The organism is Devosia sp., from assembly GCF_036563435.1.
In the GTDB taxonomy this organism is placed as follows: Bacteria; Pseudomonadota; Alphaproteobacteria; order Rhizobiales; family Devosiaceae; genus Devosia.
The window spans coordinates 115,344-229,306 of sequence record NZ_DATCMJ010000018.1 but is presented as its reverse complement, the minus strand read 5'-3'; the positions used below and the strand labels follow the sequence as shown (position 1 = coordinate 229,306).

Here is a 113,963-nt window from a genome sequence, read left to right as displayed (position 1 = left end):
TGTGCATTGCCTATAGGGTCGTACGGCGTATGCCACAACTATGCGCTTGCATTTACGACATCAAAAAGCAGCCGGCGTACCGCTGCCTCGTCGTTGGCTTCGATGGCCTGGCTGATCTCGCCGAGAGCGGACGCGATGTCCACGCGCTGCGCCCGCGTTGCGGCGCGCATGATCTTGGCGTGGGCGGTCATCTGCGCGGAAGCAGCGTCATAGAAGAGCTCTTCGTAGAGCTTCTCGCCAGGACGCTTGCCGGTCATGACGATTTCGATGTCGCCGTGCGGGTTGTGCTCGCTGCGAATGGTCAGGCCGGCCAGGCGAACCATGTTTTCCGCCAGTTCGGAGATCAGCATGGGCTCTCCCATGTCGAGCAGGAATACGTCCCCACCCTCGGAAAGGGCGCCGGCCTGCACGATCAGTTCTGCAGCTTCTTGAATGGACATGAAATAGCGGGTCATGGCGGCATCGGTGAGCGTCACGGGTCCGCCCTTAGCGATTTGTTTTTTGAAAAGCGGTACCACTGATCCATTGGAGCCTAGCACATTGCCGAAACGAACCGCGCTGAAGCGTTGGCCGGTACCAGCCACTTCAGCACGGGCAGCGACTTCCGCCACGATCAGTTCTGCCCAGCGCTTAGTGGCACCCATCACGTTTGTTGGACGGACAGCTTTATCGGTGGATATCAGGACGAAATGTTCAACGCCGTTGTTGAACGCTGCTGTCGCGACAGTTCTGGTGCCGAACACATTATTCTTCGTGCCTTCCAGCACGTTGGCTTCAACTAACGGAACATGCTTGTGCGCAGCTGCATGGAATACGACCTGGATGTGATGCTGCGACATCGTTCGCTCGACTAGAGGAGCATCAACGACTGAGCCGAGCACAGGCACGATTACCACACCCGAGATCTCAGCGAGTTCGCGCTCGATCTGGTAGAGCGCAAATTCATTGGCTTCGAAAAGCACAAGTTTCTGCGGTCGCCAAAGCGCGATCTTGCGGCACAGTTCGGATCCTATTGAACCGCCGGCGCCTGTCACCATAATCGTCCTGTCGACGATCATTCCGCGGATTAGCTCTGGATCGGGGGGGACGGAGGAGCGCCCCAGTAGCTCGCCGACTTCGATTTCCTTCACTTGGCTGACTAGGTATTTTCCCGTCATCAAGTCTGCAATAGAAGGCAGAGACAGGATCTTGAGGCCGTGGAGACTGACTGACGCAACGATCTCCTTTCGCCTTTGTGGGGTGAGCGACGGGATGGAAAGTATGACGTCGCTGACCTCATATTCATTGATGAGCTCTTCAAGCTTCTCAGGACCATAAACGCGGATGCCGCCCACCTCTCTGCGATGCAGCAGAGGATTGTCATCGATGAAGGCAGCAACCTTATGTGTCTCGCGCAGAGACTGCGCCAGCTGAATGCCAACGCTGCCGGCGCCATAAATTACTATCGCCTCACGGCTGGCGCTCTCGCGGTCACCCTGACTGAGGAATATCCACTTGGCAACGAAGCGACTGCCGGCGACGATGAAGGTACCGATGCCGAAATAGATGATGGGGATGGACCTCGGGACTACACCCCGTCCAGCCATTTCCGAAAGAAAGATCAGCACGACCCATGCCGTCGTGGCCGCCAACATGGCCTGCAGCATGGTCCACATGGCACGTTCGGGCAGGTATCTCACAATTGCCCGGTAAAGGCCGAGCCGGATGAATATCGGGACCGCCACGACAGAAGCTGACAGAATAATAGCCCACTCATCAAGAGTCGCTGGCGCATACCACCTGTCATAGCGCAGGCAGAAGCTAGCCCACAATGCGAACGACAGTGCAATGAAATCAAACGTAACAAGAACGGCCTGCTTTCCACGGCGTGGAAGGGCCAATACACGAGCACGAATGCGTTCGATCATATCTAGATGTCCAAAACTACACACGAGTCGGGAAATTCTTTGGCAAAGAAGCGTGTTGCTCGCCGCTTGGTCCGAGTGCCGTCTATCACGCAGACTTGGGAGATGCCACGGGAAAGTGAGTTAACTGTTCCCTACCATAGCCGTTGTCTGACGAGGCACATCTCTGCCTAATCTATCTGTTCGAATAAGCGCGCTGGCTCTTCGTCCATGAAGGAGTTCGCTTAGTTGTAAAGCCTCGTTCCTAGCGGGGAATTGATAGCAATGACTGTGGCGCCGCTCAACTCCTCAACCCTCCACGACCGCTGCTTCGCGCGCAGCAGGAATGACGGCAGCTGGTTCAGTCTCGATGGGTTGACAGGTTCCGCAGCTAGGATGGAACCGCCCAACACATGAGCTGACCTCAGGAAGCAGACTAAGCCGGGGCGTGGTTAACTAAAACTGGAATGCTGCGGCTGGCGAGGAATTTTGCCTACCGCCCGGAGGAGTCTTCGTGATGTACGCTGAACTTCAGTCTACTCGGGTGCATCCTCAAGATCGCTGCTAACCGGGGAGTGGGAAGGCGCATATCAGACAGAAAATAAATTAAATAGGTAAAGGGACAAGCCTTGGCTTACGCCAGCCATACGTCAGCGCCGGAATATCCCGGAACGTAACGAAAGATATCGTCCGTTCCACTTCCGTCAAAATCGCCAACGCTCCACGTTGTGGAGCCACTATGACTGTGAAAACCCCCAGCCCAAAAACGGTTGCCGTCAGAAAACAGAATATCAGATCCACTCCCATCTTCCCGTCCTTGCAAAAGGTCGACTCTTCCGTCGCCATTGAAATCCCCAAGAGATCTATTGCTGAGGGTGGAGATACCGTCTGACCAACTCCCGTCAAACACAAAGGCATTACCCATAGACAGAAAGACCTCAGCGTTCGAACGCCCCTCGATGGAGCGCATGATGTCGTCTCGTCCATCACCGTTGAAGTCTCCGATCTCCCATCCCAGCGATCCAGTGCCTGCTCCGGTCCAAGATCCTGAATGATAGAAGGAGCTTCCGTTGGATAGGAACACGTCGGCGCCTGATGATCCTGGAAGATATCGGAAGATGTCATCTTGTCCATTTCCGTCGAAGTCTCCCACGCTCCAACCGAATAGCCCGTGACCTGCTCCCGTCCAAGAGCCGGAATGGTAAAAAGAGCTTCCGTCCGACAGGAACACGTCTGCTCCTGATGTGCCTTCCACATAACGGAAGATGTCGTCTCTACCGTCACCGTTGAAATCACCAATTTCCCAACCCATGTCCCCCCATTCTGCCCCTGTCCAAGAGCCTGCGTGGTTGAACTTACCACCGTCCGACTGGAACATGTCGGCGCCAGATCTTCCTGGAGCATATCTGAAGATGTCGGTTGCGCCGTCTCCGTTGAAATCGCCAATGTGCCATCCGCCCGGCCCATATCCTGCTCCTGTCCAAGACCCCGCTCCGGAGAAAGGGGTCAGTGAGACAGTAGAGTCGGAAAATGACAGATACTCTATGTTGCGCAGCGTGTCTTTGCCGTCGGGCGCGCCGGGCCGGGTGTCCCATAACGTGACACTGCCGTCGGCATGGAACGCCTGCTGATACTGTGCGAACAAACCAATAAAGACGGCTGTGTCTTTGCCATCGCCTCCGTCAAGAACGTCATCGCCACCTCCGCCGCGTAATCTATTATCCGCCGCATTGCCGATAATTGTGTCATTCCCGCCGCCACCAACAGCATTCTCAATTAACGACCTCACATCCCCACTATACTGCAACGCGTTAGCAATGTTACCTTCGGCAATTTGGCTGCCATGGTAATGAAGGCGTGCAAGCTGAGCGCTAGAGGTGGTAATCCACTGTCCTGGACGGAGATCGACGTCGAGGTTCGTAGCGTAGTTTGAAAAATCGTAAGTGTCATTGCCGCCGCCGTCCCAAACCGTCTGCAATACGCGGTTGGCGCCCGGTGCAGACTGAGCTACGCCGTTGATAAATGCCTGGCCTGTTGTCGGGCTCCAGGAATACGTGGTGTTGCCGCTGTTCGTTGTAAAATTCGCCCCGTATAGGTGCTGCATTGCGGCTATGTCGTACATCATGAGCGACTGGGCAAAGCCCCAGCTCTCGTTGGTGTAACCGGTGAGCGGTGCGCCTTCATAGGCGCGGTAGCTCATAACCGTGAATTCCATACCGTCGCCCGATGTGGGCATAGCGTTCTCGTGCGGGTGCTCTAGGCCGAGCGCGTGACCAATTTCGTGAAGGAAGGTGGCGTAGGCGTAGTTTCCCTTCTTTGGGTTGTCATAGACGCCGCTGGCGTTGTTGTACCAGCTGTCACCCCCCGCGGCCCCAGTGCTGGGCATATATGCCCAGGCAGTGCTGGGCGCATCAGACATGGCCAGTCGAAGGGTGGCGTTGGCGGCGCTTGCGCCGGTAAGCTCGCTAAAGGTTACATTGGCGACAGCGGCAAAATTAGCAAAGGCGGCTCGAACAACACCCTGCTGCGTAGTGTTCAGCGCTTCGAAGTTGCGCGACGGCTCGTTCGAACCATAGCTGCTTTCGTAATAGCTGTACGAGGCAGGAAAGCTGTAGGTCAGGCTTCCCGACGCCCACTTGTACCCGCCGAGCAAAGCGTTGACGTAAACGTTCGACGATGGGGTTACAGAGGCGACAGCAGCCACGAGACTCTCCTTTGGATAGGCTATTCCTGCGCCCGATCTCTAAACAAGAAGTCACTTCAGGCGCTGGCATTTCGCCATTGCGGCTCGAATAGTGCGAATTTAGGTTGGAGGCGGATCAATTAACCGTCAGCAGTACGGAAGTGGCTGCTGACGGGAACGCAACCCTCCTCAGTCGATCTAGCAAAGGTTTCTGGCGCAGGCGGGAACAGCCCGCTGAAGTTCGTGAGCCAAGTGAGCGTTCTCGGCATTGTGTAGCAAGTGCAGCGAACCCTGCGGCCCGCATTGATGTAATACGGCGTGCGAGAGCACGTGGCGCGGTTGATTGACGAAGATTCCGCGGGTGCAAAAGGAGCGAAATGCGTCGAATTGGCGAGGGAGCGACCGCCGGGCTAATCGGTCGGACAGTGAGAGACTCTCGAGGGGCGCTAATTGGCGTGGCGCTGGTCTCTGCGCTCATCAACGTGCTCTATCTTACCGGCTCCTTTTTCATGCTGGAAATTTATGACCGGGTGATACCCAGTCAAAGTGTGCCAACGCTCATCGGGCTCGCGATATTGGTGGCGATGCTCTACGCGTTTCTCGGCCTGTTTGACTTCATCCGTAGCCGAGTGCTGGTGCGCATTGGCGCTGCCTTGGATGCGCAGCTGGCGGGTAGCGCGTTTGAGGTGTTGGTGCGGTTGCCGCTGGTGGACGGTCCGCGTGCGGAAGCGGTGCAGCCATTGCGAAGCGTGGACCAGATCCGCGGCTTTCTCTCCGGCATGGGGCCAGCCGCGTTCTTTGATCTGCCCTGGATGCCGTTTTTCCTTTTAATCTGCTTCTTCATCCACCCGTGGATTGGCTGGACAGCTACTGTGGGCGCTGCGCTGCTGATCGGCATTGCTATTCTTACCGAAGTGTTGGCGCGCCGTTCGAGCCGGAGGGCACAGCAGGTCGCTGGAAAACGGCAGCTTGTTTCGGACTCTGCGAGGCGTAACGCCGACGTGTTGGCGTCGATGGGGCTCTCGAGCCACATGCAGAAGGCCTGGGGCAGCACCAATGAGGACTTTGTGACTCAAATGCAGCACGTTGCAGATGTCACGGGAGGCCTCGGCGCCTTATCCAAAGTACTGCGCATGCTCATCCAGTCTGCGGTTCTGGGAGTGGGTGCTTTCCTAGTGATCAGCCAGGAGGCAACTGGAGGACTGATAATAGCTGCCTCCATCCTCGCAGCTCGCGCGCTAGCGCCAGTCGAATTAGTCGTTGGCAATTGGCAGGGCTTCCTTGCCGCACGGCAGGCGTGGCGACGACTAAAGGAAGGCTTCGCGCTCCTGCCAACCCACCCGGAGCGACTTGAACTGCCTGCGCCACGAGAGAGCCTCAGGGTCGAAAACGTGAGTGTGTTCCCTCCCGGCGGAGGGCGAGTGTTGGTGCGTGATTTGAGCTTTGCGCTCACTGCAGGCGACGGGCTGGGGGTCATCGGTGCAAGCGCCTCAGGAAAATCGTCCTTTGCTCGGGCATTGGTTGGCGCCTGGCAGACGGCACGCGGGACGGTGCGGCTCGATGGTGCAACCTTGGAGCAATGGGGGCAGGACGAACTGGGGAAGCATATCGGTTATCTTCCACAGACCATCGAATTGTTTAGCGGGACGGTCGCGCAGAACATCGCCCGCTTCGCGCCGCATGTGGACGATGCGGCAGTGATCGCAGCGGCCAAGGCAGCTGGCGTGCATGAGATGATCCTTGGTCTGCCCAATGGTTATGAGACCGATATCGGCGAGGACGGCAGCGCGCTGTCCGCCGGGCAGAGGCAGCGGGTGGCCCTGGCACGCGCTCTCTTCGGCGACCCTTTCGTTGTTGTCCTGGATGAGCCGAATTCCAACCTTGACCAAGAGGGAGAAAACGCGTTGGCCAAGGCCCTAACCGGGGTTCGGCAGCGGGGTGGTATTGTTGTGGTGGCGGCACACCGGCCAAGCGCATTGGCAGCGGTCAACCTCGTGCTGCTGATGCATGAGGGAGCTGCGCGGGCCTTTGGCCCCCGGGACGCTATCCTCAATAAGCTTTCCGGAAACGCGCCTGCAAACAGCATTGGTGTTCAGGCCGGCACATTGTGGCGGGTTGATAATGCCGGCAATGCGTAACACCGCCTCCCGCTCCATCCGCAGGCACCTGCTCGTCGGGGGTGCTGCTGGCTTGCTCCTTGTCGTCGGGATGGGCGGCTGGGCTGCGACTACAGAGCTTGCTGGAGCAGTCATCGCCCCGGGTCAACTGGTTGCTGAGAGCAGCGTCAAGCTAGTGCAGCACCCTACGGGTGGTGTGGTCGTTGAGCTCTCGGTTGAAGACGGCGACATGGTTGCGGCAGGCGATGTGCTTGCGCGTCTCGATGACACAGCCATTCGGGCGAGCCTTGAAATTGTGGTTCAAAGCCTCGAGCAGCTCGAGGCGCGAGGAGCTCGGCTCGAAGCCGAACTCACCGGTCGCGAGGAGGTGGAGTTTCCTTCCGACCTTGCCGCACGCAAAGGGGAACCGGATATAGCGGACCTGCTCGCCGCCGAGGCTCGCCTCTTCGAGATACGCAGGAGCGCGCTCTCGAGCCAGCAGGGGCAGCTGCGGGAGCGCATTCAGCAACTGCGGGAGGAAATTGCCGGCATCGAAACGCAGATAGAGGCCAAGGAGCGCGAACAGGCGCTTCTTGTTGCAGATCTGGGCAATACACGGTCTTTGCTGGAGCAAAAATTAGTGTCCGCGGAGCGGGTAGGCAGCATCGACCGAGAGCTGGCGCGTACCGAGGGGCAACTCGGGCAGTTGATGGCCGCAGCGGCGCAGGCGCGGGGGCGCGTTGCAGAAATCGAGCTGCAGATTACCCAGCTAGAACAAACCTTCCTTGGGGAGGCGGCGCAGGAATTGAGCAGCGTCGAGGCGAGCATGGCGGAACTGCGGGAACGCCGGGTGGCAGGCGAGAACGAGCTGACAAAGTCCACCATCCGTGCGCCGCAAGGCGGGCAGGTGCATGAAGTCGCCATCCACACGGTTGGTGGAGTGCTCGGCGCCGGCGAGACGCTGATGCGGATCGTTCCCGTCACTGACGCCTTAACTGTTGAGGTTCGCATTGTCCCGCAGGACATCGACCAGGTGTATATCGGCCAGGAAGTTCTGCTTCGCTTCTCCGCCTTCAATCTTCGGACCACGCCGGAGCTGCAAGGCAGCGTTACACGACTATCCCCAGACCTCACGCGGGATCAGCAGATGGGCGTCAGTTACTACACAGCGCGCATCGCAGTGGATGAAGAAGAACTCAGTCGGCTACCTCATTTAGGGCTTACGTCAGGCATGCCAGTGGAAGCGTTCATCCGGACAGGCGAGCGCACGGCTCTGAGCTATCTGATCAAGCCCATTGCAGACCAAGTCATGCGGTCGTTCCGCAGCGAGTAGGAGAAAGAGAGCATGATTGAGTGGATCGACTTCACCCACTGGCAAGACTGCAAGGCGCTCGAGAGGCCCGGCTATGTCTTCGAAGTGGTCAATGCAGACGAGCAGCGCATGCTGACTCCATGCATTGTTCCGTTGGAGGTGCCGTTCGATTGGTCAACACTGCCGATCAAGTTCCGCATGGTGCCGGAGCAACAGCCGCGTCACTCCGCACCCCTGCCGCCATCTGTGTCGGGCGGTTGAGGTCTGGACCATTCGCGCGATGGAAGCTGCGCGTCATTCAACCAAGCCTCGCCTCCATGAACGGGCGACGCCGCTCATTTGTGGAAGCCAGGATGCTGCAGTTGGTTGCTTCACCGTGCCCGTAACAAGCAAAGCTCAAGTACCGCTCGGTCTTCCTCCAGGCGACCAGTGGCGCCCAAAGCGAATCTAGTTCCCAGGTTCATCAGGACACCTGTCGGCGTTGATTGAACTTCGCCCAACAGCACACTCGTCACTGCCTATTGAGCGTGAGTATCGGTGTAGCGTCACTCAGTCTGTATACCGCCGCTTTCCCGAGCGATGATCGAAAGTAGATCAATCTGGGACCGAAAAGATCCAGTCAAATGTGCGATAACAGTACGGGTCGTTCGCCGTGTTTGGCGGCGGCTAAAACCAACTCATCGCCGTTGCGACGCGCCCATGACTTCGGTCGGTTGTAGCCCAATCCGAGGTCGGGAGTTGAGTCGAGCACAGAAAAGGGTCCGTCTCTGAGAGCGCAGTGCTCTGCGATGAGGATCCAGCTTCTTCGTTCCGTCACAATGAATCTACCCTGGCTATAAGGTTAACAAAGCAACAACGGATCAACTAAGAAGTTCTTATTCCCGCGTGGGGCCACGAGGGAATTGAAAATGCGAACTTTGATGCTCCTGGGAGCTTTGAGCTCCTTCATGGCCGCGCCGTCTGTCAGCTTCGGCCAATCTTCCACGTCTGTCTCTAAGGGCTCGGTAGCCTTAACCTGTCGGTCGGCGCTCCGTGGCGACTCTATAACCGAAGTCACCGGCACAGCTCCGCCATGCTGCTATGTTACCGAAGAAGAGCCATGGTATGCCGAAGTCGGCATTGTGCTCTCTGCCACATATCAGCGATCCAAAGGCGACGCCTACTTCACTCAGCGCTGTGAGCTTATCTCCGACAACGGCAACGGCGTTGATGTGACAACGACGGGCTCCATCGGTGGCGGCACTGGCGCGGCGGCTGCCGGATCAGCAGCCGGGGCGACACCTGTGCTGAACAGCGCCGGCGCGCCTACACCTGGCAACGTTGGTGCGGGGGCTCAAGCCGGTGGCCAGGTCAACAACGGCAGCACTGTAGGTGGTGGTGCCGGCAGTGGCGGTAATAATGCTGGGATTACCAACGGCAATGGAAACGCTGGTGTTGTGGTGCGGCCTGGCCAAGGTAATGGATCGAATGCAGGTGGGCAGGGCAAAAGCCGCTCGGGTCACAGTGATGGCACCAATCCAGGCAATGGCTCGGGAAACAATAACTCACAGGGCGCCGGCGCCACAGGAACGAACAATCCAGGCCAGAGTAGCGGTAGCACTCAGAGTGGCGGCTCCGCCTCAGCCTCCGGCCACAGTCACTCGGGGCTGGGCGATGGCACCAATCCTGGGAATGGGTCGCAGAATAACCAGTCGCATGGGGCCGGGGGCCAGGGCACCAACAACCACAATAAAGCTAACAAGTAGCTCGGTTCGGGGGCCACTCTGTGGCCCTTCTACTGAGGCAGGTGTCTTGGTAGACACCTGCCGCCCCGTGCGGCTTAGTTGTTTGGTCTTTGCGCACTGAGATAAGGCCAGAAGCTAGGCTAACCGTGAGGCGATAGCGCTTCTTGGAAGCCGTCGCTGATCACCTGACGCTCCTTGCGCCTGGAAGCTGGCCCGTGGCTGATCGGCTTTTCGCCACCGGGCATCGGGACCTGTCGACGGGCCGGGTCCCGGGCGCGCCCCGCCTCGGTGAATCGAAAGCGGAAGGGCGGAACTCCCTAGGCTGCTGTTAGAGCCGCGGCTTGCACTTCCACCTTTACCACACTCGCTCAATTTCTCCGGTATCGGTGGTTCTGTCACCTCGCACAAACCGGCCGGCACCGGCTGTCACCTTCAGCGGGGCAAGGGCAGGGCAGTGGGGTATACATCGAAAAAATACACCGGTGACGTGCCGGTAACTTTTTCTCCAGATCTGACGACAATGGGCATGAAGCACGCTTCCTCAACAAGGTGCCCACTGCCGATGGCCGGTATCCCTCCAAATGATCGGTAACGGCTGGTATCGGATGTCGAGTGACACCACCTCTACCGCCAGGGGCTAATTCAACAGGCGTGTGGCACCTCGTTCAGGACGTTCCTTACCGGCCCGGGCTCAGATTTCAGTTTTGTCCACATCCAGTGCAAATAGAGGGTTGCGCGAAAACCCCTGCTTCTCTATGTCTCCGCGCAGTCGGGGCGTAGCGCAGCCTGGTAGCGCATTTGTCTGGGGGACAAAGGGTCGTCGGTTCAAATCCGGCCGCTCCGACCATTCGCCCTTTTTGGCTTCGGGTCACGCGTTGCGGCATATTGTTGCCGGTACAGAGCTTTTCCATGCCGATTACTGCCGCGGAACTGGTGCCAGCCATTGCGCTCTGGGACGACCTTGCCGGGGCGTCGGCCCGGCTCATCAACCATTCCGAAAACCAGACTTTTCTTCTCGAAGCGTCGAGCGGCGAGTTCGTGCTGCGGGTCCATCGCAGCGGCTACCAGTCGCGGCCCTCGATCGAGAGCGAACTGGCGTGGCTCACCGCATTGCGCCGCGACACCGCGCTGCCGGTTCCCGAGCCCGTTGCAGGACGCGACGGGCGCCTGTTGCAGGGCTTTGCAAGCGGCAAGGGCGAGCGGCTGGCTGTTTTGTTCCGCCGCTTACCGGGCGTCGAGCCAACGCTCGAAGATGACCTCAGTTCGCTGTTTCAGACGCTCGGTGCCTATGCAGCGACAATGCATGAACATGTGGCCGGGTGGAAGCGGCCAGTTGGTTTCAAACGCCAGGTTTGGGAGGCCTCGACCATCCTGGACCCGGATGGGCTTTGGGGCGACTGGCGCCGGGCGCCGAACGTAGACGAAGAAAGACGCCTCGTGCTCGATCGGCTGGACCAGACCCTGCGGACGCGGTTGGCGGACTATGGAACGGCGCCGGGGCGCTTCGGGCTCATCCATGCCGACATGCGGCTGGGCAATGTGCTGCTGGACGGGGAGCGCAGCTATCTCCTGGATTTCGACGACTGCGGCTTTTGCTGGTTTTCCTATGACTTCGCCGCGGCGATCTCCTTCCATGAAACTCATGCGGCGATTCCCCAGCTTCGGGACGCATGGTTCGGCGGATACCAAACCATGCGGAGCCTCAGCCAAGAGGATATCTATATCACCGACACCATGGTCATGCTCCGGCGCATGGCGCTGTTGGCCTGGATCGGCTCGCATGGCGAAACCAGGTTGGCGCAGCACCACGCGCCGGGCTTTGCCGAGGGCACGGCGGCACTGGCGGAGCGTTACCTAGCCGGGCCGCTCTGGCCGTAACGGACTGAAGGTTTCGCCGCTATTTGCGTATGGAGCGCAATTTTGCAGACTTGGGCGTGGCCCTATTGGACGTAACCATCAGGGACGCGTTCAGTCCCCATACTAGGCCGTAGAACAGCCAGGAATGGCGCCAGTGTTCGCCCTCATGCAGGGTCGAGCAGAAGATGATGCCCACCAGCGAGATCAGTAGGGCAATGGCGATCTCATTGCCGGTCTGCCGGTAGTTGCGCAGCGACACGACCACGCTGCCCACTGCCAGCGTCACATAGCTGATGCCCCCGACCCAGCCATAATTGACGAAGGAGCTGAGCCAGATGTTGTGAATGGGTTCGGGGAAGATCTTCTCCAATTGCAGCACGCCAAGCCCGATCGGGTTCTGCAGGATCATCGGTAGTACAAGTAGGTAGCGCCGATAGCGACCCTCTTCGCCGAGATCATAGGATTTGGCGAAGGTCAGGCGGTCCATGAGCTTGGCGGTGAACTCAGCCGAAGTCACGCTGGCGAAGATGAAAAGGAGAATAGCGGTGACGACAAGCCCTGCGATGATCAGCACCAGCCGCTGCGGGCGCCCGCGATTATGGAAGAAGATATAGGCGAAAAAGCAGAACAACGAAGCGACGACGGCGATGCGGGAGAAGGATAGGAGAATCCCCAAAAGCACAATGGCCAGCGCGCCACTGAGCAGGACCTTGCTGCCCTGGCCGCGGGACAGGAAATAGGCGCAAAAAACTGCAGCCGGGATCAGGAACGAGCCATACATGTTGGGGTCGTCGATCAGTCCCTTGGCACGGCCATCCCAGGTTAGCAGCTCCATCTGCGTCAGAAAGCCGATTGTGCCGAGCAGGGAAGCGGTGACGCAGGAGAAGATATAGACGCGCATGAAGCGCTCGAAATTGCGCCGGTTCCAGCTCATCGAGACGAAGGCGCCAAACAGGCCGATCGAGATGGCAAAGGTCTTCGCGATCAGCTCGAAGCCGACGAGGCCTTCACCAAGATGGGGCATGGAGGCGAGGAAATAGGCGATGGCCCAGCAAAAGAGCAGCAAGGAGAAGTAGAGGACGCGCCGCGTCACCTCGAAACGGGGGAAGAGCGTCAGATAGCCAAGGGTGATGAGGAAGGCGGCGATATAGAGCATGTCGACCGGGGACGGCCGCATGAGCGTGAAGTTCATCGCGAGGACGGCGATCCAGAACACCATGTTGCGGGTCGAGAACACGGCGAAGCGGAGACCGTCGAGGCTGACCCCCGGGGTGCGTGAGGGCACGTGGGTATTGGCAGGCATCGTCATGGCTCCAGCCCGTAGCCCAGCACGAATTCCATGCGTCCAAGTCCCTCGCAATCAGGTGCGGCAGAAGCGAAATGGCTCCGGGTGGCATCATCCATGCAGCGATAGACGGGAAAGGTGCCGGGTTGCCCGGTGGCGTAGAGCCAGCCAGCGGTGCGTTCACGCTCGAAGCCTTCGCTTTCACAGGTGCCGTCTTCGGCCAGCAGGTGATCGAGGTGCCCGGGCCGGTCGCTGCCGCATTCGGCCAGCTTGACGCTTTCGATGCCGACAGGAGCCCGCGTCAGCACATGGGCGACGACGGCGTCTTCTTGGTAGAGGCGGCGGTCGCCGGTCAGGGCAGAAGTGGAGGTGATGAAGCGGCCGCTCTCTGGGTCTTGCCAGCGCGTCAGGGCAAGGCCGACCTGTTCCGGCTGGGACTCGTCGCCCAGAGTTAGCGAGACCTCCCGCAAAACAAGGTGGCGGCTTTCGAAACCCTCGCCGGCTGGCACCAGGATATAAGCGAGGAGGAAACGCTGGCCGACGGTGTTGCTGCCGTACTCGGGGTTGAGGATGGTGGCGTAGGCCAGGAGATCCGTGTCGGCGGGGCGTTCCCACTCGGCGCCGTCTATGAGGATGAGGGGCGAGACGAGGTCCTGGAACGTGACCTTGTCAGCCGACAGCGACAGCCTGATGCCGCCAAACCACTGGTCGGTGGTGACGGTGGCGACCTGGGCAAAGTCGCGGATGTAGCCGGCACCGGTACCGAGAAAGCCGATCGCGGTTGCTTCACCGCCGAGGCCATGCTCGCTCCAGCTGTCGTTGAAGAACTTGCGCCACTCGGTCGGATCATCGACAGGCGCACGGGCGACAATGGTCTGCCAGTCCGAGTTGCGCAGGCAATAGGCGTAGAAGTAGCCGTCTATCGGGTTGACCAAGGAGCAGTCGCCTTCGCCAGTGAAGCCTGTGGGTCGGGCGAGATCGCGGCCGCTGATCACGGTGCCGAGGTCCGTCCAGGTGATGCCGTCGTCAGCGGAGGTGGCGATGGCCATGGATTTTTCGGTGCGATCCTGCTCGTAGTCGCAGGCGCGCTCCTGATGGACGAAGCCGAGCAGGGTATCGCCGGTGCGGGCAACGGAAGTGAGCCAGCGCCCGCAATCGTTGACGCTGCCCGGTGGGCCGGCCTGCAGCACTTCTTGGCGAGATCCCGCCATGTCCAGAAGATTGGCGCCGTCCACGGCATAGGTGGAGCCGTTGGCAGTGAAGCCCCGCATGCGGCCATCGGGAAGTCGCAGGGCGGTGAAGGCGGAATCAAGCTCGTCGGGGAAGGGGCCGCGCACCACATGAGGCGTGCCGACCCGGATCTGAAGACACTCGATGCAGAACTTTTCCGCTTGCTGCGCGGCAGCCGGCGCAGCGCAAACCAGCGCCATGAAGGCCAAGGCAGCATAGGGAGCAGCCTTGCCCATGCTCAATACGCGTTCTCGGAGTCGAGCAGGCGAATGGGGGTCATGAAGAGGATGTAGACGTCGAACCAGATCGACCAGTGCTCGATATAGTAGAGATCGTGATTCACGCGGTTCATGATCTTGTCTATCGTGTCGGTCTCGCCGCGCCAGCCGTTGATCTGGGCCCAGCCGGTCATGCCGGGCTTGACGCGGTGGCGGGCAAAATAGCCTTCCACGGCCTCGTAGTAGAGCTTGTTGTCGGCCTTGGCCTGCATGGCGTGGGGACGGGGGCCGACGATGGAGAGTTCGCCCTTGAGAACATTGAAGAGCTGCGGCAACTCGTCGATCGACGTCTTGCGGATGAAGCGCCCAACCTTGGTCACGCGCGGATCGTCCTTGGTCACGAGCTTGGCTGCGCTCTGGTCGAGCATGTCTGTCCGCATGGAGCGAAACTTGTAGATCTTGATCAGCTCGTTGTTGAAGCCGTGCCGGTTCTGCATGAAGAACACCGGGCCGCGGCTCTCGAGCTTGATGGCGATCGCGGTGGCGATCATGATCGGCGACAGGAGGATCAGCGCCACAAGGGCGACGACCTTGTCGAACACCCACTTGAAAACCAGGTTCCAGTCCGAGATCGGGCGGTCCGCCATGTCGAAGACGGCGATGTCACCGACATAGGAATAGGCCCGGTCGGTGAATTTGAGTTTGCTCATATGAGCCGAGAGCCGGATGTCGACCGGCAGCACCCAGAGCTGGGTCAGCATGTCGAGCACCCGGCGCTCGGCTGAGAGCGGCATGGAGACGATCACCAAATCGACCGCGGTGCGGCGGGCGAACTTGATCAGGTCCGCCACCTTGCCCAGTTTCGGATAACCGCCCACGAGCTCGGGGGAGCGGTCGTCGAACCGATCATCGAAGAGGCCGAGCAGCAGGATGTCATTGCTGGCGCTGCCGCGAATCTTGTCGATCAGGTCTTCGGCATCCTTGCCGCCGCCCACGATAACGGTCCGGCGCCGGAGGCGACCTTGAGTAGTCCAGCGCATGACGAGGGCACGAAGACCGATGCGGTAGGCGACAAGCAAGGCGGCGCCGCCCAGGAACCAGCTGACCAGCCAAACCCGCGAGAAATAGTCGCCAGCCTTGAACAGGAAGATGCCCACGGCCAGCAGTGTCACGACTACGGACCAGCCGAGCAGCACGCGGCTGAGCTGGGAGAAGGTGGTGCGATAGGCGGCAATGCGATGCGCCCGTGCGGCGTTGAACAGCACGTTAGCCAAAAAGCACGCGCCCAGGATGACCGGCACATAGAAGGCGGGCTGGTCGACCGTGACATACATCTCGTAGATGCCATAGCCTAGCACGGCCAGCAGCGCTGCCTCGACCAATTGCGTAACGCCTGAGACGACGGCACCCGACATGCTGCGCTCGAGCGGAGCGGCGATGATCGCCTCGGCGGCGGGGGAGAGCGGCTGCTCGGTTTCGCCAATGGCGGTCTGCTTGGACACGTGGTCCAGCACCGCCTGCTTGGGGTCAACTCGATACATGGGACTTACCGCAAAGGAACTCAGTGCCTTATTGTTGCGGCCAAGGGGTTTATGTTCAGTGAAGTTGCAGCGTTAAGCTCTAGCCAATAACGCGTGGTAGAGCGCCTCGATCCGGTTGGCCATGGCGGTGACCGAGAACTGATCCGCTATCCGCGCGAGGCGGCGCTGCATTTCATGCTGCATGGGTTTGGGATCGGTCAACGCTTTTTGCATGGCGTTCTGCAGGGCTGGAACATCGTCGGGCGGGACAAGGCTGTCTTGCGTGTCGGCGAAGATTTCAGGGATTCCGCCAACATTTGTCGCAATGACGGGAAGCTGCGCGGCGGCGGCTTCCATCACGACATAGGGCAGGGACTCTGCCAGCGATGGCACGACCGCGATGCGGCCGGTGGCGAAGGCCGTGCGTGCGGGAAGGCTGCCGAGCAGCGTGATCCGATCGGCCAGGCCCAGCCGCGTGATCTGTGCTTCGAGTTCGGTTCGGCTTGGACCATCACCGGCCATGGCCAGTGTCGCTGGCGCCCCATCGGGGCGCCTGACATCCTTGAGCGCGTCGACCAGAACGTGGATGCCCTTGAGCGCGCGCAACTCGCCGACAAAGGCGAAATCGGCGGCGTCGGGGTGTTGCTGTACGGGATCGAATTCTTCGGGCGCCAAGCCGTTGTAGATGACTTCGGTGGGGCAGTCTGGGCGGGTGATCAGCGTCGAATAGGTCACCTGGGCATAGGCGCTTTCGAAGATGATAGCGCCGGTTTGCCGGACAAGCGTTCGCTCCAGTCGGTGGAAAATGCGGCCAGATGGCGAGGTTTTGGAAAAGTGCAGCACGCCGCCATGGGGCGTATAGACCGCAACGGCCTTGCCGCCACCGAACCGTGCCAGGCGGGCATAGAAGCCTCCCTTGGCGCCGTGTCCGTGCATGACGTCGACGCTGAGCTTGCGCCCGAGGCTTGCGATGGCAAAGGGCGTCGCAAGGTCGCCGCTGCCCAGCAGGCGGGGCATGGGCATCCGGTGAATGCCAAGGGTGGCATGGGACTCCAGCTCTGCCAGCCGCACTTGGGTCTGTGCGTCTCCCGCGAGACTATCCACCACGAGACCGACGCAGTGCCCGCGCTTGCTGAGTTCGCGCGTCAGGTCCGCAACGTGACGGAAGAGGCCGCCAACAGGCGCCCGCATGACCTGCAAAATGCGCAAGCGGCGCGTGGAGTCCACCTTAGAACCAGCGTTCGAGGATCACCACCGTGTCGCCAGGATAAAGTGGGAAGTCGAGATCGACGGTACCCTTGACCATTTCGTTGCCCTGGCGGCGATAGACGATGGCGCGATCACGATCTGCGGTTTCGGTGAAGCCGCCGGAGGTGCTGATGGCAGAGCGCACGGTCATGCCATAGACATACTGAAACTGTCCAGCATTCTCGACTTCCCCCTGGATAAAGAAGGGACGGTATTCGGCCACTTCAACCGCAACGTCGGGGTTACGCATATAGCCATTGGCAAGGGCTGCGGCCAGCCGGCTCGCAGCAGTGTTGGTCGTCGTTCCGCGCACCTGAACCGGGCCGACCAAGGGAAAGGCGATCGCGCCGCTGTCGTCGATCTTATAGGTCTTGCTGAGTTCGGCGTCCCCATAGACGCTGACGCGGACCGTATCTCCGGTATCAAGCTGGTAGGGCCCCTTGGTCTCGACCAGGTAGGTCGCTGGACGTGTCGAGGCACAGGCTGTCAGAAGTGGTAGCAGCGATACGGCAAGAATTGGCAACCAGCGCATGATGATCCCGGCGGTGAGTTCGCCCCAATCTCGCGCCTCATGGTTAAGATTTTGCTTAGTCCGGCACAGGCTTGCTGCGATCTGCAAAGCCCTTAACCGATTGATTACTACGATTGGGCGATAAATTCCTCATACTGCGAGGAATGATCATGACCTATGAGTCCCAGGCCGTACGTGATGCACGGATCGACGTGGCTGCGCTGTTTGGTGCAGTGCTGCGGCGGCTGCCGCGCATCCTGCTGGTGACCCTGGCGCTGCTGGCGTTGGCCTTTATCTTCCTCCTGTTCCAGCCGCGGCTTTATGAGTCCTCGTCCTCGATCCTGGTGGAGCCACGCAGCAATATCTATACCCGCGCGGCCAACGAGCAGGCGCCGACAATCAGCGGCAATGATGCGGGCGTGGTGTCGAGCCAGATTGAGCTGATCAAGTCTCGCGACACGCTGCTCAAAGTCATCGACCAACTCGATCTTCGTTCGGTGCCTGAGTTCAACCGTGGCGATGGCGGCGGCTTCGCGCCCATGTCCATCGTCACGCGCCTCCTGGGCCGGGCGGCAACACCAGTCAGCGTCGACGAGAATGTGCTCGATAGCCTCTATGATCGGCTAAACGTGGTGCAGGAGCGCGATTCGCGCATCATCTCCATCCGCGTGCGTTCCACCGATCCTGAATTGGCGGCCAGGATTGCCAATGCCATTGCCAATGCCCATGTGAACCGACGCACCGAGCTGTCGCTCTCCGACACCGCCGAAGCCTCGGGCTGGCTGCGCGACGAGATCGCCAAGCTGCGTGTGTCGGTGACGGAGGCGGAAACCGCTGTCGCCAACTTCAAGGTCGAAAACGACCTCTTTATCGGCAGCAACAATACCAGCCTTGCCGACCAGCAGGTTTCGACCATCGCGTCGCAGATAACTGCTGCACAGGAACGCAAGAACTCGGCCGAGTCGCGTGCTGCGCTTATCCGCAGCATGATCGACAAGGGGCAGGCCATCGACGGCATGGCTGGCGTGACCAATTCCACGGTGATCCAGCAGCTGAGCCAGGAAAAGGGACGCCTGCAGGGTGAAAAGGCGCAGCGTTCCGCTACCTTGCTGAGCAATCACCCGACGATCCAGGCGCTGAATGCCCAGATCGCGGAACTGGATAACCAGATCAACATCGAAGGCCGGCGCGTTGCTGCGGCGCTGGATGCCGAGGCTCAGGTCGAGGCCAATCTTGAAGAATCGCTGCGGGCTGATCTCACCCGCGCCAAGTCGTCTTCGTCGACGGTCACGCAGGATACCGTGACGCTCGATGCGCTGGAGCGCGAGGCCAAGGCGCAGCGCGACCTCCTGGAAAGCTATCTCCTGCGCTACAGCGAGGCCGCTTCGCGTACCGACTCCAATTCCGCGCTGCCCGATGTTCGCGTGGTCACCGTGGCAGCGCCCTCGGTCACCCCGGCCTCTCCCCAGGTGCAACTGGTGCTGATTGCCGTCGGTGTGGTGGCGCTGGCGACCCAGATCGGGCTTGTTGTGTTCGGCGAACTGATGTCGGGCCGCGCGCTGCTGCCGGCTCGGGACGAGGAACGTCCTCAGGATGAACTCGAGCAGGTACCCTTTGTGGCTGAAGAAGCCGCCGAGGAGGCCATGTGGGCTTATGAGGCGCGCCAGGAGGCGGACGTCGCCGTAGTGCAGCCGGAACAGCCGGTCGTCGTCAACGTCGCGGCAGGAGATGCGGTCGAGGACGAGACTGTGGCCGAGGGGCTGGATCCCGAAGATGCGGCCTGGCTTGCGAGGCCGGCGACCATTGGAGCTGCTGCGCCAGTTGTTGCCGCTCGTCCTGTGGCCGGTCTCCTCAAGTTCTCCGACCTCGCCTCGGACCTGGTGCTGGGCCGCACGCATCTGGTGATGCTGGCGGCGCATGGCTCCAACGATGCCGCGGCGGCGCTGGCCGAAGAGCTGGTGGCGGACGCGATCTCGCGTGGCCTGAGCGTTGCGCTTGTGGATGCTGGCAGCGGCCGCCCGAGCACCGATGCAGGCCTGACCGACCTCAGCGCCGGCAGCGCCAGCTTCGGCGACGTGGTCAACAAGTCGGCCGACAACAGCTTTGCCGAAGTGTATTGGGGCACGGGCCGCGCCATTGCGCGCAGCTCCAGCAAGCCCATGACGCTGGTTGAAGCCCTGGGCGACATCTACGAAGTGGTCGTGCTCATGACCGGCCCAGTCGGTATATCGTCGAGCCTGCCGTTCTTTGAGGGCCTTGAGGGCCGGCTGGTGCTGGTGGCCGGTCCCGAGGATGACCTCGATGCCGTTGCCGGCACACGGCAGCTGCTCGCCTCCGCCGGGTTCGAACGCTGTGACGTTATGGCACTGCCTACCCGGGCTGCCGCTTGATGGCTCTCAAATACACAGCCATCAGGGCCATGTTTGAGGCCCTGTGGTTGTCGCGCCTGCCGCATCTGGTGCGCACCCTGTCACACTCACGTGGCGTGATCTTCACGCTGCATCGGATCCTGCCGGAGCCGCCCGCGGCGTTCTCGCCCAACGCCATTCTGCAGGTGCGGCCCGATTTCCTCGAATATGTAATCGAGCGGGTGCGGGATCTAGGGCTCGATATCGTTTCCCTCGACGAGGCGCTGGAGCGTCTCGCTGCGCCGGTGCCGCGGCGGAAGTTCATCGTCCTGACCTTTGACGATGGCTACAAGGATAATCTCACCTATGCCCTGCCGATCCTGCAGCGGCAGGAGGCACCGTTTGTCCTCTATGTGCCGACGGCGCTGGTGGATGGGGTGGGGGAGCTCTGGTGGCAGGCGATTGAGGACATCCTAGCGCGTCAGGAGGCGATCGCGGTGACCGTGGATGGGGAGATCGACTATGTCGACACCATCACCACCGCGCAGAAGCGTGAGGCGTTCAACGCCCTCTACTGGCAGATGCGCAAGATGCCCGAGACGGAGCGGGTGCAGTTGATGCGCAGCTTTGCTGCATCCTATGGCTATGATCTCGAGCGGCAGTGTCGCGAACTGATCATGGATTGGCAGCAGTTGCGCCTGTTTGCGGGTGAGCCTTTGTGCACAATCGGTGCACATACGGTGCACCACTACGAGCTGGCGAAACTGCCGCTGGAACAGGCGCGCAACGAGATGGCGCAGTCAGCCGACATCTTGATGGCGCAGTTCGGCACGAGGCCGGCACACTTCTCCTACCCCCTGGGTGGGCCGCTTTCGGCAGGGCAACGGGAATTCGGCCTGGCGCGGGAATTGGGGTTCCGCAGCGCGGTGACCACGCGGCCCGGTGGGCTCTATGCGCGCCATGCGCAAACGCCTCATGCGCTGCCGCGTGTGTCGCTCAACGGCTACTTTCAGTCGCCCCGCTATGTCGATGTTTTTGCGACGGGCGCAATCTTTTCGGCCATGGGCCGGCTGACCGGCTGATCAGCGGTCCGGCCGGGCCATCCAGCGAATGATCCACATGGCGGGGAATAGCCAGCCCATGCCCGCGACGATGAAATAGGGCATCAGGATCCAGATCGGCAGGTTGGGCGGAAAAGCCAGGTAGATCGAGGTGGCGATGCTGAGCCAAGCCACGATGGAGCCCAGGATCAGGAACACGCCATAGGCTTTGCGAGTACGCTGTTTCATCTGCGGCAACGCGGCTATTGCGGGGACGGAACATGGGGAATACCACTCCCGCCCGATGACCGACACCGGGAAACTGCCGTGACCACCGCCCATAATGCCGCACTGAGTGAAACGCGCTATGCCGCCGACCGGCTGCGTCCGGTGCGCATCTGGCTCTATGGGCTTGCGGCGTTCGTGCTGCTGATGGTGGTGGTCGGCGGCATCACCCGGCTGACTGAATCCGGGCTGTCGATCACCAGCTGGAAGCCGATCACGGGCACGATCCCTCCGTTGACGGATGCCGATTGGCAAGCCGAGTTCGAGGCCTACAAGCAGATCCCGCAATACACGGTCAACAATAGCTGGATGTCGCTTGAGGATTTCAAGTACATCTTCTTCTGGGAATACCTGCATCGGCTGCTGGGGCGGGTGCTCGGCCTCCTGTTTGCTGTGCCGTTCGTGGTCTTCCTTGTGCAGCGGCGGTTCAGCGCCCAACTTGCATGGCCGCTGTTCGGCCTTTTCCTGCTTGGCGGCTTCCAGGGGCTCTTGGGCTGGTGGATGGTGTCCTCGGGTCTGACTGAACTGACCTCGGTCTCGCAGTATAGGCTGGCGGCGCACCTGACCGCCGCCTCGCTGCTGTTTATTGCGCTGATCTATGTTCCGCGTTCGCTGGAGCCGGGCAGGGTGGCCGGGCTCGTCACCACCGGTAACATTGCCGCCGCAACGGGGCTGCTGTTGCTGGTCATCCTGCAGATCGGCGCGGGGGGCTTTGTCGCCGGGCTCGATGCGGGGATGGGCTACAACACCTGGCCACTGATGGATGGGGCGCTGATCCCCAATGGCATGGGTATCATGGAGCCTTTCTGGCGAAACCTGTTCGAGAATAACCTGACGGTGCAGTTCGTCCATCGCAGCATCGCCTATTTGATCGTGATCTATATCGGGGTGCTGATCTGGCGGCAAAGCCGGCGAGGCGGCTTCTCCGGCGTGCACAAGTGGCTGCCGCGACTGGGGCTCCTGGTGCTGGCGCAGGTGGTGCTGGGCATCACCACGTTGCTGATGTCGGTGCCAATTGACCTGGCGGTAGCGCATCAGGCCACGGCCTTCATCCTTGCGGGGACGGCCATGGCTTACATCGCGGACCTGCGGCGTGCCAGTTGCGGTAATATAATACCGTAATTGTAAGACATTGATTTTATTGGGTAAAATCAATCCTCTTGACGGCGGTTGTAATCCCACTTACAGGACGCACCGAACAAGCCGCTTTCTTCCCCGGACGAAGGCTGCAAGCCCCATTTTTCTAGGGAATTCAAGCATGAGCACTTACTCGGCAAAACCGAGCGAGATCGAAAAGAAGTGGATCCTGATCGACGCCGATGGCCTCGTCGTGGGTCGCGTCGCTTCGATCATCGCCTCGCGCCTGCGCGGCAAGCACAAGCCAACCTTCACCCCCCACATGGACATGGGCGACAACATCGTTGTCATCAATGCCGACAAGGTGAAGCTCACCGGCCGCAAGCTGGACCAGCACAAGTTCTACTGGCACACCGGCTATCCCGGCGGCATCAAGGATCGCACTGCCCGTCAGCTGCTGGAAGGCCGTTTCCCCGAGCGCGTGCTCGAGAACGCCGTCCGCCGCATGATGCCTGGCGGCCCGCTGACCCGTGCCCAGCTCAAGAACCTCCGCGTCTATGCCGGCGCTGAGCATCCCCACGAAGCGCAGAACCCGGCCAAGCTGGACGTTGCTGCGATGAACTCCAAGAATGCGCGGGTGAAGTAATATGGCCGAAACCATCAACTCCCTCGAAGACCTCGGCACCTCGGCTGTTGCTCCGGCAGTCAACACCGCTCCGGTTCACGTCCAGAAGCTCGACGCCCAGGGCCGCGCCTATGCCACCGGCAAGCGCAAGAACGCCGTCGCACGCGTCTGGATCAAGCCGGGCAAGGGCACGCTGACCATCAATGGTCGCGAATTCGCCACCTACTTCGCCCGTCCGGTGCTGCAGCTGATCGTCAAGCAGCCGATCGTCGCGACCGACCGCAACGACCAGTATGATGTTGTTGTGACCGTTGCTGGCGGCGGTCTCTCCGGCCAGGCTGGTGCTGTTCGTCATGGCATCTCGAAGGCACTCAACTACTTCGAGCCGGCGCTCCGCCCCGTGCTCAAGAAGGGTGGCTTCCTGACCCGCGACGCCCGCGTCGTTGAACGCAAGAAGTACGGCAAGGCCAAGGCCCGTCGTTCGTTCCAGTTCTCCAAGCGCTAAGCTTCGGATCGATCAGTTGCGAGGGGCCGGGAAACCGGCCCCTTTGCTTTTGCAGGCTACCTGCTGACCAGCCGCCCGACATACTGCTCCAGCGTCACCGTTCCGCGACGCGGATTGTCCGGCAGCTCCGGTCCGTCGAGCACTGTTTCAGTCATACGGGCGAATGACGCCGCGGACTCGGGAGAAAAGCCGAGCGCCCGGTAGCTCGGCGCAAGATCTTCCCGCAGCGTGGTCTCGACCTCGACTGCATGGCCCAATGCGGAAGCGAACGCTTCAGCGACGTCACCAAAGGTGTAGCGCTTTGGTCCTTCCACATAGAGTATCCCCACATCATCAACGCCGCTCTGGAGCCGATCCGCTGCCGCCTGTGCAAGATCCTCGGGCGCAACCATCGGCAGAAATAGACCCCGGGGGAAACCGACCGGCAGGCTGCCTGCGCGGGCCGCATCAATCAGCATGTCGAAATTGGTGAAGTAATAGGCGCCACGGTTAATGGCTGTTGGTATGCCGCTCGCCAGCGCCATCTGCTCGAATGCATGAAGCGTCGTCAGGTCGCCGACACCCTGGCCGGGCCGTGCGCCATAGGTCGATGCCACCACGATCTTTTCGGGTTGGCTCTCCGCCAGCGCCGCAGTGATGCTCCGCGCCGTGGCAAGCTCGCTGGCTTGGCTGTCGCCGGTGGGATCGCCAGGCGGATTGAGCAGGAAAGCACGCGAGCTTCTGCGAAAGACCGCGCGTAGTACATCGCTGTCCCGCACGTCCACCACCACCGGTTCGACATGTGCTGCCCTTACTATGTCCATCTTCTCTGCAGAGTGAACAACGGCAAGGACCTGCTCGCCACGCCGTCCAAGTTCGGCAACCAGTGCAGAGCCGATATTGCCGGCTGCGCCCAATATGGTGAACATGCGATCAACCTCCGTTTGCTTGGTGGGAAAGTGTTGAAGGCTGGCAGGATTCCAGGAGGCGGCGACATTTCTTGTCAGCAGAGCTTTCCCTGCACGCGCTGGCGCCTATATCTGCCGCACCGCCGGATGAGCCTGCATGCAAAACCTCGTCACACGATTCCACCTTCTGCTTCTTTTCGTCACGCTGGCACTGACCGCCGTTGGCTTTCTGCGCATTCCGCATGACTTCGTTTTCCCGGCGCATTGGTCCGGCAGCTTGTTAGACTGGGTGTGGCCGCGTGAGGTGTTGTTGGTCGCCCCGCTCGTGCAGGCGGGTCTAATCGGTTGTTTCTTCGCCCTCGGCCGGGCGCTCAGCAAGAACCAGTATGCCAAGTCGCAACACATCCTCGATCCGGCGCTGACGCTGTTGATGACGGTGGTCGCGGCAACCCAGCTGGGGTTTCTCCTCACCGGGATCGGCTCGGATCTCGATTTCATCCGCTTCACAGCCTTTGGCTTGGGCGCGGCGCTGATCCTGCTCGGCGTGGTCCTGTTCGAGGCCGAGCGCCACACCTATGCTGGCTTGCGCATGCCCTGGCCCGTGCCCACCGACCAAGCCTGGCGCGTCGTGCACCGGAGTGCTGGCACCGCCTTTTGCTTTGCAGGTGTGAGCCTCCTCGCCCTGGCCTGGTTCGACGTGGGGATGGGGCTGTTGATTCTGGGTTTTGCGACCGCCCTGTTTGCGCCCGCGCTGCTGGCCTCGGCCACGACGCTGTTGATGCGGGGCAGGGCACATTAGTCAGCTGTTGCCGCAAGCTTTGCTCCCGCGGGAGGAAATTCCGCGGACGGGGCCTCAAAGGCAATGCTGTTTGCAGCAGCAGGCGCGGCCGAGGCGTAGATTGTGACCAATTGCGAGGCTGGATGCTCAATCGGTGAGCAGGTCTCGGCTTGAAACAGGTTACACATGTCTCCCACCACGCTCACTGCGGCCCGGACGCCTCGCGCGCCGAAGCCGCTTTATCGTCAGTTCGGCTTTCAGGTGCTTGTCGCCATGGTCATCGGACTGGTCCTTGGTTACATCGCGCGCCAGATGGGGCCGGACGCCGCCGGCAATGCCAATTGGCTGCTGCAGACGCTGTCCACCATCGGCTCGACCTTTGTGTCGCTGCTGCGTGCTCTCGTGCCAGTTCTGGTTTTCACGGCTATCGTAGCCTCGATCGCCAACCTGCGCGAACTCAACAACGCGGCCAAGCTGGTCTGGCAGACGCTACTCTGGTTCGCGATCACCGCGCTGATCGCTGTGGCTATTGGCATTGCGCTCGGCCTCATCATTCAGCCCGGCCTCAACACCGCCGTTGCCGCCGAGGCGGCCAAGGCGCCGTCATCATCTGGTTCCTGGCTCGATTTCCTGAAGGGGCTGATCCCGTCCAACATCCTGGGCCTGCAGGCGTCGACGCGAGTCACCGATGCGGGCGCCACTACGAGCCTCAACTTCAACGTGCTGCAGATCCTGGTGGTCTCTATCGCCGTTGGCGTTGCCGCGCTCAAGGTCGGCGCGGCTGCCGATACGTTCCTTGCCTTTAACCGCTCCTTCCTCAAGATCGTGCACAAGATCCTGTGGTGGGTGATCCGCCTGACCCCAATCGGCACCATCGGCCTGCTCGGCAATGCCGTGGCCGTCTACGGCTGGGACGCCCTGGCCCAACTGGGCTGGTACTCGGCGGCCATCTATATCGGCCTCGCCCTCGTCCTGTTCGTGGTCTATCCGGTGCTGCTGCAGGCGCATGGCCTCAACCCCATCCGCTACTTCCAGAGCGCCTGGCCGGCCATCCAGCTCGCCTTCGTGTCGCGTTCATCGATCGGTACCCTGCCGGTCACCGAACGCATCACGGAAGAGAACCTGGGCGTGCCGCGTGAGTATGCAGCCTTCGCCGTGCCGCTTGGCGCCACCACCAAGATGGACGGCTGCGCCGCCATCTATCCGGCAATTTCGGCGATCTTCGTCGCCCAGTTCTTCGGCATCCAGCTCGGTATCCAGGAATACCTGCTGATCATCTTCGTCTCGGTGATCGGCTCGGCGGCCACGGCCGGGCTTACCGGCGCGACCGTCATGCTGACCCTGACCCTCTCGACGCTCGGCCTGCCGCTCGAAGGCGTCGGCCTCCTGCTGGCAGTCGACCCGATCCTCGATATGGGCCGGACGGCCGTCAATGTTGCAGGGCAGGCGCTGGTGCCAACAATCGTGTCCAAGCGCCAGGGCATCCTCGACCAAGCCACGTATGACCGCGGCGAAAGCATTGAAGCTCTCGACGCCCATCCGGAGGCCCAGCCCGCCTGATTGGCAGGCAGAGGTCCGAGAGCAGCAAGGCGGCGAGCTTCGGTTCGCCGCCGTTCTTTTCATTGTCCAAACCACTTGCAATTTGCAAGTCATCTACCGTACCTTCTCCCGACATCGGAGGAGGAAGGTTCATGCCCCAAGACGTCGTTTATCGGACACTGCTGTTCGAGCGCCGCCTGGCCGCGCCACTAGCGCGTGTCCTCGAGGCACTTGCTGATCCGGTGCAGCGTGCCCGCTGGAGCGCTCCCTCCGAGACAGCAGCCTTCGTCTATGACGAGGCCGACTTCCGCGAGGGCGGCAAGGATGTGTTCCGCTGCGGCAGCAAGGACGATCCGCAGTTTACCGGCGTCACCAGCTACCTCTCCATCGATCCTGGGCGGCGCATCACCAGCAGCGAGATTGTTTCCTCTGGTGGGCAGGCACTGACGGCGAGCCTTATCACCACGGTGCTCGCAACAGAGGGTGCGGCAACCAGGCTTCACATGGTGGTGCAGGTGACCTCGTTCTGCGGCAAGGACATGCTGAAGAACACCCAGACGGGCAACAACGCGGCTCTCGACAACCTCGTGCGCCACTTGGGAGGCTAGTTGCTGACATGGCCTGTCAGCACAATTCGCCAGAATGAGGGTCATTAGGGGAGAATAAAATGCTCGACCATATCGGCCTGCGTACCAAGCAATTCGACGCGCTGCTTGCCTTCTACACGGCGGCGCTAGAGCCGCTCGGCTATAAGATCATGATTCAATATCCCGGCGCGGCCGGGCTGGGGCGGGACTATCCCTATTCTGGATCGGTTCCGACGAGAAGGGCGGATCCAACATCCACTTGGCTTTCAGGACGGACGACCATGCTGTGGTCAAGGCCTTCTATGATGCCGCTTTAGCCAATGGGGGCAAAGACAATGGTGCACCCGGCAAGCGCGACTATTCGCCAAACTACTACGCCGCCTTTGTTATCGATCCTGACGGCAACAACCTCGAGGTCGTGTGCGGGGCTGAATAGGCACCAGCGGCGGGGCTCACATTTACCGCGCAGCATCTCCGACAGCTGTTTCGGCAGCTGGTTCGCTAGCAGCGGCAAAAATTTCCGCGCGCAGCGAGTAGCCGACCTGCGGTGGTAGATCGTCAAGGGTCTGTCCGGAAGCCAGCGCCTCGAGCAAACCCTGTAGTTCAGCCTCGCTGCGATGCTCGCTTAGTGAGCGCTCTAGGATGGCCCTGACTTCGGCGCGCTTGTCCAGCAAGAAGCGCCGAACGTCCGTCTGGAGCTTGCTGACATTCTTTGCCGTGACGTCGGGGCTGCCGATCTGGCCTGCACTGGTCATCCCCGTGATCACCTCCTCGACATAGGTGGGGTATTCGCGGTCGAAGCCCAGGACATCGAGGACGGCGGAAGCGGTGGTCGTTGGCTGAGCCGATCCGGGTGAGGCAGTGAGAAATAGGCCAAGAAGGCATACGATTCTGAACATGCGCTCAAACATCAGCTCACTTCTCTGCATGTCTGGACCTGTCCGGCAAGGCGGCTGACCCGACGCAGATCAGCCGACGAGCTTGAGGGCTGGCAGCTTCTTGGACTTCTTTTCCTTGGGCAGCCGAGGGACGTAGTTGTCCATCACGCGCTCGAGCACCTTGATAGCCTTTTCGATGCCGTCCTCGCCGTGGAGCTGCTCGGCAATATCGGCGGCGTTGCGGCGGTAGCCCTCGTTGGTGGAAAGGTCCTCCAGGGCACCGGCGAGGATTTCGGAGGTCAGCTTGCGCAGGCGTACCGGCTTGGGGCCGCAACCCAGTTCATAGACACGGCGGCCCCAATAGGGTTGGTCGACCGCCTGCGGCACCACAAAGGTGGGGCGGCCGAGATGCAGGCCCGCCGAGGTGGTGCCGGCGCCGCCATGGTGCACGACGGCCGAGACATATTTGAACAGCTTGTCGTGCGGCGCCTTCTCGATGGCAAAGATCGTGTCGGGCAGGTCCTGCGGATTGATGCCGCCCCAGCCGCGCGCCACCACGGCCCGGCCGCCCCACATGGAGACGGCTTCCTTGAGGATCTTGGTGTTGCGCTCGGCGCCAAAGGGCATGGAGCCAAAGCCGATATAAACCGGCGCTTCGCCCTCTGACAGGAACTTCTGGAATTCCGGCGAGGGCTGCCAGTCGGTGCGGTCCCTGAGCTGCCAATATCCCGTGACGATGGCGCTCTTGGGCCAGTCACGCGGCCGCGGCGAAATGACGGGCGAATAGGGATAGAGCGTCGTCATTGCCGTCCCGTCGGTGTTGCGGAAGAAGCCGCCCTTCTTGCGGGCGTCGAGGCCCATCAGCTCGCGGCGCAGCTTGTTGCGCGGCAGGTTGTAGTAGATTTGCTGCACGGTCATGGCCGTGTAGGTCAGCTTGTTGAAGGCGGGGCCGAGGTCTGCACCGTAATACATGCAGAGCGGGAACTCGCTGGTGGAGTTCAGCGGCTGCAGTGCGACCATCACCGCCGGAATATGGAGGGCCTCGGCAATGTCGATGCCAAAGCTCGTATTCATGTTGAGGATCAGCATGTCGGCGCCCTGGCACATGCGCCAGGCATGTCGCGCCGCGGTGTCCACGATCTGCTGACCCTGGCGCAGGAGGGAAGGGCCGTTGATGAGCATGGACTGGCTCATCGCGTTTTCGAATCGCTGCTGGGTCAGGAAAGACTGGATCGAGGGACCAAGCGTATGGAACTCGATACCATAGCCTTCCACCATGTCCTGGAATTCTTCGGAGGCGCCCAGCACCACCGAATAGCCGCGCTCCTTGAGCGCAATAGCCAGGGCCAGATAGGGTTGAACGTCGCCTTGCGTGCCGATCGTCACAAGGGCAATGCGCTTCAAGATCTTACCTCACCGTCTGCCATTGGAGCCGAAGGTTGGCACCCTGCGGACCATTTACAATACCCGTGCAAGGAATTATCAACGGTCTTAGCTTAGCTGATTTCCTTACAAAAATCGCATCTGAAGGGCAAGGGACATGCCGTCTCTATACACTGTCGCAACGGTTGGAGCCTCGCTCGCCCTTGGTGCAGTGGCCGCGGCTGCCTTTCTAGCGGCGGCAAACGCCCGCTAGCTCTTCCCGCGTGGCCCCCGACCGGGCCGGGAAGAGCCGAACATGATGAGCCGGCCCGCTGAAGGGCCGTTTAACCCGTCTAAACCATAATTCCGCGATAATCGGAGCCTCAAACAAAGGCACAGCGCCAAAGCGCGTCGCGGCAAGTTCAGGTCCGAAAAGGCCGACGAGGAAATCATGAGCACCGACTTCCACAAGATTCGCCGTCTTCCCCCTTATGTCTTTGCCCATATCGACCCGCTAAAGGCGAAAGCGCGCGCCGAAGGCGTAGACGTAATTGACCTGGGCATGGGCAATCCCGACATGCCGACGCCGCAGCATATCGTGGAAAAGCTGCAGGAAACGGTCAAGGATGGCCGCACCCACCGCTACTCCACCTCGCGCGGTATTCCCGGGCTCCGCAAGGCGCAGGCAAGCTATTACGGCCGCCGCTTCGGCGTGAAGCTCAACCCTGACACACAAGTCGTGGCGACGCTGGGCTCCAAGGAAGGCTTTGCCAATATGGCCTCGGCCATCACGGCCCCAGGCGACGTGGTGCTGGTGCCCAACCCGACCTATCCAATTCACTCCTTCGGCTTCATCATGAGCGGAGGTGTCGTCCGCTCGATGCCCGCCGATCCCAATGAAGACTTCATGCGCTCGCTGGACCGGGCCGTGCGGCACTCGATCCCCAAGCCCATCGCGCTAGTGCTGAACTACCCGGCCAACCCGACCGCCTATACGGCCGATCTCGATTTCTACACCGAGGTGGTCAAGTACTGTAAGCAGCACGACATCTTCATCCTCTCGGACCTCGCCTATTCCGAGATCTATTTCGACGAGGATGCGCCGCCGCCATCCGTGCTGCAGGTGCCCGGCGCAATCGACATCACGGTCGAGTTCACCTCCATGAGCAAGACCTACTCGATGCCCGGCTGGCGCGTGGGTTTCGCCGTGGGCAACGAGCGCCTGATCGCCGCGCTGGCGCGGGTGAAGTCCTATCTGGACTATGGCGCCTTCACCCCGATCCAGGTGGCCGCCACTGCGGCGCTCAATGGCTCTGACGACGTGATCGAGGAGGTGCGCAAGATCTACAAGCATCGTCGCGACGTCATGGTCGAGAGCTTTGCCCGCTCCGGCTGGGAAATCCCGGTCCCTGAAGCGACAATGTTTGCCTGGGCGCCCATTCCGGCCCAGTTCGCCCATATGGGTTCGCTGGAATTTGCCAAGCTGCTGATCAAGGAAACCGGCGTGGGCGTGGCCCCCGGCGTCGGTTTCGGCGAATATGGCGACCAGTATATCCGCCTTGCCTTTGTCGAGAACGAGCAGCGCATTCGCCAAGCGGCGCGCAACATCAAGAAGCTGCTTGGGTCGAAGAGCGGGCAGGGCAACGTCGTGCCGCTGGTTGGATGACCTGATTGACGTCGCCCTCGAGCCTGCCTCGGGAGTGTTTTAGCGGCTAAAGGCGGTAAACGCCCTCGGGCCAAGCCCGAGGGTGACCATCGTGCGGGCGCCATACACGTCAAAAATTACATGACAGCATAGATCACCTTTTGTATGGAGAGCCATCTCCATGCAAAAGGATGTGTCATGCTGATCCGGCTGCTTGCTCTGCTTTTCGCTCTTGCTGCTCTGGGGTCTGCTGCGGCGCAGGACTTTCCGGTCACCATCGAGCACGCCTATGGCGAGACCACAATTCCAGCCAAGCCGGAGCGCATCGTGACCTGGGGCTGGAGCAACGAGGACGTGGTGATTGCCCTCGGCCAGGTGCCAGTCGGCATGCCGTTCCAGAGCTACGGCGGCGGCGACAATGGCGTACACGTGTGGGTGGAGGAGGCATTGATTGCGGCAGGAGCCGAGATGCCGACAATCCTGCCCGCTTCCAGTGAACCGCCCATCGAGCAGATCGCGGCCCTGCAGCCCAACATCATCATCGCGGCTTATTCCGGCATCACCCAAGATCAATATGACATTCTCTCGGGTGTTGCGCCCACAGTTGCCTATCTTGGGGCACCCTGGTCAACGCCGTGGCAGGACCTGACGCTGGTGATCGGTAAGGCCCTGGGCAAGGAAACGGAGGCGAAGGCGCTGCTCGAGGAGACGAGTGCCTGGGTCAAAGCGGAGTTCGCCCGCTATCCGGAACTATCAGAAGTAACCTTTGCCAGCGCAAACGACTATGACGGTGCCATTGCGGTCTATGCGCCGCTCGACGCGCGCATGAAGTTCCTGACCGACTTCGGCATGAAGATGAACCCCAGCGTTGCAGCCAATGCACCCGGCGACGACACTTTCTTCTATCCGCTGAGCTACGAGCTCTTCGACAAGCTCGAAGCCGACATCTTCATCACCTATTACGAGGAACAGGCAGCGCTCGACACCTGGTTGCAGACGCCGCAGGCCAAGAGCTATCCGCCGATCGCCAATGGCGGCCTTGCCGCCCTGGTTGGCACCGAGAATGTCGCGGCGGTGTCCCCGCCCAGCATCCTTTCCTTGCGCTGGGGTCTGCCGCGCTACCTTGAAGTGCTTTCCGCCGCCGCCCGCGCCGTCCACAAGCAATAGACCCGGACCGTCCAATGCGTCACTCGATCTCCTACGCCGTTTTGTTCGCCCTTGTTCTGCCAGGCGTGAGCTTTGCACAGGAGGGATTTCCTCGCACCATCGAGCATGCCCTGGGCGTGACCACGATCGAGAGCAAGCCGGAACGGGTGGTAACCTGGGGCTGGTCAGTGCAGGACGTGGTCCTCGACCTGGATGTCGTGCCGGTTGGCATGCCTTCCTTTGCTTATGGCGGCGGTGACGATGGCGTCCTGCCCTGGACGCAGGCAGCCATTGCCGAGCGCGAGGTCCCGATACCGGTGGTGTTCGCCAACACGCCGGAGGCGCCGCTGGAAGCCATCGCGGCGCTCGATCCCGATGTGATCATCGCGCCTTACTCAGGCATCACTGCGGAAGAATACGAGGTGCTCAGCGCGATTGCTCCGGTGGTCGCTTATCCGGACAAGCCATGGCTGATTAGGTGGCAGGACGTGGTGACGCTGACCGGAAACGCCCTGGGTGAAGATGAAAAGGCCCAAGCGCTGATCAGCGAGACCGAAGCCTTCCTGCGCGAACAGGTCGCCGCCTATCCCGATATCGAAGGCACGGTGTTCGCCAATATCGTCAACCGCAATGACGGTCAGGTTTCGGTGCGCATTGCGGGCGATCCGCGGGTGCAACTGTTTGCCGATGTCGGCATGGTGCCGGCGCCCTAAGCATCGAGCGGCGCGCTGGTCCCCAGCGGCATCGCCTATACGCTGAGCTACGAGAACTTCGATCGCATTCCGGCCGACATGCTGCTCAGCTTCTTCGACAACCAGAGCTCGGCGGATTCTCTTACCGGCATGGACCTGATCAAGCTTTCGCCGCTGATGGCCAAGGGCGCTTTTACAACGCTGGTTGGCGAGGACCTGACCATGGCTGTGTCGGGTGCTATTACTCCAATGTCGCTGCGCTGGGGTTTCCCCAAAGTGGTCGGGGAGATCGGCCGTGCCGCGGGTGCCGCCAAGGCAGACTAGCCTTCGAGAAGTCCACTACTCCTATTGACGGCTAGGCGAAATCCTATGCAGATGGCGCCACCATGAGTGACATTGCCTCTTTTCGCCACGCCGTCGAAACCTTTATCTCCGCGCGAGGATGGACGCCCACCCGCTTCGGCCGAACCGTCGCGGGCGATCCGCTGTTCGTTTTCGACCTGCGCGAAGGGCGGGAACCGCGTTCGGATACCCGCACACGTATCCTTAAGGCGATGCAGGATTTCGGCGATGGCGAGCGGCAGGCGCCGCTGCGTGTAGGTGTTGCCGGCCTCGGCAATGTTGGCGCCACCCTCGTACGTATCCTGCAAAAAGACGGGGCCGAGCTCACCAAGAAGCTTGGCCGCCAGCTGGTGGTCACCGCGGTGGCGGCACGTTCCCGCTCGCGTGACCGCGGCATTGATATTTCGGGCCTAGAATGGTTCGACGACCCCGTGGCGCTGGCCAAATCCGATGGTATCGACCTCTTTGTCGAGCTGATCGGCGGCGAGGACGGTCCGGCTTTCGCTGCGGTAAAGGGGGCGCTGGAGATCGGCCGGCCCGTGGTTACTGCGAACAAGGCCCTGCTGGCCAAGCACGGCGTCGCCTTGGCCCGTATGGCTGAGGAGTCGGGCGCTCAACTGGGCTTTGAAGCGGCGGTGGCCGGTGGTATTCCGGTGATCAAGACGCTGCGCGAGGGGCTGGGCTCTGCCCAGATCGCCAAGGTCTTCGGCATCATGAACGGCACCTGCAACTACATCCTGACCCGCATGGGGAACGAGGACATCAGTTTCGCCGACTGCCTCAAGGACGCGCAGGCACTGGGCTATGCGGAAGCCGACCCCACTTTCGACGTCGAGGGCTTCGACACCGCGCATAAGCTTTCGATCCTCGCCACGCTCTGCTTCGGCTATGAAATTGCGCCTGACCAGATCCGCGTCGAGGGCATCTCGCGCATCACCCAGCACGACATCAAGGTGGCGGCCGAGCTCGGCTACAAGATCAAGCTCCTGGGCATCGCGCAGCGCACCGAAGAAGGCATCGAGCAGCGCGTGCATCCCACCTTTGTGCCAAAGGGCTCGGCCATTGCTGGCGTCGATGGCGTGATGAATGCAGTCGCGCTTGAGACCGACCACGTGCACGAACTGCTGCTGGCGGGGCCCGGCGCGGGTGGTCCGCCCACTGCGTCCTCCGTACTATCCGACATCCTCGATATTGCCCGCGGCACCCGCGTTCCGCCGCTTGGCGTACCGAGCGAGGAACTTCTGCCCTATAAGCAGGCGCCAATGCGGGCCCACGACGGCGGCTACTATATCCGGCTCAATGCCAAGGACGTGCCTGGTGCGCTGGCTGCGATCACCACGCGCATGGGTGAACGGGGGATATCGATCGACTCTGTCATCCAGCGGTCGGATTTGAACGCTAAGGCCGTTTCGCCGGATGGTTCGCCGACGCGCACCGTGGTGATGATTACCCAGCAGACTTTGGAATCGGGTGTGCGTGAATCGCTTGCGCAGATCGCCGAGGACGGGTTTATCGTGGGTGAGCCGCAGCTGATCCGGATCGAAACGCTCTGACACCCTGCCGGGCAAGTCAGGCCCGGGAGGAAACATGAAATTAAGCAAGGTCGAGGGCGACAAGAGCCCCGCCCACCTTCATCGCAGCCTGACCCTTGAACTGGTGCGCGTGACCGAACGGGCCGGCATTGCCGCCGCCGAATGGCGTGGCAAGGGCAACGAGCAAGCTGCCGACATGGCAGCCGTTGCGGCTATGAAGGACGAACTCGACCGCATTGCCATTGCCGGACGCATTGTCATCGGCGAGGGCGAAGAGCACGAATGCGATAGCCTCTATATCGGCCAGTCCGTGGGGGCAGGGGCTGGTCCGGAAGTCGACATCGCCGTGGACCCGCTGGAGGGCGTCACGCTTTGCGCTAAGAACCAGCCAGATTCCATTGTCGTCTTGGCCATGGCGGAGCGGGGCGGGCTGCTCAACGTTGCGCGCAATGTCTATATGCACAAGATCGCCATCGGCGCTGAATACGCCCCGGGCACGGTCCACATCGACTGGACGGCGGCCGAGAATGTGCGGGCGCTGGCCAAGGCCAAGGGCGTGCCTTTGAGCGAGATCACGGCGATCGTGCTCGACCGGCCGCGGCATGCGGGACTGATTGAGGAACTGCGCACCACTGGCGTCGCAGTCAAGCTCATCAGCGACGGCGACATCGCCGGCGTCATCCATGCCGTCACCACCGAGGACACGGGCATCGACATCTATCTCGGCTCCGGCGGTGCGCCCGAAGGCGTTCTGGCCGCTGCCGCCCTGCGCTGCATCGGCGGCCACATGCAGGGCAAGCTTATCCTCGATACGCCAGCGAAGCGCGACCGCGCCAGGGGCATGGGGATCGTCGATCCAAACCGCGTTTACGATGTGTCGGACTTGGCCTCAGGCGACGTTCTAGTGGCGGCGACGGGTGTGACCGATGGTACGCTGCTTGAGGGCGTACGCCTGCGCCGTCGGTCGATCGAGACCAGTACGCTGGTGATGCGCAGCTGGAGCCAGACGGTGCGCTGGATCAAGGCGCAGCACGCGCGCTGAGCTCTTGCTAAGTTTGGGCGGTCCGCACTCGACCATGGAGCGCAAATCGCCTACCTGTGCCTCATGCTCGATGCTCCGCGCCCTTTTCTTGATGTCACCCGGTCCGTGACCGGACGTGCCTGGACGGACCGGCTGGACATGGCTAGCACAAGGCTGGCGACTGCCATCTCGCAGCGCAGCGGCATTTCCGAGATCCTAGCCCGCATCGTGGCGGCTCGCGGCGTGGCACTGGACGACGCCGAGCGCTACCTCGAGCCCACCATTCGCGGGCTGATGCCGGACCCCTCGACGCTGACTGCCATGGATGAACTGGCCGAGCGCATGGCGCAGGCGATCACCGACAACGAGGCCGTGGCGCTGTTTGGCGACTATGACGTGGACGGCGCCTGTTCTTGCGCACTGATGGCGCGATATCTGCGCCATTTTGGCCTGGAGCCGCAGGTCCATATCCCTGACCGCATTTTCGAGGGTTATGGCCCCAATGTCGCGGCCATGGACAAGCTGATCGACAGTGGTGCGACGCTGATCATTACGCTCGACTGCGGCACGACCAGCGATGGACCCATTGCGCATGCGCGTGGCCGTGGCGTCGATGTTCTGGTGATCGACCATCACCTGAGCGACCACGAGCTTCCCAAGGCCTCTGCGCTGGTCAATCCCAACCGGCCGGATGACATTTCCGGGCTCGGCTATCTCTGCGCTGCGGGCGTCACCTTCATGGTGCTGGTGGCCGTTAACCGCGCACTACGGCAAAGGGGCGATACCGGCCTACCGGACCTGCTGAGGCTGCTCGACCTCGTGGCGCTCGCTACCATCTGCGATGTGGTGCCGCTGACTGGGTTGAACCGTGCCTTCGTGGTGCGCGGGCTCGACGTTGCCCGCCGCGGCGACAACAAGGGCATCGCGGCGCTTGCCCTCGCGGCGCGGCTCAATGGACCGATCAACCCCTACCACCTCGGCTTCCTGCTGGGGCCGCGCATCAATGCCGGTGGCCGCATCGGCAATGCGGCGCTGGGAACCGAACTGCTGACGGTGGACGACGAGCACCACGCACTCGCAATCGCGGCGCGGCTGGACGAGCTCAATGCGGAGCGGCAGCGCATCGAGGTCGAGGCGGTCGAGGAAGCAGCGGCCGTGGCGCAGCTGGAAATCGGCAGCGGGGAGGGGCCGCCCGTCCTGGTGCTGGCGTCGGCCAACTGGCATCCGGGCGTGGCCGGGCTGATTGCGGCGCGGCTGCGCGAGCGCTTCGAACGCCCCGCCTTTGCCATCGCGCTCGGGCCTGACGGGGCCGGGACGGGTTCGGGACGGTCTATGCCGGGCGTCGACCTGGGACGGGCGGTGATCGAGGCGGTGGAACTCGGGCTCATTCCCAAGGGGGGCGGGCACGCCATGGCGGCAGGTGTCTCCATCCGGTCAGGGGAGCTCGGAGCTTTCCGCGCCTTCATGATCGAAAAGCTGGCAGCGGATGTCGCGCAGGCCCGGGCGGCAACTGCCCTTCCCATAGATGCGGCGCTTACGGCGCGCGGGGCGACGCTCGATCTGGTGCATGACCTCGAAAAGGCCGGCCCCTACGGTTCGGGCAATCCTGGGCCGCTCTTTGCCTTTCCTGCGCACCGCGCCCGCTTTGCGCAGATTGTCGGCAAGGGCGGGCATGTCAGCTTCACCCTGACCTCCGAAGATGGTGCGCGACTCAAGGCCATTGCCTTCCGTGCTGCCGAGACGGCAATCGGAGATGCGCTGTTGCGCAACGGCGACAGCGCCTTCCACTTCGCCGGCTCCCTGGCCATCGATCACTACCAGGGCCGCGAACAGGTGCAGTTCCGGCTAGTGGACCTTGCCAAGCCTAAAGGCTGACTGCCGCAGGATTCTGTCACCAAGTTGCTGTTGATGGACAGGCGCAGTGGCGGCTACGGGAAGCCACTAATGCCTTGAAACTGCAGCTTGCATATCCGCTTTCGGGCGATACAGTGCGGGGAGGCAGCCAGCGCGGTCCGCTCGACTTGGTGCACTGCCTAACTTGGATAGTATGTGGATTAAGCGGTTCGATGACCAAGACCGTTGTGGGAACGAGCAATACCGGCGTTACGCCCTGGACGCGCTTAGCCTCCTGGGCGGTGGACTGGATCGGCTCCAAGATGCTCGGCACGATCAACCATGGTGCCGTGACCGTCATTCTTCCAAATGGCCGCACCCGCACGGTAGGCGACCCGGCCACGGGCCTTCACGCAGTGCTGCGCCTCAACAATTTCAAGGTCATCACCGAAGCCATGCAGCGTGGCACCGTTGGCTTTGCTGCGGCCTATATGAATGGCGATGTCGAGGTCGACGACTTGACGGCATTGTTTCGGGTGTTCCTGCAGAACCGGGACATGTTCGAACAGGCCAACCCCGGCTTCTTCCGCAAGGCGGCCAGTGACCTCCACTATCATCTGTCCCGCCGCAACACGCTGGAAGGGTCCAAGAAGAACATTGCCGAGCATTATGACCTCGGCAACGACTTCTACGGCCAATGGCTCGACCCTTCCATGACCTATTCATCGGCGGTGTTCACCTCCGGTGATCAGACGCTGGAAGAGGCCCAGCGCGCCAAATACCGGCGCGTGGCCGACATGGCGGGCGTGACGCCGGGCTCCACCGTCCTCGAGATAGGATGCGGCTGGGGCGGCTTTGCCGAGACCATTGCGCGCGACTACCAAGCCAAGCTGCGCGGCATCACGCTCTCGGCCGAACAACTCAAATATGGCCATGAGCGCCTGGCGCGGCAGGGTCTCGATCAGTTCGCCACGCTGGTCTTTGAGGACTACCGGCACACCCAAGGGCAGTTCGACCATATCGGCTCGATCGAGATGATCGAGGCCGTGGGTGAAGACAACTGGCCGAGTTACTTCCAGACCATCCATGACCGGCTGAAGCCCGGCGGCACCGCCGCGATTCAGGCGATCACCATCATTGAATCGGATTTCGACGGCTACCGCAGCGGGCCCGACTTCATCCAGCGCTATATCTTCCCGGGCGGCATGCTGCTGACCAAGACGGTGATGAAGGAGTATGGCGAACGCCACGGCCTTGTGCTGGAGCAGGTGGAGAATTTCGGCCTGAGCTATGCCAAGACCCTACGGCTGTGGCGCGAACGCTTCCTTGAGCGCTGGGCGATGATCGCGCCGCTTGGCTATGACGAATTGTTCAAGCGCAAGTGGGTCTACTACCTCAGCTATTGCGAGGCAGGCTTCGCTGAAGGTTCGATCGATGTCGGCATCTACCAGTACCGGCGGCCGGCTGAATAGCGGCTCGCCGGGCTACAATCAGGATGCTCTCCTGCGGCCCACCACAAACATGACTTGACCGTTCATGTTAGCCTCCCTTAGGTAGCAGCGACGCGGCTGGGGAGACTGGGATGTTTTGGAAGACCGCAATTGTCGCAGCGCTCACCCTTTTGCCTGCTGCGGCACAGGCTGAGCACTGGACCTTTACGGATCCCACTGGGCAGACGGTGACGCTTGACGCCGCGCCTACGCGCATCATCGCCAGCCAGGACGCCGCAGCCGGCTTGATCCCGCTTGGCATAAGGCCAGTCGGCATCTATGCCGATAGCCCGGTCGCCGAGGCCAAGGCGCTTGAGGGGCTCGATCTGTCCGGTATCGAAATCATCGGCCAGACTTGGTCCGAAGTTGATATCGAGAAAGCCGCTGCGCTCGAACCCGAACTTATCATCGCCGAGTGGTGGGACCGCAACGCCGCATGGTCCGGCGGGCAGGACCTCACGGCGATCCTCTCCCAATTGGCGCCTGTCACCGGCATAGCGGCCAGCGAGTCAATCGTCGGCATGATCGGGGACTATGAGGCGCTGGCGGCAAGTTTGGGTGCCGATCTCGGCGAAAGCAAGATCTCGGCGGACAAGGCAGCTTTCGAGGCAGCGCGCGCTGCTTTCGAAGCTGCCGTCCGCGCGAAGCCAGGTCTTTCGGCTCTTGCTGTCTATGCAGGGGAAGACGCGCTCTATGTTGCTGATCCTGCCGGGGCCGCCGAACTTCTTGACCTGCGCTCGTGGGGGCTTGAACTCGTGTCACCCGAAGGAGTGGATGCGACCGGCAACAACTACTTTGAGACGCTCTCCTGGGAGAATGCCGACAAATATCCTGTGGACCTGATCCTTGTCGATAACCGGTCCGCTACCACGATGCAGACCGCCCTCGCGCAGCCTACCTGGACGCTGAACCCGGCAGCCGCAGCCGGGCAGGTGACGGATTGGCCGGCCTTCTGGATCCGCAACAGTGCAGCTTTCGCCCGAGCGCTCGAAACACTAACGGTGGCGGTCGAGGCTGCCGACCCCGACGTGGCGCCCTGAGCGGCCCAATGCATTTGGTGGTACCTTCGCGCGGCAACCGGGCGGCCAGGCTTTTCGCCGGGCTGCTCCTGCTGAGTGTTAGCGTAGTGGCCGTGGCCGTTCTCTCTCTAGCGGTGGGTGCACGCCCGATTCCGATCGAGGTCGTGTGGCAGGCGCTTACGCAATTCGATACGGCAAATGCCGAGCACCACATCGTCTGGGACCTTCGCATGCCGCGGACGCTGGTGGGTGTCCTAGTCGGTGTGGCATTGGGATTGGCCGGCGCGGTGCTCCAAGGGGCAACGCGCAATCCACTGGCTGATCCATCCATCCTCGGCATCCATGCCGGCGCTGCACTGGCGGTGGTTCTGGGCATCGCGTTTTTCGGTTTCACGCAGCTATCCGGTTACGTGTGGCTCGCCTTTGGCGGGGCCGGAGCGGCGATGTTCGTTGTCTATTCCGTCGCGTCCCTGGGGCGGGAAGGGGCAACACCGGTCAAGCTTGCGCTGGCCGGGGCTGCGGTGACGGCGGTGCTCTATTCGATCATCAACGCCATTCTGCTGACCAGCACCAGAACGCTGGACGAAATCCGTTTCTGGCAGGTCGGCTCGCTGGCCGGCCGGAGCATCGACATCGTTTTGCAGGTTGCACCTTTCCTTGTGGTCGGAGCCCTCCTTGCATTTGCGTGTGCGCGGTTGCTGGATGGTCTTGCCATGGGAGACGAGGTGGCGCGGGCCCTGGGCCAACGTATTGCCATGACACGCGCGCTCTCGGGGCTGGCCGCAGTTGTTCTTGCCGGGGGCAGCACTGCGGCGGCCGGGCCAATTGCCTTTGTTGGATTGACCGTTCCCCACATGGCGCGGGCGATCACAGGACCCAGCTACCGCTGGATCCTTCCTTACGCGATGCTGATGGCACCTATTCTGCTGTTGGGGGCAGATGTCGTGGGCCGGGTGGTGTCGCCGCCAGGAGGGGTACAGGTGGGCATCGTCACAGCCTTAATCGGGGCACCATTCTTTATCGCTCTGGTGCGCCGGCGAAAGCTTGCATCGCTATGACTGTTCTGGTCGATAGCGCGCCTGTTCAGGCAAGTCGCCGCCGCTCGGCTCGCCACCGCCGGTGGCTGGCTGCCGTGCTGATGGGGGCACTGGCGGCGGCGTTCGCTGCCGCCATGTCGCTGGGCGATTTTCCGGTGCCCCTTAGCGGCATTGTCAGATCGCTACTATCGCCCCTGACAGGGCTCACCGATCGCGGCGTGGACTTCATCGTTCTGCAGGTGCGCCTGCCTCGGGCGATCCTTGCCATACTGTCCGGCGCAGCCTTCGGCCTTGCTGGAATCACTTTCCAAACTCTTCTGCGTAATCCTTTGGCCAGTCCGGACATTATCGGAATTTCGCGCGGCGCCAGCGCGGCTGCAGTGTTCTGCATCATCATCCTCGGCTGGTCCGGACTGGCAGTGTCGATCGGGGCCTTTGCCGGCGCAATCCTGACCGCGAGCGCGATCTATCTGCTGGCCTGGCGCCAGGGTGCGACGCCTTACCGGGTGGTGCTGATCGGCATCGGCATGGATGCCGTTCTCATTGCGATCATCTCCTATATCTTCACCCGCGCGCGCATCAATGAAGTGCAGCAAGCAATGGCCTGGCTGGTGGGCAGCCTCAACGCCGCACGTTTTAACGACATAGCGGTCCTGGCACTTGCGATGCTCGTGCTGCTGCTGGCCTTGGCGCCACTCCTGCGCAACCTCGATCCGCTGGAATTGGGCGACGACACCGCCAGGTCCCTTGGGGCGCCGGTTGAGCCTACGCGGCTGGGGCTCATGCTGGTTGCAGTGGGATTTGCCGCCTTCGCCACCGCGGCCGTGGGGCCGGTCGGCTTTGTTGCCTTCGTCGCGGGACCTCTTGCGCGCAATCTGCTCAAGGGGGCAGGGCGGGGCTTCCTCCATGCCGCCCTCGTGGGGGCCCTGGTAATGCTGGTTTCGGACCTTGTGGCGCAGCACCTCCTGCCCATGACGCAATTGCCCGTGGGGGTCGTCACCGGCGCCTGCGGTGCGCTGTTCCTCCTCTGGCTGCTGATGGCCTCGGGCCGTTCGGGGCGCGTGAATTGATTGGGAGATGCCATGACCGTTAGCCACCAACTGCTCGCTGCGGGTCTCGATCTCGGCTATGGCGACCGCCAGATCGTCTCCGCGCTGGACCTTGCCATTCCGCCGGGGAAGCTCACCGTGATTGTCGGCGCCAATGCCTGCGGCAAGTCGACGGTGCTGCGGGGCCTGGCGCGCCTCCTGTCGCCAACGCGCGGGGCCGTTTATCTCGATGGCAAGCCCATCCACCAGATGCCGACGCGCGAGGTCGCGACCGTCCTCGGCGTCCTGCCTCAGTCGCCGATCGCCCCGGATGCCATCACCGTGTCTGACCTTGTGGGCCGTGGACGCTATCCGCATCAGGGCTGGTTCCGCCGCTGGACTCCGGAAGACGATGCCGCTGTTGCCCAGGCGCTGCGCGCCACCGACACGCTGGAACTGGCGGATCGGCCGGTGGATGAACTTTCAGGAGGGCAGCGCCAGCGGGTTTGGATCGCCATGGCGCTAGCGCAGGAGACGGACCTGCTTCTGCTGGATGAGCCAACCACGTTCCTCGACATCAATCACCAGGTAGAAGTGCTCGATCTGCTGACCGACCTTGTGCGCAACAATGGCCGCACCATCGTGGTCGTGCTGCACGACCTCAACCTGGCCTGCCGCTATGCCGACCACATCGTAGCCATGAAGGCCGGCAAGCTTGTGGCGGAAGGGCGGCCGAGCGCCGTGATTACGGAGGAGGTGGTTGCCGACGTCTTTGGCATGACGTCGCGTATCGTTGTCGACCCCGTGTCCGAAACGCCAATGATCGTACCAATTGGCCGTCACCATGTGGAGAGGGCGCCGGCCTGAGACATGCGGTTAGCCTGGTGGCGAAGTCTCGTCGGTGCGTCTGCTGGAGGGTAGTAAGGACTCCAACTCGCGCCTTAGCCGGGCAATCTCCTGCCGCGCTTGCTCCAGTTCAGTCTCCAGATCGCGAATCCGCATATCTGCCAACTGAAGTTCGCTTTTCTCAGGGCGTAACTCACCATTCGGCACGTCTTTCAAGCTAGTCATCATGCTTCCTTTCGGAACGGGCCTTGTTGCTTAGTCACTGTCGCCAAGGTCATCGACACGATCGTTCTCGTTTTCGGTGCCATTCGTGCGTGGCTTGCTCTGGCTCTTCTCAGCGCCGTAGCCGGGCGCGCTGCTGTCGTTGGCGACGCTCTGACCTTGCTGGGCTACCTGGCTTTGGTCTGGCCTGTTTCGGTCCTGGTTCTCCTGCGTCACCTGATGGATGTCTTCCGGGGCCTGCGCGTCCGGCGACGGATTGGATGGATTATCTTTGTTCGGCTGGGTCATGGCGACCTCCTCTGTCTACCGTACTAATGGCTTGTTCACGTCCTCGTTCCGCAAACCTCCGGTTCACGGCCTATGGGGACGTCGGGTGACTAGATCGAATTTGTCGCCGGTGCTGAGCACGTGAAGCGTGAGGTCGTGGATGGAGAGGGTCGTGCGGCTGTCGGCTTCGGCGACGTCGGAATGGGTAGCGCCATAGGCGTCGACCAGGTAGACGGCACCACTGCCGATCACGCGGAACTGCTCGCCTTCCACCACAATGGCCGTGTCCTCATCGATGCCGATACCGAGCTCACGCGGGTTCTGCGAGACGGCGCCGATGAGCCGTCCGATGCGCCCCCGTTCCGCGAAATGCTGATCGATGATTACATTGGAAAGCAGGCCGAGGCCCGGCGCCATGCGCACATCGCCGATGCGAAAGGATGCGCCGCTCGTACCCTTGACCAGCATTGTATCGCTCATCATCGATGCTCCGGCCGAGGTGCCGGCAATCGTCCCACCGGCTTCATAGATCGCCTTCACGCGGTCAAAGATCGGGGTGCCGCCGATCTGGCTAGTGATGCGGAGCTGGTCGCCGCCCGAAAAGAACACAGCCTCCACCTCGTCCAGCGCCTGGAGCTTTCCGGCATCGCTCGCCTCGACACGATCTTCGACGTAAAGCTCGGTGACTTCGCCAATGCCAAGCTCCGCAAAAGAGGCCTGGTACTTTTCGAGGTACCCCTCCGGCTCATGTGAGGCGACCGTCGCCAGGACCAGCTTTCCGTTGCGGATGCGGCTGGCCACCTCCTTGAGGATGATCTTGTCGCCGTCATGGTCTTCATGGCCGCCGATGATGATGAGCGTGCCCTGCTTGCCGCTTGCTTGCTTGGCCCGCGTCATGAGGCATCGCCCTTGCGGGTGAAAGCCTCGGGACTGTCACGGTCGCTGTTCTGGAACGCCACGGCGAAGTCGCGGCTGTTGTGGCGCCAGCCAAACTCTCCGGCAGGGGTGAGGACGATACCACCGGCTTCGCCACCGATCGCGGCGACATGATCGAGAGCGTCTTGGAGCGCGCCCTCCGGTTCGTCCGCGGAAAGACGGTGCATGACACGCGCTGCGAGCATCTTACGCGCGATGTGCTCGCCATCGCCAGAGAAGGCTACGGCACCGACCTTGTCGTCGACATAGTAGCCGCAGCCAGGCTGGGGCGAGTCGCCGACGCGCCCCACGGGTGAACCGTCGAGGCCTCCAGTCGAGGTGCCAACGGCGAGGCGTTTGCTCATATCGAGGGCGATGCAACCAACTGTGTCGTGCGTCCCCGTTTGCTTGGCTTTCTGTTCTTTGGGTGGGATCAGATCCGCTGGATCGCAGAGTTCGAGCCCGCGTTCAGCCGCAAAGCGGCGCGCGCCGGGGCCGGACAGAAGAATTTCCGTCTCATGCAGCATGGCCCGGGCGACGCTGATCGGGTGGCGAACGCCCTGGATAATGGAGACGCCACCCACATTGAGTTCGCCACCTTCCATCAGCGCCGAGCACATCTCCACCTCGCCATCGGCGTTGAGGGCGCTGCCATAGCCGGCATTGAAGGTGGGATCGCTTTCCAGTTCGCGAATGGCCGCCTCTACGGCGTCGGCAGCCGAGCCATTGGACTGGAGAACGGAGCGGCCCGCCGCTAATGCCTTAAGGCAACCGTGGCGGTGGGCCTCGGCCTCTTCAGGTTCGATTTCCTTGGCGCCGCCGTGAAGAATGATCGCCCACATCATGAAGCACTCCGCAGTTGCACTGCATCGACTGAGCCGAGCGGCGCGTGCACAGGATCGAAGGCGAGGATCTGGTCCCAAACCTCCTCTATGTGGTCGGCCATCAGCACCACGAGGTCACCAGGCCGTGCCAGCCTGAGGCTGAGATCGGTCGCGCCGTCTTCGGGCAGGACGGTGTAGATGCGGTCGGCTGAACAGCCCGCGGCTGTGGCACCCTCCTGCATCAATGCTGCGATCGTCCCGGACTCGCGCCCGCGCAGCATGTCGTCTTCCTTAAGCACGAGGACGTCGAACAGGCGGGCTGCCAGCGACCCCATTTCGCGAATGTCGCTGTCGCGCCGGTCACCCGCAGTGCCGACCATGCCGATCACCCGCCGATGGCGACTGCGCATCTTGGTGACCAGGTGGCCAAGCGCCCGCAGGCCATCCGGGTTGTGGGCATAGTCGAGGATGGTGCGGAAACCATGCCCGTCATGGATGTTGAGCCGCCCAGGCGAATCCTCGAAGGATGTGGTGAAGTCCCGCATCGCAGCGCGGATCGTGTTGAGCGGTACGCGGTGGCAGTGCGCCATGGCGACGGCGGCCAAGGCATTGGCGACGTTGAACTCAGCCCAGCCTTCGAAGGTTGCGGGAATATCCTGCACCTTCATGAAGTAGATCGCCTCATTGTCTTCGTGGATGACGATGTCCCAGCCTTCGCCCATCCCTTGGCGGTTGATGGCGCGGCCGCCTTTTTCGACATGCTCCACCAACCATTGCGGCCATTCAGCCTGATCCTTGAGCGTGAAGTAGCAGATCTGCCCGCCCGCTTGCTGCGCCATGGCCGCAGTATGCTCGTTGTCGGCATTGAGGATGCTCCAGCCGCCGCGGCGGACAGATTCCACGACCACCGATTTGACGGCGGCCAGATCCTCGATCGTGTCGACGCCCTTGAGCCCCAAATGATCCTCGGTGACATTGAGGGCAGCGGCGACGTCGCACTCGTCGAAGGCTAGGCCCTCGCGCAGGATGCCGCCGCGGGCGCATTCAAGCACAGCCGCATCAACGCCGGGCTCGCGCAGCACGACGCGGGCGCTTCGTGGGCCGGAACAGTCGCCCGTCATCACCCGCTGCCCGTCCAGGTAGACGCCTGTGGTTGAGGTGAGGCCTACATTGTAGTGCGCGTGCCTGAGGATATGATTGAGCATGCGCGCCGTCGTGGACTTACCGTTGGTGCCGGTAATGGCGAAGATCGGAATGCGTCCGGTCGAGCCATCGGGGAACAGCATGTCGAGCACGGGTCGGGCCACATTCCGCGGGCGCCCCTGGAAGGGCTCGAGATGCATCCGGAAGCCCGGACCGGCATTGACCTCGATGATGCCGCCGCCGGTCTTGCTGACCGGCTGGGCGATGTCAGGGCAGACAAAGTCGATGCCGGCGATGTCGAGGCCCACGATCTGTGCGGCGCGGCGGGCGATAAGGGCATTTTCGGGATGGATTTCGTCAGTGCGGTCAATGGCCGTACCGCCGGTCGAAAGGTTCGCGGTGGGGCGTAGGTATACTTCCTGCCCCACTTGGGGCACGGATTCGATGGTGAGGCCGCTGACGCCAAGAAAGCGTTCGACGCAATCGTCAACTTCAACCCGGGTCAGGACGGAGGAATGTCCCACCCCACGCCGCGGATCCTGGTTCACTTCGTCGATCAGCCCGCGAATGGTGCGGACCCCGTCGCCCACTACATGAGCAGGAATGCGCTTGGCGACGGCGACGACCTGGCCGCCGATCACGAGTATGCGGTGATCAGCGCCCTTGAAATAGCGTTCGACAATGACGGTGCGGCCATGCTCGCGCGCCTGTTCGAAGCCCCAGCGCACGTCGGCCTCCGTCTGGAGATCGATGTTGACACCGCGGCCGTGATTGCCGTCGAGCGGCTTGGTGACAACGGGATAGCCGAGGTCCCGAGCCGCGCTCACGGCATCATCCGCCGAGCGGACCAGTTCGCCTCTAGGAACAGGCAGACCCGCTTGATCGAGCAGCAGCTTGGTCAGGTCCTTGTCGGCGGCAATCTCGGTCGCCACTTCCGACGTCATGTCGGAACAGGAGGCGCGAATGCGTTTTTGGTGCTTGCCGTGGCCAAACAGAATCAAGCTCGAGTCGTCCATGCGCTGCCATGGGATGTGGCGGCGCTCGGCCTCGTGAATTAGCGATGCTGTAGTGGGGCCAAAGGCGCGGTATGCGGCAAGGTCGGTGAGCCGTTCCAAGCCGGCAGCTAAATCAGTGAAGACCTCACCTTCGCAGATCTCGTCGAGCCCGCTGATGCCCCGGAGATGATCAGGAAGGAGGCTGTTGACCAACTCGACCGCGAGTCGGCCAGCGGCCAAGCCCACCCTTTCGTCGGCGAAGCAGAAGAGGATGTTGTAGACGCCGGGGCGCCCCTTGACGCTGCGGGTCTTGCCGCGAGTCACGCGCATACCGACCCGGGACTGCAGCTCGATAGCGACATGCTCAATGACATGGCCCAGCCACGTTCCCTCGTTCATTCGGCGTACGAAGCCACCCGGCTCACCATAGGAGCATCCGTGCTCCCACAGACCGGGCAGCAACGCGACCAGGCGGTCTGCGAACCCTTCGATAGTATTAGTGGGCCATTCTTCGAGCGAGCCCAGATCGAGCTGGATCTGGATCATGGGCAGCTGGCTGTAAAGGTGCGGGCCACGATAAACCTTTGCGGAAACTACCTCCATAGCCTTAAGCTGCAAGTCGCCCGACACAGGCTTCACATCGGTTATCATGGTCAGCACTCCTCCGGCCTTGCGCGGCCATACTGTAGTGCCTCAATGGAAGCCTCATACCGAGGTTGCCGAGACTAACCCCCGTTGCTTCAACAACTTAACATTTGTTAGATGGCGTCTGATCGTTGTGCTGACTTTCTTGCACAATCCGGGCAGGAGCACTTTCCCTCCTGGTTCTACAGCCTAGGAGGAAAGGCAGGGAGGTGAGCGCTGCATCACCAGGACGCGCGAAAAAGCAGCTATCCCGCAAGATGCTGCGGACAACGGGTAAACAATACAGGTGAGTGAACATTCAAGCCTGGCGCTTGATGCCGCTGGTACGCCCAAGGGGAATCGAACCCCTGTTCCCGCCGTGAGAGGGCGGTGTCCTGACCGCTAGACGATGGGCGCGGAGCGAGGAACTCGATGCTAGCTCTCAGCAGCCCCGCCAGCAAGGGGGGTGGTACGCCCTAGGGGAGTCGAACCCCTCTCTGCACCGTGAAAGGGTGCCGTCCTAACCGATAGACGAAGGGCGCCTAAGCGCTGGTGACGGTCGTATAGTGGGATGATTTGATCCGCGCAACCCATTTGCGTGCAATAGCTCAACTTTTTCAACAGCCCGAAAAAGTCACCGGCCGCTTGTAGCCGCGCGGGCGGTCGCGCACGTCCACATGGATGAATTGACGGCCGGGATAGCAGCCAACGCCGCCGGCGCTGCTGCGGTTGATTGCGTAGGCGATCAGCTGCTGCTTATCGACGCCCGGAATGTAGAAATCGGCCGCCATGCACTTGGTATGGTAAGAATTATCGGCGCCGCCAGCAGCCGCATTGTGCTGACTGTCGCGGTAGCCCGAATTCATGATGACCTTGCGGCCGAACTGGCCCTCGAATTCCCAGATCAGGAAACGCAGCTTGGGGGACAGGCAGAAGGCGTTCACCTCGCGGCTGGACACATAGGTGCCCCAGTCACTCCTCTTTCCCGCATAGGCGGAGCCGCTGCCGCTGGCAAAAAGCGCCATCGGCACACAGGCCGCCAGGGACAGCGTGCAAACAAGGAGGGCGGCAAGGGAGCGGAGGGGAGCGGGCATCGCGACATCCAGTGGCCGGTGTTGCGCTTGAGCAACAAACAAGCTTGGTTCTGAGTAGTCGCTAAAATACGATCGGTTTCGCTAACCGGGCGCTAAGCGCCACGGTTAGCAAGACGTTAAGTGAGCGGTCGGCTTACCAGGTGCCGGTATTCGGCATGGAAAGCCAGGGCTCCTGCGGGGGCAGGGTGCCTTCCTGGATCAGCTCGATGGAGATGCCGTCAGGAGAGCGCACGAAGGCCATATGGCCATCGCGCGGCGGGCGGTTGATGGTGACGCCCATGTCGCTCAGATGCTGGCAGAGCTTGTAGATATCGGCCACACGGTAGGCGAGATGGCCGAAATTGCGGCCTCCGGTGTACTCTTGCGGATCCCAGTTGTAGGTCAGCTCGACCTCGCCACCGGCGTCGCTGGGCGCGCGCAGGAATATCAGCGTGAAGCGGCCCTTTTCGTTCTCGGTGCGGCGCACTTCCTCGAGGCCGAGGCCTTCGCAGTAAAAGCGCAGGCTTTCCTCGACATTGGTGACACGCACCATCGTGTGCAGGTATTTCACGTCTCTTCTCCTGGTGGATTGACTGCGCCGAGGCCTAACAAGCCAAAATGGCAGCGGCAACCCGCACCAATCCCAAACAAAGCCTTAACAATCGCCGCTGAATCGGCCAGAGTGAGTCGATATTGTTTAGTACCTTGCGGCGGCGAGGCGAGTACGAAGGGCTTGGATAGCATGGGCGCCAAGACAACAGGCGAGCACGAGAACCGCACGGAGGTGCTGGCGCGCTCCAATGCGGCACCGGCGGGTGACGCAAGCCTCGACACGATCGAGGTTTCGGGCGCCATCAAGTGGTTCGATGCCGGCAAGGGCTTCGGCTTCATCGTGCCCGACAACGGCATGGCCGACGTGCTGCTCCATGTGACCTGCCTGCGCCGCGACGGCTATCAGACGGCCTATGAGGGCGCGCGCATCGTCGTGGAGGCCCTCAACCGCCCCGGTGGTCTGCAGGCCTTTCGGGTCATTTCCATGGATGAATCCACCGCCCGCCATCCGGCGCAGATGCCGGCGCCGCGCACCCATGTCGTGGTGGAGCCGACATCGGGCATGGTGCGGCTGGAAGTGAAATGGTTCAACCGCATCCGTGGCTTCGGCTTCCTGTCGGAAGGCGAGGGTGCTCCGGACATCTTCGTCCATATGGAAACGCTGCGCCGCTTCGGCATTACCGAGTTGCGTCCGGGACAGCATGTGCTGGTGCGCTACGGTCACGGGCCCAAGGGCCTTATGGTCGCCGAAATTCGGCCCGATGGCTGGGGCGACGCGCCGTCTTCCCACTAGGAATCATCACATGAACATGATTGTTCAAGGCCTTGCTCCTGCTGCCATATGCGGGGCCGTCGCGCTCGCCCTGAGCCTGCTGGTGCCCCCCTTGGCTGTGCTGGCTGACGAGAGCCAGCTAACCCTTCATACCCAATCCGGCGACTACGAGTTCAACGTATCGGTGGTAGACACACCGGAGTCCCGGGCCAAGGGGCTGATGTATGTCACCGAACTGGCCGATGATGCCGGGATGCTGTTCGACTTCAAGGAAGAGCGCCCCGTCGCCTTCTGGATGCGCAATACCTTCATTCCGCTCGACATGATCTTTGTCGGTGCGGACGGTGTGGTCAGGAATGTCCATGCCAATGCCCGCCCGCATGATCCGACCAGCATTCCGTCCGACGGTCCGGTTCAGTTCGTGCTCGAGATACCGGGCGGCCGCGCAGCCGAGATCGGTCTCGAAGCCGGTGACACCATGGAGCACGACCGCATCAAGGCTGAATAAGCTAGAGCCTGTGGATTACCATGCAGTCGATCACTGCCCAAAGGTGCAGGCTAGCGCCGGTGACCACGAAGGCGTGCCAGAGGGCGTTCTGGAAATAGAGCCGTTCCCAAAGGTGGAAGATGATGCCCAAGGAGTAGGTAATGCCGCCCGCCAGCAGCAGCCAGAGCGTGCTTGCCGGAAGGCTCTGCGCCAAGGCCTGGAACATCAGAAGTCCGCTCCAGCCAATGGCGAGATAGAGGACGATGGCAAGCCGGCCAAAGCGCTCAGGGACGATCAGCTTGAGGGCAACGCCAACCAGGGACGCGCCCCAGACGAAGCTGGTCATCAGCGTGCCGGTCGTCGTGCCGCCCAGCACGGCGAGAAAGGGCGTGTAGGTACCCGCGATAAACAGGAATATTGCGGCTTGGTCGAAGCGGGCCAGCCACATCTTGACCGGTGAAACGGGCCAAAGATTGTAGGCAAGCGAGACGCCAAGGACGGCCAGCAGCGAAGCGAGGTAGATAGCAAGGGCAGGGACAGCGTCGGGCGCCGTTTCCACAAGCGCTATCGATAGAAGGGCGCTGCCCAGGATCAGCGCGCCAACCAGGCCGAGCACATGGACGGCGCCATCGACGATCTTCTCGGCCAAGGTGAAGGGGCGCTGCTCGCGGCTCCACCATGAATAGCTGGTCGGCGGTTCAAACACGGTTTCTAGTCTCGATTCAGCGGGTTGGCCGCACCTCTTGCCGAAGCAGATTGCGCAGCAGGTTCGGCGGCTTAACGCTTGTGGTGCATAACCCGTTGCAACCACGGCCCTGCGCTTGACGGGTAACTCTGCCGTTACTACTGCGAGGTGAAATCCGTGAGACACGCATGCCCCCCATCGCCGTTCTTGTAGCCCTTGCCGATCCCACCCGCTGCCGGATCATCGAAATTCTGCAGGAGGGCCCCAAGCCCGTGCATGTTGTGGCCGGTGCCTTCAAGATCAGCCGCCCAGCCATTTCGCGCCATCTGCGGGTTCTCAAGCAAGCCAAGCTGATCAGCGAGAAAAAAAGTGGGCGTGAAAACCTATATGCGCTGCATGCCGGCAAGTTGAAGCCCGTCGTGGAATGGCTCGCTGCGATGCAGCGGAAGCAAGGCGCAGCGCTGGCGGTGGAAACGGTGCAGGCTCCGCCGCCGGGAGTCATATTGGCGAAGCCAAAGCCAGCAAAAACAGCGAAGGTCAGCCAGATTGAACCAACTTTCTCGCCATCTGCTGCACCAGTCTCACAGATGGGCTTCGACTTTTAGCTGGCGGAAGAGCTGAGTGTTGAATTGCCATTTAGTTTACACTTCGCCGTGCGGAAGGCCAAGATCACTGGTTTTATCTGATGAAGCCTCGCCGTTAGTGTGATCCAGATCGTGCCTTGGCAAGATGATGCACCCTGCAAGTTGCCACCGACACTGATGGTCTGACCTAGATCATCTCCAGTAGACAGGCGTCAAAATACGCAGAGATCTATTCAGCTCGCAGAATCGATTCAGCCAAAGCCTGGCATTGGAGGCGAATGTCGGGGACGGCTTCGATCTCGAAAAAGCGCCCGCGCGTCAGGGGGCCGACCACGCGCACCCGCTGCGATACGTTGCCGTCGGCGCCCACGAGGGCACAATGGTCGTCGATGTCGAGCCCGATATGCATGCTGTCCGCCTGGGCTGCCCCGGTCCGGACCAGATGCTGGACAAGGGGATTGTTGCTGGCCCTGACATCCACACTGACGCCGCCGCAATCGTAGACGCGCGCCACGTCCATGATCTGCCGCTCGTCGGTTCCGCGTGGTCTCAGCGTTGCCCGAACACCGGTTTCTGAGCGTTCGATGCCGACAAATTCCGCGGCGACCAGAGTGACCTGGCCCCTGGCGACCGCTTGCACCAGGCGGGCGTGCAGATCCGGGGGCAGGCGATGGCGATGGACATTCCACCAGGGCCGTACGTGGCGCAGGAACTGCCGCCTCTCGCGCTGCGGCCAGCTCTGCCACAGGCGCTGGTTATAGGGCCGCAGCCCATCGACCACACTGCGCCAGTCGCCCCCCTGGCTTTCGGTCTCGCGAACAAGGTCGCGGAACCAGCGGGCAAGGTAGGTGAGGCTGGTGCCAAAGGGCACATCCGCCGCGTCGATGCTGAGGGGAGCCACATCGCGATGGCCGGTGGGTAGGAGGCCATTGCGGGACACCACTGTGATGGGGCCGCGATGCTGCGCCTCGGCCAGGGAGATCCAGGCGTCGACCATGCTCAGCCCCGAACCGAGGATCATCACGCTGGCGTCCGGGTCGAGCGGCGTATCGCTTTCCGAGCCGGAGCGCACGGCGATGCCCCGTCCGCGAGCGGCCTGGGTTTCATGCCCGACCGCCAGCGCTGCCCAGTGGCTGGCAATGCTTGTTCCGTTGCCAAGGAGCGTCTCGACGCCGACGCGTGTCTCGTTGAGGGCAAGAACCTCTTCGCTCAGCACACGCAACCGTCCGGGGATGCGGTCGCCTGCTTCACGCAGCACATCCTCGAGATAGGCCCCATATTGCCGGCGCGGCACGAAGACGAAGCTGCTCGCATGCCTGCCCGGTTCGCGCCGCTGCAGCCAGCGCCAGAAATGGTCCGGAGAGTCGGCGAATGCGCTCATGCCACGGGCGGGGACATTAACACGGTGGTGGCGCATGCGCGCAGAATAGGCGAGGCCCTGGCCCAACTGGCCCTGCCGCTCGATCAATGTGACGCGCAGGTCCGGGTCGTCGCTGCGCAGCAGGTGTGCGGCGAGCAGGACGCCACTGGCGCCGCCGCCAATGATGGTGATGGTTTTTCCCACGGGGCTCACGAGGCGATCCTCATGCCGTCATGATGTTGGGGAGGGCATCGGCGCCGCCCAGTGCGGTGAGCTGGGTAAGACTGGTCTTGTCCAGGACCTCGGCAATGGCATTGCGCACTTCCAGCATCAGGTGGCGCACCTGGCAGGTCTCGACGTCGCAGTCATCGCAGGGTTGATAGCGCGTGCGGCTGGCACAGGGAATGGGCGCCAGCGGCCCGTCGAGAACCCGTATGACATGGCCGATCATGATCTCGTCAGCGGCACGGGCGAGGCCATAGCCGCCCAGCTTCCCCTTGCGGCTGCGCACAAAGCCCGCATTGCGCAATTCGGCAAGAATGGCATCGAGAAACTTCTTGGGAATGGCATTGGCGCGCGCCACCTCCGCCACGCCCAGCAGTTGGCCCTCTCCTGCTTGCGCAAGAGCGGCCAGGGCCTTGAGGCCATATTTGCCTTTTCGAGTGAGCATTGGCGTGCGTCCGGCACAAACCGGACCATCCGGCAGAGGTGTCCGGGTTATACGGTCCGGCATGATGGGAGACAAGCGGGGCGCCTGTGGCGGGAACACCACCAGCGCTTCCGCTGCGCTGCGCCGCCACGGATCGCCGTTATATGGGGCTCCAAATGATTGTTGCATTTCCTGCTCCATTGCCGAGGACAACGCCAGCCGGTGGTCTCGTCAGTGCAGGCCGAATTCGGCCATGAGGCGCCGCCGCATTTCGACAAAGCTCGGTTCATTGCGATCACGCGGGCGTGGCAGGTCGACCTCGATCAGGCGCGGTGCGGCGCCGCGCTGCCTGGGCAGGACCAGCACGCGGTCGGCGAGGAATATGGCTTCCTCGAGGTCGTGGGTGACAAGGATCATGGTCACCCTTTCCTCGTGCCAGATGCGGGCCAGCTCTTCCTGCATGGTGATCTTGGTCATGGCGTCGAGCGCCCCCAGCGGCTCGTCGAGCAGCAGGATTTCCGGCTGCACCGTCAGGGCCCGGGCAATGCCGACGCGCTGCGCCATGCCGCCGGATAGCTGGCGCGGAAATGCCGTTTCGAATTCCTGCAGGCCAACAAGGCGAATGTAGTGACGCGCGCGCGTCTTGGCCTGCTCCTTGTCGACACCCCTGGTTTCGAGGCCGAAGGCGACATTGTCCAACACGGTCAGCCAGGGCAGAAGCCGGGGCTCCTGGAAGATCACGGCCCGTTCGGTGCCGACGCCGCTTATCGGTTCGCCATCGATCAGCACCTGCCCGCCATCGGCGGTTTCGAGCCCGGCGAGAACGCGGAGCAGGGTGGTCTTGCCCGATCCGCTGGCGCCAACAATGGCCAGGCTCTCCCCCGGCTCGATGTTGAGGTTGAGGTCTTTGAGGACCTGGAGGCGCTGGCCGTTGAGCGCGAAGGATTTGGCAAGGTCACGAATGGTGACCTCGCCGCGGCTGGTGGTTGCTTCCAAGCTCATCACGGCCTCACTTGGACGCCACGGCGTCATTGGCCACAAAGAGGATCTCGCTCGGCGACAGCACACCGGCCGCTACCTTGCCTTCGCGTTCGAGAACATCGATCCAGAACTGGACGTCACGCTCGACGGCAAGGCCGCCTTCGCGCACGCCATAGCCCTGGAAGTACTGGGCGAGATCGCCGTTCTCTCCACGCTCATTGAGGGCGTCCCTCAGCACCACCTTGGTTTCTTCGGGGAATTCACGTGCATAGTCGAGCGCACGGGCCGATTGCTCAACGAAGATCCGGGCGGCCTCAGGATGCGCCTCGACCCAGTCACGCCGCAGGGTCACGAAGCCGCCAGCGATTTCGCCCAGCACTTCGGTATCGCCAAAGACCTTCCTCAGCCCGCCATTCTGCCGAGCGGCACCTTCAAACGTGGTCTGCCAGTAGCCGAAGGCGGCGATGTCGACCTGCCCGGAGCGCAGGACCTGCTCCAGCTGTGGTCCCGGAACGACGATCAGATTGGCCGCGTCGGGCGGCAGGCCATTCTGGTGCAGAGCCTCGCGCACGGCATATTCGAGATGCGCGCCCAGCGTATTGACGGCAATGGTCTTGCCGACGATGTCCTTGATCTCTTTGATCGGACTGTCTTCGAGCACGTAGAAGATCGACTGGGCCTCTTCGGTGATGCCGTTGGAGGGGTAGGCGGCCACGAAGTCGTTGCCGGCGGCGATGGAATTGAGCACGGCAGCGGTGGCTGCGCTGCCAAGATCGACGCTGCCCCCGGCAAGGGCGATCAGGGATTCGGGGCCGCCGGCGGCATTGCCGACATTTTCCAGCGTTATGCCGGTGCCTTCGAAATAGCCAAGCTCGGCGGCGAGTTCATGGGCGGAGAGGCCGCCGCTGCCCCCCAGATAGCGGATGGTGACGTCTTCGGCGACAGCGGCGCCGGTCAGGGCTGCAAACACCGTGGTGGCGAAGGCAAAGCTACGGAAGGAGAAGGTCATTTTGTTTCCTTGAGGAGAGGGTGCAAAGGCGTGGCCGTTCAGCGAGCAATCTCGGCCCAGCGGCAGAGTCGGCTTTGCAGCAGGATGAGGATGGCGTTGGCAGCTAGCCCCAGCAGGGCCAGGAGTACGATCGCCGCAAACATCAGGGGGATCTGGAAGTTGTATTGGGCATTCATCACCTGGAAGCCGATGCCCTTGTTGGCGCCGATCATTTCGGCAGCGATCAGCAGCAGCAGGGCCGTGGTCGCCGAAAGGCGCAGGCCGACAAAGATGGCCGGGGCCGAGGCGGGCAGTACGACGCGGCGGAAAACCGTGAGCCGCGAGGCCCCGTAGGTGCGGGCCATCTCGATCAGCTTTTTATCCACTTCCTTCACGCCGCCGATGGTCGACAGGAGGATCGGAAACAGCGTCGCCCAGAAGATCACGAAGACTTTGGAGGTTTCGCCGAGGCCGAGCAGCAGGATGAAGACCGGATAGAGCGCCAGGGCCGAGGTCTGGCGGAACAGCTGCAGGATCGGATCGAGGGCGCGCTCGACCGCCCGGATCTGCCCCATGAAGAGGCCCAGCGGAATGCCCAGGGCAACCGCTGCCGCAAAGGCCAGGCCCGAGCGTTGCAGGCTGATGGCAATGTCATCGACGAGCGCGCCCGAGGCGATGCCGTTGAATAGGGCGCCACCGATCACGTGGAGCGGCGGGAAGATGGAGGGGTTGATCCAGCCCTCCGTGGCCGATACCTGCCACAGCGCCAGAAAGGCGAGCAACAGGCCATAGCGCGACCAGATGGAATGCAATGGGCGAACGAGGCGCCCGGACAGCGCGAGGGAGGGCGCCTGACGCAGCGGCAGGTCGACGGAATGATCGATGTTCTGGATGGTCATGGCATCTACTCCGCGGCCTGTGCCGGTTGTCGCGAGACGGTCCAGCTATTGGTGGGATAGGGCAGCCCCAGATTGCCGCGCAGGGTGCTGGCTTCGTATTCCGTGCGGTAGAGGCCCCGGCGTTGCAGTTCCGGGACGATCAGTTCGACAAAGTCGTCGAGCCCGGTCGGTAGCCAGGGCGGCAGGATGTTGAAACCGTCGGCGGCCTCGTTCTCGAACCAGTCCTGGAGCGTGTCGACGATGGTTTCAGGCGTGCCCACGATGGTGAAATGGCCGCGGGCCGTGGCGATCCACTGATAAAGCTGGCGAATGGTGAAGTTGTTTTCGTCCGCGATCTGCCGGATCAGCGCCTGGCGCGATTTCATGCCCTCGGTGGGCGGCGCCGGCGGCAGCGGACCATCGAGGTCGTAGCCGGAAAGATCGAGCGTGCCACCGGTGAGGCCGTTGAGGAGCGCGATGCCATCTTCCTCGATGATGAGGCTCGTCAGGCGATCGTACTTGGCCTGGGCTTCCTCGAGCGTCCGCCCGATAAAGGGCGCCACACCCGGCATGACGAGAATGTGGGCGGGGTCGCGACCCGCGGCACGGGCCCGGGACTTGATGTCGCGGTAGAATTCCTGCGCCGTCGCCAGATGCTGGTGGGCGGTGAAGATCACTTCCGCCGTCGTGGCGGCGAGGCCGCGGCCGTCTTCCGATTGTCCAGCCTGAACGATTACCGGATGACCCTGGGGCGAGCGCGAAACGTTGAGGGGGCCGCGCACCTTGAAGTGCTCGCCCTTGTGGTCGGTGTAGTGGACCTTTTCCGGGTCGAAGAAGCGTCCGCTTTCCTTGTCGCGCAGGAAGGCGTCGTCCTCAAAGCTCTCCCAGAGCTTCTTGACTACCTCCACGTGCTCGGCGGCCCGGCGATAGCGGAAGGCGTGGGGATGCTGGGCATCGAGGTTGAAGTTGTGCGCCGCCGATTCCGTCGCTGTCGTCACCACGTTCCAGCCGGCGCGGCCGTTCGAGATGAGGTCGAGCGAGGCGAACTTGCGGGCGAGATTGTAGGGCTCTTCGTAGGTGGTGGAGGCGGTGGCGATGAAGCCCAGGTTCTCGGTCAGCGGTGCGAGCGCCGAAAACAGCGTGACCGGTTCGAAGCCGGCGACCTTGGCATTGCCGCCCTCGATGCCACCACCAAAGGCGATAGCAAGGCCATCGGCCAGGAAATAGGCGTCGAACAGGCCGCGCTCGGCGGTCTGGGCCAGCTCCTTGTGGAACTCGAAGCTTGTGGCGCCATCGGCGGGCTGGTCGGGATGACGCCAGGCAGCGATATGCTGGCCGCCACCGGGAAGAAAGGCACCAAGGCGAATCTTGCGGGTCATTGTGTACTCCTGGAAATGGGGATGAACAGGTGCGCCGGAACGCGGCCTGCTGCGCTATTCAGCTGCGATGGTGACGGGGTCGGCGTTGGACCAGCCGAGCCATGGGGCGAACTGGTCGACGGCGCGATCGAGCCGGGACAGCAGGGCGGGCGAAGCGGGCTTGCCATCGGCGAAGTCGGCGGCGCCCGCATAGATACCGGTGGCAAGCGTCACCGCTTCAAAGAAGCCGAACAGCGGCCGCAGGTGATGTTCAATCACAAGAGCATGTTTTTCGCCGCCGCCCGTGGCGGTCAGCAATACCGGTTTACCCGCCAGGTCCTTGGGATCGATGAGGTCGAAGACGTGCTTGAAGAGCCCGGTGTAACTGCCCTTGTAGACCGGACTGCCCACGACCAGCGCGTCAGCCGAGACGATCTTTTGGAGAACCGCCTGCCCGGTGCTGTCGAGCGCCCCTTGTCCTCCGGCGGCCGTAACCAGCGACGGCAAGATCTCGGCCATATCGTAGCTTTCGACCGTGACGCCGAAGCGCTCCGAAGCTTGCGCCAGCGCCAGTTCGACCAGCGCCTTGGTCTTTGAGGGCGCCCCGAGGCTGCCAGAAAATCCTACGATGCGGTATGTCATGCTTAACCTCCATTAGTCTACAAAGCTTATAGACAAAATGGTCGCGGGCTAGGCTCCGCAGTTTTGAAAATCACCGGCAGAGGAGCAAAATAGGCTAAAGGTCGAGCCGATAAGCAGCCATACATTCCAGCACAGGTCGATCAGAACGGGGATGGCGCCAAATTTTGCCCGTCAGCAGTTTCGATGAGAACGGTTGCCGCTCGAAGCCGTCAGGTGAAACAGCAGCTTTGCGCTAAGCTGCGAGGCCCATGCGGTAGGCTGAACGCATCAGTGCGGGTTGCCGGAGGAGCACTCGGCGGATGCCAGAACATGTCAGGTAGTGATACGTGCCAATTTTGCATCAGCATCAGAGATTACAAGGGAAGCCTCTACTGAGTATCAGCTTGACCTACTCAGCTGCGTCAGCGTCAACGCCCGGCTTGATCGCATACCACCGACACTTCTGTGGCGAACCTTTTGGGATGTGCGCCTGCTTAGGTCACAAGGAAGCGGCTAACTTACACTTGCGCGTTGACCTCCACGCGCCCCGGCAGTGCCAGAGACAGATCGAACAGGAGCTTCCATTGAGCCTGTAAAGGGCATCCTATGGTGCGCCAACCCGAGCGTTGGCGATCCCGACAGGATTCGAACCTGTGACCAACAGCTTAGAAGGCTGCTGCTCTATCCAGCTGAGCTACGGGACCGATGGGTTTCGTTTAGCGCATTTTGAGCCAAAGGGAATGGCTTTTCGGGTATCGGCAGGCTCGTATCGGTAGTTCGGAGCGTCCTGTTTCTGTGCCGCCTTGACCCACATCCGGCACCGCTTATTCCAATGGAGTGCGCGAGGATCTCGCGGCAGCGCTGTAACTTACAGTGCTCTCCCGTCTTCAGGGCAGGGGGGGGCTCCACCGCTCCCTCCACGTGTTGAATGTCGTGGAGCTAAACAGTTGGCTGTGTGCAAACTTCTGCACTCATCCCCCCGCAGTGGGATGCGCACTTTTCACTCAGCTATGCATTGCGTGTAAATCTGTGTTGACAGCGGCGCAACACGTGTAGGAAGGTAATGCAATCGATTGCGGAACTTTAGGATTATCCTATGCAATCGATACATGCGGCCAGCTCGGGATGCCTCACAAGAAGGCAGCCTTGCGGCTGGTGGCGTCGGGGAGCGCTGGGCGTTCCAGGTGTTCGTTGGGAGGACAATCTATGAAGAAGTTTACCGTGGTTGCTGCTTTGGCAACCGCATTGATGGGTTCGAGCTCGGCCATGGCTGTTGATCTCGAAGTGACGCACTGGTGGACGTCTGCCGGTGAAGCTGCCGCTATCGCCGAATTCGCCAAGGTCTTTGAAGAACAGACCGGCAATAACTGGGTCGACTCGGCTCTAGCCGGCTCGGGCACCGGCGCCAATCCGGTCATCATCAGCCGCATCATCGGCGGCGACCCGATGGGCGCTACCCAGATGAACACCGGCCGCGACGCTGAAGAGCTCATTCAGGCCGGCCTGATGCGCGACCTCACCGACGTCGTTGCCGACATGGATATCGAAAGCTTCTACGTCGATCCGAAGTTGCTCGATGCCTGCCGTTATGAAGGCGGTCTCTATTGCCTGCCGATCAACATCCACTCGTGGGATTGGCTGTGGCTGTCCACCGCTGCATACGAAAAGATCGGCCAGCCCGTTCCCAAGGACTGGAACGAGTATGTTGCGTCCTGGCCGGCTCTGCAGGAAGCCGGCATTCAGCCCTTTGGTCTCGCCACCGGCTGGCCTTTCTCGGGCATCCCTGGCGTGCTGATGTCTGCTCTGGGCGGTCCGGAACTGATCAACCGCGTCTATGTCGACAAGGACCCGGAAGCTGTTCGCAGCCCCGAATTCCGCAAGGTGGTCGAGGCTCTCGATTCGCTGCGCAAGGTTGTTTCGCCTGAGACCATGGTCCCCTCCTTCGGCGATGTTGGCACGCAGCTGCTTGAAGGCACTGCGGCCGGCAACATCCATGGCGACTGGCTCGCCGGCGATTTGCAGGTTGCAGGAGGCGTTCCCGGCGAAGACTACGAATGTCTCCCCGCTCTTGGCCTCGGCACCCAGCTCGGCGGTGGCGGTGACTCGTTCTACTTCCCGGTCCTGCCGGAAGGTACCGACCCGGCCGTGATCCAGGCGCAGGCAGACCTTGCTCGCATCCTGATCTCGCCAGAAGCCCAGCTCAAGTTCAACATGGTCAAGGGCTCCATGCCCATCCGGACCGACATCGATTTGAGCCAAGCAAATCCCTGCATGCAGAAGGCTCTGGAACTGCTTCCGAACGGCCTCCTGGCAACCGGCGACGCCAACCTCTCCAGCGATGCCCAGCAGCAGACCCAGGACCTCAACACCGAGTTCCTCGACGACGACAGCATTACGGTTGATGACTACATCGAGCGCTATGCCTCGATCATCGAGTCGGCCGACTAAGTCTCTGCCTGGCTAAGTGGGAGTTCGCTCCCGGCAATGAAAACGTGGCCGGCCTTGAACGCCAAGGTCGGCCACTTCTCCAGGAGATATTAATGGCGGACACTGCCCTTCCTTTGGAGGCGGGCGTCACGGTCAACCGACCGAGCCTGCTGAAAAGAATTTTTCTTCACAACTTGCCCGCCAAGTTCGCTGCGCTGCCCATGATGGCCGCCGTGCTGGTCGTCTTCGTTGGCTGTACCCTGTGGACGATCTACTACTCGTTCACCAACTCGAAGCTTCTGCCCACCGGCAAGTTCATCGGCATCGAGCAATATGAGCGGCTGTTTGCAACCTCGCGCTGGAATGTCTCGATCTACAATCTTCTCGCCTATGGCGTGATGTCGCTGATCTTCACGCTGGTGATCGGTTTCATCCTAGCGGTGCTGATCGATCAGAAAATCCGCTTCGAGAGCGCCTTCCGTACCATCATGCTCTATCCCTTCGCCCTGTCCTTCATCGTGACGGGTCTGGTGTGGCAGTGGATCATGAATCCGACCCTCGGGCTGCAGGGGACCCTGCGCAACTTAGGTTTCGAGAATTTCACCTTCGACTGGATTGCCAATCCACGTATGGTGCTCTTCGCCCTGCTGATCGCCGGCCTTTGGCATGGCACCGGCTTTTGCATGGTGCTGATGCTTGCCGGCTTGCGCAGCGTGGACGAAGAAATCTGGAAGGCTGCCCGCATCGACGGCATTCCGACATGGCGCACTTACGTGTCGATCGTGCTGCCGATGATGCGTGGCGTGCTCGTCACCGCGGTAGTAATCATTGGCTCGGGCATTGTGCGTCTCTACGACCTGGTTGTGGCGCTCACCAATGGCGGGCCAGGCATCTCGTCGGAAGTGCCGGCCAAGTATGTCTACAACTACATGTTCTCGGGCGGAAACATCGGGCAGGGCCTCGCGGCGGCTACCATGATGCTGCTGACTGTCCTGATCATCATGATCCCATGGGCCTATCTTGAATTCGGCGGAAAGGGACGTCGCGCATGAGCCAGACCGCAACCATAACCGGTTCGGCGCCCGCCGTAGCCGGTTCCGTCGAGGCCAGTGGCCCGCGCCCGAAGCCGTTCTTCACACCGCGCAAGATCATCATCTATTCGGTTCTGGTGATGTTCTCGCTTTACTACCTGTTCCCGCTCTATGTGATGTTTTCGACATCGCTCAAGGGAATGCCCGAGATCCGCTTTGGCAATATCTTCGCCTTGCCGACGGCACCCAATTTCGATGCCTGGGTGAAGGCTTGGACCAGTGCCTGCACGGGCCTGACCTGCCAGGGTCTGGCACCTGGCTTCTGGAACTCGGTCAAGATCACCATCCCGAGCACGATCGTCTCGATCTTCATTGCGGCGGTGAATGGCTATGCGCTGGTAAACTGGCGCTTCAAAGGCTCCGAGATCTTCTTTGCCATCCTGATCTTTGGCTCCTTCATTCCCTACCAGGTGTTTCTGTACCCCATGGTGATGATCACCCGTGAGTTGGGTATTTTCGGAACGCTGCAGGCGGTTATCATCGTGCACACCATCTTCGGCATGCCGATCCTGACCCTGTTGTTCCGCAACTACTTCGCCTCGCTGCCGCAGGAACTATTCAAGGCGGCACGTGTCGACGGAGCTGGATTCTGGCGCATCTTCTTCGAGATCATGCTGCCCATGTCGCTGCCGATCTTTGTCGTGGCGCTGATCCTGCAGGTCACGGGTATCTGGAACGACTTCCTGTTCGGCGTGGTCTTTGCCGGCACGCAGAACTACCCGATGACCGTTCAGCTCAACAACATCGTCAACTCGGCCCAGGGCACGCCCGAATACAACGTGAACATGGCCGCTACCGTTCTGACCGGTCTTGTGCCGCTGGCGGTTTATTTCGTGTCCGGCAAGTGGTTCGTCCGCGGTGTCGCTGCTGGCGCGGTGAAGGGATAATCGAATGCAAAACAGCGTTTCCATCCGCGACCTGTCGCTGAACTTCGGCAGCGTGAAGGTTCTCGAACATCTGAACCTCGAGATTGCCCGCGGTGAGTTCATCGTCCTGCTTGGCCCATCCGGTTGCGGCAAGTCGACCCTGCTCAACTGCATCGCCGGCCTCCTCGATATCTCGGAGGGCCAGATTTTTATCGGCGGCAAGAACGTCACCTGGCTCGAGCCAAAGGACCGCGGCATCGGCATGGTGTTCCAGTCCTACGCGCTCTATCCGCAGATGTCGGTCGAAAAGAACCTGTCCTTCGGCCTTCGCGTCTCCGGCATGAAGAAGGACGAGATCGACCGGCGTGTTGCCCGTGCCGCCGAAATCCTGCAGATCGAGCCGCTGCTCAATCGCAAGCCGGCCAACCTGTCGGGTGGTCAGCGCCAGCGTGTGGCCATCGGCCGCGCCCTGGTGCGTGACGTGGACGTGTTCCTGTTCGACGAGCCTCTGTCAAACCTTGATGCCAAGCTCCGCTCGGACCTGCGCGTCGAGATCAAGCGGTTGCATCAGCGTCTCAAGAACACCATGATCTACGTGACGCACGATCAGATCGAAGCGCTGACGCTTGCCGACCGCATTGCTGTCATGAAGAACGGCGTCATTCAGCAACTGGCGGACCCGCATACCATCTACAACAAGCCCACCAACCTCTATGTGGCAGGCTTCATCGGTTCGCCGCAAATGAATATGTTCCAGGGCACGCTGTCGGGCACGACCTTTACCACCGAAGATGGTGTGGTGATCCCGGTGGGCAGCTATGCCTTCGAGACACCCGCCAGCGGATCGACAAAGGCTGTGCTCGGCGTGCGTCCGGAGCATATCGCCCTGGGTGAAGAGGCCGCGGGCATGCCGTTTGTTACCGATGCCGAAATCGAGATTGTCGAGCCGATGGGCTCCGACACGCTCGCCTGGACGCGCATCGGCAACCAGGCGATTACCTTCCGTTGCGACAGCGATGTGGTCATCCAAACGGGGCAGAAGGTGCGGATCGGCTTCGATCCAGGCCGCGGCTCGATCTTCAACGCTGAAACGACCAATCGTCTCTAGAGGCATAGATGCGGCGCCTTCGGGCGCCGCGCGCCGCTCTTGATGGCGGCACTCTTACTTTCATGCTGGTCGGCCTGTCTTTGCGGCGCGACAGCTTCCCGAAACATCCTTAGTCATTGCAGCGCTCAAGCGGTGCAACTGTCCATTCCAACGTTACAACGAGGCCAAAATGACGGTTCTGTCATTCCAGCTCTACAGCGCCCGCAACTATCCTAACCAGGAAGAATTCCTCGCTAAACTGGGTGCGCTTGGCTACACCCAGGTCGAGGGCTACGGCGGGCTCTATGGCGATCCGGCCGCTCTTGCCGCGACGCTGAAGAAAAACGGTCTCTCCATGCCGACCGGCCATTTTGGGCCAGCGCAGGTGGCTGACGTTTCCACCACGCTCAAGACCGCCGAGGCGCTCGGTATGAAGAAGATATACTGCCCCCATATCGGCCCCGAAGGGCGCAGCGAAGACGAGTCCAAGTGGCTTGAACTGGCTGAAATGCTGGCCAAGGCTGGCGAGACCTATACCAAGGAAGGCTACGGCTTCGGCTGGCACAATCACGACTTCGAATTTGTGCCCACCACCTCGGGCCGTACGCCTATGGAAATCATTCTTGAGACTGCGCCAAGCATCGAATGGGAATGCGACGTCGCCTGGGTCGTTCGCGGCAAGGCTGATCCCATTGCCTGGTTCGACCGCTATGGCAGCCGCATCACGGCAGTGCACGTCAAGGATATCGCGCCCAGCGGCCAGAACGCCGACGAAGACGGTTGGGCCGATGTCGGCCATGGCGTGCTCGACTGGGACAACCTTATCGGCAAGGTGACCAGCAAGACCAAGGCTGAGTATTTCGTCGCCGAGCATGACAAGCCTTCCGACGAGCTGCGCTTCGCCACACGCTCGATCGCAACCGCCAGCAAGTGGAAGTAAGCGCCATGACCAAGACTTTCGGCGTCGGCATCATGGGTGCCGGCAACATTTCGAGCGCTTACCTGCGCCTCGCGCCGCTGTTCAAGGGGCTCGAAGTACGTGCCGTCGCCGACATCCTTCCGGCGGCCGCGCAGAAGCGGGCGGAGGAGTTCGGCGTGCGGGCCCAGACGCCTGACGAACTGCTCAAGAACAGCGAAATTGACGTCATCGTGAACCTCACGATCCCTGCGACCCACTACTCGGTCTCGATGGACATCGTCTCGGCCGGCAAGCACGCTTATTCCGAGAAGCCCTTCGTCCTGTCCCTGGAAGAGGGCATGGCGCTCAAGAAGGCCGCGGATGATCGTGGCTTGCAAGTGGGTTCGGCGCCCGACACCTTCCTCGGTGGCGCACACCAGCAGGCGCGCGAGATCATCGATAGCGGCCAGCTCGGCAAGATCATGAGCGGCACCATGCATGTCATGAGCCGCGGCATGGAGCACTGGCACCCCAATCCGGAGTTCTTCTTTCAGCCTGGCGCCGGTCCGATCCTGGACCTCGGACCCTACTACATCACCGACCTGATCCACCTGCTGGGGCCGATCAAGCGCCTGTCGGCCTTCACCAACATGGCTCGGACGGAACGCGAGGTCACCGCTGAAGGGCCGTACAAGGGTACCTTCGTCAAGGTGAATACCCCCACGACGATCCACGGCGTCCTCGAGTTCCACTCCGGGGCCATCGTGACCATCGGGGCGAGCTGGGACGTGGCGGCCCATGGTCACCACAATATCGAGCTCTACGGCACCGACGGCTCCATCTTCGTGCCCGATCCGAACTTCTTCGGCGGCGACCTCGTGACGGCCAACATTGCCGGCGAACGCAGCAAGGTAACGCCGTGGGATCATCCCTTCGGCAAGGCCAATCAGGATCTCGACAAGGAAAACCCGCGGGCTAACTATCGTGCCGCAGGCCTCGCTGACATGATGGCGTCCATCGAAGGCGGTTACCGCGCCCGATGCGGTCTGGATGTCGCGCTCCATGCCGTGGACGTCATGACAAGCCTGCTCAAGGCCGGCGAGTCGGGTCAGGTTCTAACGCTCTCAACTACCTGCGAGCGTCCCTTGGCTCTGAGCCCGTCCAACGCCGCGGCCTTGCTGAAGTAGTGAGGTGCGTACCTCGTTGACAGGGACCCCAGCCCGGTCAACATTGAGCACCAGATAGATCAGTCAGGCGGCGGCTATCCGCCGCCTGTTTCTATGTTACGGCAAAGAACAAGGCGCCAAGCGCCAGCAGAGGAGCAACGACATGCGCACAATCAAAGGCCCGGCTATCTTCCTGGCCCAGTTCGCGGGCGACCAGGCGCCGTTCAACTCGCTCGACGGCATTTGCAAATGGGCTGCGGATCTAGGCTACAAGGGCGTTCAGATCCCGACCTGGGTGTCCAGCTTTCTCGATCTGGAAAAGGCCGCATCTTCCAAAGCTTACGCCGACGAGATCAAGGGAATCGTGAATAGCCATGGGCTTGAGATCACCGAACTCTCGACTCATCTTCAGGGGCAGCTTGTCGCCGTTCACCCAGCCTACGACACCGCCTTCGATGGTTTCGCTCCATCCTCCGTCCACGGCAATCCCAAGGCGCGGCAGGAATGGGCCGTCCAGACCATGCTGAACGCCGCCAAGGCGTCGCAGAACCTCGGTCTCAAGGCGCATGCGACCTTCTCCGGCGCGCTGGCCTGGCCCTATCTCTACCCCTGGCCGCAGCGGCCTGCCGGCCTTGTCGAGGAGGCCTTCGATGAGCTTGCCCGCCGCTGGACGCCGATACTAAACGCCTTCGATGAAGCCGGCGTCGATGTCTGCTACGAAATCCATCCTGGCGAGGACCTCCATGACGGCGTGTCCTACGAGATGTTCCTCGAGCGCGTGAACAACCATCCGCGCGCCAACATCCTGTACGATCCGAGCCATTTAGTGCTGCAGCAGCTCGACTATCTCGACTACATCGACATCTACAAGGACCGCATCAAGGCCTTCCACGTGAAGGATGCCGAGTTCAACCCGACCGGCCGGCAGGGCGTCTATGGCGGCTTCCAGTCCTGGGTGAACCGGGCAGGGCGCTTCCGCTCGATCGGCGATGGCCAGGTGGATTTCCCGTCGATCTTTGCCAAAATGGCCGCCAACGACTTTGACGGCTGGGCGGTGCTGGAATGGGAATGCGCGCTCAAGCATCCGGAAGACGGTGCGCGCGAGGGTGCGGAGCTGATCAAGAGCTACATCATCCGCGTGACCGAGAAGGCTTTCGACGACTTTGCCGGTGCCGGTACGGATCAGGCCGCCAATCGCAAGATGCTCGGCCTAAGCTGAGACATGTGACCAGGCCGCGGCAGCGCTGCGGCCTGCCTTGACCCATGGTCAGGCACTAGACAGAAAATCCAGGAGGCAGGAATGGCTGAAAACGGCGCAAGACGGATACGTCTCGGCATGGTCGGTGGCGGCACCGGCGCATTCATTGGCTACGTGCACCGCGTGGCGTCCCGTATCGATGGCGACTACGATCTGGTGGCGGGCGCGCTGTCGTCGCGCCCGGAAGTTGCCCAGGAGTCGGGACGAAATCTCGGTTTGGCCGAGGACCGCATCTACACCTCCTATGAGGAGATGGCGCGCGCCGAGGCGGCACGTCCGAACGGCATCGAAGCGGTGTCGATCGTCACGCCCAACCATATGCACTACGGTCCGGCCAAGGCCTTTCTCGAGGCTGGCATTCACGTCATTTGTGACAAGCCAATCACCTCGACGCTCGAAGACGCCCGCAAGCTGCGCGAAATCAAGCCCAAGAACGGCGCCCGCTTCCTTCTCACCCACAACTATACCGGCTATCCGCTGGTCCGGCAGGCGCGAGAACTCGTCGCGTCGGGTGCTCTGGGCAAGATCCGGGTCATTCAGGCGGAATACCCGCAGGACTGGCTGACCGAACCGACCGGCGACGACAACAAGCAGGCCTCGTGGCGCACCGATCCGGCACGGTCTGGCGCTGGCGGCGCCATCGGCGATATCGGCACCCACGCCTATAACCTGTTGCGTTTCGTGACCGGCTTGCAGACTGAAGCCGTGTCAGCTGACTTGACGAGCTTTGTCGAAGGGCGCCAGCTCGATGACAACGTGCACATCATGCTGCGGTTCGCGGGTGGCGCCAAGGGTATGCTCTGGGCCAGCCAGGTCGCCGTGGGTTGCGAAAACGGGCTGCAGTTGCGCGTTTATGGCGACAAGGGCGGGCTTGAGTGGCGCCAGGACAACCCCAACTACATGTGGTTCACCGAGTTCGGTAAGCCCAAGCAGTTGCTGACTCGTGGTGGTGCAATCTCTGGCAATGCCGCCTCCACCATGAATGTTCGAATCCCCTCCGGTCATCCGGAAGGCTACCTCGAAGCCTTCGCTACGCTTTACAGCCAGTTCGCTGCTGTCATTCGCGGCGAAGGCGGGGCCTATGAGGGGCTGCTTCCCACGCTGGAAGATGGCGTCGAAGGCATGCAGTTCATCGTGGCCTCGGTCGAGTCGAGCAAGAACGACGGCAAGTGGACGAAGCTTAGCGACGTCTGACCCCTGTCATGCCGGGCGCCTGTGGCGCCCGGTCTACTGGATGCGTTCGACCTCGTAGCCGGCCTGTTCCAGCAGGTCGAGGACGCTGTCCTGTCCGATCAGATGCGCCGCACCGACCACGACCATGTTTTCCTCGTTGCGCTCCAGCATGCCTTGCAGCGGCGAGATCCAGTTGCGGTTGCGCGCATAGAGCAGCCGGTCGAGAAAAGCCTCCTCGAAGCCGCCCATCTCCATCAGGAACATCTGCGCCAAGCGCTCCGGCGTGCCGCCGGACCAATTGCGGATCATCTTGCTCATCATCTTGGGCAGGATATCGAGTTGGTCGAGAGTGGAAACGAGGAGCGCCACTTGCTCGTCCTCGGGCGCGCCAGCGAGAACCTCGATCTGCTCTGCGCCGGTCTCGAGGAAAACCAGCTTTTCGATTGCAAGCTCGGGCTGTAGCTGAAACTCCACACCCTGCTCGGTGTAGCCGCTGGTAGCCATGGCCGCAACGCTTATGGCATTGGCCGCCATCCATGGCCGCATCGCCAGTAGAGGACCGACCTGAAGCCCGTATGTGCTTGTTTCCTCGCGCAGCCTTGCCTCTGCCTCGGCGGTGATGACGTCAGTCAGCAGGGTGCCGTCCACATAGATGCCGCGCGTGAAGGCTTCTGCTCCAACGGCGGCCATCGCAGCGGGGCTAACATCGGTCTCAAAGACTACCTTGTCGGCGGCAGCAAGCAAGCGGTCGAAAAGCTCGGTTCGCCATTCCGTGTTTTCGGGCAGAACGTGGAAGGAGCCAAACAGCCAGATGGCGCTGTCGTCATCACGCACTTCCCATAGACCGGGAGCCGCAACGGCAGGGCAGGCGATCACGGCAGAGGCAATGAGAGGCAGCAGGCAGCGCTTAGCAAAAATCATTGAGGTCTCCACCTTCGCCATGAGCCTGTCAGATAGTGCCTGCCGAGGCAAATGCCAGATAGGCCCGCTTCCCTCCGCCATGAAATACAAAATGCGCCGCAAAGGTTTGCAGCGCATTAGACTTCTCCAAACTGGCTCACTGGCTCACTGGTTCACTGGCTCAGTGAGTCCAGGGTGTCTTGCGGTCGGCCCGGAAGTTGTCGGTATAGCTCTGCCGCTTTGGCGTCGCTTCGTGCGCCGGCTGCACCGTATAGGCGATGCCATTGCGCTGTGCGTAGGCTTCGGCCTCTTCCTGGGTCTCGAAGCTCAGCTTGATCTGCTGGCGGGTGTCGCCGGAAGTGGTGTAACCCATAAGCGGGTCGATGCTCTTGGACTCGGCAGGCTCGTGTACCAGCATCCAGCTCTTGGATTTCCCCTTGCCCGATTGCATGGCGTTGCGGGCAGGGCGGTAGATACGGGCGGTCATGCAAAGTCCTCAACACGATGCGCTAAACGCTTGAGTTGTGATGGTCGGAGTACAAAGATTCGAACTTTGGACCCCCGGTTCCCAAAACCGGTGCTCTACCAGGCTGAGCTACACTCCGAATTCACCGCTCTCCGTTAGCCTGTTCGAAATGAAAGGGCAAGCGTCACCACGTCATTGTACAAGCCATTGACGCAGTAGACCGCTCCGGTGAAAAAACAGCCATGACAAAACTCACGCAGCGCTGGCCGCTCGGCCTTGATCGCAAGAACTGGCCCGACTTTGCTGCTGCCATCATCGGTGTGCTGTTCATCCTCGTGTTTCTCGACGCCTACGTGTCCCAGAGCCTGATGGCGTGGCCTCCGGCGTGGCAGGCGCCTTTCGCCTTCATTACCGAGTTCGGCCTTTCGGACTGGGTGCTCATTCCCTCGCTTCTGGTGTTTGTCCTGGCAGCGCTGGCGGCGAGGCTGGTGCCGCGCGGCCTCTATCGGCGAGCAACATACGAACTGTGCCTTGTTGCCAGCTTCATCTTCGTCGGCGTGGGACTGCCTGGCCTGCTGGTCAATCTCCTCAAGCGGCTGTTCGGCAGGGCGCGGCCCGAGCTTTTCGCCGATGCTGGCACATTCCAGTTCCAGCACCTGATCAATGACTGGACCTTCCAGAGCTTCCCCTCCGGCCACGCGACTACGGCGATCGGCACGGCCTTTGTTGTGGGCTTCATGGCGCCGCGTTATTTCCGGCTGATTCTGCTGATCGCCGTCATGACTGGAATCTCACGGGTGGTGATTGGCATGCACTACCCGACTGACGTCGTGGCCGGCTTCGTTATCGGCACACTCGGCGCCTACGCCGTGCGCAACTTCTATGGCAGGCGGCGCTGGCTGTTCGCACAACTGCCAGACGGTTCGGTGCGCTTCCGCGGCACACCGAACCTGCGAACTGCCTGGCGCCGCATCTTTCACCGCCGCGCAGCGTAACGGGCAATCGCTGCCGCCAAATCGGCCTTGAGGTCATCGACGCCTTCAAGGCCGATATGGAGGCGGAAGAGATTGCCCTCGGCAGTCCATGGCTTTGCCGTGCGGTTCTTTCCCAGTTTTACCGGCAGGCAGAGGCTCTCATAACCGCCCCATGAATAGCCCATGGTGAAAAGCTCGAGATGATCGAGAAAGGCCGCAACCGAGTCCCTTGGGGCAGGGCGCAAGAGCACGCTGAACAGGCTGCCTGATCCGGTGAAGTCCCGCTTCCACAGGGCATGGTCGGGGTGGCTCGGCAGGGCCGGGTGCAGCACCTGCACGACTTCATTCTGCCCCTCCAGCCAGGAGGCGATCTCGAGCGCCCGCTGCTGGTGTTCCTTCATGCGGATGGCTAGGGTGCGCAAGCCGCGGGCGACGAGATAGGCGTCATCCCCGGAGGTGAAAAATCCCAGTTCACGCCGCACTCGCTCCACTCCGGCCCAGGCCTCTTCGGTGGCCGAGATGGTGCCCGCAAAGGCATCGGAGTGACCCACGAACATCTTGGTTCCCGCGTGAACCACGATGTCGGCGCCGAGCGCCATCGGCTTGAGGAAAAGCGGACTGGCCCAGCTGTTGTCGACGATCAGCCTGGCGCCACCGGCATGAGCAACGGCCGCCAAGGCAGGGATGTCCTGCACCTCGAAGGTCAGCGAGCCTGGGCTCTCAGCCAGCACCGCCTTGGTATTGGGCCGCATCATTTGCGCCAAATCTGCGCCGATGCGTGGATCATAGTAGCGCGCAGTGACGCCCATGCGCGTCAGGAACCCATCGCTGAACTGCCGGCCCGGCTCGTAGGCGCTGTCGCTGATGAGGATGTCGTCGCCGGCCTGGAGGCAGCCAAGGAGGGCCACCGTGATGGCGGCGAGACCCGAAGGCACAAGACGTGTGCGATAGGCTCCCTCAAGCTCCGTGATGACGGCCTCCACGCTCTCAGTGGTAGGATTGCCCGCCCGGCCATAAAGGAAGCGCTGCTGTTGCGCTTCGATGTCTGCCAGCGTTTTGAACAGTACGGTCGAGCCGCGGTAAACCGGCGTGTTGACGAATCCGAACTGATCCTCGGGCGCACGCCCGTGGTGGGTCAGGATCGTCTCGGCCGAGATGCCGCTTTTCTTCTCATTCATGATAGGCCCGCTGCTCAATAAGAGTTCAGATTCATTTTGCTGTCTAAATAAGCGACAGCCATGCTGTCCCATACGGCCAAGAGCCCTTGACGCAACGGTCAATAGACGCTTGCATGCTTATCAGCATCACGACCGTCATCAAAGACGGCGGTGCCACTGGGGACGCTGGCGCGAGCCTGATGAGCTCTGGGGACAAAGTCAGGAAACACAAGGCAATCTCAATGCAAAAAACGCTCGTAACGATCGCAGTCGCGGCCTCTCTGGGCCTCGGGGCGACCGCTGCACAAGCAGCGACTCTCGACGATGTTAAGGCCAAGGACTACGTGCAGTGCGGTGTCACCGGCGGTGTCCCCGGCTTCTCGGCGCCCGATGCCAACAACGTCTGGACAGGCCTGGAAGTCGACTTCTGCCGCGCTGTTGCGGCAGCGGTGTTCAACGACGCCGATAAGGTGCGCTTCACGCCATTGACCAGCCAGGAGCGCTTCGCTGCCCTGTCCGCTGGCGAAATCGACATCCTGTCGCGCACCACGACTTGGACCATGAGCCGCGATACCGATCTGGGCATCAGCTTCATCGGCACCATGTACTATGACGGCCAAGGCTTCATGGTCCGCAAGTCTGACGGCATCGCCTCGGCGCTGGATCTGTCGGGCGCTGCCATCTGCATCGAGTCCGGCACCACGACCGAGCTCAACGCCGCCGACTATTTCGCTGCCAATAATCTCGAGTTCAACACCGTCGTCTTCGTCGACCAGGACGAAGTGGTGAAGGCCTATGAAGACGGCCGTTGCGACGTCTATACGACCGACGGTTCAGCGCTGGCTGCCGAGCGTTCCAAGCTTGCCGTGCCGGATGATCACGTCATCCTGCCCGAGATCATCTCCAAGGAACCTCTTGGTCCTGTGGTTCGCCAGGGCGATGACCAGTGGTTCAAGATCAATCGCTGGGTTTACTTCGCGCTGCTTGAGGCCGAGGAACTGGGCGTCACCCAGGCCAATGTCGACGAGATGCTTGGCTCCGACAACCCGGCGATCAAGCGCCTGCTGGGCGTGGAAGGCGACTTCGGTACCCCGATCGGCCTGACCAAGGACTGGGCCTACCAGGTCATCAAACTGGTCGGCAACTATGGCGAATCCTTTGAGCGCAATGTCGGCGTCAACACCGATATTGGCCTGGAGCGCGGCCTTAACGCGCTGTGGACCGACGGCGGCCTGCAGTACGCCGCACCGATCCGCTAAGCCAATCGCAAGCCCGGCGCTCCTCCCAAGGGGCGCCGGATTTGGTTTGAACGAGTATGTCACGCCTCAGCAAGGGTCCGGCGCGATGGGACGCGACGGCCATAGGCATGGTTTGCCACTGAGCAGGATGTGCGCTCGTTCCACAGCAAAGGAATGCATGCCCAATGGCGGTGCACGATAATTTCAGCGGACCGGCGCCCCGGACTTCGCTGCTGAACGACCCGGTCTTCCGCGGCGTCATCTACCAACTGCTCGTCGTCTTCCTGGTGGTCGGCTTTCTCGGCTGGATCGTCCTGAACACGGCGCAGAACCTTGCGATCCAGAACAAGACGACGGGCTTTGACTTCCTGTTCCGGACGGCCGGGTTCGACATCGGCTTCTCGCTGATCCCTTGGAGCCGTGCCTCGCTCTATTGGGAAGCCTTCCTGGCCGGGCTGCTCAACACGCTGCTGGCAGCGGTCATCGGCATTTTCTTTGCCACCATCATCGGCTTTTCACTTGGTATCGCGCGGCTTTCCTCAAACTGGCTGATCGCCCGCGTCGCCACCGTCTATATTGAGACCATCCGCAATATCCCGCTGCTGCTGCAGCTGTTCTTCTGGTACTTTGCGGTGCTGAAGGCGATGCCCGCGGTTCGCGATTCCTTCCTTCTACCGCTCGGGGTCTATGTAAATCTCCGCGGCATCATGGTGCCCAAGCCACTTCCCGACCACGAGTTTACCTGGGTTGCGGTTGCATTCGTCGTCTGCCTGCTTGCTGCCATCGCCATCGGGGTCTGGGCTACGCGGCAACGCACCCGCACGGGTCGCTATCCCGCATCCATCGTGGCTTCAGCGCGCATCGCGAACGCGGTCGTCACATTTGCCCTTGGCTTCATTGCCTTCATCGCTTTGGGGCAGGTGATTCCGACCTTGGCCACGCCGATGGTCGCAGCGGCGGGTGCACTGGTTCTGGTGGGCATCTCCTTCACGCCTTACCGGCCTTTCGTCGGCGCATTCATTGCGGCCGTGCTAGCCTTCACCGTCACCGGCTTTCTCCTGCCGGGCATGTTCAGCTCTGTGCCACCGGCCATCCTGTTGCTGGTTGCCGCTGCGATCGGCCTCACTGTGGGCTGGATCATGCTGGAACGCATCGGCAGGACGCCGGTCGATGCCAGCAAGTTTCCCGTCGCACTGCCGATCCTGGTCGTCGTCGGCATCCCGTTGGCGCTCTACTATCTGATCGGCGCCGAACTGGCTTTCGAAGTGCCGGTGCTGCAGCGCTTCAACTTCCAGGGCGGGCTGCAACTACCGCCGGAATTCGTCGCCCTGGTATTTGGCCTCTCCATCTATACTGCGGCCTTTATTGCCGAAAACGTGCGCGGCGGCATCCGTGCCGTCAGCCACGGCCAGACCGAAGCTGCCCAGTCGCTGGGCCTCAAGGATGGTGATCGGCTGCGGCTGGTGATCATCCCGCAGGCCATGCGGGTCATCGTGCCACCGCTCACCAGCCAGTATCTCAACCTGACGAAGAACTCCTCGCTGGGCGCTGCGATCGGCTACGCCGAACTGGTCAACGTGTTCATGGGCACAACCCTCAACCAGACTGGCAAGGCCATCGAGGTGGTAGCGCTGACAATGGCGGTCTATCTCACCATTTCACTGCTGACCTCGGCCTTCATGAACTGGTACAACGGCCGCGTGGCCCTGGTGGAGCGCTGATCATGGCCATGGACTTCGGATACGTTCGCAAGGACTTCGTGCCCGCCAAGGCCGCTCCCGGCCGCACAGGTGGCCCGATCCTCTGGGCGCAGAAGAACCTGTTCTCGACGCCGGCCAACACGCTGATCACGGTGATCGGGCTGCTGTTTCTCGCCTGGGCCGTGCCGCCGATCTACAACTTCCTTCTTGGGCATGCTGTCATGCCGGGCGGAACGGTGGAAGAGTGCCGTTTGGAGGGCGCTGGAGCCTGCTGGGCCTATATCCACGCTCGCTTCAACTTCTTCATCTATGGCTTCTACCCTATCGAGGAATACTGGCGGCCAAACATCGTCTTCGTGCTGTTGGCCGCACTGATCATCCCGCTGCTGACGCCATCAGCGCCGTTCAAGCGCATCAATGCGCTGCTGTTTTTCATCGTCTTTCCCATTGTGAGCTTCTACTTGCTCAATGGTGGCGTGTTCGGCCTGCGTTACGTGCCCACCGAACAGTGGGGCGGGCTGATGGTGACGCTGATCATCTCGCTGGTGGGCATCATCTGCTCCTTCCCGATCGGCGTTCTTCTGGCCCTGGGGCGTCAATCGAAGCTGCCGATCATCAAAACGCTTTGCGTCATGTTCATCGAGCTCTGGCGCGCCGTGCCGTTGATCAGTGTGCTGTTTATGGCCTCGATCATGCTGCCGCTGTTCATGCCGGCCGGCACCTCCGTGGACAAGCTGCTGCGGGCTCTGGTGGGCGTGACGCTTTTCACCTCCGCCTACCTGGCGGAAGTGGTGCGCGGTGGTCTGCAGGCGCTGCCGCGGGGGCAATATGAGGCCGCTGCTTCGCTTGGCCTTGGCTACTGGAAACGGATGTACTTCGTCGTGCTACCGCAGGCGCTTAAGCACGTCATTCCCGGCATCGTCAACAGCTTCATCGCCCTCTTCAAGGACACCTCGCTTGTGTCCATCGTCGGCATCTTCGATCTCCTCAATACCGTACAGGCGGCAAGTTCCGACATCGACTGGGCGTCGCCGACGCAGGCAGTCACCGGCTACGTCTTTGCCGCCTTTGTTTTCTGGATTTTCTGTTTCGCCATGTCCCGCTATTCGCTCTGGATGGAGCGGCGGCTGGATACCGGGCACAAGAGGTAAGTCATGACCATCTCCGAAACCACTAATGATCCTCGCCTACACGCGTCGGGCATGCAGGTATCCCAAACGGACGTGGCCATCGACGTCATCGGCATGCACAAGTGGTATGCCGACTTCCACGTGTTGCGCGACATCAACCTCAAGGTTATGCGAGGAGAGCGCATCGTCATTGCGGGACCGTCAGGTTCGGGGAAGTCGACGCTGATCCGCTGCATCAACCGCCTGGAAGAGCACCAGGAAGGCCAGATCATCGTCAACGGCACCGAGCTTACTGCGGATCTCAAGCGCATCGACGAGGTGCGGCGCGACGTCGGCATGGTGTTCCAGCACTTCAACCTTTTCCCGCACCTGACCATCCTGCAGAACCTGACGCTGGCGCCGATCTGGGTGCGCGGCATTCCCAAGGCCGAGGCGGAAGCGACGGCGATGCACTATTTGGAACGGGTGAAGATCCCTGAGCAGGCCAACAAGTTCCCCGGGCAGCTTTCAGGCGGCCAGCAGCAGCGCGTAGCCATAGCCCGGTCGCTGTGCATGAAGCCCTCGATCATGCTGTTTGACGAGCCGACCTCGGCGCTCGACCCGGAAATGGTGAAGGAAGTGCTCGAGGTGATGATCAGCCTCGCCGAAGAGGGCATGACCATGATCTGCGTGACCCACGAAATGGGCTTTGCGCGCCAGGTGGCTAACCGGGTCATCTTCATGGATCAGGGGCAGGTAATCGAGCAGAACGATCCACAGAACTTCTTTTCCAATCCGCAGCACGAGCGGACCAAGCTGTTCCTCAGTCAGATCCTGCACTGATCCGAACGCTGCCAAGAGTATCGGGATGTGCAATCGCCATCCCGGTGCTTGACCCTGATGCCGCGCCTGCCAATATGCCGCGACAAGGGGAAGCGTCATCTTGAGCAGATTTTCTAAGCGACTGCTGCCGCTGCTGGCGGTCTTTGCCTGTGTCTGCGCGTTCGCCGGACCGGCAAGCGCGCAACGCATCGAGACACTGCAGACGGTTCGCGACCGGGGCTTCCTGGTATGCGGTGCGACAAACCCGCTGCCCGGCTTCGCCCAGCAGGACGCGGAGGGCCGCTGGTCGGGTTTCGACGTCGACCTCTGCCGGGCTTTGGCGGCAGCGATTTTTAACGACCCCACAAAGATTGAATTCCGCTCGCTGCGCGGTGAGTCGCGCTTTGCACCGCTGCAGACCGGCTTGGTCGACGTATTGACCCGGAACGGCCCCTGGAGCAGCCAGCGTGACACGCTCTACGGTGCCAGTTTCGTCGGCACGTCCTTTTTTGACGGACAGGCCTTTCTGGTGCCCCAGAACATGGGCCTGGTTTCCGCCTTCGAGCTTGATGACGTCAGCATTTGCGTGGTCAACTCGGGTGAGGAGCTGGAGCGCCTGCAGGAATTCTTCTTTGCCAACCAGGCGACCTACTCCGAAGTGCCGTATGAAGATGTGGCGGACCTAGCCATTGCCTACCAGTCTGGACGGTGCGAGGTCGTATCTGCGTCCGGGCGCCAGTTGCAAGCCATCCGCCGCGCGCTGCCGGATCCTACCGCGCATCGCATCCTGCCCGAGCGTTTCTCCAAGGAGGTGCTCGGACCCGTAGTGCGCGAAGGGGACCAGCGATGGTTCAACATAGTACGCTGGACGCTGTTTGCCCTGATCAACGCCGAGGAACTGGGGGTGACGGCGCTCAATGTCGATTCGCTGCAGGCCGCACGTACGCCAGCGGTGCGTCGTCTCCTGGGAGCGGACGGCGACTATGGGACGCCATTGGGGCTGCGCCCGTCCTTCATGGCCGATGCGATCCGTGCCGTAGGGAACTACGGCGAACTCTATGACCGCCACTTCGGGCCGTTGACAGGCGCTGCCTTGCTGCGCGGCCAGAACGGGCTCTGGTCCAATGGCGGTCTGCTCTATGCCGCTCCGGTCCGCTAGCGGATTCTATTCGGCAAAGAATAGGCTTATGCGCCTGTTCTGCTTACCCTTCTTCTCGATCTTGCCCAGCTTCATGGCGCCGATCTCGCTCGTATTGCGCACGTGGGTGCCGCCACAGGGCTGCAGGTCGACATCGCCAATCCGGATCAGCCGCACGCGACCTTGGCCCATGGGCGGCTTGACGTTCATCGTCTTGATCAGGTTCGGATTGGCCGCCATCTCTTCGTCGGTGATCCACTCCTGCGTGACCGGGAAGTCATGCGTGGCGAGCGCGTTGAGCGCCTCTTCCTTGGCTTCGATATCCGTGGGCGCCTCGGGCATGTCGAAATCGAGACGCCCCTTGTCCTCGCCGATCGAGCCACCCGTCACGGGATAGGCAAAAACCACCGAAAGAAGGTGCAGAGCCGTGTGCATGCGCATTAAGCGATAGCGCCGCTCCCAGTCGATCTCTGCTGTCACGGTGTCACCGACAGACAACACCGCCTGGTCTGGTGCAGGAACATGGACGATCTGGGTCTTGTCTCCATCAGGATGGATGGCCGTCTCGACAACCACAGATGTTCCATCCTCCCACAGCAGCCGCCCGCTGTCACCCGGTTGCCCGCCTGAGGCCGCATAGAAAACCGTGCGATCGAGCACCACGCCGCCCTCAGGCAACACGGCAACAACCGTAGCCGGTGTCGAGCGGAGGTAACTGTCGTCGCGGAACAGGAAGTCGGTCATCGGAACCTCACAAGACGGGAGAAAGGAGGCGCGCTGCCTGGGTCAGGAAGCGCATGGGCAAGGAGCGCTTTTTTACTTCCTCTATATCCACCTGCCGACATTGCTTGAAGTCGTCGACTAGCATGTTTTCGACCTCGGAGATCGTCTTGGGATCGGTGAACCAGAGGGTGATTTCGAAGTTGATCGCGAATGACCGGTTATCGAAATTGACGCTGCCGATTGAGGCGATCTGATCGTCCATCAGCACCACCTTCTGATGGAGGAACCCGTCAGTGAAGCGATAGATCGACACCCCATGTTCAACCATAGCGTCAGCGTGGGCGATGCTGGCCAGCCACACCATGACGTGGTCCGGCTCATTGGGCAGCATGACGCGCACGTCGACGCCACGCAGCTTCGCGGCGAAAAGCGCAGTACGAATGTCGGTGTCGGGAACGAAATAGGGGCTGACAATCCAGAGCCTTTCGCGCGCGCGGCCGATGATGTCAGTGAAGGCAATGGCGCATTCTTCAAGCTTATCGGCGGGGCCACTGCCCATGACAAGCACCGATTCTTCGCCAGGCGTGGCGACGCTCTCGGGAGGCGTAGCAGGCAGCATCTGCCCCGTCGCCCATTCCCAGTCCTCGCGGAAGAGCAGGGCACAGCCCAGTGCGGCAGGCCCCGAGACGCGCACATGGGTGTCGCGCCAGCGACCGAACTTGGGGTCAAGGCCGAGATATTCGATGCCGACATTGTGGCCGCCGACCCAGGCATGCTCGCCGTCGACCACTACGATCTTGCGGTGATTGCGATAGTTGATGCGGCTTGGGCCGTAGACACGTAGGAATTTGTGCCGCTGGTTGAAGCCCGCGACCTTGATGCCGGCCTCGCGCAACTGGGTGCGGTAGCGCTTGGGCATGCCGGTGCTGCCGATATCGTCGTAGAGGAGGAAGACCTCGACACCCGCCTTGGCGCGTTCGATGAGCCGCTTGGCGAGCTCTTCGCCCAGAGCGTCGTCGCGCACGATGTAGAATTGAACCAGAAGGTACTTTTTGGCGGTGGCAATTCCCTCGAAGATGGAATCGAAGGTGGCCTGGCCATCGACGAGAATTTCGACGGTGTTGCCGTTGAGAAACGGCACTTCCGACACTGCCGTCTGTACCGGCCAGAGGCGGCTGGTTTCTCGATCGATCAGCGCCAGGTCCTTAGCGCGCAGCGGCCGTGCGGCGCGGCCATTGCGGATCCGGTCGGTCGCATAGTCGTCGAATGCCTTCCAGCCCAGAACCAGGTAGAGCAGCGCCGTCGGGAAGGGCAGCAGGGCAAGCGCCAGGATCCAGGCGATGGAGCCTTGCGATGTGCGCGAGTTCATGACTTCGCGCACGGCGCACACAAAGGCCAGGAGATAAAAGGCAGCAGTGATTGCTGCGACCACGTGCAGGTCGGCGATAATCGCCGGCAGGATATCGTCAATGCCTATCACGGTGCCTCGCCGGATTCGTGGGGCGGCACTCTAGCAGCGTGCGGCTATTGAACAATCCCGCTGGCGATTATGCCGCGGCCGGCTCGATGATGCTCGCTATATCGATTGGTGTTCGTCCACGCAGCCAGTTCGGCACCGGCAAGCCCTTTTCTTCCAGGAAGACTGGGTTGAAGATCTTGCTGGCATAGCGATTGCCGTAGTCGCATAGGATCGTGACGATGGTCTTGCCTGGTCCGAGATCACGCGCCATGCGCTCGGCACCGGCGATGTTGATGGCGCTCGATCCGCCCAGACAGAGGCCTTCGTGCTCCAAGAGGTCGAAAATGTAGGGCAGGGCCTCGGCATCGGAAATCTGGTAAGGATTGTCGATCGTCAATCCTTCCAAGTTTGCAGTAATACGGCCTTGGCCGATGCCCTCGGTGATCGAGTTACCCGAGGATTTGAGCTCCCCATGGGCGTAGTAGTTGAAGAGTGCCGCGCCTTCGGGATCGGCCAGGCCAATCTTGACATCCGGGTTGCGGGCCCGCAGGGCCTCGGCCACGCCCGCTAGCGTACCGCCCGAGCCAACGGCGCAGATGAAGCCATCGATCCGGCCATTGGTCTGCTGCCAGATCTCCGGGCCAGTGGTTTCGATGTGGGCGCGCCTGTTGGACACGTTGTCGAACTGGTTGGCCCAGATGGCGCCTTCCGGACGCTCACGGTTGAGCTTCTCCGCCAGGCGGCCTGAAATCTTGATGTAGTTGTTGGGATCCTTATAGGGCTTGGCGGGCACTTCAATGAGTTCTGCGCCATAGAGCCGGAGAGCTTCCTTCTTCTCCTGGCTCTGCGTCTCCGGGATGACGATCACCGATTTGAAGCCAAGCGCATTGGCAACCAGGGTCAGCCCTATGCCGGTATTGCCTGCAGTGCCTTCCACGATCGTGCCGCCGGGCTTCAAGGCACCAGATCTAACGGCGTCATGAATGATGAAGAGAGCGGCGCGGTCCTTGACTGACTGGCCCGGGTTAAGGAATTCGGCCTTTCCCCAGATATCGCAGCCTGTGAGCGTCGACACGCGATTGAGCCGGATCAGGGGCGTGTTGCCGATCGCGGACAGCAGGTCTTTGTGAGTGGCCATGGCTCTATCTTCAAGATTTTTGAAGCACTTATGGTAGGAGCGGCAGGCGGGCGCCACAAGGTAGAAGCGGACAGCAAGGAAGGCTTTTGTCGCCGCTGCTCTCCCCGCGCAATATCTTGCTCGTTGCGGGCGTTACAGGGAGCGAACGGCGTCCAGCGCCCGCTGCCGGCTCTGCTTCAGATCCACAATGGGCAATGGATAGGTCGATCCCAGCTGAACACCCGCCTTCGCCAAGACATCGCCAGGCGCCGCCCAGGGCTGGTGGATCCACGGGTCAGGAAGTTCGTCGAGTTCCGGGACCCAGCGGCGCACATAGTCGCCTTCCGCGTCGAAGCGCTCACCCTGCGTCACCGGATTGAAGATGCGGAAATAGGGCGAGGCATCCATGCCGCTGCCCGCCACCCACTGCCAGTTGGCCGGATTGTTGGCGATATCCGCATCGATCAGGCAGTCCCAGAACCATTGCTCACCTTGCCGCCAATCGACGAGGAGATTCTTGGTGAGGAGGGAGGCGGTGAGCATGCGCACGCGGTTCTGCATGAAGCCGGTTTCCCACATTTCGCGCATGCCTGCGTCGACCAGGGGGATTCCGGTGCGCCCCTGCTGCCAGGCCGCAAGGTCTCTGGCAGCAACGCGCCATGGCATGGCGGCATATTTCGGCTGCATCGGCGCAGTGGCGATATCCGTGCGGTGGTAGAGTTGGTGATAGTTGAAGTCGCGCCAGGCGAGTTCCGAAAGGAACTTGTCCACCAGTTCCTGCTTTCGGTGATCGGCATGAGCCAAGGCCTGCGCGGTATGCCAGAGCTGACGGACGCTGATTTCGCCAAAGCGGAGATGCGGCGACAGCCTTGACGTCGCTTCGCGACGCGGGAAATCGCGGCCTTGCGGATAGTCGCTGAGGTTCTCGTCCAGAAACCGCGTCAGGGCCAGCGCTGCCGCTTGTTCTCCGATCGACCAATAGGGCTTGAGCTTCACGCTCCATTTCGGTGCCTGGTAGCCGGAATCCGGCTCTGCATACGCCAGCAGGCCCTGGGCAGCCGGCCTGCCGAGCGGCACCGGTATATGCATGTTCCGCAGGTTCTTCCAAAATGGTGTGTAGACCGAGTAGGGCTTGCCCTGGCCGGTGGCGATTTCCCAAGGCTCCACCAGAACGTTGCCGGGAAAGGAGTGCGCATCCACGCCCCCTTCCTTGAGTGTGGTCTTGACCGAGGCATCGATCTCCCGCTCTGCGGGAGCATAGCGTCTGTTCCAGAAGACCTGGCTTGCGCCGTGTTCCCGAGCGACCTCGCAAACAACGGAAGCGGCTTCGCCTTGGCGGATGAGCAGCTTGATGCCAATCTCGGCCAGGTCTTTGCCCAAGGCGTTCAGGCTATGGTGCAGCCACCAGCGTGCGGCGGCACCGGGGGCACGAACCGCGGATCCGGCCTCGTGCACGTAAAGGGCAAGGACCTCGCCGCCTCCTTGGTGCGCCGCGAAGAGGGCGGGGTTGTCGGCGAGGCGCAGGTCGTTGCGCAGCCAGACGAGGCTTACCTCACCCATTCCAATAACCTCGGGCGAAACGATGCCGTATCACCCTACTCGAGGACATCGGCTAAATGCTCAAGCGCTGCGCTCCAGGCCTCGATGGAGAATATTCGCGATTCTGGATCGGCATGTGCCAGGCCGCGCTCGGTAATGGTCACCCGCGTCTCGTTGTCGCCGATCGCCTGGAAGGCGATTTCCAGCACGAAGATCAGTTCCTCGGCATCTTCATCATCATCCTTGTGCACCCAGCTCATCACGAGCTTCTCGTCCTCGACAAATTGCAGGATTTCGCCGCTGACGGTGTGATCTTCGGGATCTTCGTCGTCGCCAAAGGTGGTGAACTTGTATTCGCCGCCCTCGAACGAATCGAGTTCGGCCTCGTCAGCCTGCCACTGCTCGATGAGGGCAGGGTCGGTCCAGGCGGAGAAGACGTCGCTGACATTGGCGCTGATCGTGCGGCTCAGCGTGATCTGGCTTTCGTTGTCGGTATCGAGGCCGTCGCTCATGCTGGCTCCTTGCGGTGTAGCTCTGCCGTCGTCGGCAGGAAGATGGTCAGGAAACCCAGCACGGGCAAGAACGATCCCAAGGCAAAGACCTGTGTCATGCCGATCCGGTCAGCCAATGCTCCAAGCACGGCAGCGCCGAGGGCCCCGATGCCGAAGGCAAAGCCAAAGACGAAGCCCGAGATCAAGCCGACTTTGCCCGGGATCAACTCCTGGGCATAAACGACTATGGCCGAGAAGGCGGAAGAGAGGATCAGGCCCACCACGATACTAAGAGCAACGGCAACGTGGAGATTGGCGAAAGGTATCATCACGGCAAAAGGCAGCGCACCGACGATCGAACCCCAGATGACAGCAAGCCGCCCGAACCTATCACCCAGTGGGCCGCCGAAGAACGTCCCGACCGCTATGGCGCCCAGGAAGGCGAACAAGAGGTATTGCGCCTGCTGCACCGGCAAGCCGAACCGCTCGATCAGGTAGAAGGTGTAGTAGTTCTTGAACATGTCGATATAGACATATTTGCTCAGAAGCAGGGCACCGATCACCGCGAAGGCGACCACAAGGCGCTGGCGCGAGATCGGTGGCTTGGCCAAAGCAACTTTGGGTCTGCCTGCGGCGTCGCGTTGATGCGCGGCATACCAGCGACCAACCCAGGTGAGGATCAGCACGCCTGCGACAGCCACCAAACCGAACCATACCGAACTGGCTTGTCCCAGCGGCAGGACGATCAGTGCTGCGGCCAAGGGACCGATGGCGGTGCCCGCATTGCCCCCGACCTGGAACGTCGACTGGGCAAAGCCGAGCTTGCCGCCCGACGCTAGCCGGGCCACCCGCGATGCTTCGGGGTGAAAGAGGGCCGAGCCCACCCCCATGATCGCCGAAGCAAGCAGCAACATCGGAAAGCTTGTCGCCAGTGCCAGCAGCACGACGCCAGCAGCGACAATGGTAAGCGATACTGCCAGCATATAGGGCTTGGGTCGGACGTCGCCGTAAAGGCCGAGCAGTGGCTGCAGAATGCAGGCGGTGATCTGCTGTGCCAGGGTCAGGAGGCCAATCTGCAGGTAGTCGAGCTGGTAGTTCCCCTTCAGCAGCGGATAGAGGGCCGGCAGCAAGAACTGCAGCAGGTCGTTGATCAGGTGCGAAGCACTGACCGCGAAGATAATGTTGTAGGAGGTACGCATGACCGCAGGGGTCGTGCTGGCAACAGCGTCCATTTGGGAAATCCAAGTCGGCGGAACCTGACCCCTATCGCTGTGTGGCGGCCATGGCAACGGGAACGCGACAGCTCAAACTGCGCGCTGTGAGTATTCAGGACCTGGGGAGGAAAATGGCTCCGCGAGCTGGACTCGAACCAGCGACCATTCGATTAACAGTCGAACGCTCTACCAACTGAGCTATCGCGGAACACCGACGCCTTCTGTCGAAAGCGAGGTCCGTGTAGCGGACTTGATTTGCTTTGCCAAGCCCTCAATTGCCTCGCTTGTGAATAACTGGTGACGGGGGTGCTCCTATCAGCCGTCTCGCTAGCGTAAGCAGGTCGGCGACGGTGTTGACGTTGGCAAAGGGGTCCATGTCAGCCTCGGCAGACCAGTCTACAGCGGCAGCATCCATCTGCTCCAGCAGGCGGCGCAGGCTTGGAGGGGCGGTTCCCTCGTGAACCTGGCGAGGCAGGTCGGCCACAGCCTCGATGCGCCAGATGGCGTTGGTGGGGTAGGGCTGGTCCCGCCAACTTGCGTATGCTGCGTCGGTCGCATGAAGCCCTGCCTGCAAGCGGGAAACAAAATTGTGCGGCAGGAAAGGCGTGTCCACGGCGACGGAGACAAGGAGGCCCTTTTCGATTTTCATACCCTGCAGGGCAGCAATGGCGCCCGCAAGCCCAGCCAGCGGACCAGCAAGGGAGGTATCCAGATCGCGAACGGCGAGGAAACCTGTTGGCGCGGGCGGATAGGCGAAGACTGGGCCGAGGGCGAGCATTTTCACCCCGGACGGGCCCAGGGCGTCAGCGACGCGACCGAGGAGTGTTCGTCCACCGATCCGGAGATCGGCCTTGCGGACGTGACCGAGCCGCTGCCCCTGACCTCCTGCAAGGATGACGATGTGCGGCAGGCTCAAGGTCGCGCCGGGGCTGGCTTGAGGCCCAGTCGCAAGAGCAGCAGCATGCCAATGCCGGCCACCAGGCCCCAGAAGGGCGCGCCGACGCCCGCGATGGTGATGCCGGAGGCGGTGGTCGCGAAGGTAAGTACGGCTGGCAGCCTTGTGTCCTCGGCAGCAAGCGCGCCGGACAGCGCTGCCGCAAGGCTCGATAGAAGGGCGAGCCCTGCCACGGCCTGGATCAGCAAGGGTGGCGAGGCGGCGAGGAAGGCTGCGGCAAGGCTCGCGCCCGGCGCCATCAGCAGGTAGACGACGCCCGCGGCAATCGGAGCGGGCCAGCGACGATTGCGATCGGGATGCGCCTCGGGGCCGGCGCAGATGGCGGCCGTGATGGCGGCCAAGTTGCTGGTGTGACCACCAAAAAACGCTGTGGCGGCGCTGGCAAGACCGGTCAGAACAAAGAGCGGGGCGGGGCGGGGCGTGAAGCCGTTGGCCTGCAGCACCGCCAGCCCCGGCAGGTTCTGGGAGGCCATGGTGACGATATAAAGCGGTAGGCCGATGCGGATGATCGCGTCGAGGGTAAATACCGGAAGAATCGGAACAAAAGCGGGCCAGCTGCCGTCGAGGGCGCCGGGAGGGAGGTGGGTGGTGGTGGCCAGCATGATGCCGGTGACGAGCACGGCGATGGGGACGGCGTAGCGGCGGGCGAAGCGCATGCCGAGGGCCCAGGCGAGCAAAATAGGTAACGCCAGCAATGGCATAGCGGCGACGGCATTGATCGGTGCAAGGCAGAGGCTGAGCAGCATGCCGGCCAGCATGGCATTGGCAATGGGTGCGGGAATTGCAGCGATGAGCCGCGCCAGTGGACGGATCAGGCCGGTGAGAATGATGAGCCCAGCCGCAACAATGAAGGCACCGGCGACCGCTGGAAAGCTACCAACAGGCTCCCCAACTGTTAGCAGAAAGGCAACACCAGGCGTCGACCAGGCAAAGCTGACCGGAACCTTCAAACGCCAGCTGACGGCGATGTTGAGAATGCCGATGGCGATGCACACGGTCATCAACCCGGAGCCGGCCTGTTGCGGCGAGGCGCCTGCCGCAGTCAGTGCCGCGAGCACCAGTGTAAAGGTGCTGGCATAGCCAACGACGGCCGCCAACGCGCCAGCCATGATGGGCTGGAAGTAGTCGTGCTGTCCCTGAGCGGTCGATGCTGTTGTGCTCACGCTGGTCCCCCGATCGTCGGGGCCAACCTATGCAAGCCGCTGAGTCCGGTGAAGCCCAAAAGACCAGCCTGCCCACTGGGTGGGAAGGGTGATTTCGAAGGTTGTGCCGGAACGGCTATCGGCCAGGGCGATATCGCTGCCCTGCGAGCGCAGGGCGGCACGTGCAATCGCCAGGCCCAGTCCCGTGCCGCCCGATTCGCGCCGGGTGGAGAAGAAGGGCTGAAAGATCGCCTCGCGATCGGAAGGAGGAATGCCCGAGCCGTTGTCGGCTACGGAGAGGGTGGTGTTCCCGGCGCGCGCTTCGAAGCTCAGGCGCAGGGCGGTTGCGCCGTGCTGGTTGGCATTTTCGGCGAGGTGGAGGAGGGCAACGAATGCCGCGTCTTCGCGCAAGGGCAGAACGGCGTCTTGCGGTTGCGCTGAAATCTCGAGCTGCGGGAAACGAGCAGCAAGGCTGGCCGCAAGCGTGGCGAGCGGGACCTGTCCGATGCTGGTGGGGAATTCGGCGTAGGCGAGCTGCCGCAGCCGCTGCAGCAGGTGATCGAGCCGCTCGGCATCGGCGACGATGTTGTCGAGAAAGTGCTGCCGTTCGGCAGGGGTCATCGCCAGCTGCTCGTCGCGCATCAGTTCGGCGGCGCCCCTAATGGCAGTGAGCGGTGACTTGAGCTCGTGCGACACGTGGGCTGCAAAGGAGCGGATGTATTCAGTGCGATCGATCATGGTCGTGGCCAGGTCGAGGAAGCTCTGCGACAGCAGGGCGATCTCGCGCGTGCCATAGGCGTCGAGCGGCTGGATGGCAGGCTTGCCGCTGCGGGCAATGGCTCCGGTGCGGGCGATCAGCGCGTTGATAGGGTTCGTGATCGTGCGCGCCAGCACGTAGGCGACGATCAGCGTCAGGAGAACGGCCGCAGTCAAAGCGATAAGCTCATTGGCGGAAAGGCCGCGTGCGACGTCGAGACGCCCAGCCCACAGGATGACTGCAGCGGGAAGAGCCAGGACCGAAAGCAGAACTGACACTACGACCAGTGCTAGCGGTGGCCGCCACTTGCGTGGAATGCGAACGCGCTCGGTCACGCCGCCACCTCGGCCAGCCTAAAGCCGATGCCATGGATGGTGGTGACGACACTCGAGCAGCCCGCCGAGGCGAACTTTGCCCTTATGTTGCGGATGTGGCTGTCTATGGTGCGATCGGCCACATGCATGCCCGGACCATAGGCGGCGCTTATCAGCTGATCGCGGGAGAACACCATTTCAGGGCGCGACAGGAGGGTGGTAAGGATCGCAAATTCCAGCGCGGTCAGCTCCACCGCTCTGCCGCCATAGCGAACCTGATGGGCTCCTCGGTCGAGTTGTAGCAGGCCGTGCTCCAGTTTCCCGGCGGTGGAGGCGCCGGGCGAGGGACTGACCCGCTTGAGGATCGCCTTCACCCGCGCCACCAGTTCGCGCGGGCTAAAGGGCTTGGTGACGTAGTCATCGGCGCCAAGCTCCAGCCCGACGATCCGGTCCACCTCCTCGTCCCGAGCGGAGAGAAAGAGGATCGGCACCTGCGAAGTCTCGCGCAGCCTGCGGCACACTTCGAGACCGTCCAGCTCCGGCAGGCCGACGTCCAGAACCACCAGGGCCGGCTGCTGGCGCCGGAACTCCACCAGCGCCTCTGCCCCGTTGCGTGCGATAGTCGTTGCCATGCCTGCCCGCTCCAACGCGAAGCAGACCACGTCGCGGATATGAGGCTCATCGTCGACAACAAGGATGCGTGGCGGCATGATCTGGTCTAGCTGGGCGAGAGAATCCGGTTGTCGCCGTTCCCGCTTCCGCTGTCCAGATAGTGGCTGAGGCGCTGTTCGCGCCAGCTCCAATCGCGCCAGTCTTCGCTGCGACCCGCCCAGAACTCCTCTGCCATTAGGCGGCGGAGTGCGATGGCCTCCTCGGCCTCAGGCACTGCCGAGATATAGCGGTCCAGTGCCGGAAGAGCAGTGGGGCCAAGCTCTCGCAGGTAGCCGAGATCGAGCGCAACTCCGTCGCCCTTCAACTCGCGGCTATGCTCGACGTTGAAGCCGGCGATGAGAGCCGAGAAATCAACCCAGGCGCAGGCGTATAGGACAGAAGCGAGGCTCAGGAGATTGGTGGCAATGAGCCAGTTGTTGGAACGCTGGAGCCAGATGCGCAGCACGATCAGCACGAGTCCTATTGCGACCAGGACCATCCAGATGCCCGCGGCCAGACGCAGCTCCGTCAGCGAGTAGACCTCGACATAGAGGTCGAGGCGAAGGATCGAGGAGATGCAAAGAAGGACGTTTTGCCCGACCCATATGTAGACCAGGCGGCGGATGAGCGTGTTGTTGATGCCATGTCCATGCGGGCGCATGGCGGCCAGGACGAAAACAGCTGCGAAAAGCGCAGTGGCGATCAAGGGGAATGCGCCGCGGTGGGCATAGTCGGCATAGCTCAGGCCATCGGGCAGTGAGGCGCCGCCCCACAGGTAGAACAGGTCCAGCACTGTCTGGACGGCAAAGAGAACGTTGAAGAGCACGAGCGAGCGCGTGATGGCAGCTGCACCAAACAGGGCGCTTTCGGACCGCGCCATGATAACGGCTTCCGCTTTGCTGTTGCGCACCGGCAGCAACTTGGGGCGGAGCAGGCCCCAGATGGCAGCCGCCACGGCCATCCAGAAGAAAACACGGATCGGCTGGGGCAGGGCGATCCAATCGAGGCTGAGCTGCGTGAATGCTCCATCGATCAGCGGATTGGCCGCGACGAACAAGGTCGTGAAAATGGCAAGGAACAGCAGCGGAACGAGCCAGCCCAGCGCGTGGCGCAGGATGGATGAACCCAGGCCCTGTTGCGACACGTGGCTGCTGGCGAGGAGGGCATCGCCGAAAAGGCGGAACGGTAGCAAGGTCGCGAAGCGCAGCAACACGGATGGGATGGCATCGAGCAGCTTGGGAAGCTGGTCATTTGCTGACAGCGCGGCAACACCGAGCCCAGCCAGGGCCAACAATGCTGCAAGGAGGGAGGGCGATTCCACCAGAGGCAGCGCTGCCAGCATCGCGAAAGCACCAGCAGCAGAACGTTTGCGGACCGCAGCAGAACCGAGTGCGTAGATGGCCGTAGCAGTCACGAGGATGAAGGCAAACCAGCCAAGTCCCGGCAGCGCGGAGAAGATCAAGACATCCGCCAGAATCACGAGAGCCAGCGTGGCAATGACCGACCAGCCCTGATGTCTAACTGGGAACCCGCCGCGTGCGGGAGCGATCGCTTCGCTCATGAGGAGCCTCAAGCTGTTGGAGAGGAAGAAGCGCGCCGTGCAAGCCAACGGCCTTCTGGCGCGCAGAAGCAGGATCTTCCACGAGCCACCAACCATCCTTGCGGATGCGATGGGGCATGGAAGTGTTCTGGTTGGCAGGAGGGGGAGGGGACTGGCGCATGGGTCGACAATGACCGGCGCCTTTGCAGAATTCGTGCAGAAGACGAGGATGTGGCGAGGAGTTGAGGCTTGACGAGCTAGGGGCGGGAAGCCTCCGCAAATTCGGCCATGATGCGCGGCACCTCATCGGGGATCTCCCGCGCAAGATAACCGAGGAGACCGTGCTTTTGCGCCAGGCGCGCCCCGGCTTCTGCGTGGAGATAGACTGCCCATTGCGCGGCCAGCAGTGGCTTGGTGCCGCGCGCCAGGAGCGCTCCAAGGATGCCCGCCAGCGTATCGCCCGAACCTGACGTAGCAAGGCCGACATTGCCGAGCGTGCATTCCCAGCTCTCGCCTTGCGGGCTGACGACGTGGGTGCAGCTCCCTTTCATGATCACAACCGCTCCTGTCTCGGCAGCCGCGCGGCGGGCAGCAGCAACCGGATCCGCCTGGACTGCGTCCCGATCTATATCGAGAAAGGTGGCCATCTCGCCGGCATGCGGGGTCACCACGATGCGGCCGGCATGCCTCTTGAGTCGGTGGGGCTGCTGGCGAAGTCCGGTGAGCGCTGCGGCATCGAGAACGAAAGTCGGCCCGTCCAGCGCGTCGAGCAGCTGGGCCGCCAACTCGCCAGTTGATGCGTCGTCGAGCATGCCAGGCCCAATGATCAGGGTGTCGCGTTCCTTCACAGCATCGCTGATCGCCGCGGCCGCTGCGGGCGCAATGTCGCCAGAGGCTGTCTCTTCGTGTCCGCAAACGCGTGCCTCGGGAAAAGCCACGCCCAATAGGCCGGCCCGGCTCTCCACCGTGTCGATCCGGACCTTGCCGGCGCCGGCGCGCAGGGCCGAGAGGCCCGCCAGAAGTGCCGCTCCGGCGACCTCGCGATGTCCGCCCACGACGATGACGCGACCGCGAGCATCCTTGTCGACCTCGCCCTTTGGCAGCGGCAATGGCTGGGCAAGGAGGAATTCGCGCGTGATGGACTGCTGTGTCATTGGGGCGAGCTCACCACAGGTGGTTCGACAGTGACCGTGGCCCCCTCTTCGCGCAGCGGGGCCACGAAATTGTAGCGCTCCAGCACCAGTTGGCCGCCCCGCCCGGCGTCGGGATCCAGCCGGTACTCGGTGACCGAGCAGTTGGCGACGTCGCCCTGCCGGTCGATGGCGAGGATCTCCTCTTCTGTGAGCGACTCGATGATGTAGCGGAGGCAGAGGACCACCACCTGGTGGCTGACAATCAGCACGTCTTCCCCGGCATGATGGAGGCCGACGGTGTCCAGAAGGCTGCGCAGGCGGAGGATGACGTCGCACCAGCTCTCGCCGGCCGGCGGACGGTGATAGAATTTTCCGAGCAGGCTGCGGAACCGCGCCTGCTCGGGATAGCGCTCCAGAATGCCGGCTGCCGTCAGCCTGTCGAGGACACCGAACTCCTTTTCCCGCAGCCGTTCGTCGAAACTCATTTCGGCATCGGCAAAGCCGCCATGCGCCGCGATCAGTTCCGCCGTTCGTCGCGCGCGGGCATAGGGCGATGCCACCACGACGCCGGGCACAGCGCCGGCATCGCCCGATTTGAACCAGCGTCCGAGAGCCATCGCCTGCTGTTCGCCGCGCACACTGAGCGGGACGTCGATGTCGCGATGGTCAATGTTGATTTCGCTTAGGCCCGCGTCCATCGCCGCCTGCCGGGCGACATTGCCGGTGCTTTCACCGTGACGGACGATCCACAAGCGGCGGGGCCATCTCTGCATGCTTTATCCTCGAACTCATCTCCACAACTTGCGGGAGGCTCCAAGGTTCGAAGCAATGTGCAGTTTGCAGGCACGACCAGCCGAAAGCTGCCGGCTGGTCGCATGGCGCAACTATTCGGGCTTGGTCACGCAGACGGCGAAACGGTCCTGCGTCAGCCGCTCCAGCGCGCGCCAGAACGGCATCTTGCGCGCCTGCGGCCAGTGTATGGCGCCCAGTTGCCGGTCGATAACGGGATTGATGAACCCGGCTTTGAGCAGTTCGTCGACGACAGCCTCTGCTGGCATCTGGTTGGAGAAAAACACTTGCTCCCGAATGCGCTGCAGCCGTTCGCTCATGCCCGGCGCAAGGTTGCCGTGACCAGGCTTACCGCCAAAGCGCAGCCGCAGCCGCGTCACCCAGCTCTTGCGCCCCATATTGCCATCAACGATCAGGAGCCTTCCGCCCGGCTTGAGCAGCTCGAACCATTCCCGAAAGGCCGCGGGTACATCCACCAGCGTCCAGACCAGATGCCGGTTGGTGATGACGTCGTAGCTCTCACGCGGCTCCTGAGTGTTTTCGGCGTCCCGCATGATGAAGCGAATATTGGTGCCGCGCTTCTTCGACTTGGCGCGTGCCTGCTCGAGCATGGCTTCGGACCAGTCGACGCCCGTAACGGCAAAGCCCATGTCATGCATTAGGTGGGAGATGACGCCCGTACCGCTGGCAAGATCGAGTGCGGCGCGGCCGCGCCCTTCGCCCAAGTGCTTCCTGATCAGCTTATGCCAGCCGCGCCGCTCCTGCTCGGAGAAGATCTCGTGGCCGACGCTTTGATCGAAGGTCGCCGCGCGTTCGGACCAGAAGTCACGGATTTCATCGCGGATGGAATAGTTTGCGCCGTAGTCGGTCATCTTCTCTCTAACACCTTGGAATGGCTCTAAAAGATAAATCTTGATCTTCAACATCATCTTTAATAGCTGACATTGCGTATCAAGTTTCCTGAGAGACATCAAAATGAAAATGTCGCGTCTGATGCTCGTGCCCGCCGTGGCCGTGCTGGCGTCGTTCTCGCTGCCAGCCTTTGCGCAAGCATTCACCGTTACCGACGTCGCCGGACGTGAAGTTTCGTTTGAAGCTCCGGTCGAGCGCGTGATTCTGGGCGAGGGACGAATGCTCTATTCGCTCGCCACGCTCGAAACGGAAAACCCCTTCGCCAAGGTGGTGGGCTGGCGCAACGACCTCTGGACCACCGACCAGAAGTCGTTCGATGCCTATGTCGCCAAGTTCCCCGAAGCCAAGGACCTGCCGTTTCTAGGCAACCTGACCGACGGCACGTTGCAAACGGAGACGGTGGTGACGCTGGATCCGGACGTGCTGATCCTGCCTATCGGCAACAAGACCGCTGCCGACGAGGTCAAGCTCGAGGAGATGCTCGACGGCATCGGCGTCAAGATCGTCTATGTCGACTTCCGCGAGCACATCATCGACAACACCGTGCCCAGCCTCCACATCCTCGGCCAGCTGTTCGACAAGGAAGAGCGTGCTCAGGAAGTCGCCGACTTCTGGCAGACGGAGATGGACAAGATTGCGGCCGTGCTTGCCGAGAACAACCCGGAACGGCCGGACGTCTTCATGTATCGTGCCGCGGGGCTCGTGGAATGCTGCGGCACCTTTGGGCCCGACAATTTCGGCCTTATGGTCGAACTGGCCGGCGGGCACAATCTGGGCTCGGATTTCCTTCCCGGTTATACCGGCTCGATCAACCCCGAGCAGGTCATCGCCTCCAACCCCGACATCATCGTCGTGACGGGTTCGGACTGGACCAATTCTCCCGATGCTGCCGGCTTTGTCAGCGTTGGCCCGGGAACGGCTGAGGGTGCCGAGGAAAGCCGCAAGGTGCTTGCTTCATTGGTGGAAGCGCCTGCCTTCACCGGCTCCACCGCTGTGGCCGAGGGCAATGTCCATGCGGTCTGGCACCAGTTCTACACCAGCCCCTACCAGTTCGTCGTCATTGCCCAGATGGCCAAGTGGTTCCATCCCGACCTCTTCGCCGAGGCCGATCCGGACGCCACCTTCAAGGAGTTCTACGACCGGTTCCTGCCCATCCCATATGAGCCGGGTTCCTGGCTGTCGCTCAAGGCCGACGAGTAGTCCATGGCCGCCGCTGATATCACCCTCTTGACGGAAGTGGCGGCCGAAGGGCGCGGTGAATACCGCGCCCGTACCCGTCGCAAGCTCCTGATCCTGGCCGGGCTTAGCCTTGCCCTTTGCCTCTCCTTTGCCGTCGACCTCGCCTGGGGGCCCGCACGCTACGGGTTGGATCAGGTGGTTCTCGCGCTCTTTGATCCCAACGCGGTGTCCGACCAGGTGCGCACGGTCGTCTGGGACATCCGCATGCCGGTGGCGGTCATGGCCATCGTGGTGGGCGCTGCGCTTTCGGTCGCCGGTGCGCAGATGCAGACCATTCTCGCCAATCCGCTGGCCAGCCCCTTTACCTTGGGAATTTCCGCCGCAGCGAGTTTCGGGGCGGCGCTGGGCATTGTGACGACCGTGCCATTCATTCCCGTAGCCGCCGGACTGATCGTGCCTGTCAATGCCTTCATCATGGCGCTGGTGGCGACGCTGTTCATCCATTTCGTTTCGCAGCTGCGTGGGGTCACCGTGCAGACGGTGGTGCTCCTGGGTATCGCGCTGGTCTTCACCTTCAACGCGCTCCTCGCCTTTGTGCAGTACCTGGCCTCCGAACAGGCGCTCTCGCAGGTGGTCTTCTGGACCATGGGGAGCCTCACCAAGGCGACTTGGCCCAAGATCTGGATCACCTTGGCCGTGCTGCTGATTGCACTGCCGCTTTTTGCCCGCAACGCCTGGGCGCTCACGGCCATCAGGCTGGGCGAGGACAAGGCCGCCAGTTTTGGCGTCAATGTGCGCTATATCCGGCTTGAAACCATGCTGATCATCTCACTCCTGGCTTCGGTGCCGGTGAGCTTTGTCGGCACGATCGGCTTTGTCGGACTTGTAGGCCCGCATATAGCGCGGATGATCCTGGGCGAAGACCAGCGCTTCTTCCTGCCTGGTTCCGTGCTCTCCGGCGCACTCCTGTTGTCGGTGACGTCGATCGTCTCCAAGTCGATCATTCCCGGCGTTGTCTTCCCCATCGGCATCATCACCGCCCTCGTGGGTGTGCCGTTCTTCATTTCGCTCATACTCTCAAATGTGAGGCGCTCATGGTAAGCCTGCAGCTCAAGGAACTTGGCGCGTCCTACGGCAAGAAGCTGACCATCTCCGGCGTTACCACGCCCCAACTGCGTGCCGGTGAGGTCGTGGCGGTGATCGGACCGAACGCGGCGGGCAAGTCGACGCTGTTCAAGCGCATCGCCGGGCTGCTCAAGGGACCGGGCGAGGTCAGCCTCTCCGACAGTGCCAAAGGCAAGAAGGCGATCAGCTACATGCCGCAAGATACGTCGGCAAACGCCGTGCTGACCGTCTACGAGTCCATTCTTCTGGCGCGCAAGCAGGGTAGCCGCTGGTCGGTGGAAGACGCCGACCTGCGCTTCATCGACCATGTAATGGACGCGCTCAACATCCGGCCGATAGCCTTCAGGGACCTGGGCGCCTTGAGCGGCGGCCAGCGTCAGCTCGTCTCCATCGCGCAGACACTGGTGCGCGAACCCGACGTCATGCTGATGGACGAGCCCACCAGCGCCCTTGATCTCCATCGTCAGGTCGAGGTGCTGAGTTTTATGCAGGCGCAGGCCCGGCAGAAGGGCATGATCGTGCTAATCGCGATACACGACCTCAACCAAGCGCTGCGCTTCGCGGATCAGGTCCTGCTGATTGCCGATGGCAAGATGCAAGCCTGCGGATCACCGCTCGAAGTGATCAACTCTACCATGCTGAAAAGCGTCTATGGCGTTGATGCCCGTATCGAGAAGTGTTCACGCCAATTCGACCATGTCATCGTGGACGGCGTAGCCGCCTGACCCCACCTGACGTGCTGTCGCATTTTTCAAGCAGGGCGTCTGCAAGAGACGCCCTGCTCATTTTTCTCCTGGGATCTCGCCTCGATCAGTCCGCGTCACCGCCAAGGGCGCCGAACAGAGCCTTCTGGGCGATCTTGAGGGCGCTGATGGCGTCGTGGCGGCTCTGAGCTTCCTGGAGGGCGTCGATGTCTAGGCGATCAAGGCCCTTGGCGGCGGCTTTGAGGAAGTCGATGGCGTGGGTGGCCGTGGCCACGGAATCCTCGCGGAAGGGGAACTGGTCGAGCTGCCAGACCCCGTTCCAGTTGTTCTTCTTGAGCACATAGAAGAACTCGAAGAGCTCGATGGGGTGGAGGCTGCCGGCGACGAGGTCGTCGTCCCAGGAGCGGTAGTTGTCGTTGACGTCCATGCCGAAGAGGCGGCCGTGGTCGATGGCAAGCTGGGCTGAGTCCGCAGCAGACTCGCCACCCATGATGGCGTGGCCGAAATCGAGCAGGATGCCGACGTTCGGGAGTCCGATCTTTTCGATGCCAAGGATGGTGCGGGCTACCGAACCGAAGCTCATGCGCACGCGCGGTTCGCGCGGCTTGTATTCAATAACGAATTTGAGGTCGGGATTTTCAGAGGCGAGTTGGCCGACCCCGTCGAGCGAGCGCTGCCATTGAGTCGAATAGTCGACCTGGAAGGGATAGTCCCAGCCGTCCTGGCCGGGCCAGAGTTTGACGTAGTCGGCTTTGTGGAAGCGAACTACGTCGCAGGCGGCGGTGATCAGTTCGTGCGCCTTGCGGCGAATGCCGGCATCGGGATTTGTGAAGGCACCCTTGACGAAGTCGCGGGTGTAGATCTCAGGGGTGATGCCGATGACGCCGAGCTTGTTGCGATCGAGGGCTTCCTTGATCTGCGAGTCGGAATATTCGCCGCCGAAATATGGCCAATTGAGATCGACGACGGAAAGGTCCTTGACCTGACCTGCGAGATCGATGGCTTCGATGATATTGCGGGGAATGCCGTAGCCGTCCGTCGCATAGCGGTCGAGATAGGTCGCGAAGTGCCAGATGCCGGCCCCGAAGCGTTGGTTGGTCATGGGTTTCCTCCAGAAAGCTGTTGTTCTTGCGCCAAGGTCTGCGTTACGGCGGACTGCCAGCGGTGACGGTGTGTCTTGCGGCTGACGTCATCCATCTCCGGCACGAAGTAACCGGCAGCGGGGACCCCCGGCATGGCAATGCCGAGGGAAGAAAAGGCGAGGGCGGCGGCGCCCAGGGCGCTGACTTCAGGCGCTGCGGCGGCGGCGACTGGGCGGCTGAGGATATCGGCCTGGAACTGCATCAGCAACGGGTTGCGCGAGGCGCCACCATCGGCGCGGAGTTCGCCTAGAGGCGAGCCCATGTCGGCTTCCATGGCGGAATAGACGTCGGCGACCTGGAAAGCGATGGCTTCCAATGCGGCGCGAGCAAGGTGAGCCGGCTTGGTGCCGAGCGAGAGGCCGGTAATGGTGCCGCGGGCGTCGGCGCGCCAGTAGGGGGCGCCGAGCCCGACAAGAGCGGGTACGAAGGCGACGCCGTTGCTGTCGGGGACGGTTTCGGCGAGGGCTGAGAGGGCGGTGGCGTCGGGCAGGCCCAGGAGTTCAGCAGCGAAGGCGGCGGTCTGGCCTGAGACGGAAATATTGCCTTCGAGGGCGTGCTGCACCTTGCCGTTCTGGCTCCAGGCGATCGTCGACGAAATCCCGTGGGTTGAGCGGACGCGACTGGGCGTCAGCGCCATCAGCGAGGTGCCGGTGCCGTAGGTGGCTTTGACGGTGCCGGGCATGCGGACGCCGTGGCCGAAAAGGGCGGCGTGGGAATCCCCGATCATGGCGAGGATGGGCGTGCCGGCGGGAAGGGCGGTGGCACCTTCGGCCGTTGTGCCGAAGCGTGTGTCGGAGGATTTGACCTCGGCCAGCATGTTTTGCGGCACACCGAAGAGGGCGCAGAGGTCTGCATCCCAAGTCAGCGTCTCGGTATTGAAAAGCTGGGTGCGGGAAGCATTGGAATGGTCGGTAGCATGGACCCCGCCGCCGGTGAGGTTCCACAGAAGCCATGAATCGACCGTGCCGACGCGCAGTTCGCCCTTTTCCGCGCGGATGCGGGCTCCGGGCGTGTTGTCGAGAAGCCAGACGATCTTGGCGGCGGGAAACAGGGGGTCGAGTGAGAGGCCCGTTTTGGCCTCGATTATCTCGGCGTGGCCGGCCGCGCGAAGAGCGTCGCATTTGGGTGCGGAGCGGCGGCACTGCCAGATAACGACGGGGCCGATGGGCTCACCGGTTGCGGCATCCCAGACGAGGATGGATTCACGCTGGTTGGATATGGCGATGCCGGCGATGTGGGTGTGACCCGCTTTGGCAACGACTTCGGCGATGACGGTTTGGACACCGTCGACCAGAGCGGAGGCCGATTGCTCGGCCCAGCCAGGCTGGGGGTAGGTCACAATGTTGGGCACCGAGGCCTGGTGCAGCACGCGGCCTGAGGCGTCCACCAACAAAGCCTTGGTGTTGGTGGTGCCTTGGTCGATGGCGAGGATCAGCTCGCCGGTCATTTCTTGCGGGCGATAGTCTGGCGCACGGCGTCGGCAATGCCGGTCTCGTTGAGCCCGAAGTGGTCGAAGAGCCATTCGGCTGAGCCAGTGGGTACGAAGCCAGGGAAGCCAAGGATGCGCATTGGAACTGGATTGGAGGAGATGACCACTTCAGCCACCGCGCCGCCGAGCCCGCCACGAACGGAATGTTCTTCAACGCTCACAATCGCGCCAGTTTCTGCGGCGTCGGCGATGACGGCTTCATCGAGTGGATTGACAGTGGCCATGTTGACGACGCGAGCGGAGATGCCCTCCGCGGCTAGCGCCTTGGCGGCGGCGACGGCGCGGTGGACCATAGTGCCGTTGGCTATGATGGTCGCATCACTGCCTTCGACAAGGGTTTCGGCTTTGCCGATCTCAAAGATGGCATTCGCAGGGCGCTCGAGCGCTGGGACCGCCATGCGGCTGACCCGGACGAAGACCGGACCGTCATGGGCGGCGGCGGTCTTGATGGCTTCGGCCGTCTGCCAGGGATCGGCCGGCACGATCAGCTTCATGTTGTTGAAGAGACGGAGCCAGGCCAAGTCTTCGATGGAATGGTGAGTGGGACCAAGTTCGCCATAGGCAACACCGGAGGACTGGCCGATCAGCTTCACGTTCACATTGGAATAGGCGATGTCGGCCTTGACCTGTTCCAGAGCGCGGCCGGTGATAAAGCAGGACGCCGCCGAGACAAAAGGCACCTTGCCGCCGTTTGCAAGGCCGGCGCCAACGGCGACCAGGGTTTGTTCTGCAATGCCGACATTGACCATGCGCTCGGGAAATTTCTTGCGAAACCCAGTGAGCTTGGACGAGCCGACGCTGTCGCTGACGACGGTAACGATCCGCGGATCGGCTTCGGCCAAGGCTTCGATGGTCGCGGCAAAGCTGTCGCGGCAGTCGAAGTAGCCGTCTTTCTTGGGGGCAGCAGCGCTCATCAGACGAGTTCCCGCATGGCTTGTTCGTATTGCTCCTTGGTGGGCACGCCGTGATGCCAGGAGACGTTGTCGTGCATGAAGCTGACGCCCTTGCCCTTGAAGGTGTTTGCAACAACACAGAGCGGCTTGCCCCGCCCTTTGGGCGAGGCGGAGAGGACGGCGAGCAGTTGGCCATGGTCATGCCCATCCACCGTCTCGACATGCCAACCGAAGGCGCGCCATTTATCCTCGAGGGGATCGAGCGAAGCCGTTTCTTCCGTCCCAGCACCTTGCTGCAAACGGTTGCGATCGACGATCAGCGTCAGGTTTTCCAGCTTGCGGTGGGCAGCGGTCAGTGCTGACTCCCAATTGCTGCCTTCCTGCAGTTCACCGTCGCCGGTGAGCACAAAGGTGCGGAAGTCTGCATTGTCCATCTGGCCGGCAATAGCAATGCCGGTGGCGACGGGCAGGCCATGGCCGAGCGGACCGGTGTTGGTTTCAACGCCGGGCAGGTAGTTGCGGTTGGGATGGCCGTTGAGCTTGGAAAGCGGCTCCATATAGGTCGAGAGGTCCGCTTCCGGGAAGTATCCCGCCGCCGCCAGGACCGAATAGAAGGCGCCGGTACAATGGCCCTTGCTCATGACGAAGCGGTCGCGATTGGGATCACGAGGGTTCTTGGGGTCATAATGCATGACGCCGAAGTAGAGCGTGGCGAGAACATCGGTTGCGCTGAAGTCGCCGCCGGGATGGCCCTGCTGCGCTTCAAAGACCATCTGAAAGCTACGCCGCCGGATCCAGAGCGCCTTTTCGGCGATCAGGGACAACTGGTCATTGCGGCGATCTGTGGCAGGAGCGGACACTGAATTCCTCGCGAACAGCATGGGAGCCGTCAGGCATTTGCCGGGAAGTTAGCGCCGACAATTGTGGGAGGGCAATAGATAATTTTCGTTTTCTGCGGAATCGTATCCAGCGTCGTGAGCGAAGCTTTCTCCAACATAACCGGCACAGCCGCGGCGCCATGGCCGGTTGACAGTGCTTCAAGACGAGGTCACAAGAATGCAAATCGAAAAATTTCCGCAATGAACCGAATGGTCGTGCGGGGCTTCGGGAGGATGGCTGCTTATGAAGGCGTCGAGGTTGCTCTCGCTGGGGATCCTGCTTGTTGCGGCGCTTCCGCTCACCGGCTGCAAAATCGTCCCCATAGCGACCGAAGCTGAGGCGCCGGCGGTCGGCTTCGATGCGACAGCCTATGCGGAGGGGCTGTGGAGCGACCAGGCTTTGCCGCACTTCGAGGAGAATGCCCGACCGGCTGCCGAAGTGTTGCCTGCGTTAGCCACGAACTTCGAAGCGGCCACAGAAAACTACGGTTATCGACCGGGAGAGGGGTCTCCCTGGAGCTTCATTGTCACCGGCGAGGGCGTTGTGTCGGCCAAGAACACCGAGTCGCGTGCCGGCACGATGGAAGTGGCGGTTGACGGCGGGGCTCAACCTGTAGCGGCAGTGCTGCAGATCGGGCCGGTGCTGCGTGGCAATGCTGTGCGCGACGCCTTGCCCTTCGTCTCGTTCAAGGACTTTACCAACCAGCTTGAATATGCCAACGCGGGCAAGGCGCTGACGGCGCTGGCACTCGGCAGTTTCAGCGGCAATGTGGACGCCCTGGCCGTGGGTGACCGCGTGCGCTTCACTGGAGCGATCAGCGTTTCCAAAGCAGGGGACGCGCCCGTGATCACGCCGGTCCTGCTGGAGAAGGTGGCGCCATGACGGTTGTTCTGAGCGCAATCGGCATAACCAAAGCCTTCCCGGGCACCGTTGCGCTGCAGGACGTGGACTTCGATGTCCATGCCGGCGCGGTCAATGTGCTGATCGGCGAGAATGGGGCGGGCAAGTCGACGCTCACGAAGATACTTGTTGGTGTGGAGCGGCCCACGCTGGGCACGATATCCATGCTCGGCGAGAAAGTGAGCTTTTCCTCGGTGCGCGATGCTGCCAGCAAGGGCATCGGTATCGTGTTCCAGGAGGTCAATCTTTGCCCCAATATGAGCGTGACCGAGAACATCTTCCTGGGCCGTGACATCACGCGCGCGGGGTTCCATATCGACCGAGGCGCTCAACGCGCCCGTGCCGCAGAACTGCTGGGGCGGCTCGAGCACAATATTGATCCCGACACCTTGGTGGCGGACCTGATGATCGGGCAGCAGCAGATCGTCGAAATCGCCAAGGCGCTGGCTGAGGATGCTCGCATCCTGATCATGGACGAGCCGACTTCGGCGCTTTCGGCCTCCGAGGTCGAGGTGTTGTTCAAGGTCATTGGCGAGCTGAAGCGTGCCGGCGTGGCCATCATCTATATCTCGCACCGCCTGGAAGAGCTGATCCGCATCGGCGACTACTTCACCGTCTTGCGCGACGGCCGATTGGCCGCGGCAGCCCCACGAGAAGAGGTTTCGATTCCCTGGATCATCAGCAAGATGCTAGGGTCCGAGAACGTCCTGCCCAAGCGGCCGCCTGCCGTGCCGGCTGGACCGGCGATCCTCGAGGTCGAGCACCTGTCGCTGCCGCGGCGTGGCGCCGGCATGGCGGTGGACGATGTTTCGGTGACCTTCCGTACTGGCGAGATCACCGCGATCTATGGGTTGCTCGGTGCTGGCCGGACGGAGCTGTTCGAGAGCCTTTATGGCCTGCGAGGTGGCGCCACCGGATCGGTGCGGCTGGAGGGCGTGGAACTGGGATCCCGATCCGTCAATCACCGCATGAAGGCCGGGCTGCTGCTTGTTCCGGAAGATCGGCAGCGAGACGGGTTGGTCCAGAACCTTTCAGTGGGTGGCAATCTGGGCCTCGCCAGCCTGCGCCGGTTCACCAGGTTCTTTTCCATCTCCAAAGCCGCCGAGACGCCGCTGCTTTCCCAAGTCATCGACCAGCTGCATATCAAGACCGCAGGAGCCGATGCGCCGATCACGTCGCTCTCAGGCGGAAATCAGCAGAAGGTGGTGATCGGCAAGTCGCTGCTCACCCAGCCGCGTGTCCTGCTGCTCGACGAGCCCAGCCGGGGCATCGACATCGGCGCCAAGGCCGAAGTGTTCAACACCATGCGCGATCTAGCCGACCAGGGTCTGGCCATTATTTACACGACCTCCGACCTCAAGGAGACGCATGGCGTGGCCGACCGCATCCTGGTCATGGCCTATGGCCGGATTACCGCCGATCTGCGCGCCGAAGAGGCGACCGACGAGGCGCTGGTCCGCGCTTCCACTTACCAATTCGACACTGCCGCAGCCTAAGGAGAAGCCAATGTCCACTGCAACTGCGACAGGTATGCGAGGTCAAGCCGGCAACGGTTCTGCACTGCTGCTTGTGCTTAAGCTACGCACTTTTATCGCGCTGATCGCTGTGACCCTGTTCTTTGCGCTGATGGCGCCGAACTTCGTTTCCGTCGCCAACGCTGTCATCATCTCCAAGCATGTGGCGATCAACGCCATACTCGCCATCGGGATGACCTATGTGATCCTCACAGGCGGCATCGATTTGTCGGTCGGCTCGATCGTGGGACTGACGGGCATGGTGGCGGGCGGACTTCTCGTGCACGGCATGCCGCTGGCGATGTTCGGGGTGGTGATCTACCCCAACGTGGTCGAAGTGATCCTCATCGCCCTGTTCGTGGGGACAGCCATCGGGGCCATAAATGGCTTGCTGATAACAAAGCTCGGGGTGGCGCCCTTTATTGCAACCTTGGGCACACTCTATGTAGCGCGCGGCGCAGCCCTTCTTCTGTCCGGCGGCGCGACCTTTTCCAACCTCGTGGGCAAGCCTGAACTTGGTAATCAGGGCTATCCCGTCATTGGGTCTGGCAATCTCTTTGGAGTGCCGATTTCGGTGCTCATCCTGGTTCTCATGGCGCTTGTCGCCGCCTATGTGGCGCAGCGCACACCCTTCGGGCGCAAGGTCTATGCCGTGGGTGGCAACGAGCGCGCAGCGGCACTTTCCGGCGTCCGCGTCGACCGGGTCAAGATTGCGGTCTACATGATCTCGGGTTTTTGCGCGGCGGTGGTAGGGCTTATCGTCTCGTCCCAGCTGGTGGCGTCGCATCCCGCCAGCGGGGAGACTTTCGAGCTCAACGCCATCGCCGCGGCGGTGCTTGGCGGCACATCACTTTCCGGGGGCAGGGGCCTGATCGGGGGAACCATCGTAGGCGCCTTCGTGATCGGGGTGCTGAGCGATGGTCTCGTAATGATGGGGGTGTCCGAATTCTGGCAAATGGTGATCAAGGGCCTTGTGATTATCGCGGCCGTCGTGCTCGATCAGCTGCAGCGCAGGCTTGCAGCGAATACACGGCAAGGCTAGACGCGGATGACACAGGGGGCGAGCTTTGGCCGATTCCAGCGCAGTAGGTGAGACGGGGACCAAGCGGCGGAGCCGTAAGCCCCAGGTAGATACCTCGCGCCAGAACCTCCTGGCCGAGCCGCGCCGGATGAAGATCCTGGAATGGCTCCAGGAAGAGGGCAGCGCCCGAGTGCGGGACCTCTCCGTTGCCTTTGCAGTGTCGGAGGCGACCATAAGGCAGGACCTGGAGCGTCTCGATGCCGATGGCTATGTGGTGCGCGAGCATGGCGGTGCTTATCTGAAGTCCATGCCGCAGCAGGTTCAGTCCATGTCCTTGCAGCACCTTGCCAATATGGACAGCAAGCGCCGGATCGGCCGGGCGGCTGCTGGGCTGGTGGGCAATGGCGAGACCATCATTGTCGATTCTGGCTCGACGACCACCGAGGTCGCTAACAGCCTGGTGAACCACCAAAATCTCAACGTCATCACCAATGCCCTCAACATTGCGCTGCTGCTGGGGGCCTTGCCGTCGATGACGGTGCATATGTCGGGCGGGCAGTTCAAGGCGCCGACTTTGTCGCTGACGGGAGAGAAGTCGGGTGACTTCTTCCAGGGTATCTTTGCCGAGAAGCTGTTCCTTGCAACCGCGGCGATTTCGTTTGAGGCGGGGCTGACTTATCCGTCCATGGCGGACCTTTACGTCAAGCGAGCCATGATCAAGGCCGCGTCCAAGGTTTATCTTGTCGCCGACTCCAGCAAGATCGGGAGGACGTCGTTTTCGTCGCTTGGGCCCGTGGAGATGATCCACGGCCTGATTACCGACGAAGGCATTTCCGACGCCGATCGTGCCGAGTTCGAGGCGCGCGGCATCAGCGTCGTCGTGGCGCGTTAGCACCGGCAAAAGCCCCCGATCTGCTATCACTTTGCTAGCATCTTGCTAACCCGATCCTCGACGCCAGGATCGCGCTTGCGCATGCTTGACTTCCTCCGAACGCTGCGCAATCATCAAAAAACGCAAAAAATACCAATCAGCCGAAAACGGCGATGCGGAAGCGATCCCTGAGGATCTTTGGAGGAACCGAAATGAACTTAATGAAAACCCTTGCCGGTCTCGCTCTTGGCGCCATGGCCGGCGTCGCGCTAGTTATGCCAGCGGTAGCGCAGGATGGTGGGTTGGTGGTGATTATTACCCCAAGCCACGACAACCCATTCTTCAAGGCGGAAGCCGAAGGCGCCCAGGCCAAGGCTGAGGAGCTTGGTTACTCGACCCAAGTCTATTCGCACGATGACGATGCCAACAAGCAGAACGAGCTGATCGACTCTGCGATCGCTGCCGGCGCCAAGGCGATCATCCTCGACAATGCCGGTGCCGACGCTTCGGTCGCCGCGGTGCAGAAGGCCAAGGATGCGGGCATCCCCTCCTTCCTGATCGACCGCGAGATCAACTCGACTGGCGTCGCCGTGGCCCAGATCGTGTCTAACAACTACCAGGGCGCCACGCTTGGCGCCGAAGCTTTCGTCGCCGCAATGGGCGAGGCCGGCAACTATGTCGAACTGACGGGCAAGGAATCCGACACCAATGCCGGCATCCGCTCGTCGGGCTACCACGACGTCATCGACCAGTATCCAGACATGGTAATGGTGGCGCAGCAGTCGGCCAACTGGAGCCAGACCGAAGCCTTCACCAAAATGGAGTCGATCCTGCAAGCCAATCCCGACATCAAGGGGGTGATCGCGGGCAATGACACCATGGCCATGGGCGCCCTGGCAGCGCTGGAGGCTGCCGGCCGGAATGACGTGATCGTGGTGGGCTTTGACGGCTCCAACGATGTGCGCGATGCCATTATCGCCGGCAAGGTAACCGCAACCGTGCTGCAGCCCGCCTACCGCCAGGCCCAGTATGCTGTTGAACTGGCCGACAAGTATCTCAAGGAAGGCTCCACCGGCGTCGACGAGAAGATCTCCATGGACTGCGTGCTGATCGACGAGACCAACGCCGAGCAGCTCGAAACATTTGCGCTGACAGACGCCTAGTTTTCGTCTCCCGACGAATGGCCCGAGCCGCAAGGCTCGGGCTTTTTTTACGCAGCGGTGGACTAGGTCAGGCGGCCGCTGTGACGCAGCACCAGGCCAACAGCCCCCATGCAGTTGTCGTTGGACAGGAAGCGCCCCGGCACGAAACTGGGAAACTCCCCCTGTGCAAGGTCTGTGCGCTTGATCAGCGCGTGCTTCTCGTAGGACATGCGGAGCGGTGACAAGAGCAGGTCGCCGGCTGTGGCCAGAGCGCCGGAGATCACGAACAAAGGCGCGTTGACAACGCTGCCGATAACCGCCAGGGCCCGCCCCGCGACGTCACCGGCATCCGCGATGAGGCGCTGAAATCCGACGTCGCCTCGGGAGGCCATGTCGATAATATCTGCCACCGGCGCAGGCCGCCCCAGCAAGCGCCGCGCCTCCGCTTCCAGCGTTGTGGCGCTGCAGTAGAGCTCAAGGCATCCCCTGTTGCCGCAGCGGCATAGCGGCCCATGCTGATCTACCAGCATGTGCCCGAACTCTCCGGCGGCGCCAGCAGCACCCGAGAGAACCTTGCCGCCCGCAACGATCGCTCCCCCGACTCCACTGTCCAGCTTGAACAGGACGAAATTGTCTGCGCCCGTGGCGGCGCCCCACATCATCTCTGCCAAGGCAGCGCAGTTACTTTCATTGTCGGCAAAGATCGGCTTTTCCAGCGCAGGCTCGAAGATGCCGCGCAGATCGACGCCGGCCCAACCCGGCAGCATGGATGCACGCATGACCTTGCCGCTGGGCGCAAGTGGTCCTGATACTGCGACGCCAACGCCCAGCAGGCCCGAATAGGGCAGGCTGTGCTCCTTATAGAGATTGTCTATGGCGTGGCGGAGGACGCGGGTGGCCTTTTCCGGACCATAATGGCTTTCGAGCGGCAAGGTGACATCGGCAAGAACGCTGTGAGCGACATCGGCCAGGATGATGCGGATCTCGCCAAGTCCCAGCAAAATGCCGATACAGGTGCCCGCTTCGGGGTTGAGCGAGTGAGCCAAAGCAGGGCGCCCTGCCGAACCGGTAGTGCGGGTCTCCACCTCCACTTCCACCACAAGGCTCGAGCGCTTGAGATCGGCAAGAATGGTCGACACCGTAGAGCGGGCCAGGCCGGTAGAGCGGGCGATCTGGGACGTGCTGACCGCCCCGTGGCCGCTCAGCGCGCGCACGACCTTGGCGACCGGCGAGTCGACCTCCCGCTCGTAGAAGAGACCGCGCAGGTCATCGCTGATCATGTTGGCCATCGTCTGCCTCCCTCACCCCGACCAGTTCTACCCGCACGGCGTTGCATATTTTGTCACGCTCGAGACGATCCGGATTGCAATTGGCGCAATCTGTATCGTTGCCCTAGCTCATTCCGTTGCTTTCCGCACGTTGCGTCGAATTCGCACCAGAATTTCCTGCGTCATTATGTCGATGCCGACATAATTGCTGCTTGACACAGCATAGGATGGCGGCTCTATAAAAGTAAACATTCGAAAAAATTCGAAAGGGAGGACTACATGAACATCATAGGGAAATCCGCGCGTCTGGCGCTTGGCGCCACCGTCTTGCTCGCCGGGACCAGCTTGGCTTCGGCCCAGGACATCACGTTCTGGACCCTTAACTTTTCCTCGCAAGCATCCAACGACGCGATGCTAAAGATTGCAGACGATTTCATGGCCGCCAATCCCGGCGTCAATGTTGAGATCGTCACCCGCGGCGTTGACGACCACAAGACCGCGCTCCGCGTCGCGGCAGGCTCGGATCGCGGCCCCGACATCTTCTTCAGCTGGGCGGGGCTCGGCCTGGGTGGTGAATACATCAATGCCGGCCTATCCAAGCCGCTGGACGACTACTATGCCGAATATGGCTGGGACGAGGAGCTCGTTCCCGCAGCTGCCTCGTTCAGCAAGATCTATGAGGGTGGTCGGCATGGCGTGCCCTTCACCTTCAAGGGTGAGGCGCTCTACTACAACAAGGCGCTGTTTGAGCAGGCCGGCATCACTGAAGAGCCGACCAACTACGAGGAACTGGTTGCCGCCGCCGAAAAGCTCAAGGCAGCCGGCATTCCCGCCATTACCTTTGGTGGTACGGTCAACTGGCACCTGATGCGCCTGATGGACGTGATCCTTGAAGCCAAGTGCGGCGCCGAGAAGCACGACCAGCTGAGCAACATGGAAATCAGCTGGGCAACGGAGCCCTGCGCCGCCGAGAGCTTTGCCGAGCTCGACACGTGGAGCAAGAACTACATTCTCAGCCCCTTCATGGGCATCGACAATGCGCAGTCCTTCAATCTTTTTGTTGCGGGCCGCGCGGCGATGATGCTGGAAGGCGACTGGCTGGTGCAGCAGCTGGCGGAAGCAGGCGACCTCGAAACCTACGGCATCTTCCCGTTCCCGACCGGCACGGGCCGCCTCTATGGCTTTGCCGAATACAACTATATCTCGTCCAAGAGCCAGAACCCGGACATCGCCGCCAAATTCCTTGACTACTTCATCTCCACCGAGGTGCAGCAGGCGGTGCTGGGCTCGTTCAGCACAACCTCGATCAACAAGAACGTCGAGTACGCCGACCTCCGGCCGCTGGACCAGGAATGGGTCGACATCTTCAACGAGTATGAAGAGGTCTACATGAACGGCGACCAGGCTTTCCCGCTCGATGTGACCACCGAGTACTTCCGCGTCATCAACGAAGTGGCGAGCGGCAACCTGGCGCCGGCCGATGCCGGAACGACGCTCCAGACCTTTATCGACAATCGCAGCTAACCTCCTCCCGAGGTGTGGCCGGCTCACGGGCCGGCCGCTTTTTACCAGTCCGGTTCAATGGGAGAAAAGGCATGACGGCGAAGGCGCTTGTGACGCATCCGCGCAGCCAGGCTGTGTTGCTGCTCGGTCCCGCTCTCATCATCTACGCGGTCTTTGCCATCTGGCCGATGATCGACGTGGTCATCCTCAGCTTCCAGCGCTGGAACGGGCTCGATCCAGCCCGGGAGTTTGTTGGCACCGCCAACTATGTCGACATCTTCACCAAGGACCCGGTGTTCTGGGTCGCGTTCAAGAACACCATCATCTGGACCGTTCTTTCGGTAATCTTTCCGCCGCTGATCGGGCTGCTGCTGGCGCTGGGGCTCAACCAGCCCATCTTTGGCCGCAACAGCCTGCGGGCCATCTTCTACCTGCCGGTGATCATCGCACCCATCGCCGTCGCCACCATGTGGCGCTGGATGTATGATCCTTTCTTCGGCCTCTTCGGCCAAGTGCTGACGCAATTCGGCTTGCAGCGCTTCATCCAGGACTGGCTGGGCAATCGCGACCTGGCGCTTTATTCGGCCTTTGTTGCCCACCTCTGGCAGTCGGTCGGTTTTTCCATGGTGCTGTTCCTTGCGGGGCTGCAGGGCGTCAACAAGACGCTGGTGGAAGCGGCGCGCATCGACGGGGCAGGGCGTTGGAATGTCTTCCGCTTCGTGACCTTCCCGGCGCTCAAGACCACGATCACCATCGTGCTGGTCCTTTCGATCATCTCCTCGCTCAAGGCCTTCGACATCGTCTATGGCCTGACTGGAGGCGGCCCGGCGCAATCCACGCAGATGCTGGCGCTCTGGGCCTTCACCCAATCCATGCAGATCTTCGACTTCGGGCGGGGCGGGGCGATTTCGGTGGTGCTGCTGCTGATCACTCTGGCCGTGGTCATTCCATATCTCAGTTGGACGCAGAAGCGGGAGGAGAGTGCCGAATGACTACGCTTGCTGCGCCTTTCGCAAAGGACAGTACGGTTGAACGCCCTCAGCGCGACTGGGTGCTGGTTGGCCTCTGGATCGCGCTTGTTCTGGTGGCCCTGGTCTGGGTGGCGCCATTCGTCTTCATCGTCTTCACCTCGCTCAAGACCAATGCCGAGGTGATGGGCTCGAGCGCCTTTGCGCCGCCGGCCGAGCCGGCATGGGCCAACTATGCGGCGGCTTGGGCACGCGGGCGGTTCGATACGACCTTCTGGAACTCGACCATCATCACCGTCATCAAGGTGCCACTGGGACTGATGATTTCGGCCATGGCAGCCTATGCCCTCGCCAAGATTGACATAAAGGGGGGCAAGCTGCTGCTCCTCGCCATTCTGTTCGGCACCATGATCCCGTTCCAGGTGATGCTGGCGCCGCTGTTCACGCTGGTCAATTCCATGCGGCTGATCGACACCTATCCCGGCGTGATCCTGCCCTACCTGGCGTTCGGCATCCCCTACCAGGTGTTCATCCTCCACGGCTTCTTCCGCGGCATACCCAAGGAGCTGAGCGAAGCGGCCCGCATCGATGGTGCGTCGCATTTCACCATCTTCCGCCGCATCTTCCTGCCGGTCTCGCTGCCTGTTCTCGCGGCCCTGCTGATCCTTGATTTTGTTTCCACCTGGAACGAGTTCGCCATGGCGCTAGTGCTGCTGCAGGACCGGGACATGTGGACATTGCCGCTTGGGCTATCGGCCTTCCAGGGCCAGTTCTCGCGCGACTACGGGCAACTCAACTCGGCCATCGTCATGACGGTGCTGCCGGCCACCATCGTCTACCTCATCTTCCAGCGCTACTTCGTCTCGGGGCTGACCTCGGGCGCGGTAAAGGGCTGATAACCTTAAGTAAAGATCGAATTATGACCGACCAGACCATTGCCAAGTGGGATTTCTTCGAAGCCACCTTCACCGGCCCGAGCGGAGGCAATCCCTTCCTTGATGTCCAGATCGAGGCAATCTTCCAGCAGAATAGCCGCACCGTTCGCGTGCCGGGTTTCTATGACGGCGATGGACGCTACGCAGTGCGCTTCATGCCGGACAACGAGGGCGAATGGCACTTCACCACCAAGTCTTCGGCAGCGGAACTTGACGGGCAGACCGGCAGCTTTAATGCCGTGGCGCCTGGAGCAAGCAACCACGGCCCGGTCCACGTGCGCAACACCTATCACTTCGGCTATGCCGACGGTTCGCCCTACCTCCCCTTCGGCACGACCAGCTATGCCTGGACGCACCAGCCGCTCGAGCTGCAGGCGCAAACGCTGGCGACGCTCAAGCAAACGCGCTTCAACAAGATGCGCATGGGCGTGTTCCCCAAAGACTATCCCTTCAACGTCAACGAGCCGCTGTTCGACATGTATCAGCGCGACGACGAAGGGGAGCTCGATTTCGACCGACCAAACCCCGAGGCGTTCCGGCACTTCGAGCAGCAGGTAGGCGCGCTGCGCGATTTGGGAATCGAGGCCGACATCATCATCTTCCACCCCTATGACCGCTGGGGATATTCGGAGATGAGCGAGGAGCAGGACTACCGTTATGTCCAGTATCTTACGGCGCGCCTTGCGCCGTTCCGCAACGTCTGGTGGTCGCTGGCCAACGAGTACGATTTCCTCCTCAACACCAAGCCCATGACGCAATGGGACCGGTTCTTCCAAATCATCGAGGAGAACGACCCTTACCGGCACCTCAAGTCGATCCACAATGGCGATGTCAACGCCAACTACGATCATCGCAAGCCCTGGGTCAGCCACGTCTGCATCCAGAACTGGGACGTCAAGCGCACGCAGGAATGGCGCGAGACCTATGGCAAGCCGGTGATCAACGACGAGCCGGAATATGAGGGCAACATCATGTTGTCCTGGGGCAATATCTCGGCCCAGGAACTGGTGCACCGCTATTGGATCACGCTGCTGCGCGGCGGCTATGCCGGCCATGGCGAAACCTTCATGCATCCAGACGATATCCTGTGGTGGGCCAAGGGCGGCGTGCTGCATGGCGAAGCCTGGAAGCGCATCGGCTTCCTGCGCGACCTCCTCGAGGAGGATGTCGCAACCGGCCTGACGCCGCTGGCGCGGGTGGGTAACTGGCCCTGGAGCCGGGTGTCGGGGGCTTCGGACGGCGAGACGATCTACATCTATCTCGGCGAGCACCAGCCCGTCATCTGGGCGCCGGGCCTGCCGCTGGAGCCGGGTGACTACGAAGTCGACGTGATCGACACCTGGAACATGACGATAGAGCCCGCCAAGGTGGTCGACGCGCCGGCCAATCACCCGACGCGCCACGGCGCGGTTGTCCGGCAACGGCGGCCCGATGCGGCCTTTGCCGTGGAACTGCCGGGGCGGCCCTATCTTGCCATACGCTGCCGCCTGCGCCGCTAGCGAGAGGAGAAACCCATGTCCACCGTGCAGATCCGCGATGTCCGCAAGAGCTATGGCCTAACTCCCGTGATCCACGGGGTCGATATCGACATCGCCGACGGCGAGTTCGTCATTCTGGTGGGGCCCTCGGGCTGCGGCAAGTCGACCCTCCTGCGCATGATCGCGGGCCTTGAGCCAATCACGGGCGGCACTATTGCAATCGACGGGCGCACAGTGAACAACCTCGAGCCCAAGGACCGGGACATCGCCATGGTGTTCCAGAACTACGCACTCTATCCGCAGATGACGGTGGCGCAGAACATGGGCTTTGCGCTCGAACTGGCCGGGGTGAAGCGCGACGAGATCAAGCGCAAGGTGGGGGAGGCGGCGGCCATCCTGGGGCTCGAACCGCTGCTCGACCGCAAGCCGGCGCAGCTTTCGGGTGGGCAGCGGCAGCGCGTCGCCATGGGGCGTGCCATCGTGCGGAACCCAAAGGTGTTCCTCTTCGACGAGCCTCTATCCAACCTCGATGCCAAACTGCGTGTCGCCATGCGCGCCGAGATCAAGGGGCTGCATCAGCGGCTGGGCACGACTATCGTCTATGTCACCCATGACCAGGTGGAAGCCATGACCATGGCCGACAAGATCGTGGTGATGAATGGCGGCCGGGTGGAGCAGATGGGCTCCCCGCTCGAGCTCTATGACCGGCCCACCAACATGTTCGTTGCCGGGTTCCTGGGGTCGCCGGCGATGAACTTCATCGCCGGGCACAGCCAAGCAAATGGCCTCCTGCTAGCAGACGCAACGGTGCTGCCCATCGGGGGCGTGCCGGCGGCGAACGCAGGCCGCGAGATCGTCTTCGGCATCCGCCCCGAACATATCGAGATCAGCACCGGCGGCGGGCACGAGGCGGTGGTCAGGCTGACCGAGCCAACAGGGTCGGAGACCCATGTCGTGCTTGATCTCGCCGGCCGGGAACTCACCGCCGTCGTCAAGGACCGGCTGGAGGTGCAGCCCGGAGACAAGGTCTACCTGACCTTCTCGCCAGGCAAAGGGCACTTCTTTGACAAGGCCACTGGCCAGAGGCTTGCGCCTGAGATTGCATCAGTCCGCGAGGCGGTGTGAGGTAGAGACCTAAGGTCCAGGGAGAGGGCCACATACAAGGAGGAGACGACAATGAGATACATCTTGGCTTTGACGGGTCTGGCAGCGGCCCTCTTGCCGCATGTGGCCATCGCACAGGACCAGGTGAGCATCACCTATCTGGCCGACAACCAGCCCAGCACGGTGGCTTCAGCCGAAGCGCTGATCGCGGCCTTCGAGGCCGCCAATCCCGACGTCAATGTGGAACTCGAAACCCGTCCTGCCGGCGGCGAGGGTGACAACCTGATCAAGACGCGCCTCGCCACAGGCCTGTTGCCGGACGTCGTTTCCTACAATTCCGGTTCGCTGCTGCAGGCGCTGAACCCCAGCCAGAACTTCGTCGACCTGACCGATGAGCCCTGGCAGGCCACGGTCGTGGACTCGTTCAAGTCGGTGGTCACCGGCTCGGACGGGCGCCTTTATGGCGGTCCGCACGGCACGGCCATGGGCGGCGGTATTCTCTACAACAAGCCGATCTATGAGGAACTGGGGCTGTCGGTTCCCAAGACCTGGGCC

Annotated in this window: 103 protein-coding genes, 6 tRNA genes and 1 pseudogene (2 of these 110 cut by a window edge); 57 read left to right on the top strand and 53 right to left on the bottom strand. The window is 61.8% G+C overall.

Features of this window, described 5'->3' with window-relative positions; all coding sequences use genetic code 11:
• The 3 genes from VIL88_RS13610 to VIL88_RS13600 all read right to left on the bottom strand — a co-directional run.
• Positions 1-7, bottom strand: the 5' portion of a protein-coding gene (locus VIL88_RS13610; protein ID WP_331989725.1) for a hybrid nucleoside-diphosphate sugar epimerase/sugar transferase. 1,280 nt of this gene lie to the left of the window's left edge; only the first 7 of its 1,287 coding nucleotides appear in the window; it begins with the start codon at positions 5-7; its stop codon lies beyond the left edge, outside the window.
• Between the two features lie 31 nt (positions 8-38).
• Positions 39-1,907 (bottom strand): nucleoside-diphosphate sugar epimerase/dehydratase, encoded by a 1,869-nt coding sequence (locus VIL88_RS13605; protein WP_331989723.1) that lies wholly within the window; start codon positions 1,905-1,907, stop codon positions 39-41.
• A gap of 610 nt (positions 1,908-2,517) precedes the next feature.
• Complete coding sequence (locus VIL88_RS13600; RefSeq protein WP_331989721.1) at positions 2,518-4,587, bottom strand: FG-GAP-like repeat-containing protein; 2,070 nt, start codon at positions 4,585-4,587, stop codon at positions 2,518-2,520.
• Positions 4,588-4,943: 356 nt separating this feature from the next.
• On the opposite strand from VIL88_RS13600, the gene VIL88_RS13595 reads away from it, so the two are divergent.
• From VIL88_RS13595 to VIL88_RS13575, 5 genes are all read left to right on the top strand, one after another.
• Positions 4,944-6,704, top strand: a complete 1,761-nt coding sequence (locus tag VIL88_RS13595) for a type I secretion system permease/ATPase (RefSeq protein WP_331989719.1) — start codon at positions 4,944-4,946, stop codon at positions 6,702-6,704.
• Positions 6,697-7,995 (top strand): HlyD family type I secretion periplasmic adaptor subunit, encoded by a 1,299-nt coding sequence (locus VIL88_RS13590; RefSeq protein WP_331989717.1) that lies wholly within the window; start codon positions 6,697-6,699, stop codon positions 7,993-7,995. Before VIL88_RS13595 ends, VIL88_RS13590 begins: the two co-directional genes overlap by 8 nt.
• Positions 7,996-8,007: 12 nt before the next feature.
• A complete protein-coding gene (locus VIL88_RS13585) occupies positions 8,008-8,235 on the top strand; it encodes a hypothetical protein (protein WP_331989715.1) in 228 nt (75 codons plus the stop codon).
• A gap of 2,233 nt (positions 8,236-10,468) precedes the next feature.
• Positions 10,469-10,545: transfer RNA gene (locus VIL88_RS13580), tRNA-Pro, on the top strand.
• A 62-nt stretch (positions 10,546-10,607) separates the two neighbouring features.
• Positions 10,608-11,576: a phosphotransferase enzyme family protein gene (locus VIL88_RS13575; protein WP_331989713.1), complete on the top strand. Its 969-nt coding sequence runs from the start codon at positions 10,608-10,610 to the stop codon at positions 11,574-11,576.
• 19 nt (positions 11,577-11,595) lie between these two features.
• Here VIL88_RS13575 and VIL88_RS13570 read toward each other — a convergent pair whose 3' ends face one another.
• From VIL88_RS13570 to VIL88_RS13550, 5 genes are all read right to left on the bottom strand, one after another.
• Positions 11,596-12,864 carry an O-antigen ligase family protein gene (locus tag VIL88_RS13570; protein ID WP_331989711.1) on the bottom strand — a complete coding sequence of 423 codons (1,269 nt, stop codon included), beginning with the start codon at positions 12,862-12,864 and terminating at the stop codon, positions 11,596-11,598.
• Positions 12,861-14,312, bottom strand: a complete 1,452-nt coding sequence (locus tag VIL88_RS13565) for a hypothetical protein (protein ID WP_331989709.1) — start codon at positions 14,310-14,312, stop codon at positions 12,861-12,863. Before VIL88_RS13565 ends, VIL88_RS13570 begins: the two co-directional genes overlap by 4 nt.
• The gene (locus VIL88_RS13560) at positions 14,309-15,829 is read right to left on the bottom strand and encodes an undecaprenyl-phosphate glucose phosphotransferase (RefSeq protein WP_331989707.1); all 1,521 of its coding nucleotides are present in this window, start codon (positions 15,827-15,829) and stop codon (positions 14,309-14,311) included. The genes VIL88_RS13565 and VIL88_RS13560 overlap by 4 nt, the downstream gene beginning before the upstream one ends.
• A 72-nt stretch (positions 15,830-15,901) precedes the next feature.
• Positions 15,902-17,017 carry a glycosyltransferase gene (locus VIL88_RS13555; protein ID WP_331989705.1) on the bottom strand — a complete coding sequence of 372 codons (1,116 nt, stop codon included), beginning with the start codon at positions 17,015-17,017 and terminating at the stop codon, positions 15,902-15,904.
• A gap of 19 nt (positions 17,018-17,036) precedes the next feature.
• Positions 17,037-17,588: a polysaccharide biosynthesis/export family protein gene (locus VIL88_RS13550; protein ID WP_331989703.1), complete on the bottom strand. Its 552-nt coding sequence runs from the start codon at positions 17,586-17,588 to the stop codon at positions 17,037-17,039.
• Positions 17,589-17,737: 149 nt separating this feature from the next.
• Between VIL88_RS13550 and VIL88_RS13545 the strand changes: the two genes are divergently transcribed.
• Together VIL88_RS13545 and VIL88_RS13540 are read left to right on the top strand one after the other, a co-directional pair.
• Positions 17,738-19,957 (top strand): GumC family protein, encoded by a 2,220-nt coding sequence (locus VIL88_RS13545; RefSeq protein ID WP_331989701.1) that lies wholly within the window; start codon positions 17,738-17,740, stop codon positions 19,955-19,957.
• Between the two features lie 29 nt (positions 19,958-19,986).
• Positions 19,987-20,997, top strand: coding sequence for a polysaccharide deacetylase family protein (locus VIL88_RS13540; protein WP_331989699.1), 1,011 nt, complete (start codon positions 19,987-19,989; stop codon positions 20,995-20,997).
• Here VIL88_RS13540 and VIL88_RS13535 read toward each other — a convergent pair whose 3' ends face one another.
• On the bottom strand, positions 20,998-21,204 hold the full coding sequence (locus VIL88_RS13535; protein ID WP_331989697.1) for a DUF2842 domain-containing protein: 207 nt from the start codon (positions 21,202-21,204) through the stop codon (positions 20,998-21,000). It lies immediately after the preceding gene.
• A gap of 78 nt (positions 21,205-21,282) precedes the next feature.
• On the opposite strand from VIL88_RS13535, the gene VIL88_RS13530 reads away from it, so the two are divergent.
• The 3 genes from VIL88_RS13530 (at position 21,283) to rpsI (ending at position 23,447) form a co-directional block, all read left to right on the top strand.
• Positions 21,283-22,362: a COX15/CtaA family protein gene (locus VIL88_RS13530; RefSeq protein WP_331989695.1), complete on the top strand. Its 1,080-nt coding sequence runs from the start codon at positions 21,283-21,285 to the stop codon at positions 22,360-22,362.
• 136 nt (positions 22,363-22,498) lie between these two features.
• On the top strand, positions 22,499-22,963 hold the full coding sequence (gene rplM, locus VIL88_RS13525) for a 50S ribosomal protein L13 (protein WP_331989693.1): 465 nt from the start codon (positions 22,499-22,501) through the stop codon (positions 22,961-22,963).
• 1 nt (position 22,964) lies between these two features.
• Entirely contained in the window at positions 22,965-23,447 is a 483-nt protein-coding gene (rpsI, locus tag VIL88_RS13520) for a 30S ribosomal protein S9 (RefSeq protein WP_331989691.1), read from the top strand.
• A 56-nt stretch (positions 23,448-23,503) separates the two neighbouring features.
• On the opposite strand, the gene VIL88_RS13515 is transcribed toward rpsI, so the two are convergent.
• On the bottom strand, positions 23,504-24,355 hold the full coding sequence (locus tag VIL88_RS13515) for an NAD(P)H-binding protein (protein WP_331989689.1): 852 nt from the start codon (positions 24,353-24,355) through the stop codon (positions 23,504-23,506).
• A gap of 136 nt (positions 24,356-24,491) precedes the next feature.
• Here VIL88_RS13515 and VIL88_RS13510 point away from each other — a divergent pair, with 136 nt between their 5' ends.
• The 4 genes and pseudogenes from VIL88_RS13510 (at position 24,492) to VIL88_RS13495 (ending at position 27,674) form a co-directional block, all read left to right on the top strand.
• Positions 24,492-25,133: an SdpI family protein gene (locus VIL88_RS13510; RefSeq protein WP_331989687.1), complete on the top strand. Its 642-nt coding sequence runs from the start codon at positions 24,492-24,494 to the stop codon at positions 25,131-25,133.
• A 165-nt stretch (positions 25,134-25,298) separates the two neighbouring features.
• Positions 25,299-26,672 (top strand): dicarboxylate/amino acid:cation symporter, encoded by a 1,374-nt coding sequence (locus VIL88_RS13505; protein WP_331989685.1) that lies wholly within the window; start codon positions 25,299-25,301, stop codon positions 26,670-26,672.
• A gap of 131 nt (positions 26,673-26,803) precedes the next feature.
• Positions 26,804-27,259 carry an SRPBCC domain-containing protein gene (locus VIL88_RS13500; RefSeq protein ID WP_331989683.1) on the top strand — a complete coding sequence of 152 codons (456 nt, stop codon included), beginning with the start codon at positions 26,804-26,806 and terminating at the stop codon, positions 27,257-27,259.
• Between the two features lie 59 nt (positions 27,260-27,318).
• Positions 27,319-27,674, top strand: a pseudogene (locus VIL88_RS13495) (VOC family protein).
• Positions 27,675-27,696: 22 nt separating this feature from the next.
• On the opposite strand, the gene VIL88_RS13490 reads toward VIL88_RS13495, so the two are convergent.
• A complete protein-coding gene (locus tag VIL88_RS13490) occupies positions 27,697-28,149 on the bottom strand; it encodes a hypothetical protein (protein WP_331989681.1) in 453 nt (150 codons plus the stop codon).
• A 57-nt stretch (positions 28,150-28,206) separates the two neighbouring features.
• Complete coding sequence (locus tag VIL88_RS13485; RefSeq protein ID WP_331989679.1) at positions 28,207-29,520, bottom strand: glycosyltransferase; 1,314 nt, start codon at positions 29,518-29,520, stop codon at positions 28,207-28,209.
• Between the two features lie 409 nt (positions 29,521-29,929).
• Here VIL88_RS13485 and VIL88_RS13480 point away from each other — a divergent pair, with 409 nt between their 5' ends.
• The 12 genes from VIL88_RS13480 (at position 29,930) to VIL88_RS13425 (ending at position 43,130) form a co-directional block, all read left to right on the top strand.
• Positions 29,930-31,144: an LL-diaminopimelate aminotransferase gene (locus tag VIL88_RS13480; protein ID WP_331989677.1), complete on the top strand. Its 1,215-nt coding sequence runs from the start codon at positions 29,930-29,932 to the stop codon at positions 31,142-31,144.
• 177 nt (positions 31,145-31,321) lie between these two features.
• The gene (locus VIL88_RS13475; protein ID WP_331989675.1) at positions 31,322-32,290 is read left to right on the top strand and encodes an iron-siderophore ABC transporter substrate-binding protein; all 969 of its coding nucleotides are present in this window, start codon (positions 31,322-31,324) and stop codon (positions 32,288-32,290) included.
• 14 nt (positions 32,291-32,304) lie between these two features.
• A complete protein-coding gene (locus VIL88_RS13470) occupies positions 32,305-32,982 on the top strand; it encodes an ABC transporter substrate-binding protein (protein WP_331989673.1) in 678 nt (225 codons plus the stop codon).
• Positions 32,983-33,060: 78 nt separating this feature from the next.
• Positions 33,061-33,285 (top strand): hypothetical protein, encoded by a 225-nt coding sequence (locus tag VIL88_RS13465; RefSeq protein WP_331989672.1) that lies wholly within the window; start codon positions 33,061-33,063, stop codon positions 33,283-33,285.
• 230 nt (positions 33,286-33,515) lie between these two features.
• Positions 33,516-34,856: a homoserine dehydrogenase gene (locus VIL88_RS13460; RefSeq protein WP_331990699.1), complete on the top strand. Its 1,341-nt coding sequence runs from the start codon at positions 33,516-33,518 to the stop codon at positions 34,854-34,856.
• A 34-nt stretch (positions 34,857-34,890) separates the two neighbouring features.
• Positions 34,891-35,877 (top strand): class II fructose-bisphosphatase, encoded by a 987-nt coding sequence (glpX, locus tag VIL88_RS13455; RefSeq protein WP_331989670.1) that lies wholly within the window; start codon positions 34,891-34,893, stop codon positions 35,875-35,877.
• Positions 35,878-35,940: 63 nt separating this feature from the next.
• The gene (gene recJ / locus VIL88_RS13450; protein WP_331989668.1) at positions 35,941-37,731 is read left to right on the top strand and encodes a single-stranded-DNA-specific exonuclease RecJ; all 1,791 of its coding nucleotides are present in this window, start codon (positions 35,941-35,943) and stop codon (positions 37,729-37,731) included.
• A gap of 191 nt (positions 37,732-37,922) precedes the next feature.
• Positions 37,923-39,161 carry a cyclopropane-fatty-acyl-phospholipid synthase family protein gene (locus tag VIL88_RS13445; RefSeq protein ID WP_331989666.1) on the top strand — a complete coding sequence of 413 codons (1,239 nt, stop codon included), beginning with the start codon at positions 37,923-37,925 and terminating at the stop codon, positions 39,159-39,161.
• A gap of 110 nt (positions 39,162-39,271) precedes the next feature.
• Positions 39,272-40,219: an ABC transporter substrate-binding protein gene (locus VIL88_RS13440; protein ID WP_331989664.1), complete on the top strand. Its 948-nt coding sequence runs from the start codon at positions 39,272-39,274 to the stop codon at positions 40,217-40,219.
• A gap of 8 nt (positions 40,220-40,227) precedes the next feature.
• Positions 40,228-41,256 carry a FecCD family ABC transporter permease gene (locus VIL88_RS13435; RefSeq protein ID WP_331989662.1) on the top strand — a complete coding sequence of 343 codons (1,029 nt, stop codon included), beginning with the start codon at positions 40,228-40,230 and terminating at the stop codon, positions 41,254-41,256.
• Positions 41,253-42,305, top strand: coding sequence for a FecCD family ABC transporter permease (locus tag VIL88_RS13430; RefSeq protein WP_331989660.1), 1,053 nt, complete (start codon positions 41,253-41,255; stop codon positions 42,303-42,305). Before VIL88_RS13435 ends, VIL88_RS13430 begins: the two co-directional genes overlap by 4 nt.
• Before the next feature lie 12 nt (positions 42,306-42,317).
• Positions 42,318-43,130, top strand: coding sequence for an ABC transporter ATP-binding protein (locus VIL88_RS13425; RefSeq protein ID WP_331989658.1), 813 nt, complete (start codon positions 42,318-42,320; stop codon positions 43,128-43,130).
• A gap of 234 nt (positions 43,131-43,364) precedes the next feature.
• Here the strand turns inward: VIL88_RS13425 and VIL88_RS13420 are convergent, their stop codons facing one another.
• From VIL88_RS13420 to VIL88_RS13385, 8 genes are all read right to left on the bottom strand, one after another.
• A complete protein-coding gene (locus VIL88_RS13420; protein ID WP_331989656.1) occupies positions 43,365-43,619 on the bottom strand; it encodes a hypothetical protein in 255 nt (84 codons plus the stop codon).
• A 63-nt stretch (positions 43,620-43,682) separates the two neighbouring features.
• Positions 43,683-44,495, bottom strand: coding sequence for a cyanophycinase (locus VIL88_RS13415; RefSeq protein ID WP_331989654.1), 813 nt, complete (start codon positions 44,493-44,495; stop codon positions 43,683-43,685).
• Positions 44,492-45,358 carry an isoaspartyl peptidase/L-asparaginase family protein gene (locus tag VIL88_RS13410; RefSeq protein ID WP_331989652.1) on the bottom strand — a complete coding sequence of 289 codons (867 nt, stop codon included), beginning with the start codon at positions 45,356-45,358 and terminating at the stop codon, positions 44,492-44,494. Before VIL88_RS13410 ends, VIL88_RS13415 begins: the two co-directional genes overlap by 4 nt.
• A complete protein-coding gene (cphA, locus tag VIL88_RS13405) occupies positions 45,355-48,126 on the bottom strand; it encodes a cyanophycin synthetase (protein ID WP_331989650.1) in 2,772 nt (923 codons plus the stop codon). Before cphA ends, VIL88_RS13410 begins: the two co-directional genes overlap by 4 nt.
• A gap of 315 nt (positions 48,127-48,441) precedes the next feature.
• Positions 48,442-48,516, bottom strand: a tRNA-Glu gene (locus tag VIL88_RS13400).
• A 50-nt stretch (positions 48,517-48,566) separates the two neighbouring features.
• Positions 48,567-48,641, bottom strand: a tRNA-Glu gene (locus VIL88_RS13395).
• 75 nt (positions 48,642-48,716) lie between these two features.
• Entirely contained in the window at positions 48,717-49,193 is a 477-nt protein-coding gene (locus VIL88_RS13390) for a YcbK family protein (protein WP_331989648.1), read from the bottom strand.
• A gap of 133 nt (positions 49,194-49,326) precedes the next feature.
• On the bottom strand, positions 49,327-49,743 hold the full coding sequence (locus VIL88_RS13385) for a VOC family protein (protein WP_331989646.1): 417 nt from the start codon (positions 49,741-49,743) through the stop codon (positions 49,327-49,329).
• Between the two features lie 171 nt (positions 49,744-49,914).
• Here VIL88_RS13385 and VIL88_RS13380 point away from each other — a divergent pair, with 171 nt between their 5' ends.
• Positions 49,915-50,517: a cold-shock protein gene (locus VIL88_RS13380; protein WP_331989644.1), complete on the top strand. Its 603-nt coding sequence runs from the start codon at positions 49,915-49,917 to the stop codon at positions 50,515-50,517.
• Between the two features lie 10 nt (positions 50,518-50,527).
• The gene (locus tag VIL88_RS13375) at positions 50,528-51,004 is read left to right on the top strand and encodes a DUF192 domain-containing protein (RefSeq protein WP_331989642.1); all 477 of its coding nucleotides are present in this window, start codon (positions 50,528-50,530) and stop codon (positions 51,002-51,004) included.
• A gap of 1 nt (position 51,005) precedes the next feature.
• Here the strand turns inward: VIL88_RS13375 and trhA are convergent, their stop codons facing one another.
• Entirely contained in the window at positions 51,006-51,689 is a 684-nt protein-coding gene (gene trhA / locus VIL88_RS13370; RefSeq protein ID WP_331989640.1) for a PAQR family membrane homeostasis protein TrhA, read from the bottom strand.
• A 167-nt stretch (positions 51,690-51,856) separates the two neighbouring features.
• On the opposite strand from trhA, the gene VIL88_RS13365 reads away from it, so the two are divergent.
• A complete protein-coding gene (locus VIL88_RS13365) occupies positions 51,857-52,273 on the top strand; it encodes a metalloregulator ArsR/SmtB family transcription factor (protein WP_331989638.1) in 417 nt (138 codons plus the stop codon).
• Positions 52,274-52,481: 208 nt separating this feature from the next.
• On the opposite strand, the gene VIL88_RS13360 is transcribed toward VIL88_RS13365, so the two are convergent.
• The 8 genes from VIL88_RS13360 to VIL88_RS13325 all read right to left on the bottom strand — a co-directional run bounded on the left by VIL88_RS13360 (position 52,482) and on the right by VIL88_RS13325 (position 59,791).
• Positions 52,482-53,825, bottom strand: coding sequence for an FAD/NAD(P)-binding protein (locus VIL88_RS13360; RefSeq protein WP_331989636.1), 1,344 nt, complete (start codon positions 53,823-53,825; stop codon positions 52,482-52,484).
• 10 nt (positions 53,826-53,835) lie between these two features.
• Positions 53,836-54,282 (bottom strand): Rrf2 family transcriptional regulator, encoded by a 447-nt coding sequence (locus tag VIL88_RS13355; protein WP_331989634.1) that lies wholly within the window; start codon positions 54,280-54,282, stop codon positions 53,836-53,838.
• Between the two features lie 210 nt (positions 54,283-54,492).
• Positions 54,493-55,263 carry an ABC transporter ATP-binding protein gene (locus VIL88_RS13350; RefSeq protein WP_331989632.1) on the bottom strand — a complete coding sequence of 257 codons (771 nt, stop codon included), beginning with the start codon at positions 55,261-55,263 and terminating at the stop codon, positions 54,493-54,495.
• Positions 55,264-55,270: 7 nt separating this feature from the next.
• Positions 55,271-56,251 (bottom strand): ABC transporter substrate-binding protein, encoded by a 981-nt coding sequence (locus VIL88_RS13345; RefSeq protein ID WP_331989630.1) that lies wholly within the window; start codon positions 56,249-56,251, stop codon positions 55,271-55,273.
• 38 nt (positions 56,252-56,289) lie between these two features.
• Complete coding sequence (locus VIL88_RS13340; RefSeq protein ID WP_331989628.1) at positions 56,290-57,129, bottom strand: ABC transporter permease; 840 nt, start codon at positions 57,127-57,129, stop codon at positions 56,290-56,292.
• A 5-nt stretch (positions 57,130-57,134) separates the two neighbouring features.
• A complete protein-coding gene (locus tag VIL88_RS13335) occupies positions 57,135-58,487 on the bottom strand; it encodes an LLM class flavin-dependent oxidoreductase (RefSeq protein ID WP_331989626.1) in 1,353 nt (450 codons plus the stop codon).
• A gap of 54 nt (positions 58,488-58,541) precedes the next feature.
• Positions 58,542-59,108, bottom strand: a complete 567-nt coding sequence (gene msuE / locus VIL88_RS13330; RefSeq protein ID WP_331989624.1) for an FMN reductase — start codon at positions 59,106-59,108, stop codon at positions 58,542-58,544.
• A gap of 606 nt (positions 59,109-59,714) precedes the next feature.
• A tRNA-Arg gene (locus VIL88_RS13325) sits at positions 59,715-59,791 on the bottom strand.
• Between the two features lie 502 nt (positions 59,792-60,293).
• Here VIL88_RS13325 and VIL88_RS13320 point away from each other — a divergent pair.
• The 8 genes from VIL88_RS13320 to VIL88_RS13285 all read left to right on the top strand — a co-directional run bounded on the left by VIL88_RS13320 (position 60,294) and on the right by VIL88_RS13285 (position 69,074).
• On the top strand, positions 60,294-61,535 hold the full coding sequence (locus tag VIL88_RS13320; RefSeq protein WP_331989622.1) for an ABC transporter substrate-binding protein: 1,242 nt from the start codon (positions 60,294-60,296) through the stop codon (positions 61,533-61,535).
• Between the two features lie 113 nt (positions 61,536-61,648).
• Positions 61,649-62,566: a carbohydrate ABC transporter permease gene (locus VIL88_RS13315; RefSeq protein ID WP_414650152.1), complete on the top strand. Its 918-nt coding sequence runs from the start codon at positions 61,649-61,651 to the stop codon at positions 62,564-62,566.
• Positions 62,563-63,492: a carbohydrate ABC transporter permease gene (locus VIL88_RS13310; protein ID WP_331989618.1), complete on the top strand. Its 930-nt coding sequence runs from the start codon at positions 62,563-62,565 to the stop codon at positions 63,490-63,492. Before VIL88_RS13315 ends, VIL88_RS13310 begins: the two co-directional genes overlap by 4 nt.
• 4 nt (positions 63,493-63,496) lie before the next feature.
• Complete coding sequence (locus VIL88_RS13305) at positions 63,497-64,579, top strand: ABC transporter ATP-binding protein (protein WP_331989616.1); 1,083 nt, start codon at positions 63,497-63,499, stop codon at positions 64,577-64,579.
• Between the two features lie 169 nt (positions 64,580-64,748).
• A complete protein-coding gene (locus VIL88_RS13300) occupies positions 64,749-65,498 on the top strand; it encodes a sugar phosphate isomerase/epimerase (protein WP_331989614.1) in 750 nt (249 codons plus the stop codon).
• 5 nt (positions 65,499-65,503) lie between these two features.
• Positions 65,504-66,643: a Gfo/Idh/MocA family oxidoreductase gene (locus tag VIL88_RS13295; RefSeq protein WP_331989612.1), complete on the top strand. Its 1,140-nt coding sequence runs from the start codon at positions 65,504-65,506 to the stop codon at positions 66,641-66,643.
• 142 nt (positions 66,644-66,785) lie between these two features.
• Entirely contained in the window at positions 66,786-67,841 is a 1,056-nt protein-coding gene (locus VIL88_RS13290; protein ID WP_331989610.1) for a sugar phosphate isomerase/epimerase, read from the top strand.
• An 81-nt stretch (positions 67,842-67,922) separates the two neighbouring features.
• On the top strand, positions 67,923-69,074 hold the full coding sequence (locus VIL88_RS13285) for a Gfo/Idh/MocA family oxidoreductase (RefSeq protein WP_331989608.1): 1,152 nt from the start codon (positions 67,923-67,925) through the stop codon (positions 69,072-69,074).
• Positions 69,075-69,107: 33 nt separating this feature from the next.
• On the opposite strand, the gene VIL88_RS13280 is transcribed toward VIL88_RS13285, so the two are convergent.
• From VIL88_RS13280 to VIL88_RS13270, 3 genes are all read right to left on the bottom strand, one after another.
• Positions 69,108-69,974 (bottom strand): TraB/GumN family protein, encoded by an 867-nt coding sequence (locus tag VIL88_RS13280; protein WP_331989606.1) that lies wholly within the window; start codon positions 69,972-69,974, stop codon positions 69,108-69,110.
• A gap of 160 nt (positions 69,975-70,134) precedes the next feature.
• Complete coding sequence (locus VIL88_RS13275) at positions 70,135-70,440, bottom strand: ETC complex I subunit (RefSeq protein WP_331989604.1); 306 nt, start codon at positions 70,438-70,440, stop codon at positions 70,135-70,137.
• A 41-nt stretch (positions 70,441-70,481) separates the two neighbouring features.
• A tRNA-Pro gene (locus VIL88_RS13270) sits at positions 70,482-70,558 on the bottom strand.
• A 103-nt stretch (positions 70,559-70,661) separates the two neighbouring features.
• Between VIL88_RS13270 and VIL88_RS13265 the strand changes: the two genes are divergently transcribed.
• A complete protein-coding gene (locus VIL88_RS13265; RefSeq protein ID WP_331989602.1) occupies positions 70,662-71,414 on the top strand; it encodes a phosphatase PAP2 family protein in 753 nt (250 codons plus the stop codon).
• Here VIL88_RS13265 and metC read toward each other — a convergent pair.
• Positions 71,396-72,571, bottom strand: a complete 1,176-nt coding sequence (gene metC / locus VIL88_RS13260) for a cystathionine beta-lyase (protein WP_331989600.1) — start codon at positions 72,569-72,571, stop codon at positions 71,396-71,398. The two genes, VIL88_RS13265 and metC, sit on opposite strands and share 19 nt — an antisense overlap.
• A gap of 221 nt (positions 72,572-72,792) precedes the next feature.
• Between metC and VIL88_RS13255 the strand changes: the two genes are divergently transcribed.
• The 5 genes from VIL88_RS13255 (at position 72,793) to VIL88_RS13235 (ending at position 78,578) form a co-directional block, all read left to right on the top strand.
• Positions 72,793-73,809 (top strand): amino acid ABC transporter substrate-binding protein, encoded by a 1,017-nt coding sequence (locus VIL88_RS13255; protein ID WP_331989598.1) that lies wholly within the window; start codon positions 72,793-72,795, stop codon positions 73,807-73,809.
• A gap of 164 nt (positions 73,810-73,973) precedes the next feature.
• Positions 73,974-75,509: an ABC transporter permease subunit gene (locus tag VIL88_RS13250; RefSeq protein WP_331989596.1), complete on the top strand. Its 1,536-nt coding sequence runs from the start codon at positions 73,974-73,976 to the stop codon at positions 75,507-75,509.
• Entirely contained in the window at positions 75,509-76,639 is a 1,131-nt protein-coding gene (locus tag VIL88_RS13245) for an amino acid ABC transporter permease (protein ID WP_414650151.1), read from the top strand. Before VIL88_RS13250 ends, VIL88_RS13245 begins: the two co-directional genes overlap by 1 nt.
• A 3-nt stretch (positions 76,640-76,642) precedes the next feature.
• Positions 76,643-77,440 carry an amino acid ABC transporter ATP-binding protein gene (locus VIL88_RS13240; RefSeq protein ID WP_331989592.1) on the top strand — a complete coding sequence of 266 codons (798 nt, stop codon included), beginning with the start codon at positions 76,643-76,645 and terminating at the stop codon, positions 77,438-77,440.
• Positions 77,441-77,540: 100 nt separating this feature from the next.
• The gene (locus VIL88_RS13235) at positions 77,541-78,578 is read left to right on the top strand and encodes an amino acid ABC transporter substrate-binding protein (RefSeq protein ID WP_331989590.1); all 1,038 of its coding nucleotides are present in this window, start codon (positions 77,541-77,543) and stop codon (positions 78,576-78,578) included.
• A 6-nt stretch (positions 78,579-78,584) separates the two neighbouring features.
• Here VIL88_RS13235 and VIL88_RS13230 read toward each other — a convergent pair whose 3' ends face one another.
• From VIL88_RS13230 to VIL88_RS13160, 15 genes are all read right to left on the bottom strand, one after another.
• Positions 78,585-79,301: an alanyl-tRNA editing protein gene (locus VIL88_RS13230; RefSeq protein WP_331989588.1), complete on the bottom strand. Its 717-nt coding sequence runs from the start codon at positions 79,299-79,301 to the stop codon at positions 78,585-78,587.
• Between the two features lie 7 nt (positions 79,302-79,308).
• Positions 79,309-80,760, bottom strand: coding sequence for a cardiolipin synthase (gene cls / locus VIL88_RS13225; protein WP_331989586.1), 1,452 nt, complete (start codon positions 80,758-80,760; stop codon positions 79,309-79,311).
• A 67-nt stretch (positions 80,761-80,827) separates the two neighbouring features.
• Entirely contained in the window at positions 80,828-81,877 is a 1,050-nt protein-coding gene (locus VIL88_RS13220) for a cysteine synthase A (RefSeq protein WP_331989584.1), read from the bottom strand.
• Between the two features lie 132 nt (positions 81,878-82,009).
• Entirely contained in the window at positions 82,010-83,416 is a 1,407-nt protein-coding gene (locus VIL88_RS13215; RefSeq protein WP_331989582.1) for a deoxyribodipyrimidine photo-lyase, read from the bottom strand.
• Positions 83,417-83,451: 35 nt separating this feature from the next.
• Positions 83,452-83,907, bottom strand: a complete 456-nt coding sequence (locus VIL88_RS13210; protein WP_331989580.1) for an SRPBCC domain-containing protein — start codon at positions 83,905-83,907, stop codon at positions 83,452-83,454.
• Positions 83,904-85,118 (bottom strand): MFS transporter, encoded by a 1,215-nt coding sequence (locus tag VIL88_RS13205; RefSeq protein ID WP_331989578.1) that lies wholly within the window; start codon positions 85,116-85,118, stop codon positions 83,904-83,906. The genes VIL88_RS13210 and VIL88_RS13205 overlap by 4 nt, the downstream gene beginning before the upstream one ends.
• Positions 85,119-85,232: 114 nt before the next feature.
• Positions 85,233-85,308: transfer RNA gene (locus VIL88_RS13200), tRNA-Asn, on the bottom strand.
• A gap of 63 nt (positions 85,309-85,371) precedes the next feature.
• The gene (mobA, locus tag VIL88_RS13195) at positions 85,372-86,016 is read right to left on the bottom strand and encodes a molybdenum cofactor guanylyltransferase (RefSeq protein ID WP_331989576.1); all 645 of its coding nucleotides are present in this window, start codon (positions 86,014-86,016) and stop codon (positions 85,372-85,374) included.
• Complete coding sequence (locus VIL88_RS13190) at positions 86,013-87,218, bottom strand: benzoate/H(+) symporter BenE family transporter (protein WP_331989574.1); 1,206 nt, start codon at positions 87,216-87,218, stop codon at positions 86,013-86,015. Before VIL88_RS13190 ends, mobA begins: the two co-directional genes overlap by 4 nt.
• Before the next feature lie 27 nt (positions 87,219-87,245).
• Positions 87,246-88,289, bottom strand: coding sequence for a HAMP domain-containing sensor histidine kinase (locus tag VIL88_RS13185; protein ID WP_331989572.1), 1,044 nt, complete (start codon positions 88,287-88,289; stop codon positions 87,246-87,248).
• Complete coding sequence (locus VIL88_RS13180; RefSeq protein ID WP_331989570.1) at positions 88,286-88,978, bottom strand: response regulator; 693 nt, start codon at positions 88,976-88,978, stop codon at positions 88,286-88,288. The genes VIL88_RS13185 and VIL88_RS13180 overlap by 4 nt, the downstream gene beginning before the upstream one ends.
• Positions 88,979-88,986: 8 nt before the next feature.
• Positions 88,987-90,480, bottom strand: coding sequence for a DUF4173 domain-containing protein (locus VIL88_RS13175; protein ID WP_331989568.1), 1,494 nt, complete (start codon positions 90,478-90,480; stop codon positions 88,987-88,989).
• A gap of 236 nt (positions 90,481-90,716) precedes the next feature.
• Entirely contained in the window at positions 90,717-91,613 is an 897-nt protein-coding gene (locus VIL88_RS13170; RefSeq protein WP_331989566.1) for an NAD(P)H-hydrate dehydratase, read from the bottom strand.
• Positions 91,610-92,365, bottom strand: a complete 756-nt coding sequence (locus VIL88_RS13165) for a histidine phosphatase family protein (protein ID WP_331989564.1) — start codon at positions 92,363-92,365, stop codon at positions 91,610-91,612. The genes VIL88_RS13170 and VIL88_RS13165 overlap by 4 nt, the downstream gene beginning before the upstream one ends.
• Before the next feature lie 111 nt (positions 92,366-92,476).
• Positions 92,477-93,253: a class I SAM-dependent methyltransferase gene (locus tag VIL88_RS13160; RefSeq protein WP_331989562.1), complete on the bottom strand. Its 777-nt coding sequence runs from the start codon at positions 93,251-93,253 to the stop codon at positions 92,477-92,479.
• A 103-nt stretch (positions 93,254-93,356) separates the two neighbouring features.
• Here VIL88_RS13160 and VIL88_RS13155 point away from each other — a divergent pair, with 103 nt between their 5' ends.
• The 3 genes from VIL88_RS13155 to VIL88_RS13145 are packed head-to-tail and all read left to right on the top strand — an operon-like array spanning position 93,357 to position 96,322.
• A complete protein-coding gene (locus VIL88_RS13155) occupies positions 93,357-94,493 on the top strand; it encodes an ABC transporter substrate-binding protein (protein WP_414650139.1) in 1,137 nt (378 codons plus the stop codon).
• A gap of 3 nt (positions 94,494-94,496) precedes the next feature.
• A complete protein-coding gene (locus tag VIL88_RS13150; protein WP_331989560.1) occupies positions 94,497-95,573 on the top strand; it encodes an iron ABC transporter permease in 1,077 nt (358 codons plus the stop codon).
• Positions 95,567-96,322, top strand: coding sequence for an ABC transporter ATP-binding protein (locus VIL88_RS13145; RefSeq protein WP_331989558.1), 756 nt, complete (start codon positions 95,567-95,569; stop codon positions 96,320-96,322). The genes VIL88_RS13150 and VIL88_RS13145 overlap by 7 nt, the downstream gene beginning before the upstream one ends.
• Before the next feature lie 85 nt (positions 96,323-96,407).
• Here the strand turns inward: VIL88_RS13145 and VIL88_RS13140 are convergent, their stop codons facing one another.
• Genes VIL88_RS13140 through VIL88_RS13125 form a run of 4 tightly spaced genes read right to left on the bottom strand, consistent with a single transcriptional unit; the run spans position 96,408 to position 100,685 of the window.
• Positions 96,408-97,403, bottom strand: a complete 996-nt coding sequence (locus VIL88_RS13140; RefSeq protein WP_331989556.1) for a sugar phosphate isomerase/epimerase family protein — start codon at positions 97,401-97,403, stop codon at positions 96,408-96,410.
• Entirely contained in the window at positions 97,400-98,890 is a 1,491-nt protein-coding gene (locus tag VIL88_RS13135) for an FGGY-family carbohydrate kinase (RefSeq protein ID WP_331989554.1), read from the bottom strand. The genes VIL88_RS13140 and VIL88_RS13135 overlap by 4 nt, the downstream gene beginning before the upstream one ends.
• Positions 98,887-99,846, bottom strand: a complete 960-nt coding sequence (locus VIL88_RS13130) for a transketolase family protein (protein ID WP_331989552.1) — start codon at positions 99,844-99,846, stop codon at positions 98,887-98,889. Before VIL88_RS13130 ends, VIL88_RS13135 begins: the two co-directional genes overlap by 4 nt.
• Positions 99,846-100,685, bottom strand: coding sequence for a transketolase (locus VIL88_RS13125; RefSeq protein ID WP_331989550.1), 840 nt, complete (start codon positions 100,683-100,685; stop codon positions 99,846-99,848). Before VIL88_RS13125 ends, VIL88_RS13130 begins: the two co-directional genes overlap by 1 nt.
• 262 nt (positions 100,686-100,947) lie before the next feature.
• Here VIL88_RS13125 and VIL88_RS13120 point away from each other — a divergent pair, with 262 nt between their 5' ends.
• The 5 genes from VIL88_RS13120 (at position 100,948) to VIL88_RS13100 (ending at position 106,173) form a co-directional block, all read left to right on the top strand.
• Complete coding sequence (locus tag VIL88_RS13120; RefSeq protein ID WP_331989548.1) at positions 100,948-101,586, top strand: DUF2291 domain-containing protein; 639 nt, start codon at positions 100,948-100,950, stop codon at positions 101,584-101,586.
• Positions 101,583-103,100, top strand: coding sequence for a sugar ABC transporter ATP-binding protein (locus VIL88_RS13115; RefSeq protein ID WP_331989546.1), 1,518 nt, complete (start codon positions 101,583-101,585; stop codon positions 103,098-103,100). Before VIL88_RS13120 ends, VIL88_RS13115 begins: the two co-directional genes overlap by 4 nt.
• A 10-nt stretch (positions 103,101-103,110) precedes the next feature.
• On the top strand, positions 103,111-104,160 hold the full coding sequence (locus tag VIL88_RS13110; protein ID WP_331989544.1) for an ABC transporter permease: 1,050 nt from the start codon (positions 103,111-103,113) through the stop codon (positions 104,158-104,160).
• A 25-nt stretch (positions 104,161-104,185) separates the two neighbouring features.
• Positions 104,186-105,031: a DeoR/GlpR family DNA-binding transcription regulator gene (locus VIL88_RS13105; RefSeq protein ID WP_331989542.1), complete on the top strand. Its 846-nt coding sequence runs from the start codon at positions 104,186-104,188 to the stop codon at positions 105,029-105,031.
• 200 nt (positions 105,032-105,231) lie between these two features.
• Positions 105,232-106,173, top strand: coding sequence for a D-ribose ABC transporter substrate-binding protein (locus VIL88_RS13100; protein ID WP_331990697.1), 942 nt, complete (start codon positions 105,232-105,234; stop codon positions 106,171-106,173).
• A gap of 62 nt (positions 106,174-106,235) precedes the next feature.
• Here the strand turns inward: VIL88_RS13100 and VIL88_RS13095 are convergent, their stop codons facing one another.
• On the bottom strand, positions 106,236-107,441 hold the full coding sequence (locus tag VIL88_RS13095) for an ROK family transcriptional regulator (RefSeq protein WP_331989540.1): 1,206 nt from the start codon (positions 107,439-107,441) through the stop codon (positions 106,236-106,238).
• 264 nt (positions 107,442-107,705) lie between these two features.
• On the opposite strand from VIL88_RS13095, the gene VIL88_RS13090 reads away from it, so the two are divergent.
• From VIL88_RS13090 to VIL88_RS13065, 6 genes are all read left to right on the top strand, one after another.
• Positions 107,706-108,944 carry an ABC transporter substrate-binding protein gene (locus tag VIL88_RS13090; RefSeq protein WP_331990696.1) on the top strand — a complete coding sequence of 413 codons (1,239 nt, stop codon included), beginning with the start codon at positions 107,706-107,708 and terminating at the stop codon, positions 108,942-108,944.
• A gap of 71 nt (positions 108,945-109,015) precedes the next feature.
• Positions 109,016-109,915 carry a sugar ABC transporter permease gene (locus VIL88_RS13085; RefSeq protein WP_331989538.1) on the top strand — a complete coding sequence of 300 codons (900 nt, stop codon included), beginning with the start codon at positions 109,016-109,018 and terminating at the stop codon, positions 109,913-109,915.
• Positions 109,912-110,787 carry a carbohydrate ABC transporter permease gene (locus VIL88_RS13080; protein WP_331989536.1) on the top strand — a complete coding sequence of 292 codons (876 nt, stop codon included), beginning with the start codon at positions 109,912-109,914 and terminating at the stop codon, positions 110,785-110,787. The genes VIL88_RS13085 and VIL88_RS13080 overlap by 4 nt, the downstream gene beginning before the upstream one ends.
• 23 nt (positions 110,788-110,810) lie before the next feature.
• Entirely contained in the window at positions 110,811-112,325 is a 1,515-nt protein-coding gene (locus VIL88_RS13075; RefSeq protein ID WP_331989534.1) for a DUF5060 domain-containing protein, read from the top strand.
• A 15-nt stretch (positions 112,326-112,340) separates the two neighbouring features.
• On the top strand, positions 112,341-113,429 hold the full coding sequence (locus VIL88_RS13070; protein WP_331989532.1) for a sn-glycerol-3-phosphate ABC transporter ATP-binding protein UgpC: 1,089 nt from the start codon (positions 112,341-112,343) through the stop codon (positions 113,427-113,429).
• 51 nt (positions 113,430-113,480) lie between these two features.
• On the top strand, positions 113,481-113,963 hold the 5' portion of the coding sequence (locus VIL88_RS13065) for an ABC transporter substrate-binding protein (protein ID WP_331989530.1). The gene runs 795 nt beyond the window's last position; 483 of the gene's 1,278 nt are visible here — the first part of the coding sequence; its start codon is at positions 113,481-113,483; its stop codon lies beyond the right edge, outside the window.

Excerpts from the sequence above, each read along its gene's own strand:
- VIL88_RS13070 (WP_331989532.1), top strand. The coding sequence starts at position 112,341 with ATGTCCACCGTGCAGATCCGCGATGTCCGCAAGAGCTATGGCCTAACT.
- VIL88_RS13215 (WP_331989582.1), bottom strand. The coding sequence starts at position 83,416 with ATGGGTGAGGTAAGCCTCGTCTGGCTGCGCAACGACCTGCGCCTCGCC.
- VIL88_RS13150 (WP_331989560.1), top strand. The coding sequence starts at position 94,497 with ATGGCCGCCGCTGATATCACCCTCTTGACGGAAGTGGCGGCCGAAGGG.
- VIL88_RS13310 (WP_331989618.1), top strand. The coding sequence starts at position 62,563 with ATGAGCCAGACCGCAACCATAACCGGTTCGGCGCCCGCCGTAGCCGGT.
- VIL88_RS13265 (WP_331989602.1), top strand. The coding sequence starts at position 70,662 with ATGACAAAACTCACGCAGCGCTGGCCGCTCGGCCTTGATCGCAAGAAC.
- VIL88_RS13500 (WP_331989683.1), top strand. The coding sequence starts at position 26,804 with ATGCCCCAAGACGTCGTTTATCGGACACTGCTGTTCGAGCGCCGCCTG.
- VIL88_RS13295 (WP_331989612.1), top strand. The coding sequence starts at position 65,504 with ATGACCAAGACTTTCGGCGTCGGCATCATGGGTGCCGGCAACATTTCG.
- VIL88_RS13505 (WP_331989685.1), top strand. The coding sequence starts at position 25,299 with ATGTCTCCCACCACGCTCACTGCGGCCCGGACGCCTCGCGCGCCGAAG.
- cphA (WP_331989650.1), bottom strand. The coding sequence starts at position 48,126 with ATGATAACCGATGTGAAGCCTGTGTCGGGCGACTTGCAGCTTAAGGCT.
- VIL88_RS13460 (WP_331990699.1), top strand. The coding sequence starts at position 33,516 with ATGCAGGATTTCGGCGATGGCGAGCGGCAGGCGCCGCTGCGTGTAGGT.
- VIL88_RS13320 (WP_331989622.1), top strand. The coding sequence starts at position 60,294 with ATGAAGAAGTTTACCGTGGTTGCTGCTTTGGCAACCGCATTGATGGGT.
- VIL88_RS13390 (WP_331989648.1), bottom strand. The coding sequence starts at position 49,193 with ATGCCCGCTCCCCTCCGCTCCCTTGCCGCCCTCCTTGTTTGCACGCTG.
- VIL88_RS13220 (WP_331989584.1), bottom strand. The coding sequence starts at position 81,877 with ATGGCCACTCACAAAGACCTGCTGTCCGCGATCGGCAACACGCCCCTG.
- VIL88_RS13415 (WP_331989654.1), bottom strand. The coding sequence starts at position 44,495 with ATGACGCGGGCCAAGCAAGCAAGCGGCAAGCAGGGCACGCTCATCATC.
- VIL88_RS13115 (WP_331989546.1), top strand. The coding sequence starts at position 101,583 with ATGACGGTTGTTCTGAGCGCAATCGGCATAACCAAAGCCTTCCCGGGC.
- VIL88_RS13285 (WP_331989608.1), top strand. The coding sequence starts at position 67,923 with ATGGCTGAAAACGGCGCAAGACGGATACGTCTCGGCATGGTCGGTGGC.
- VIL88_RS13140 (WP_331989556.1), bottom strand. The coding sequence starts at position 97,403 with ATGACCAACCAACGCTTCGGGGCCGGCATCTGGCACTTCGCGACCTAT.
- VIL88_RS13275 (WP_331989604.1), bottom strand. The coding sequence starts at position 70,440 with ATGACCGCCCGTATCTACCGCCCTGCCCGCAACGCCATGCAATCGGGC.
- VIL88_RS13475 (WP_331989675.1), top strand. The coding sequence starts at position 31,322 with ATGCTGATCCGGCTGCTTGCTCTGCTTTTCGCTCTTGCTGCTCTGGGG.
- VIL88_RS13155 (WP_414650139.1), top strand. The coding sequence starts at position 93,357 with ATGAAAATGTCGCGTCTGATGCTCGTGCCCGCCGTGGCCGTGCTGGCG.
- VIL88_RS13165 (WP_331989564.1), bottom strand. The coding sequence starts at position 92,365 with ATGCAGAGATGGCCCCGCCGCTTGTGGATCGTCCGTCACGGTGAAAGC.
- VIL88_RS13160 (WP_331989562.1), bottom strand. The coding sequence starts at position 93,253 with ATGACCGACTACGGCGCAAACTATTCCATCCGCGATGAAATCCGTGAC.
- VIL88_RS13095 (WP_331989540.1), bottom strand. The coding sequence starts at position 107,441 with ATGGCCAACATGATCAGCGATGACCTGCGCGGTCTCTTCTACGAGCGG.
- VIL88_RS13605 (WP_331989723.1), bottom strand. The coding sequence starts at position 1,907 with ATGATCGAACGCATTCGTGCTCGTGTATTGGCCCTTCCACGCCGTGGA.
- VIL88_RS13130 (WP_331989552.1), bottom strand. The coding sequence starts at position 99,846 with ATGAGCGCTGCTGCCCCCAAGAAAGACGGCTACTTCGACTGCCGCGAC.
- VIL88_RS13375 (WP_331989642.1), top strand. The coding sequence starts at position 50,528 with ATGAACATGATTGTTCAAGGCCTTGCTCCTGCTGCCATATGCGGGGCC.
- VIL88_RS13570 (WP_331989711.1), bottom strand. The coding sequence starts at position 12,864 with ATGACGATGCCTGCCAATACCCACGTGCCCTCACGCACCCCGGGGGTC.
- VIL88_RS13575 (WP_331989713.1), top strand. The coding sequence starts at position 10,608 with ATGCCGATTACTGCCGCGGAACTGGTGCCAGCCATTGCGCTCTGGGAC.
- VIL88_RS13290 (WP_331989610.1), top strand. The coding sequence starts at position 66,786 with ATGCGCACAATCAAAGGCCCGGCTATCTTCCTGGCCCAGTTCGCGGGC.
- VIL88_RS13425 (WP_331989658.1), top strand. The coding sequence starts at position 42,318 with ATGACCGTTAGCCACCAACTGCTCGCTGCGGGTCTCGATCTCGGCTAT.
- VIL88_RS13515 (WP_331989689.1), bottom strand. The coding sequence starts at position 24,355 with ATGTTCACCATATTGGGCGCAGCCGGCAATATCGGCTCTGCACTGGTT.
- VIL88_RS13345 (WP_331989630.1), bottom strand. The coding sequence starts at position 56,251 with ATGACCTTCTCCTTCCGTAGCTTTGCCTTCGCCACCACGGTGTTTGCA.
- VIL88_RS13280 (WP_331989606.1), bottom strand. The coding sequence starts at position 69,974 with ATGATTTTTGCTAAGCGCTGCCTGCTGCCTCTCATTGCCTCTGCCGTG.
- rpsI (WP_331989691.1), top strand. The coding sequence starts at position 22,965 with ATGGCCGAAACCATCAACTCCCTCGAAGACCTCGGCACCTCGGCTGTT.
- VIL88_RS13480 (WP_331989677.1), top strand. The coding sequence starts at position 29,930 with ATGAGCACCGACTTCCACAAGATTCGCCGTCTTCCCCCTTATGTCTTT.
- VIL88_RS13435 (WP_331989662.1), top strand. The coding sequence starts at position 40,228 with ATGCATTTGGTGGTACCTTCGCGCGGCAACCGGGCGGCCAGGCTTTTC.
- VIL88_RS13510 (WP_331989687.1), top strand. The coding sequence starts at position 24,492 with ATGCAAAACCTCGTCACACGATTCCACCTTCTGCTTCTTTTCGTCACG.
- VIL88_RS13380 (WP_331989644.1), top strand. The coding sequence starts at position 49,915 with ATGGGCGCCAAGACAACAGGCGAGCACGAGAACCGCACGGAGGTGCTG.
- VIL88_RS13255 (WP_331989598.1), top strand. The coding sequence starts at position 72,793 with ATGCAAAAAACGCTCGTAACGATCGCAGTCGCGGCCTCTCTGGGCCTC.
- metC (WP_331989600.1), bottom strand. The coding sequence starts at position 72,571 with ATGAATGAGAAGAAAAGCGGCATCTCGGCCGAGACGATCCTGACCCAC.
- VIL88_RS13075 (WP_331989534.1), top strand. The coding sequence starts at position 110,811 with ATGACCGACCAGACCATTGCCAAGTGGGATTTCTTCGAAGCCACCTTC.
- VIL88_RS13545 (WP_331989701.1), top strand. The coding sequence starts at position 17,738 with ATGACCTATGAGTCCCAGGCCGTACGTGATGCACGGATCGACGTGGCT.
- recJ (WP_331989668.1), top strand. The coding sequence starts at position 35,941 with ATGCTCGATGCTCCGCGCCCTTTTCTTGATGTCACCCGGTCCGTGACC.
- msuE (WP_331989624.1), bottom strand. The coding sequence starts at position 59,108 with ATGACATACCGCATCGTAGGATTTTCTGGCAGCCTCGGGGCGCCCTCA.
- VIL88_RS13085 (WP_331989538.1), top strand. The coding sequence starts at position 109,016 with ATGACGGCGAAGGCGCTTGTGACGCATCCGCGCAGCCAGGCTGTGTTG.
- VIL88_RS13410 (WP_331989652.1), bottom strand. The coding sequence starts at position 45,358 with ATGATGTGGGCGATCATTCTTCACGGCGGCGCCAAGGAAATCGAACCT.
- VIL88_RS13420 (WP_331989656.1), bottom strand. The coding sequence starts at position 43,619 with ATGACCCAGCCGAACAAAGATAATCCATCCAATCCGTCGCCGGACGCG.
- VIL88_RS13585 (WP_331989715.1), top strand. The coding sequence starts at position 8,008 with ATGATTGAGTGGATCGACTTCACCCACTGGCAAGACTGCAAGGCGCTC.
- VIL88_RS13470 (WP_331989673.1), top strand. The coding sequence starts at position 32,305 with ATGCGTCACTCGATCTCCTACGCCGTTTTGTTCGCCCTTGTTCTGCCA.
- VIL88_RS13135 (WP_331989554.1), bottom strand. The coding sequence starts at position 98,890 with ATGACCGGCGAGCTGATCCTCGCCATCGACCAAGGCACCACCAACACC.
- rplM (WP_331989693.1), top strand. The coding sequence starts at position 22,499 with ATGAGCACTTACTCGGCAAAACCGAGCGAGATCGAAAAGAAGTGGATC.
- VIL88_RS13560 (WP_331989707.1), bottom strand. The coding sequence starts at position 15,829 with ATGTATCGAGTTGACCCCAAGCAGGCGGTGCTGGACCACGTGTCCAAG.
- VIL88_RS13365 (WP_331989638.1), top strand. The coding sequence starts at position 51,857 with ATGCCCCCCATCGCCGTTCTTGTAGCCCTTGCCGATCCCACCCGCTGC.
- VIL88_RS13230 (WP_331989588.1), bottom strand. The coding sequence starts at position 79,301 with ATGACCGACTTCCTGTTCCGCGACGACAGTTACCTCCGCTCGACACCG.
- VIL88_RS13550 (WP_331989703.1), bottom strand. The coding sequence starts at position 17,588 with ATGCGCTGGTTGCCAATTCTTGCCGTATCGCTGCTACCACTTCTGACA.
- VIL88_RS13340 (WP_331989628.1), bottom strand. The coding sequence starts at position 57,129 with ATGACCATCCAGAACATCGATCATTCCGTCGACCTGCCGCTGCGTCAG.
- VIL88_RS13490 (WP_331989681.1), bottom strand. The coding sequence starts at position 28,149 with ATGTTTGAGCGCATGTTCAGAATCGTATGCCTTCTTGGCCTATTTCTC.
- VIL88_RS13440 (WP_331989664.1), top strand. The coding sequence starts at position 39,272 with ATGTTTTGGAAGACCGCAATTGTCGCAGCGCTCACCCTTTTGCCTGCT.
- VIL88_RS13110 (WP_331989544.1), top strand. The coding sequence starts at position 103,111 with ATGTCCACTGCAACTGCGACAGGTATGCGAGGTCAAGCCGGCAACGGT.
- VIL88_RS13300 (WP_331989614.1), top strand. The coding sequence starts at position 64,749 with ATGACGGTTCTGTCATTCCAGCTCTACAGCGCCCGCAACTATCCTAAC.
- VIL88_RS13590 (WP_331989717.1), top strand. The coding sequence starts at position 6,697 with ATGCGTAACACCGCCTCCCGCTCCATCCGCAGGCACCTGCTCGTCGGG.
- VIL88_RS13100 (WP_331990697.1), top strand. The coding sequence starts at position 105,232 with ATGAAAACCCTTGCCGGTCTCGCTCTTGGCGCCATGGCCGGCGTCGCG.
- VIL88_RS13145 (WP_331989558.1), top strand. The coding sequence starts at position 95,567 with ATGGTAAGCCTGCAGCTCAAGGAACTTGGCGCGTCCTACGGCAAGAAG.
- glpX (WP_331989670.1), top strand. The coding sequence starts at position 34,891 with ATGAAATTAAGCAAGGTCGAGGGCGACAAGAGCCCCGCCCACCTTCAT.
- VIL88_RS13170 (WP_331989566.1), bottom strand. The coding sequence starts at position 91,613 with ATGACACAGCAGTCCATCACGCGCGAATTCCTCCTTGCCCAGCCATTG.
- VIL88_RS13180 (WP_331989570.1), bottom strand. The coding sequence starts at position 88,978 with ATGCCGCCACGCATCCTTGTTGTCGACGATGAGCCTCATATCCGCGAC.
- VIL88_RS13250 (WP_331989596.1), top strand. The coding sequence starts at position 73,974 with ATGGCGGTGCACGATAATTTCAGCGGACCGGCGCCCCGGACTTCGCTG.
- VIL88_RS13350 (WP_331989632.1), bottom strand. The coding sequence starts at position 55,263 with ATGAGCTTGGAAGCAACCACCAGCCGCGGCGAGGTCACCATTCGTGAC.
- VIL88_RS13355 (WP_331989634.1), bottom strand. The coding sequence starts at position 54,282 with ATGCTCACTCGAAAAGGCAAATATGGCCTCAAGGCCCTGGCCGCTCTT.
- VIL88_RS13305 (WP_331989616.1), top strand. The coding sequence starts at position 63,497 with ATGCAAAACAGCGTTTCCATCCGCGACCTGTCGCTGAACTTCGGCAGC.
- VIL88_RS13175 (WP_331989568.1), bottom strand. The coding sequence starts at position 90,480 with ATGAGCGAAGCGATCGCTCCCGCACGCGGCGGGTTCCCAGTTAGACAT.
- VIL88_RS13205 (WP_331989578.1), bottom strand. The coding sequence starts at position 85,118 with ATGGACGCTGTTGCCAGCACGACCCCTGCGGTCATGCGTACCTCCTAC.
- VIL88_RS13445 (WP_331989666.1), top strand. The coding sequence starts at position 37,923 with ATGACCAAGACCGTTGTGGGAACGAGCAATACCGGCGTTACGCCCTGG.
- VIL88_RS13540 (WP_331989699.1), top strand. The coding sequence starts at position 19,987 with ATGTTTGAGGCCCTGTGGTTGTCGCGCCTGCCGCATCTGGTGCGCACC.
- VIL88_RS13595 (WP_331989719.1), top strand. The coding sequence starts at position 4,944 with ATGCGTCGAATTGGCGAGGGAGCGACCGCCGGGCTAATCGGTCGGACA.
- VIL88_RS13240 (WP_331989592.1), top strand. The coding sequence starts at position 76,643 with ATGACCATCTCCGAAACCACTAATGATCCTCGCCTACACGCGTCGGGC.
- VIL88_RS13120 (WP_331989548.1), top strand. The coding sequence starts at position 100,948 with ATGAAGGCGTCGAGGTTGCTCTCGCTGGGGATCCTGCTTGTTGCGGCG.
- VIL88_RS13080 (WP_331989536.1), top strand. The coding sequence starts at position 109,912 with ATGACTACGCTTGCTGCGCCTTTCGCAAAGGACAGTACGGTTGAACGC.
- VIL88_RS13335 (WP_331989626.1), bottom strand. The coding sequence starts at position 58,487 with ATGACCCGCAAGATTCGCCTTGGTGCCTTTCTTCCCGGTGGCGGCCAG.
- VIL88_RS13465 (WP_331989672.1), top strand. The coding sequence starts at position 33,061 with ATGCTGCTCAGCTTCTTCGACAACCAGAGCTCGGCGGATTCTCTTACC.
- VIL88_RS13210 (WP_331989580.1), bottom strand. The coding sequence starts at position 83,907 with ATGAGCGACGGCCTCGATACCGACAACGAAAGCCAGATCACGCTGAGC.
- VIL88_RS13535 (WP_331989697.1), bottom strand. The coding sequence starts at position 21,204 with ATGAAACAGCGTACTCGCAAAGCCTATGGCGTGTTCCTGATCCTGGGC.
- VIL88_RS13430 (WP_331989660.1), top strand. The coding sequence starts at position 41,253 with ATGACTGTTCTGGTCGATAGCGCGCCTGTTCAGGCAAGTCGCCGCCGC.